Origin of the sequence: Saccharopolyspora sp. NPDC050389 (genome assembly GCF_040655595.1) — a bacterium.
In the GTDB taxonomy this organism is placed as follows: domain Bacteria; phylum Actinomycetota; class Actinomycetes; order Mycobacteriales; family Pseudonocardiaceae; genus Saccharopolyspora.
The window spans coordinates 1-113,165 of the sequence record NZ_JBFAKG010000023.1; the positions used below are offsets into that span (position 1 = coordinate 1).

Here is a 113,165-nt window from a genome sequence, read left to right on the forward strand (position 1 = left end):
AACTCACCCCGAACACGCTCCACCGCACCAAGATCCACACCGAGATCATCACCCACGCCCACCCACAAGATCAAGACTTAACGAAGTACTACTAGCCGTCGAGCACACCACTCGAGTTAGGCGGACGCTACACCTGCCTGCCCCGTGGCGAAGCCGATTCCGCATGCTCCGCAGCCAATTCCGGCCGGTGGAGACCTCATCACGAGCGATGCTCACCGGACTCGCCGGCCTGCTGCTCGTGCTCGCCCTCGACAGCGTCCTGGCCTGGGCCGTCCTCCAGGAGCACTGGGCCGACGCGATCTGGAACGCCGCGCGCACCTTGACCACGGTCGGCTCTTCCCCCGCCATCGAGCACGCCTCCGCTTGGTACAAGCTGTTCTCCGCGACATCCATGCTGGCGGTGCTCGCGTTGGCGGCGACGTTCACCGCGGGTTTCGTGGACCGGCTCATGTCGCGACGACTCACCGGCATCGTCGGTTCCCGGGCTGTTCCGCGCCGCAACCATGTCGTGGTGGTCGGGCTCGGCCAGGTCGCGCTGCGGCTGTGCTGTGAGCTGCAGGCGATGGGAATCCCCGTGGTGGCCGTCGAACGAGACCGCCACGCGCCGTGCTTGCCGCTGGCACGCGAACTCGGCATCCCCGTGGTTCTGGGACGCGGCGGCGATCGCTTCCTGCTGCAACGCCTCTCCTTGCCGAAGGCCAGAGCACTGGCGGCGGTTTCGTCCGACGGCCTGGAGAACATCGCCGTCGCGGTGACCGCCCGGGCCGTCGCGCCTCAGCTGCGAATCGTGCTGCGCGCCGGAGGAGACGACGTGACCGCGGAATCCCAGTCGTTGTTCCGCATCGGAGCGGTCTGCGACGTCACCCGCATCGCGGGCCCGTTCGTCGCGGCAAGGCTGCTCGGCCTGAAACCGCTGAGCGTCTTCACCCTGCGCGACCGCACCTGCGCATTGTTCGGCCGCGACACCGTGGTCGACCTCGCGCACTGGACGACCCGTTCCACGGAGAACACCGCCATTTCCAACAACTGAAGTCAGGAAGAGTTGATGCAGATGCCTCAACAGTCCCATGTAGACACGCCGAATACGAACCTCACCTCGGCGAACGATTCAACAGCCACCACGCCAGATTCGGCGCAGTGGTCACACCAGGACACCCACCCCGAAGCGGCGTTCTACGACCACGAAGAGAGCCACCTGATCCTCGGCTACAACTGACGATCAGCCGAAGAGCGCACCGCGGCAACGCCTTCGTGCCCAGCGGTCCCACCTTGCGGTGAGCATCCGGCCTGCCGCCCTGGATTGGGGCGAGCGCGTGCACGCGGTCGTCGAGATGAGCAGGGCATGACGAGTGCCGACACTGGGACGATACGTGCGAGCCCAGAGAACTCCTCTCCTATCAGGAGTCCTTCACCTCCGGGCAAACCGCCCACCGACCAAGCGGTCAGTGGTGGTGGTCGTGCCGGCCGAGGGTCTCGACGGGGGTCGCGCCGGGGCGGGTCCATTGCGGCACGGGTCGGCTGGTCGGACCCCAGGTGGCGACGCCGTCGGCGTCCGTGCGCCAGTACCAGCAGATCGGCGAGCCATGCCCACCGACCGGCGAGTCGGCCTGAGGGGCCTCGGGCCAGCCCTCGGGGTTGTCCTCCCATGCCTCGCGGCGGCCGTAAGGCGTCATGTCGAGCAGGCCGAGGGACCCGTTGACCGGCTCGTTGCCACGGCTCGTCGTGGAGTAGGTGAGGAACACGCGGTCGCCGTCGCGCAGGAAGCAGGTGAGGTAGCCCATGCTGCCGCCGACCGGCTCGTCCAGGTCGCGCACCGAGTACCAGGGCTGGGTGTAGCCCATGAACTCGACGTAGGAGGCCACCTCGTCCCAACGGCCCGTGGTCAGGATGGCGAACGAGACGCCGCGGGCGTTGAGGTAGACGGCGTCCTTCAGGTGCCAGGCCGTGGTGGTGCAGCCCTCGCACTGCCCCTGGTGCGGCGCGCCGTCGTGCCACATGTGCTTGTAGACGACGAGCTCGTCGCGGCCCTGGAACAGGTCCAGGAACGGGACCGGGCCGTCGGGTCCGACGACCTCGACCGTCCCGTCGAACTCCACCATCGGCAGCCGGCGGCGGGCAGCGGCGATGGCGTCGCCCTCGCGGGTGTGGGCCTTCTCGCGGGCCAGGAGCTCGTCACGGGCGGCCTGCCAAGTGGCCAGGTCGACGACGGGCGGCCGGCCGGGCAGCGCGGTGGCCGGGTCGTCTGGCGTGGTCGTCATGGTGTCCTCCGTGGTGTCTCGTGCCGCGCAGCGTCGTACGGCGGTCACCAGAACAGACTCGCGACCCGGCCAGAACTCATCGCGGCAGAGGGCGCCCTCGGCCGAGCGGACGCGGACCACGTCGGGCCGACAAGTTCACAGACGCCCTCTCAGATACCTCGGGCATGCCACATGAACTGACCTCCCCACTGAGCTCATCCACCGAAACCCCTTAATCAGCCGGGCAACCCGACCAAGTCGGTCATTGCGCGAACCGCATGCTGCGAGCACCAGCTCGAAGACCTGCAGCCATCCCTGCCCGGCGGACTCGGCAACGAGAAGCACGTTCAACACCGCCAAGGAATTCAGCTTGCCGGGCCGTGCGCAGGAAACGGCTCAGACGACCACGACGCGGCGCCCGCGCGTGTGACCGGCATGGCTGTCGATGTGCGCCGCCGCAGCCTCGGCGAGCGTGTACGACTTCTCGACCGGGATGTGGAGCTTTCCCCGCGAGATGAGGCCGGCGGCCTCGGCGAGCGCTTCCGGCACGCTCCCGGCCACGCCGGAGAATCTGACACCGAGCTCCGGCGCACCGAGATCGGCGATGGAGACCACCTTCTGCGGATCCCCGGTCAGCTCGACGAGCTCGCGGATCACGCCCGAGCCGGCCAGATCGAGGGCCGCGTCGACATGGCCGAGCTGCCGCACCCGCTCGACCCAGCCCTCGCCGTACGTCGTGGCGAGGGCACCCAGGCTGCGCAGATAGTCCTGGTTCGCGGCCCCGGCGGTGCCGATCACCGTGATGCCGCGGTCGCGGGCGATCTGCAGCACCGCCGATCCGACTCCCCCGGACGCACCGCTGACCAGCAGTGTCTGTCCGGGCTGCGCACCGACCTCGCGGATGATGCGCAGCGCGGTCTCCACCACGGAGGGGTACCCGGCGGCCTCTTCGAACGTCAGCCCCCCGGGCATTCGGGCCCAGGCCGACAGCACGGCGAACTCGGCGTAGGTGCTGGAGCCTTCGCCGAACACGTGGTCGCCGACCTCTACACCTTCGACGCCATCGCCGACCTCGTCCACCACCCCAGCGGCGTCCAGCCCGACTCCGGCGGGCAACTCGATCGGATGGGCCTTCAGGACCTGGCCTTCACGGACCCTCCAGTCGACGGGATTCACGCCCGCCGCCCGCACGGCGATGCGTACCTGGCCGGGGCCCGCGTGGGGCTCCTCGGCATCTATGAGTTGCAGAACGTCCGGACCGCCGAACTCGGCGAAGCTCACCTTCTTCATGCGGTAGACCGTAGCACTAACAGTTAGCCTTTTGGAACGGATCCACATTTGTATCTGATAGCGTTAGGGCATGACCGTGCCGTCCGGACGCCGTGAGCGCAAGAAGGCCGCGACCCGCCAGAAGATCGCTGACACCGCTATGCAGCTCTTCCTGGAACGCGGGTACGACGCGGTGGGCATCCGTGAAGTGGCCGCTGAGGCCGACGTGGCCGTCACCACGCTCTTCTCCCATTTCGCCTCCAAAGAGGCCCTGGTGTTCGAGCAGGACGAAGACTTCGAGCAACGCCTCACGCAGGCGGTCACCGGCCGGGCGCCGAGCGAGCCGCTCATCCCTGCGCTGCGCCGCGAGATCCAGGCCCTGGTGCGACATTGCACGGCGGAGGGCGCCGCCCCGATCTGGCGCATGATCGAGGAATCACCCGCCCTGCGGAAGTACGAGGAGTCGATGAGGCTGCGCCACGCGGAGTCACTGGCAACGGCCATCGCTGCCGTTCCCGACCTGTCACAGACCACAACGGCCTGCCGGACGATCGCGAGGTTCGTGATCGACGCCTATTCGCTGGCCCGTGAGGCGGCCGATCCGGACGCCGCGGTGGACGAGATCTTCCGGATGATCGAGGCGGCCTGGGAGGCCACCTGCCCTTCTCGGCGTGCGTGAGGAACTGCTCCTCCAGGTAGAACAGGGGCCGGTCGGGCTGTTACGAGTCGCTGAACGCTTGGTTTCGACTTCAATCCGCTCGAGCAGCTGGCTCACGTCGTCCCGTGCTGAACCGCTCCAGCTCGCCCTCGCCGATCATCGAATGATCTCTCCAAGGCCCCTGCGGCCCAACGACTCTCCAATGTGCACCTTCTCCGCGGCCCTGCGGACAGCCCAGGCACCGTCAGTCCTGGCCGAGCCAGAGGTCCGGGCCGAAGACCTCGTAGTGGATGTCGGCCGCCGGGACGCCGAGTTCGCGGAGTTGGGCGCGGGCCGCGCGCAGGAACGGCAACGGGCCACACAGGTAGGCCGTGATGCCCTTCGGGATGCTGATCGCGGTCAGGTCGACCAGGCCGGCGCGGTCGGTCGGCCAGGGACTTTCGGGGGCTTCGTACCAGACGTGGGCGGTGGCGTTGGGCAGCTTCGCGACGAGTTGGTCGAGGTCGGCGCGGAATGCGTGGGCGCCCTGCGCGCGGTCGGCGTGCACGGCGATGACCTGGCGCGGCGAGTCGGTGGCCACCAGGTGGTTGAGCATGCTGATCATCGGCGTGCAGCCGATGCCGGCGGAGGCGAGCAGGACCGGACCGTCGCCGTCATCGAGGGTGACATCACCGAAAGGCGCCCCGATCCGGAGGATGTCGCCTTCGGCGATGCGCTCGTGCAGATGGTTGGAGACCTCGCCGTCGGGTTGACCGACGACCTTCTTGACCGTGAACTGCAATGCGTCGGCGGGCGCGCCGGAGAGGCTGTACTGGCGGATCTGACGCGCCCCGTCCGGCAGTTCGACCTGCACGGACACGTACTGGCCGGGGCGCGACGCGGGGATCGGAGAACCGTCGACCGGGCGGACGATGAAGGTGACGACGTCGTCGTCGGACAGGCGGCCCACGACGCGGTACTCGCGCCAGACGTCGCCGTCGGGGATGCCCGCCTCGGCGTAGAGGCGGGCTTCGATCGCGATGAGCGCGTCCGCCATCGACCAGTAGACCTCGCTCCAGGCGGCGGCGACTTCGTCCGTGACGGCCTCGCCCAGCACCTCGGCGATGGCTGCGAACAGGTTGGTGTGCACGATCGAGTACTGGTCGGGCGTGATCCCGAGGGATGCGTGCTTGTGCGCGATGCGGCTCAGCATCGCCTCGGGCGGGGTGCCGGGATATTCCAGGAGAGCCGAGCCGAACGCTGCGATCGATCCGGCTAGGGCCTGTTGCTGCGCACCGCTTGCCTGGTTGCCCCGGTTGAACAGGTCGCGCAGCAAGCCGGGGTGGGCGGCGAAGAGCTTGTCGTAGAACACCGACGCGATCTCGCCGATGGCGCCGCTGACCGCCGGCAGGGTGGCGCGCACCGTTTCGATCGATCTCTCGGACAACATCGGCGAACTCCAAACTGGTATTCAAGATTCGTATTTTTGGCCGCAATGGACCATTGGGCGTGGCGCATTCCGGGGTCAGTCCGCCGGAAGTCTGGAGGACAGGCTCAGCAGGACCGGGCCGGTGGGGGCGGCCACCAGGTCCTCGATGGTGATCGGGTCGAGCGCGGCGTAGAAGGCGTCCTGGGCGTTGCGCAGCGCCGTGCGCAGTCGACATGCCGACCGCAGCGGACAGGGCGGATCGTCCTCGCAGCCCACCACATCGCCCACGCCTTCGAGATCGCGGACGAGCCGACCGAGAGACCCGGTGCGCCCCAACTGGGTCAGAGCAAGGCCGCCACCGCGGCCCCGGCGGGCCTCGACGACACCCAGGCGCTGCAACAGGGTGACGACCTTCGCGGCATGGCTGTAGGGAACAGCGACGGCGTCGGCGACCTCGCGCGTCGTCGGCGCGGTCTCTTCGTCCAGAACCGCCAGGCGCATCGCGATCCGCAGAGCGAGGTCTGTTCGCTTGGTCAGCCGCACGAGCCCAACCCTAGATAACTGGAATCTCAAAATCCAAATATCTCCCGCACGTCTGTAAGGCAGCTCATACCCAGCGCCCGCGCAGAACGGTCGGCAACCACAGGGAAACGGTCAGTGGCCGTCAAGCTCGACGTCGAAGTCGTCTTCCCCGGTCGCGATCGTCAGACAGGATCCGAACCTGCTCCCCCTTGATCCCCAGAAATGTCCACAAGAGACACTGGTATGCGAAAATCCAGAAACCGCAGGAGAAGCCGACGCAGCTTGCTTGCGTTCAGCGCGCTACACCGCGGCCCAAGTCAACACAATCCTCCCATCGGCGGAGTCCGCCCTGGCCGTCGATCAGCGCCGTGGCGCCCTCGGTCCTGCCGTGCAGGTAGGCCCGACGACCGGAGTAGCGGGCTCCTCACCTGGTGACCGCGCACGGCTGCCTCGGTGGCGACGTTGCCTCCGGCGCGGCGGGACCGCCGATGGATGTCAGCGCCAGCCGAGCGCGGGCGCGACGTGGGTGAGGATGCTGTCCAGCACGTGACTGTTGTAGTCCACCCCGAGCTGGTTGGGCACGGTCAACAGCAGCGTGTCAGCCTCCGCGATCGCCTCGTCCTCGGCCAGTTGCTGCACCAGCACGTCGGGCTCGGCGGCGTAGGTACGGCCGAAGATGGCCCGCGTGTTCGCGTCGATGTAGCCGATGTGGTCCTCGCTGCCGCCGTCGCGGCCGAAGTACGCGCGGTCCAGGTCATTGGTGAGCGCGAAGATGCTGCGCGACACCGACACGCGCGGTTCGCGCTGCCACCCCACCTCGGCCCACACCTTGCGGAACGCCCGGATCTGCTCGGCCTGCTGCACGTGGAACGGCGCCCCGCCCTCATCGTCCTTGAGGGTCGAGCTCATCAGGTTCATGCCGAGCTTGGCCGCCCAGGCCGCGGTGCCGTTGGAGGCGGCACCCCACCAGATCCGTTCCCGCAACCCCTCCGAGTACGGCTCGATGCGCAGCAACCCGGGCGGGTTGGCGAACATCGGACGCGGGTTCGGCTCGGCGAACCCCTTGCCTTCCAGCACCTTCAGCAACACCTCGGCGTGGCTGCGACCCATGTCGGCGTCGGTCTCGCCCTCGCTTGGCTGGTAGCCGAAATACCGCCACCCGTCGATCACCTGCTCCGGCGAACCACGACTGACGCCGAGCTGGAGCCTGCCGCCGGAGATCAGGTCCGCCGCCCCGGCATCCTCTGCCATGTACATCGGGTTCTCGTACCGCATGTCGATCACGCCGGTGCCGATCTCGATGCGTGAGGTCCGGGCACCGATCGCGGCCAGCAACGGAAACGGCGAACCCTGCTGCCGGGCGAAGTGGTGCACCCGGAAGTAAGCCCCGTCGGCACCGAGCTCCTCCGCCGCCACAGCCAGATCGATGGCCTGCAGCAACGAATCCGACGCCGTCCTGGTCTCCGAATGCGGAGTGTCGGACCAATGCCCGAAGGACAGGAACCCGATGCGTTTCATGACCGCTGCAACACCGCAGCCCACTGGTTGATTCCTCGACCAGGCCTGTGACCGACACGACGTGCCAACGAATGGCCCGGCAACAGCAACGTCCGCTCAGCGTCCTGAACCGGGTGCTCCGCTGCTTGCGGCCTCCACCAGCCCGCCGGTCAAGGCGGCGGCGAGGGCCTGATCGAGGTCGCCGCGCAGGTCTTCGACGTCCTCCAGGCCGATGGACAGCCGCAGGATGTCCGCACCCGGGCGAGCCCCTTCCGGAACCGGGCGGTGAGTCAGCGCCGCCGGATGCTCGATGAGCGAGTCCACTCCGCCCAGCGAGACGGCGTGGGTGAACAGCTGAACGCGGTCGGTGACCCGCATCGCGTGCTCGTGACCACCTGCGAGCTGGATGGAGATCATGGCGCCCGACCCGCTCATCTGGCGTCCGAGGAGAGCTGCGCCGTTGCCGTCCAGTCCTGGGTAGTACACGTGTCGGACTCCGGGCCGGAAGCGCAGCCAATCGGCCAGTTCCGCAGCCGTCTCCTGCTGCGTTCGGACGCGGACCGGCAGTGTGGCGAGCCCTCGGTGCAACAGGTACCCGGCCATCGGGTGCAGCAGTGCTCCGGTCACTGCGCGGACCCGGCGCAACGCCGCCGACCATCCCACATCGGCCGCGACAACACCGCCGACCACATCGCCATGACCGCCGAGGTACTTCGTGGCGCTGTGCAGCACCAGGTCCGCGCCGTGCAGGGCAGGTTGCTGGAGCACGGGGGTGGCGAAGGTGTTGTCCACCAGCACCGGGCACCCGGCCGCTGCGGTCACCACGGCACTGATGTCGGTGAGCTCCAGGGTGGGATTGGCGGGCGTCTCGACCACCACCAGGCAGGTGTGCCCCGTCACCGCGTCGGCGACCTGGTGCGGTTCGCAGTAGGTGACCTCGACGTCGAGAAGCCCCGATGCGAGGAGGTGATCGGTGCCCCCGTACAGCGGCCGCACGGCCACGACGTGGCGGCCCCCGCGTTCGGCCTTGGCCGCCAGTACCGATGCTGTCATGGCGGCCATTCCGGAGGAGAACGCCACAGCATCTTCCGTTCGCTCCAGCTGCGCCAACGCCGACTCGAACCGGGCGACTGTCGGATTCCACAACCGCGCGTACACGGCGCCGCCCTCGGCGAGCGGCCGGCCACCACCGGCCATGGACTCGTAGGAGGCGCCACCGGACTCGGAGTCGGGCAGCGGGTTGGTCGATGAGAGGTCGATCGGCGGGGCGTGCACGCCGAGTCGGGTCAGGTCTTCCCGGCCTGCGTGGACGGCCAGCGAATCGAAGCGAGCACCCTTGGTCATGCGCCGTAGCATGCAAGAAAACATCGGTGTGGAGCGCAATCGATGAAGGAACCTCGGTCAACAGCGAGATCACCGAAGATCGTGGCGGAAGGTGGCGTGGTGAAGGTGGCCAGATCGAGGAATTCGCCGGAGCAGGCCGGGCTGGACGCCACCGATCTGGAGATCCTGGCCGAGCTCGCGGCCGACGGCCGCATCACCAACGCCGCGCTGGCCGCGCGGGTCGGCATTGCGGAATCGACCTGCATCCACCGAGTGCGCGCGCTGCGGGAGGCCGGGGTCATCGCGGGGTTCCACGCACAGCTCGACCTCGCCGCGCTCGGTCTGCCGATCCAGGCGCTCATCAAGGTGCGGTTGGGCAGCCACAATCGCGACGAGGTGCTCAGATTCCACGCCAAGCTCGCGAAGATCCCCGGCATGCTGACCGCGTTCCACGTCGCCGGTGAGGACGACTACCTCCTGCACGTCGCCGTCGCGTCCCCGGAAGTGCTGCGCGACTTGGTCTTGGAACACATCAACGTCCACCGGGCCGTCCGGCAAACCGAGACCCAGCTGGTGTTCAACGTCCTCCCCGGCACCGGCCCGCTGGCCGCCGCCCGGCCTTGAGCACAGCGTTCCGGGCCGGGTGACACCGCGTGGCACCTGCGCGAAGACTGCCTGTGCCTCACTGGACCAGGAACCCAGCAAACCGAGGCAGGCACACCCTGGCCAAACGTGAGAACTATTCATATACTCCTGGTCCGGTGGTGATTCGACAGGAGGCAGCATGTTGCGGTTGCCCAGGTTGTTGCTCGTCCTCGCGCTCACATTGACCATGGTGGGCGCCGCGGCCCCGGTACAGGCCGCAACCGCCGATCCCCCGCTGCGCATCGACGGTCGCTGGTTCGTCGACGAGCAGAACCGCGTGGTGCTGCTGCACGGCGTGAACAATGTCGACAAGGACGCTCCGTACATCGAGCCCGGTGACGGCTTCACGTTGACCGCGGACGACGCACGGTTGCTGGCTCGGCACGGGTTCAACACCGTTCGGCTCGGGGTGTCCTTCGACGGACTCATGCCTTCCCGAGGCGACGTCGACGAGGCCTACCTCGACCGCCTCGCCGGGGTCATCGACGTGCTGGGGGCGTCCGGGATCCACGTGTTGCTGGACAACCACCAGGACGGACTGAGCAAGAGCTGGAGCGGCAACGGTTTTCCGGAGTGGGCCATCGAGGCGCGACCGCAGTCGTGGGAGTCGAACCCGGGATTTCCCCTCTACTACCTGATGCCGAGCATGAACGCGGGCTGGGACGAGGTCTGGCACAACTCGAACGGCGTGGTCGACCACCTCGGTGACGCGCTGGCCGCGCTGGCCGCCCGGGTCGCCGACAAGCCGAACGTACTCGGCATCGAGCTGCTGAACGAACCGTGGCCCGGAACGGCCTTCCCGACCTGCTTCCCGTTCGGCTGCCCGTTGTTCGACCGCCAGTACCAAGCCGTGCACGAGGATCTGACCGAGCGGATCCGCGAGGTCTCCCCCACCCTGCCGGTGTTCTGGGAACCCAACGTCACCTGGAACCAGACCATGCCGACCCACCTCGCCGAACCGCCGCTGACTCCACCGATCGACGACCCGAACGTCGCGTTCTCCTTCCACGACTACTGCATTATCAGCCAGTCGGCGATCTACCTGGGAATGCCCAAGGAACTGATCGGCATGTGCCCGCTACAGCACGACATCACCTGGGGCAACGCCGACAAGTTCACCGAACGCACCGGAACACCGGCGCTGCTCACAGAGTTCGGCGACAACGACCCCGCGGTGCTCGGCAACTCGCTGTCGCGCGCCGACGAGCGCTTCATCGGATGGCAGTACTGGCACTACGCGAGCATCAGCGGCCCGGAACCCGAAGAGGACCCGTTCCTCGGCGAGGCCGGACGCCAACTCGTGCGCACCTATCCGCAGGCCACCGCGGGCACACCGGTCTCGATGAACTTCGACCCGGCCAACGGCGCTTTCCGCTACACCTACCGCCCCAACAGCACGGCCCTGACCGAAATCTACGTGTCCGACCTGCACTACCCGGACGGCTACACCGTCACGGCGGCCGGTGGCGAGGTCACCTCCCCACCCGGAGCACCAATCGTGACCGTGCGGGCGACCGGCAGCGAACCGGTCACGGTGAACATCCAGTAGCGATCGCTCAGGGATTCGACCCTAACCGCTTCGTGCTCCGCCGTCCGAGTTTCAACGAAGGTCCCCGCCTGGCCCGTAAGCCACGTCGAGGCCGGGCCGGCCACCACCCCACCGTGGGCCGGAGAGTGCGCACTACTCGTCAGGCAAGTTCCACCACCGGTTGGTCACGTGTCTTTCAGGATCAGCAGCTCGCCTTTGCCGATCGGGGACAGGGAGCTGAGGTAGCCGTCCGAGGCTGCGATCAGCCGGTTGAAGTCTTCCATCTGGTGGGCGTGGGAGATCGCGTTGTCGACGACGATCAGGCAGCCGTCAGCGAGGATCCGCTGCAACGAGGTCCACCAGTCGGCGTACTGGCCACGATCGCTGTCCAAGAAGATGAAGTCGTATTCGCCGGCACTCCGCGACGCGATGAATCGGCCGGCGTCGTCCGCGATCTGCCGAATGCGGGGGCGGAGCCCGGCGCGCTGGAAGTTCTGCTCGGCCATCGCGATCTTGTGAGGCGCTTGTTCGATCGTCGTGACCGAGCCGCCCTCGCCCACCGCGTCGGCGAGCCACAGCGTCGAGTAGCCGTTCGACGTCCCGATCTCCAGCACGTTCTTGCACTTGCCGACCTTGACGAGCAACGCGAGGAACATGCCGGTGTCGTGGGTGATGTTCAGCATCTTCCGGCTTCGGTCGCCGGTCGCCGCGTCGTTGGTTTCGCCGAATTCTTCCAACTCGCGCAGTAGCTCGGTCAGCCCTTTTTCCATGTTGCTTCCGCTCCTCGCTGCACGGCGCCGCACCAGTGCCCGGTCGAGTATTCCTCAGCCGAGGAGGTGGAGATCGCAGAACTCAGCCATCCGGCGAGTCCCCGCGTGCGCGGGGCCGACGCGCTGGCAATCCGCGCCGCAGCGCGAAGATCGGTGGCGGTGGACTGCGACGGTTCCGATCCCGGTGGTGGCGACTCCTCAGTACGGGGAGCGCCTCCAGCGCCCTGTCCAGCTGGCTGACCATGGCCTGGAACTCCCTGTCGCAGAGGTCGACCTCGGCGAAGAGGTACTGCCAGCCCGGGGCTCCCTTCATGACGAGCAGGTTCTCCACGTAGGACTGGCGGTCGCAAACGCCCAAGCGCGCCACCCCAATGTTCTTGCAGCCCAGCACAAGGAGCGCGCCCGCATTCGCAGCGAGAAAGGTGACCCCCGCGGAGGCCGGCCACTCGCCGTTGCGGCCTGACCGCCCCTGTTCTCCAGGGCATCCGGCCGCATCCTTGTTTCACGCTATCCTGAAGTGTTATTGTCCTGCCGTGCAATCGACTCGAACCGACGACGCACGACTGGTCCTCCTTCGGCATCTGGCAGATCCGGTTCGCCTTGGAGTGCTCGATTGGCTCGCCGAGTGCGGCCCCTCGACCGTGAGCGAACTGGCCATGCACATGGGGACGAGCGTGCCCCAACTGTCGAACCATCTGCGGCGACTTCGCAGCGGCGGACTGGTCGAGGTCGAGCGAGTCGGCCGCCAAGCCATTTATCGGCTCGCCGACGAACAGATCACCAACTTGCTCAGCACGCTCGGCGCCATCGTCGGTTTCACGACGAACGAGACGTCCTATGCGCACCCGTTCATGTTGGCTCGCACGTGCTTCGATCATCTCGCCGGAAGACTTGGCGTCTCCCTCTTCGAGCGACTCATGGAACTGAAAGCCGTTCGGTCGACGGGTGGCGCCGACGTCGGGCTGGGACCGGAGGCCAACGATGTCTTTGCTCGGCTCGGCATCGTTCCAAGTGATGTCCGTGCGGGGCGACGGCGTTTCGCTTCCACTTGCCCGGACGCCACTGAGCGGCGACCTCATCTCGGCGGGGTGCTCGCAGCGGTGCTGGCCAAGTCCCTTGAGGACAAGGGCTGGCTATCCGTGCGACGGGACCGCCGTGAAATTGAGATAACGGCGGCCGGACGCCAGGGGCTGCGGACGGCACTGCAGATAAACGTCGACGATCCGAGCGGCCTGTGAGCACCTCCCACTCGCCCAAACCGACCGGTCCTTCAACCAGAAGGAAAAGGGGCCACCGCGTGAACAGCGCCAATTCGTCGGCTACCGAGCCCGAAACCGCAAAAGCGCAACTGGCAGCCGCATTTCGCGCCGCCGCGATGTACGGCTTCGTTGAAGGCATCGACAACCATTTCAGCCTGACCATGCCCGGCAGGCCGGATCAGGCCGCGCCAAGCGCCGATCGGTAGGTACCTGATGTTCGACGGGTTCACGCAGCGACGGATCATGTGTGCCGACGGTGTCGAGATCAACGCGGTGGTGGGCGGATCGGGGTCACCGGTACTACTCCTGCATGGATGCCCCCAAACCTCCGCGATGTGGCGCGAGGTCGCCCCCAAGCTTGCAGAGCGGTTCACCGTTGTCGCTACCGATCTGCGGGGCTACGGCTCGAGTTCACAACCCGTCGGCCACCCGGACCATTCGAACTATTCGTTCCGCGCCATGGCACGCGACCAAGTGCAGGTCATGGAAGCACTCGGCTTCCCGCGCTTCCGAGTCGCGGGCCACGACCGCGGCGGACGTGTTGTACACCGTCTCGCCCTCGATCATCCCGATCGGATCCAGCAAGCCGCAGTGCTCGACATCCTCCCCACTCTGACCCTCTACGACCACGCGGATCGCACTTTCGCGTCCGCGTACTGGGAATGGTTCTTCTTCACGCAGGAAGGAGACTTCCCGGAAAGTCTGATCACTGCCGCCCCTGAATCATTCCTTCGACACGAGCTCGGACACCTTGTCGATCGGGGCGTGATCACCGCAGATGCCTGGGAGGCCTACTCGCGAGCCATCGCGAACCCACGTGCGGTCCACGGAATGTGCGAGGACTACCGCGCGGGTGCGACGGTCGACCTCGAACATGACCGCCTCGATCTCGACCGGCGAATCGAGTGCCCGCTTCTGGTCATCTGGGGTGCGGAGAACATCGTCTGGAGTCGCTTCGACATGCTGGCCGTCTGGCAGAAACGGGCTCGCACCGTGCAGGGCGCCAGTGTTCCTTGCGGCCATTACCTGGCTGAAGAAGAACCGGAAATCACAACGGAACTCCTGAACGAGTTCTTCCAATAGGTCGGCCAGGTGCTCGCCGCACCAGATCCAACGCGGAACAGCGGGCCGGGTGCGCCACAAGAGGGTCGATGAGCGCGCTGGCGAAGAGGTCCCGGGAAGGAATCGCGATGCATCGGCGGTACCAACGGCGTGTCCTCGACGAGGTGGAACGACGGTTGCGCCCGGCTTCGAGGTTGCTCGTGGATCATGACTGGACAGCGCCCCGCTCTCGGTTCGGAGGGCGGGGCGCTGTCCGCAGTCGGGTCAGACTTGTTCGACTGGGGTGAAGGCGGTGAGGAAGGCGGCCTCGTCTCGCTGAGGCAGCGCCAAGGCCAGACGCGCTCCGATCTCACCGATCGCAGGGCAGTTCTTGAAGCCCTTGCCGGAGAAACCTGCCATCACGATGACGTTGTTCATGTTCGGGTGCGACTGCACGTACTCGACGCGGCTGTGGGTGTACGCCTCGAAGTACGTGTTCATCCGCATGGGGTAGTCCTCGAATCCGGGCAGGAACTTGCGAGTGAGTTCTCGTACCGCCGCGAGGTCCTCCTCGCTCACGTGCTGATCAGCCGTATCGGGGGACTCGATCGGCGCATGATGGGCGAAGCCCAGCCCCAGCTTCATCGCCAGTCCGTCAGCAGTGGGCAGCCCATAGGAGTAGTTGGGCTCAGTGCGGACGAACGGAAGCATGCCCTCAACGGACTCACCGGTCCTCGGAAGGAACCACGTCGAGAGCAGCCGGCGAGTCGCCAGGTAGGGGGCCATGTCCGGCAGCAGTGTCGCCGTCCAGGCACCTGCAGCCACGAGCACCCTGTCGTACTCTTCCGTGCGCCCATCAGCGGTGACGAGGACACGGTTGCCCCGCTGCTGAATGTCGGTGACCCGGGTGTGAGGCCGAAGAGTCGCTCCGTTCTCACCCGCCGCTGATGCAGCCGTGCGAATGGCGCGTTCCGGGAAGATCGTCCCGGCCCTCAGGTCCAAGATCGCCAGCTCGTCGTCGTCGATGTTGTATTGCGGGTACTCGCGCCGCACCTCCTCACGAGTCATTACACGAACCCGATCGCCGAGCAGGTCAGCGGCCTGAAGGGCGATGCGCATGGCCGGCGATGATTCCGCGCCGAAGACGAGGGCACCTCCGATGTTGCGCAGCTGCTCGCCGGTCTCGGCCTCGAGCTCTTGCCACAGCTGGTCGGCGCGTTCCACGATGGGCAAGTAGCGCAGGTCCTCCATCTCGATGTGGCGGAAGAGGCGGGATTCACCTCCTGCGGCGCCGCGGGGGTGTCCCGGATTGAAGAGCTCATACCCGGTCACCTCGCAGTCCAATTTGGATAGCTGCCACAGCGCCTGGGCTCCGATGGTGCCGGTTCCGACTACCGCGATGCGTGGTTTCATCATGGTGTTGCTTCCTCGTAGTGGGTTTGGCCAGGCACTCAACCGAGTCCCGCGTAGAGTCCACGGTGGACCGCTTTGCGGGAGAAGAAGAGGATGATGCCGGCGACCACGGCCGTCGTGCCCACCGCGACGAAGTACGTGTCGTTGGAGACGGTGGTGAAGACCTGACCGAGCAAGCCGGAAAGGGACGAGCCGAGCGCGAGCGTCAGGAAGTTCAGCGCGACCATCTGCGCGGTGAAGGCCTTCGGGCCGATCTGAGTCGCGAGAGCGAGCCCGATGGGGCCGACGAAGATCTCCGAGCTGCCAACGATGAACATGAACAGGATGATGAACGCGAACGGGATCATCTGGCCTGCTAACAGGTTGGAGATTCCGAGCATGAAGAAGAAGCCGATGCCGATCTGCACAAGACCGATGGAGAACTTGGTCCCAGCCTTGGGCTGCTTGGGGCCGAGCTTCTTCCACACGGCTGCGGCGATCGGGAGCGTGAGGACGCCCGAGAGCGAAGAGATCATCGTGATCCAGCCGACCGGGAAGGTCCAGTTGCCGATGGTCAGGTTCACCCGTTCCGCAATGAGCAGAGAGGTCGCGGTGAACTTCTGGAAGAGGAACCCGAAGTACAGGCCGGAGGCGAAGAAAAGCGGGATGAAGGAAGCCACGCGCTTCTTCTCGAATCGGGTCACGTGCTTGGCGCGCAGGATCACGGTGAAGTACGCCGCAGCGCCGACCAGCGTGAGTGTCGTAACGATGGTGGCCAGGCGCTCGGCGCGCAGCAGACCCGTCACGGCGGCCACGGCGATCACAACGACCGCACTGGCACCGATGAGGCCCACGCGAGCGAACTCGCCCTTCGGCAGCGGCTTCGTGACCTGACCGGCGCGCTCCGGCAGGTGCTTGGCGGAGATCACGTACTGGACGAGCGCGATGATCATGCCGATGGCCGCCAGGCCGAACCCGAAGTGGAAGTCCCATTGGTTCTGGGCGAACCCTGTGATCAGAGGGCCTAGCACGGCGCCGGAGTTGATCGCCATGTAGAAGTAGGAGAAGCCGGCGTCGCGGCGAGCCTCAGTCTCTTCCTCGAGGATGAAGCCGACGATCGAGGTGATGCTCGTCTTGAGCCCGCCGGTCCCGAGAATGATCAACGTCAGACCGATGCCCAGACCAGTGATTCCGGGCACGAAGGCCAAGCAGATGTGGCCGAGCGTGATGATGATCCCGCCGTAGAGAACGAGGCCCTTGGGGCTGATCAGCCGTTCGCCCAGCCAGGCCCCGAGCAGCTGCGAGAGGTACACGGCGCCGCCGTAAGCACCTGCGATACCGGCCGCAGCGGCTGGCGTCATCCCAAGGCCACCCTTGTCGAGGGCGTAGAGCAGGTAGAACGTCAGGATGCTCTGAAGACCGTAGAACGAGAAACGTTCCCAGAACTCGCTGAAGGACATTCCGCTAACGCCACGGGTCTTGGGCTGTGGCGCGCGGGTTGTCGGCGCCGCGACAAGTTTCATCGTCAGTCCTTCTAGGTAGTTGCGAGTGAGCGATAAGGCGCGGGCACAGGCCGACTGGCACTCCTGCCGATGTCAGTACGTGGGAGGGGCCATCGTCCACAGCACTCGGGCCGGGCGCTCGTGGGTGGCCTCGGCGATCTTGTGAGGTTGACCGCTGTTGTAGTGCACGGAGTCCAGCGGACCCAGGCGATGCGTCTGTTCCTCGATGGTGACTTCTACTTCGCCTTCGATGACCAGAAGGACTTCCTCGGACGCGCCGTGGGTGTAGGGCTCGGCGCCTGTGCTACCGCCAGGCTCCAGGACGCCGAGGAGCATCTCGAGGTGGTCGAACTGCGAGGGCGTGAGCTTGACCTTCGAGGCGTTCTCGCCGAAGTGGATCATGTTCGCGTCCTCGTACCGCAGGACCGGCGTCGAGGCAGTGGTCGAGCCTTGGAACAGGTCTCCGACGTTGAGTTGGATCGCGGCACAGATGCGTTGGAGGGTTCCGACACTGCCGGTCGCGATTCCGCGCTCGAGCTGGGACAAGTACCCGGCCGTGATGCCGGCCTCGTGGGCGACCTGCTCCAGGGTCTTCTGCAGAGCTCGGCGGCGTTTGCGCAACCGGTCCCCGACGGACGGCTCGGGGAGTGGCTCGGATTTCATGAGCCATGACACTACATGAACATGTGCCTGTTGCCTCAAAAAATTTAGATGCTGGTGTCAGCTGGCTTAGAAGCCAGTCTCCGTGCCCAGGATGTGCGAACCCCCGCCGCCGGGATCAAACCTTGGACGCCGGGCTCGGTACCACGGCGCAGCGGGTCGGCAGCGAGCTCGACGTGGGCGACTGCGCGCAGAAGGCCGACGCGACCGGACGTTGGAACGAGCCGACGCCGCCATGGTGGCCGTGCGACGAACAAGCAACCGGCGTTAACGCCACCCGGCGGGATTCAGCACAGTGGATCGGCGCGGTGCACCACCACAGGCGCGGGCGCGGTAGCGGCCAGGTTTGCCGCAGTGTCGTCGATGATGCTCGCCAGCGCCGCCGAAGAAGAACTCATCACCACCAACCCCGTCCGCACCCGCCGACGCGGCAAACGCCCACGCACCAAACAACAAGAACGCCTCTGGGCCACACCCACCCAAGCCGTTCAGATCGCCGACCAAACCGCCGCACTCATCGGCTCCTGGGCCGCAGCCCTCATCATCATCACCACCTGGGCACCACACCGAGAGCTATTGTCAAGATCTGTGGATCAAGATTTTTAAGCCACTTCCTCGTCGGGGCGTTCGACAAGGACACCATTGACGAACACGGCACCGGCTCGGACGAGCGCGACGAGGTGGGGTGGGTGCGTTGACCGCGCGCCAGCGGGCTTGGGCGGACTCGATCAGCTTGAACGCCATCGCCAGCCCGGCGGCACGTGAGCCCGGTCCCTTGGTGACCTTCGCGCGGTGGGCGCATCCGATGGTCATTCGGAGGCCCGGGGAGTGCGCGCAAGGTTCTCCCGGATCTTTTCGCACACGAGGTCGAGAAAAGCACCATTGGCGGGGGCCGAGTACGACATCGTCGGATCCGGGTAGATGACGACGTCCACTCGTTCTGCGGCGGAGGAGATCACAGACAGCCCGGACGACCTGCGCGCAACGTTGATCTTCACCGTGGTTGGGGCAACTCTGGCACCAGGGCTGGGAAAGGTTTGCTTCCGCACCGGTTGGCCGAGGCCAACTTTCCACAGCGAGACCGCGTCTTGGTCAACGCTGAGGATGAATCCAGCCAAGCTCTGCATGCCCAGCGTTGGACGGCACAGAAACGCGAGGCTGTTCTGACGCAGCACTACTAAGGCCCTGCGTTGGTTGCGGACCACGAGCCGCCCGTAAATCACCAGCGCGAGCAACAGCAGAAGCGCCAGTGCCACGACCAGGAGCGGGAAGACATACATCGACCGACTGTAACCTGGCCCTGGCTGGCTATTGTCAAGATCTGTGGATCAAGATTTTTAAGCCACTTCCTCGTCGGGGCGTTCGACAAGGACACCATTGACGAACACGGCACCGGCTCGGACAAGCGCGACGAGGTGGGGTGGGTGCGTTGACCGCGCGCCAGGGGGCTTGGGCGGACTCGATCAGCTTGAACGCCATCGCCAGCCCGGCGGCACGTGAGCCCGGTCCCTTGGTGACCTTCGTGCGGTGGCGCACGGTGGCGAAGGTCGACTCGATGGGGTTGGTGATGCGCAGGTGGATCCAGTGCTCGGCGGGGTAGTCGTAGAACGCCAGCAACTCGTCAAGATCGTCGGTGATTTTGGCGACCGCTTTCGTTGAGGCCGATCCGGGGAGCACGCACGAGCCGCTACACCATTCTCCTGGAACCTTCCGCCCATGCCGGGCCACGGAACAAAGCCCCGTATCAACTTCCCAGCGTCCAGGCACTTCTCTGCCGTCCACTTCGGATGGTCGTTGATCGATCCGGACGTCGTCGCTGATGAATTTCTCGTCGCGACGCCGGGTTCGTGCTCGCGGCACGCGCAAGGGCAGGCACGCGGTGAGCTCGCGGTGCAGCGCCCCGCGGCGGCAAGCCCCTCACACACGCCGCGCCATCAAGAAGGACATCCGGTCTCCTGAGCGGGAGGCAAGCGGCCAACCCCACGAAGACAACCGAGTCACCCGGTATGCAATGCGAGGCCTGGCCTTCGAGAAGGCCAGGCCTCGCTCGGTCCCGCGATGCGACCGGCGGACGACCACTACATCTGAGGCGTCTCTCGGATATCCAGGCCTCTCAGACGCAAAGCCTCCAGTCGCCGTCTTCCTTTACCAGCTTCAGTTCCGAGCTTTGCGGCGGCTGCCCGGGGAACGTCGACTCGACGGTGGCACTGCCGGAGTCCCCGTTCTCCTGGACGCTCTTCACCGAGACCTGAACCGTCTTGAGCTGCTCCAGGTCCTCTGGTTTCGCTGTCTTGAGGAACTCTTCCTTCACCTGTTGCAGCTGTTCGATCTGCGGCATGGCCTGCTTGCACACAATGGGCCGGTAGTCATCCGCCGTGACACTTCGGGGGTCCTGGGTTTCCTTCATCGAAAGTGCCACATAGTCTTCGGCGGCCGACTGCGCCGAACCACCTCCGACGAGCATGAAGCCAACGCCAGCACCGCCGGCCAGAACCACGACCGCCGCAGCAACTCCGACGATCAGACCGGTTCTCCGCTTTCCCCCAGCGGGGGTCGCATCAGATTCTCCCGGCTGCTCGCGATCTGGCGGCTCGGCCTCCCCAGCCTCGGCGAACACCGGGTGATCATCCGGGGACGCAGGGTGCCCCGGTTCCTCGTTCTCCGGCTGCTCATCCAAGCCGCTCTGGTCGGGATCTTGCCGTCGAGAGGTCATACAACCCTTTCTGATGCGATCGTGGAACCACCTCTCCCCTGTGTACTCGACCGTGCCCGCCCGTTCCAACGTTCCATCAGCATCGTCACGATTTCCACGGTCCCTGAACCAGGAGTAGCTGCGCGTCCGACCGTCGCCGGCCGCACGGCAAACGGCCAGCCTCGCCAACACATACGTCCCGATACTGCCGTCGCGAGTCTTCCGAGCCATCCCCATTCCCTGGAACCGCAAGGAATATCTCGTCAGTGACCAGGGTCGGATGCGCGAGTTTCCCCACACCCGCTCCCCCACATCCGTCCGCCTCCCGGCACCGCCAGCACGGCGAGAGCCCCATCCCGATGCCCTCCGTGTCCGGGAGGGGGATGTGCAGACCATCGGACACTCCAAGACCCAGAAATTTCAGGGCGAGGGCTGTGTGCGGTCAGGTGCGGATCGTGTTGACGGGCTCGAGTTGGGGTCGTTTGGCGGTGCGGCCATCGCCTGAGGAGCGTCCGCGCAGGCGACGCAACAGCCACGGGCCGAGGAAGGTGCCTGCCCAAGCCAGTTCGGTGCGGGCGCGGTGCCACCGCGGTGGGGTTGGGAGCGGGGGAAGCGGATCGGACCAGGTCGCGTCACTGCCCGGGATGGCGAGTGCGTGAGCGGCCGCGGCGGCGATGCGCGCGTGCCCCAGCGGTGTGGCGTGGATGCGGTCGGTGCTCCACAGCCGCGGGTCGGTCGTGACCGGGTGGGGGAAGGTGTCGACCAGCAGGGCGCCTTGGCGGCGTGCCATGGCGCGGATGCGGTCGTTAAAGTCCAGGACGCGGGGGCGCAGGTGCCGCACCAGAGGGGCGATCCGTGCGATGTCGGGGAAGGTGAAGGTGACCACGGTCGCGCCGGTGGCGGTGAACGCGGCGAGCATCGCGTCCAGTTCGGCGGCGACAGCGGCAGCATCGCAGCCGGGGCGGACCAGGTCGTTCATGCCCGCCATGACGGTGATCAGGTCGGGCTGGAGGGCGAGTGCGGGGGCGACCTGCTCGGCCCGGATCTGGGCGGCCTGCCGTCCGCGGACGGCGAGGTTGGCGTACCGGAACTCCGGTTCATCAGCGGCGATCGTCTCAGCGAGCCGATCGGCCCAGCCGCGGTAGCCGGCCGCGGCGTCGCCGTCGTTGAGGCCTTCTGTCTGGCTGTCGCCGATCGCGACGTACCTCAGATACCGCATCAACTCACCTGGCCTCGGTTCGCGCGGCGCGACGTGCGAGGACGGCCAGGGCCTTCTCGCCCCAGCGCACGTTCTCCTGCTCGAACGACAGGCCGCGCATGAGGGTGAGGTACGGGCCGACGCGTTCGGCTTGAGCGAGGTAGTCGTCCTCGCTTCGGCCGTCCAGCAGCCGATCGCGCAGCCGCTCGTAGCGCGCGATCTTCGCTCTGGCCCACTCGATGCGTTCCCCGATCGCGTTCTGCACGGCGTCGACATCGCCGACGTCCAGCGCTTGGACCTGGATCAAGAACTCTTCGCGGATCACGCCGGGGCGCGGCGGAGTGGCGGTGAACTCGTGCAGCGCGCGGAACCCGGCGTCGGTGAGGGAGAACATCCGTTTGTTGGGGCGCCGCTGCTGCTGGACGACGCGCGCCTGGAGCAGGCCTTCGGCCTCCATCCGGTCCAGTTCCCGGTAGAGCTGCTGGGGTGTGGTCATCCAGAAGTTGGCCACCGAGGCGTCGAAGACCTTGGCCAGGTCGTATCCGGACGCCTCTCCTTCCAGGAGCGCGGCCATCACCGCGTTGCGCAGCGCCATGACTCCACCCCCCGTCCAGTTCCGGTGCTCGTCTTCATGGACAGCCTCCGCTCGCCCAACTAGTCTCCAACGCACCTAATCAACAAGTTGCATAGGAGGGTACATGCATCCCTTCCGGAAGGCGGTCGAGGCGCGGGACGTGGCCGGGATCGAGGCGCTGCTCGCGAACGACGTCGTGTTCACCAGTCCGGTGGTGTTCAAGCCGTACCCGGGCAAAGCGATCACCGCGGCGATCCTGCGCGGGGTGCTCCGGGTGTTCGAGGATTTCCGCTACGTGCGCGAGATCGGTTCCGCGGACGGCCGCGACCACGCGTTCGTGTTCAAGGCCCGGGTGAACGGGCTGGAGGTGCACGGCTGCGACTTCCTGCACTTCGACGAGCACGGGAAGATCGACGAGTTCACGGTGATGGTGCGTCCGCTGTCCGGCGCCAAGGCCCTCGCCGAGGCGATGGGGGCGCAGTTCGAGCAGATCGAGCGGGAAGCATCTGGCCGGTGACGGACCCCGCCATCCGGGATCACCAGGTGCGACCTGCTTCGAGGAGGGCGTCGCGGACGCGGGTGACGTCGGGGTTGTCGGGGCGCTGGAAGAGGTGGCCGGTGTTGATCGGCGGCTCTTCCGGTTCGTGCAATGGCACGAGGGCACCGGAGGCGAGTTCCTCGGTGCGCAGGTAGCGGGGCGGCAGGTGCCCCGGTGCGGATCACGGACCGATTCTGCAATCCAAGGCGGCCGATCCCTTGATCTTGTGGCTGACGCCCCGACAATCGAAACACATGGACTCCCCGAGCAACGACCCCGACATCGGTAACCGCAGCTGGCGGCGGAAAATCCGGCTGGCTCTGAAGCCACGACAGCTCACCGCCGACGCGAAACGCGGCGTGGGCTCGACGTTGTTAGCCGTGGTGATGCTGGTGGCGGCAGCCCTGATCGATCCGGCCGCGTTGTTCCGCAACGGCCAGCCCCTGTACAAAGCCGCTGCAATCGGGGGTGCGATCGTATTCGTCGCGCTGGGTTCGGTCGCCGTGCAGAGTCTCGCGAGGGAAGCGGGCCGCCGCGCCAGGGTTCGGCTCAGCGCGAGCCATGCCGGGGCGATCCGATTGGTCATCTCCCTGGCCGGTTATGCCCTCGTCGCGGTCCTGACGCTGGGAGAGCTGGGCGTGCGCGTGGACCAACTCCTCCTCGGCGGCGCCGTCACCGGTGTGATCATCGGCATCGCGGCACAGCAGTCGCTCGGCAACGTGTTCGCCGGCCTGATGCTCGCCACCGCGCGCCCTTTCAACCTCGGCGACCACCTGATCATTCACTCGGGGACCCTCGGTGGGCCCTTGGAAGGCCGCGTAACCGAAGTGGGCCTCGTCTACCTGACGCTGGAAAGCGACGACGGCATGATCAAGCTGCCCAACACCGCCGTCCTCAACTCCGCCATCGCGCCCAACAACGGGATCCACGCGCCGCAATCCGGCCGGCCGAACGGCTTCACCGACACCGAACGAGGCGCAAGCAGACCGAAACCGTGTAAATGCGGGGAGTCGTCGTGATCGGCGAGGGCGAGAACGACGGGGCTCCGATGCTGGTCAACGGCGCGGAGACCGGCAACGGCGAGGGCCGCTCCCCTGCGCGGAACACGTGGACACCGGCGCTGAACGCGAAGAAACCGGAGCCGGCGTCGCCGGCGCAGGTCGCAATGTCGGTCCGTTGCGTGCAGAGCGCACCTCCCAGACCAACGGCGGCGGGCGAATCAGCGCGCTGCTGCTAACTCATGCGGCGCAGGACGAGGTCATAAGCTGCCCTCAGGATCCGGCGACCAGTACCGCTGCCCGATTCCTCCGCCCCGGGGAGCGGGCGAGCCCCAGGGCGGGGAGCGCTACCCGCAAACTGCATCGCTCGGTACGGCCAGTTCTGCTCGGTGTTCCACTGGCTGACGACCAGGTGCAGGTCGTCCAGCGTCGAGCCGGGCACGATGTAACCGCCGTAGAGCTGCGCGACGTGCCCGCTGCCGTGGTTCTCGCCGTGCCACGAGCAGCCCTGCAGCACAGTGCTGCGGACCGCTTCGTACAGATTCGACGTCGGCCCGTCGAGGTTCATCACGTCGATGCGGTAGTTGCCGGCATCGAAGAACGACAACAACCAACGATCGTCGACGCGGCGCAGGCACAGTTCACCGTAGGCACCGGTGAGCGCGATGGTCGGCGGATTTCCCCACGCCCAGGCGCCATCGCGGAAACCCCAGCCCTCCCACGCGCGGGGATCGGTGAGGCGGTCGGCTCGAACGCGTTGCAGGACCAGGCCCTTGTCCCGCTGGAACCCGGTGGAGAAGGCGTAGACGTAGCCGTCGTCGCCCAGTTCCCAGGTCAACATCTGGAACAGGCCGCCGTGGTGGTCGCCGGGCCACCGCGCACCGGTGTGCGCCCAGGTCTCACCGTTGTCGGTCGAGCGGTGCACCTCGGTCCAGTGGACGTTGCCGAGCCCCTCGCACACCATCACGTGCAGGTACATCTCGTCGCCGATGGTGATGACGTCGGTCGGGATCACGGTGCTCACGCGCCGTCCGCGGACCATCGAGTCGTGGTGGTACGGCAGCGCCTGCTCGGCGTACGGGTGAGCGCCGGTCGAACCGGTCCACCTGATCCCCGACGTGGCGGTCCGCGGATCACCGAACAGCACGACCGGCGACCGCCAGCCGGGCCCGCCCACTCCCGCCCGCTCGAACGTGTCGCCGAACACCGACACCAGCCGCCCGTCCGGCGCGATGGCGGTGACCCCGAGATCGGTACCCCCGATCCCGAAACCATCCGTGAGCCCCGGCCCGGTCAGATCCTTCACCTTGCGCACCAGCGCTCGCACCTCATCCCGCAGTCCGTCGGCCGATCCGTCCGCGCCACCGCCACACCGCGGCAGCCGCACCCGCCTCCGACTGTAGGCGCCGCACCGCGCGGCATCACACCCCCGGGGAACCGCTCCCGGGGCGAAGACGCATCGCGCCCTCGTCTCATTGCCCGACCAGCGCCGTGCCCAGGGCAGCAGCGAACCAGTCGGATGCCTTCGCCGCAGCGATGTTGGTGTCGCGCTGGTCGGAGTACAGGCTCATGTGGCTGACCGAGGGCAGGATCTCCAGGCGCTTGTGCGGGGAGGCAATCGCGTTGAACGCCGCGATCTCCCGATCCCACATCGTGATGTTGTCGCGCTTGTCGAGGATGCGCGGCAGGAAGGGGAAGACCGAGTAGTTCAGGAGCAGTTCGGTCGATTCCATCGTGCTCCAGTGTTCGTGCCGCTCGGCCTCGCCCGAGCCCTTCAACTCGTGGAACACCTCGTAGATGCGCAGGAAGGGCCAGGTGGACAGCTCCGAGGAGGGCGTGGTGGAGCTCATCGGCAGCGTGGCCCCCACGGCCCCGCCGGCCCGTCGGCGACGGTCGTCCACCAAAGCGCGCTCCAGTTCGGCGAAGGCCACTTCGCCGTGGGCGCGGCGCATGTTGTCGTAGCCCTCGACAACCGGCACCACGGACACGGCCGCCTTGATCCGCAGATCGCCGGCGGCCAGGATCAGCACGTGCCCACCGCTCGTGGCCACCTACGGGGCCGGCCAGGACGCCGCCATGTCGAACAGCTTCGGCCTGGACAAGAAGCCGTGGCTGCTGAACAGCCTGTTCGCCTCGCGCACGGTGCAACCCCTCCCCGACGGCACTCCCGCTCCCGACTACGCCTGGCTCGACGAGTTCAAGGCCCTGCAACACCAGTGACTCCTACACTGAGGGCGGAAAGGTGTGCTACCGCACGACTTTCCACCCACCGGCAATGTGGACGACGTAGTCGCCCCGCCGGTTGAAAACGCTCGGCTGAGACACCCCCAGCCAAGCGTTTTGCTACGCGATTCGTCACCACCAACTAGCTGCGGTGTTGCGGCGGCACCTCAGATCCATCGCCTCACAGCTCGTCCGGGGTGGACACCAGCGAGCTGACCCGCAGGTGCTTCGCCGCGAATCGCACCTCACCGTCGCCGACGACGTTGACCGGCTGCGGCTCGGACATGTCCGGCAGCGAGGACTGGAACCCGGTGAGGACATGAGCGTCCGGGTCGCCACTGTCGGCCAGGATCATGCCGATGCCCGCGTACGCGCTCTCGCCGGGCTGGAGGGTGAACTCCTCAGGCGCGTCGGGAAGCCGCACGTCCTCGACGGGCAGTTCCTCGATCGGCGAGTTGCTCATGTCCACGCCCTGGAGGTTGGGCACACCGCCGTTGATCGTGCAGGTCTTGTCCGACCGATTCCCGTACGACACGATGAAACTGCCGGGCTCACCCTCCACAGGTGTTGCGGAGGCGAGGAAATCGGCTTCCGAGCAATTCGACGTACCGATGTCCCCGCCACCCCCGCTCGAAGCCATACCTGCATGGCCCGCGGCACGCTCAGGCGCCGGCGAGGGCTGGAGCGCGGCAGCGGCCCCGCAACCGGTGATCAGCAGTGCCCCACCCAGAATACCGGTGATGGCCGTCGTCATACGGTGACGCTTGAGCATCGTGCTCCCCTTTTCCCCTGTCGTGTCAACGGTTTCTCACCGCTTTGTCAACAAGAGAGACGCACCATGCCCGCCGAGGTTGCGTCCACTGCGCGGATTCGGCCGAATTCGAGCAACGTTGCCCGAAAGGGCACCGAAGCCAGATCAACTTGACTCAGAGAAACTTCGAGCCGAGCGCCGGAACCTCAACGGTGTGCCAAAGGTGCGTACGAAGGCGCCGAATCAGTACATCCACTAGGTCAACAGTCGCTAACTAGTCAAGAGGCGTCAACGCTGCCCTTGCCGAACATCCCATCCAGCCTGGTGGGGTCCGGTACATGGGATGTCGAGCGCGGCCTGTCGAGCCGACGCTTTCGCGCGGCTGGTGATCACGGGGGCATGATGATCGACCGTGCTGCTGCGACCGGCCTACCTGGGCGTGACGAACGCGTTCGTCACGCTGCGCCGGCTAGCGATGAGCGATCGGGCAAAAGACACAGAGATCCTCGCCTTACGCCATCAGATCATGGACTCGGCAAGGCCTTCGGGGCACTCTGGTGGATCTCAGGAATCAGCGGACCGTTCGGGCCATCCGGCACTGAAGCCGTGGTGATCACCCAGACCGAAGACCAGGAACTGCACACCGACGTCAGGCTGTGCAGGTTGTGCACCTGGCCGGTGGCCTCGTCGACGCCGAACACCGGCGGAGCGTTGAACAGCGGCGCAGCCGGGCCGGCCGCGACCGGACTCAGCGACAACCCGAACGCGACGAGCGGGATCAACGTCTCGGCGAGGTAGGTCGATTCGGTCGTGCCGTTGTTCACCGCGAGCACGGAGGTCAACCGCTCGTAGGTGTGCTTGATGCGGGAACGGACGATCTCGCCGACCAGGACGGTCGTGGCGACCGGGCTGAACACGAAGGTCGTCGAGCTGATCCCGGCCGCCGCGGAGGTCATGGCCGGCCGCCTCGGGCTGAGCACCTTGGCGGGGTTGGGCACGTAGCCGCTCCAGTCCTTGACCTCCGGGGCGAGCCAGAACGCCGGATGCATGACCCGTGTCGAGATCACCCACTGCCTCTGCGGGGGTACTCCGCAGAGGCAGTGGATACGGCCGGGATGGCTACGAACGCTGAACCCACCTCGGACTGCACGGCACCACACGGCTTGACAGCGCGCACATCTGACTCAAATCGCACGCTGATTCCTGCATTCCTCAATGGAAACGCCAGCTCGGCGGAGTAGTTGGCGTCGGCGCTGAGGGGGTTCTGCACCGAAGGAGACCCGCACCACACCAAGGAACAACAGGACAACCACGTAGGTTTTAATGTGTGCGCATGCATCAAAGCAGCGCGACCAGACGGCAGTAAGCCGTTGCTAAGCAACCTGGATGGAGTAGACATGGCCACCAACACCTACGCGACGAACCGGCTCACCCCGGACAACACCGGGATCCTGCTCGTCGACCACCAGTCCGGGCTGATCCTCGGCGTGCAGGACCACGACCAGAACGAGGTCCGCCGCAACGCCCGTGCGCTGGCACGGGCCGCGAAGGTCTTCAACCTCCCCATCGTCGCGACCACGTCTGCGCCGCAGGGACCCAACGGCCCGTTCCTCCCCGACGTCGAGGCCGAGCTGCCCGCAGGGACACCCCTCATCCACCGCACCGGTGAAGTGGACGCCTTCGACGACCCGGCGTTCGAAGAAGCAGTTCGCGCGATGAACCGGCCGAACCTCGTCATCGCCGGCGTCATCACCGACGTCTGCCTGATGTTCGCATCCCTGTCCGCGATCGCCCGCGGCTACGACGTCCACTCCGTGTTCGATGCTTCGGGCACCACCAACGTCCTGGCTCGCGAAACCTCCCTGGTCCGCCTCCAGGAAGCTGGAGCCACCCTCAACAGCACTGTCGGAGTCATCTCCGAACTGCTGCGAGACTGGAAGACCCCGGGCGGTCCAGGCACTGCGGAAATCTTCGGCGAGCTGGCCATGCCGTTCTACGGAGCGGTCGTTGCCAGCCACGCTGCCGCCGCCAACCAGTCCAAGTAACTCCGCAACCTGATACCGGTGGAGGAGGTGTGCCGCTCGTGAACGAGCAGCACACCTCCTCCACTATGGACGATCGGTGGATCCGCCACTGGCAGTTCACCCACGGGACAAGATCCGCCAACTTCTCCAGCAGGTCAGCCAATCACATGCAGCGGATTTCGGTCGTGGACAACCGAAATCTACTACCAACGCTGGTCCCGCCTCATCTGGCAGCGGCGGTTCAGGTCGCTTACGGTTCAGATTGATTGGGTGGCCACGCAAGCACGATCTCCGTGGAACAGGAGACGGGCAGCGTCAGTCCATCATCAACCGGTGCGTGATCCGCAAGGGGGCCGGCCATGACTAGCGAACAGATCCGCGACCAGGAGAGCGATGAGCTGCTGACGCCGAAGAACGCCGCCGTTGTCATCATCGACTACCAACCGGTTCAGGTGAACTCGATCGCCTCTATGGACCGCCAGCTGCTCGTCAACAACATCGTCGGGGTGGCGAAGATAGCCCGTGCCTACGACCTGCCGATCATCCATTCAACGGTCAACGTCCAGACCGGGCTGAACAAACCACCGATCCCCCAGCTGCGCAAGATCCTCGACGACCTACCCGCCTACGACCGCACGTCGATCAATGCGTGGGAAGATCGCGAGTTCGTCGACGCGGTCAAATCCGCCGGCCGCAGGAAGCTGGTGATGGCGGCTCTCTGGACGGAGGCTTGCCTGACGTTTCCCACGCTCGACGCGCTGCGCGAGGGCTACGAGGTCTATCCGGTCGTGGATGCGGTTGGCGGCACCTCGCCGAGCGCCCACGAATCTGCACTGCGCCGCGTGGAGCAGGCGGGAGCGCGGCTGATCACCTGGCCGCAACTGCTGTGCGAACTGCAACGCGACTGGGCTCGCAAGGAAACCGTCGACGACTTCATGAGGCTGTTCATCGAGACCGGCGGTACCGCCGGTCTCCAGTTCGCCTACGACCGCGGCCAAGGCTGACAAACCGACCAGGCAGGCGATAGCCCGGGTGCCGGGCGAGCAGGTCGATGCGGTCACTCTCGGCGGAGCGAGGCGGAACAGGCGTGCGCCGCGCCTCTGCCGCTATCCGGAGGCATCGCATTGGAGTGGAAGATCAATCCTGCGCACTCGTCCATCGACTTCAGGGTCCGCTACCTTGTTTCCACGATCAGCGGCAAGTTCACGCGGATCGCCGGCCGGGTAACGACCACCGACCCTGTCGAGGGCGAAGCACTGAAACTGCTCGGATTCGCTGATCTTGAAGACGTTGCAGAAGCGTCCACCCAGCGTTTCGGTTGTCCGCCACGCGGTTCCGTCGGCGAGGACGCCGTGCGTCACCCCTTCGACCACGACGAAGTCACCGTGGGTGATGTGGTTGAAGTACGGGATCTCGTGCACGACCGACGTGAAGAGGGCGAAGATGTCGGCGAAGAGGGTCCGGATCTCGGCTGTTCCTCGAGCAGGGGCGTGCTTGGGGAAGTAAACGTACGCATCGGCGGCGAAGAGGTCCAGGAAGTCCTGGCCCGCATCCATTCGCTGAAGTACGCATCGGCGATGGCCGTGCGATCGCTGGTCGTCATAGGACTTTCCCCTCTGGACTTGGATCGAACATGACCGATGGGTTCACGCGAGCCGCATTGCCGCGTCGATCACGAGGTTGGCCCCGTTCACCCCTCGGCAACTCATGAGGAAAAGGGCGGCTTCGACGATGTCCTGCTGGCTCGGCAGGCGTTTCGCCGGTGTGCGTTGCCGCATTGCTTCGAACCAGTCGGCACGAACCGGGTCGGGCGACGTCGGCGAGATGCGCACGTACGCCGCGACACCCGATGTCGTGGTGGGCAGCGTTCACGCTGCGACCGAGGACGGCCACTTGGTGGTCGCTTCGGAAGACGGCGAGCAGCTGGGCCCATACAGCTACACGGCCGGCATGGCGGTGTGGGTCGTCGGGGCGCAGAAGGTCGTTCCCAGCATCGCAGCCGCGCTTCGCCGGATCGAGACCTACTCGTACCCGCTTGAGGACAACCGCTCCCGAGCCCTCCGCGGAAGACCGGTGGCGTTGTCCAAGATCTTGATCGTCAGCAAGGAGACATCCCCCGGCAGGGCTCACGTAGTCCTCGTCCGAGAGCCCATCGGATTCTGATCCGAAGCCGTCGCGAGCGCTGCTCGATCATCGTCCCGGCTTTTCGGGCACGCCCAGCTCATCGGCGGAGCAGCTGATGTCCGGCCAGGGGCTATCAGTCGACCCGTTCGCTCAACAGCCTGGCGAAGACGTCGTGCAGGTACTCGAGCTCCTCCGGCGACAGCCGATTCGCGAAGCGGCGTTCGACTGCCGAAGCATTGGTCCGCGCGGCGCTTCGCGCAAGCTTGCGCCCGGCTTCCGTCAGCTCGATGTCCACGCCCCTGGAGTCGTCCTCCGAGGGGGTCCGGACCACGAATCCCTTGGCTTCCAATCGGTCAACGAGGCGGCTCAACGCGCTCTGGCTCAGGATGACCAGGTCGTTCAGCTCGCGGAACCGGACACCGCTGGCCGGAATGTTGATCAAGGCGTCGAACTCCTTCACCGACAGCCCGTGCTCGCTGGCCAAGTCGGCCTCGATCTGCCTGAGGACGTCCTCGTGGACCTCCATCAGGGATCGCCACGCGGCAACCTTGAACCGCCTAGACACCTTCGTTTCAGCCGCTTGTCCCACGTCGAAGGACTATACCTCGATGCAGCCGCAAACATTGTCCGGCGATTCAGCACACGCCTGACGCCGCGGAATCTTCCGCGGGCTCAGTCCGTGTAACCCTTCGCTCCCCCGCCGTAGAAGGTCGCCCGGTCGGGCGCGTTGAACGGACCGCCCGCGGCCAGGCGCACCGGAAGATCGGGATTGGCCAAGAAGAGCGTTCCGAACGCCAGGACGTCCGCGACGCCGTCCTCGATGAGTCCGAGCTCCTCGACACTGGTTGGACGCTTGGCCGTGTTCGGGCTGAGGATGAAGGCACCGTCGAAGCTCTTCCGCAGTGCGTTCGTCAGGGCCCGGTCCGGGCCCTCCGCGAGGTGCAGGTAGGCGAGGCCGACCGAGTTGACCTCGTCGACGAGGGCGCCATAGGTCGCTTCGAGGTCTTCTTCGACGATGTCGTTGAACGGGTTGCCCGGTGAAATCCGCAGGCCGATGCGATCTCCGCCGATGGCATCGGCGACGGCCCGGGCCGTCTCGACCGTCAAGCGGATGCGGCCTTCCACGGAGCCGCCCCAGTCATCGGTGCGCCGGTTGCTTCCGGGCGCGAGGAACTGGTGCAGCAAGTAGCCGTTGGCCCCGTGCAGCTCGACTCCGTCGAATCCCGCATCGATCGCGTTGCAGGCCGCGATGGCGAAGTCGCCGATCGTCTCCAGGACCTCGATCTCCGAAAGAGCGACGGGGGTGACGAAGTCCTCCATGCCGTTGGGCGTGAACACCTGTCCCTTCGCCGCAACAGCGGACGGGCCGACCGGAACCAGGCCATCCGGCAACGTGTTGGGGTGCCCGACCCTGCCCGCGTGCATGAGCTGGGCGAAGATTCGCCCGCCCGCATCGTGCACCCGATCGGTCACCTTGCGCCAAGCCTCCACCTGAACTGGGCTGTGCAGGCCCGGGGTGGATGGGTACCCCTGGCCGACGGCCGAAGACTGGATTCCTTCGGTGATGATCAGCCCTGCCGAAGCTCGCTGCGCGTAGTACTCGACCATGAGCTCGGTGGGCGTGCCGTCCGAGCCGCTGGCGCGCGAGCGCGTCATGGGCGCCATCGCGATCCGGTTGCGCAGCGTCGAGCTGCCGAGCTGGATCGTCTCGAATGCAGTGGTCATCAAGAACTCCGTTGGATCGGAAAGCAGCCCCACGGCTCCAGGGGCCACGCCGCCGAAGACTAGTCACCGAGTGGACACATATCTATGCGCATGCAATGACACTTCGAGTGACAGTGGACACGACGACCGTGATCGCCAGATCCGTCGACTGGTCCGCCACTTCCTCGAAACAGGGCTCGCCGAGCGCGAACGAGATCGAGGATCAACCAGGGCGCCTGCGGGTCAACACCCCGTGGACGACCGAGGCGGCCAACTCGCCGTTTCTGGATGAAGGACTGACCGCGACTCAAATCCCAGCAAGCCACCCCGCCTGTCCATTGTGATCACCGCACACTCGGGATTCGCCGCCTATCTCGTCAGATTCGACGCCGAGGCGTAGGCACTCCCTTGCGCCCCGCCCTCTCGGAGTCACACGATCCGTGAGCCGCCAAGCACGGTGCGCCACATGACCGCGCACTCGCCCACCGGAAACCTGGTTTGATCACAAATGACAACTTGAATCACACTGACCCCGAACCGCTTCTTAAATATCCATGCGCACGCATTTACACAGCCGTACGAGAGCGGGGATTCTGACGCGATTCTCCCTGCACAGCAAGGGAAAGTTCTGTCTCCTGAAACACAGCTCATCTGGGATTAAGCGTTGAATCGCGAAGGTTGAAGCGACTACGAGATCAGCATTCGGGTCCCGTAGCCCCGGGCAGGCGGTGCGGCTCAGCTACGCACCTGACACCCGGGAGCGAGCATCAATTGATCCAACACGATGAGGTGCAATTCAGATGCAAAAGATCAGTCGCGTTCTGGCTGCAGGAGCACTGTCGCTCCCACTCGCACTCGGCATCGCCGGCGTGGCCTCCGCCGAGGCTCAGGACACCAACATCAGGGTCGAGAGCCAGGCGTCCGCCCAGGCCGACGGCCGCGGCTCGGCAGAGGCCAACAGCCAGGCATCGGCCCAGGTCCACGGGCGCGGCTCGGCAGAGGCCAACAGCCAGGCATCGGTGCGGGTCCAGGACCGCGGCGACCACTGGAACCACAAGTGGCACAACGGGTACCGGGGCATCTACCAGCTTCGGGGCCACTTCCACAAGTACTCGGGCCACCTGTGCTTCCTGCCCCACGAAGTGATCGGCGGCGTGCACATCGCTCGCTGAGCATCGGGCACTAGTAGTGGGTGGGTTCTCGCCCGACGGCGAGAACCCACCCACCATCCTCCTTCTCGGACCTGACTCCCGGGGCGGCGCAGTTCAGCTTCGCCCCGGAACCGGGCGAAGGAAATAGCTGATCCAGCACGACAAGGGGTTCTTCAGATGCACAACACCAACCGCTTCCGCACGGCTGGAGCCGTGTCGTTCCCAGTCGCACTCGGGGTCGCCGGCCTGGCGTCCATCCTGATCAGGACGCGCAAACCGGTGTCAAAAGCCAGGCATCGGCGAAAGCCTGCGGCCGGGCTCTGGCGTGCGGGAAGAGCCCGCGAGCACATGCACGCCGCCAGCAGGTCCGATCTCCGAGTTGTCCAGAGCCTCGGCCCCGGGGCAGGGCGCTGACCAGCCGGACACTTGGTTGATCAGCCTTGCCGGAGGATGCCGGGAGAGGTGCGGGCGGCCGTCGGGGGGTCGCCCGCACCGATGGATCCAGCACTGTCCCGCCAATACCCGCTGGTTGCCGTCCGACCCGTCCGACCCAACTCGAACTCGCCGCCTACCGGCTGCCCACCGACAAGGCGTGCACACGTCGGCTGCACCCGCTGGAGCAGTGCAGGTCATCCCGACGAAGTTAATTGAGAATAGATCTTTTCATCTCGTTCTTCGTCACCTCAAGCCAAGGTGTATTCCTGTCCAGGTTGAATAAATTTCCGGATCCGACAACAGGAAGTAAACATGAATTTTACTCACTATCAGTCCGGCGGGAATGCCCCTGACGCTGCATGTCGCGCACCACCGCCCCGAACGCCGCCAGCTCGGCGGCTTCCTCCGCGATCAGCATGGCCGGCCCCACACCGGAGAGGACCAGCTGCGGGATCGCCTGCCGGTGCGCGGTCTGTATCCGCGGCTTCAACACGTGTCCACTTCGAGCCATCACCTGCTGCAGCGTCAACCGGGTTTGAAACCCCAACGGCAGCCCCGAAATCCAGGACCTCGCGGCGATGTCCGCCGGCCCCACCGGCCGGCCCGGATCCGGTGTTCCCGGCGGGTACACCGCTTTCAGGGTGTGGCGACCGAGGAGCACGGCGCGCATCGCCGGGTCTTCCAACGTGGTGACGAAGCCGATCTCCGCCCGACCGGTGGTGACGGCGTCCCGGACTCCGGTCACCGTCGTCTGGTCCTCGACGCGGACGAGCACCAGCGGGTAGGTCGTGGAGAACGCGGTGAGGATCGACACCAGCGGAAAGCGGGCGAGGATTCCCGGCACTGCGAGGTCCAGTCGGCCTGCCCGCACGTCGACGATACCGGCCACCGCCTTGGCGGCGGCAGCGAACTCGCGCATGATCCGCCGTGCCGGTCCGACCAGCGCTGCACCCGCCTGGGTGAGTTCGAGACGACTGGCCTGCCGATCGAAGAGCTTGCTGCCGACCTGGCGTTCCAGGGCCCGGACCGTCTGCGACACGGATGGCTGGCTGACGCCGAGGTTCAGCGCCGCGCGCGACATCGAACCGTACTCGACAACCGCGAGGAACACTTCGAGCTGCCTTCGATCCATCTTCCGCACTCCACCGGTCGGTTGTTGAGGCCTGGATGAGACGCCACTCCGTGCCCGCTGCGGAGGGCTGCCAGAACGCTGATCGCGGCGCACCGGCGGACCCCCGCGCTGAGGCTGCCACGTCTCACAGCCATTCGGCGACCGTCACCTAGCTCCGAATCTGGATTTACATATCCGTCAATGTTCTTAGTTGTCAACCAGAACAAAACGACTGTTGCTGTCTTAGTCGAACGCTGCTTTACTTCAGGCAGGACCGGAGCCCGATCGACCCCTCGCGTCGATCCAACTCGTCGTGGGCGCGGCATCGAGATCAGCCAACCCGAGGATCGCCGTTTCCACGGTGTCGTTCAGGAGGACCCGGCATGGCCGTCCAGCACAACCCGCATGTCACCACCACCGGAGCCACCCGCGCGCGGCAGCAACGCCGCGCCTGGCTCGTGGTCGCACTGCTGTGCCTGTTCATGCTCATCAACTTCGCGGACAAGGTGGTCGTCGGCCTGGCCGGCGTGGACCTCATCCGCGATCTCGGCATCGATTCGCAGCAGTTCGGGATCGTGCAGAGCAGCTTCTTCTGGCTGTTCGCGTGCGGATCCATCGTCGGCGGCGTGCTCATGGGCCGCGTACCGGCCCGGTGGCTGCTGGCAGGTGCCGCGGCGATCTGGGTGCTCAGCCTGCTCCCCGTGATCTGGACCGCGAGCTTCGGCGTGCTGATCGCCGCCCGAGTGCTGCTCGGGTTCGCGGAGGGACCAGCTGCCGCGATGGCCACCTCGGCGGTGCACACCTGGTTCCCCGCCGACAAACGCGCCATCCCGACCTCGATCGTCACCGCCGGTGCCGGCATCGGACCGCTGATCGCCGCTCCCGTGCTGACCGCCGTGATCGTCAACTACTCATGGCATGCGGCGTTCGCAGTGCTCGCGATCGCCGGTTCCACCTGGGTCGTGGCCTGGCTGCTCCTCGGGAAGGAAGGCACGGAATCCACCGGCGAGCCCGGGCCCCGAGCCGGTGACCCGACGGACCATGTCCCGGTTCGCACCTTGCTCCGCACCGGCACGATCATCGGAATCCTGGTCCTCTTCTTCGTCTCCTACTGCAACGTGGCCCTCAAGGTCAGCTGGATGCCGATGTACCTGCGCGAAGGACTGGGTTACGACGCCACGGCGGTCGGGCAGTTGAGCACGCTGCCCTACCTCGGCACCGCGGTCTTCCTCGTTTTGGCGGGAATCGCCTCCCGGATGATGACCAAACGGGGCGTCAGCAATCGCGTCGCGCGCGGAGTTTTCCCGATCGCGTTGGTGTTCTTCAGCGGCCTGAGCACGATCGCCTTCGCCTCGATGGACCGCGGCCCCCTCCAGATGGTCCTCATCGTGATCGGAGCCTCACTCGCCAGCGGAGGCTGGGGCGTGGCCTTCACCGCCGTGTCGGACGTCGTTCCCCCACGACGGCGCGGCACCGTCATGGGGATCATCGTCGCCGTCTACAGCATCGGTGACGTGATCGCGCCGCTCGTGCTGGGCGGCTTGGTGAACACGGCTTCGACGCCAGGAGCGGGTTACGCGAGCGGCTTCACGATGCTGGGAGTCCTCCTGGTGGTCGGCGCGCTGATCGCGTTGCCGTTGATCAACCCGGACCGCGACCGCAGGGCCATCGCGGCGCACGCCCGCACCACTTCCGATCCGGTCGGCATCGAACGTTGAGAGCAAGCGAGGCTGGAATGACGACGAAACCCCTCGAAGGCATCCGAGTTGTTGATTTCGGGCACCTGATCGCCGGTCCGGGCGCCGCCGCCGCGTTGGCCGCGCTCGGGGCGGACGTGATCAAGGTGGAACCGCCGCACGGTGAATCGGGCCGCGGCATCGGGTCCTACGGCAAGGCGATCGTGGCCGCCTACAACCGCGGAAAGCGTTCGATCACGCTCGATCTGCGTTCGGCGGCAGGGGCGGACGCGGCCCGGCGGTTGATCGCCTCGGCGGACGTGGTGCTGCAGAACATGCGTCCAGGAGCGATGGACCGGCTCGGCCTGGGCGCAGCCGACGTGCGCGCGCTGAGCCCTCGGGTCGTCTACGCCTCGGTCAGCGGCTTCGGTACGACGGGGGTTTCGCGGAACCGGGTCGGCTTGCTTGGACGTCACCGCGCAGGCCGAGAGCGGCATGATGTCGATCACCGGTGCCGCCGACGGGGACCCGCAGCGCGTCGGGTTCACCGTGGTCGACATCGCCACCGCCGACCTGCTCGCGCAGGCCATCCTCGCGGCGTTGTTCGCGCGGGAACGAACCGGGCGCGGCGAGCACATCCAGATCTCGCTGATCGAAGTCGCGGTCCACCTGCAGGCCGCCTGCTGGGCCGAGTACGGCACCACCGGTGTGGAGCCGCGAAGGTGCGGCAACCCCCAACCGACGGTTGCTCCGGGGGCGGACGTCGTGCAGGTCAAGGACGGCAAGGTCGTGATCTCGGCATACCAGGACGAGCACTGGCGGTTGCTCTGCACCACGATCGGCCGCCCCGAGCTGGCCGACGATCCGCGTTTCAGCGACAACCCGCAACGGGTCGCACACCGGGACGAGCTGCGGAAAATCCTCGAAGCCGCAATCGGTGACCAGACCCGCGACGAAGTGCTCGCCCGGTTCAACCGGCAAGGCATCGTCGCGGGCAACATCCGCGACTACCGGGAGGTGCCAGGCGCGCCCGAGGTGGAAGAGCTGGGAATCTTCCTGTCCGTCGACAGCCCGGACGGGGTGCCGATCCGGCTTCCCCGACCGCCGTTCCGCGCCGACGGCTGGTCCTACGGAACCGAATCCGCTCCCCGTTGCGGCCAGCACACCGCAGAAGTTCTAGCCGAAATCGGTTACGCACCGGACGAGGTCGAGTCAATGCTCAGCGGCGCGGCGAACGGGCGGCCTCGATGACGCTCGCAACCGGAAGTCCGATTCGGGTCGAACAGCACGACGGCTGGACCGAGCTGGTCCTGCAACGCCCCGAACGGCGCAACGCCCTGGACATCAGCACCGCCGAAACCATGCTCGAACTGCTTTCGGGCGATCCGGCAGCGGCAGAACGACGAGTGCTGCTGCTGCGAGGTGATGGCCCGGTCTTCTGCGCTGGTCTCGACCTCAAAGCCATGCACTCCGCGGATCCGGACGAGTGGATCAACGGTTTCTTCCAGCATTGGCTCCCCTTGCACGCCTCGCTCGCCCGACTGGAAATCCCGGTGGTGTGCGCGATGCAGGGCGCGGCGATCAATGCCGGTGCGGCACTGGCGCTCGCGGCCGACTTCCTGATCTCCGATGAGGACGCGTACCTGCAGCTCGGCGAAGTCCGGCAGGGACTGGCAGCACCGATCGGAACAGGTTGGCTGGTGCTTCGGCATTCGGCCGCACTGGCTCGGCGGATCGCCTTGCGGGGAGACCGGGTTCCCGGTCCGGAACTCGTCCGCCTCGGCATCGCGCACGACTGCGCGCCGTCCGGACGAGCGCTGGAACGCGCCCGTGCCCTTGCTGCCGAGTTGAGCGCCCTGCCACCGCAGGGTGTGCACCGGACCATCACCGGTCTGCACGCCGCGGCAGGGGCCGAGGACCCGCTCGACTACTTCACCCGGCTCTCGGATGCCGTCGCGATGCGGCAGATGCCCGGTTTCACCGCGGCTCGAATCGACGCGCACCCGCAGGCTCTCAGCGAAAGGCCCTGACGTCGTGGACACGATCACCGTAGACCGCCCCGGGGAGCCGACCATCCGGATCACCCTGAACCGTCCGGATCACCTCAACTCGTTCACCCAGCAGATGATCAACGAGATCGTCGAAGCGCTTCGTGAGGCGTCCGGCGACCGGCGTTGCCAAGCGATCATCCTGACCGGAGCCGGCCGGGGGTTCTGCGCCGGCGTCGACCTCAAGCACAGCGGCGTCGACCGCTGGATCGAAGACCGCGACCCGATCGAAGGTCGGGTCGAATGGGCCGAGTACATCACCACGCTCTTCAACGCCGTCCGCCGGAGCTCCAGGCCGGTCATCGCCGCGGTGAACGGCCCGGCCGTCGGTGGTGGTTTCGCACTCGCGTTGATGGCTGAACTCCGCATCGGCAGCGACGATGCGAAGTTCGCCGACGGGTTCATCCGCAACGGCCTGTCCGGATGCGAACTCGGCACCTCGTACCTGCTGCCACGACTGATCGGAGCCGGCCGGGCGAACGAGTTGATGCTGACCGGCCGGACCGTCGGAGCCGCTGAAGCCGAGCGGATCGGCCTGCTCAACCGAGTCGTGCCGAATGAGCAGTTGCAGGACGAAGCCGTGCGCCTTGCGGAGAGCATGACCGCGCACTCGCCGTTCGCCTTGGCCATGACCAAGGAGATCGCGAACGCCAACCTCGAAGCGACGAGCCTCCACAACGCGATGCTGCTGGAGATGCGCACGCAGATGCTCGCCGTGCACACCGCGGATTCGCGGGAGGCGCGCAAGGCACTGCTCGAAAAGCGATCACCCGGCTACACCGGTTACCGGACCCGCTGACCGAACCCCACCGAAAGAGACCTGGTATGTCCGACATGGATCAGCGCACGATGCTGGAACTCTCCGAGCGGATCGAGGGGTTCTTCGAGGAACTGCCCCCGCTGCTCGCGGGAGTCGAGGGGATGGTCGAGCGCGGCAAGGCCTACCGGAAGGCGTTGTACGACGCCGGGCTCGCCGGGTTGGAGGTCCCGAGCGAGTACGGCGGTGGCGGGTACGGGCCGACATCCAAGGCGTTGTTCGCCAGGCTGTCACGTGGACGTGTTCCGGCGGAGGACGACATCTTCACCATCGGCGTGGGCATGGCGATGCCCACGCTGCTCGAGTTCGGGGATGAGCACCTCCGCCGCCGCTACGTCGAGCCCGCCTTGCGCGGCGAGGAGATCTGGTGCCAGATGTACTCCGAGCCCGGTGCCGGATCCGACCTCGCCGGCCTGCAGACCCGCGCACTGCGAACGCCCGGAGGCTGGGTTCTCAGCGGTCAGAAGATCTGGACCTCCCGGGCAGAAGTCGCCCAGTTCGCGATCTGCCTCGCACGGACCGATGTGGACGTGCCGAAGCACAAGGGCATCACGATGTTCGTGGTCCCGATGGACCAGCCCGGCGTGACGGTCCGGCCCATCCTGCAGATCACGGGCGCCAGCGAGTTCAACGAGGTCTTCCTCGACGACGTCCTGGTCCCAGTCGACCACGTCGTGGGCGAGGTGGACGGTGGCTGGCCGGTTGCTGTCGCACTCATGCAGAACGAGCGCAGCGCCATCGGAGCCGGCGGCGGACGGCGCCCCGTGCCCTTCGAGAGCCTGCGCGATCTCGTGCACGACCGCGATCACGCTGCCGAACCCCGCATTCGGGAAGCGCTCGCCAACTGCTACATCGGGCAACGCCTGTCCGAACTGCTCACCGAACTGGAGGCGGATTCGGTCGATGCCGGCGTGCCGCTCGGCGCCGAGACCTCGCTCGGCAAGCTGTGGCGGTCCACCAACGGCCGGGTCGCGGCAGACCTGGTCAGCGAACTCGCATTCGCGAGCGGGGCGGCTTGGAAACCCGGAGACGATCGGGAGAACTGGGCTTTCGCTGTGCTGGACGCGTGCGCCCTGTCACTGGGCGGCGGCACCGACGAGGTGCAGAAGAACACCATCGCGGAAAAGGTTCTCGGGTTGCCACGAGATCCCTACCGCACCGACAAGATGCCGTTCCGGGATCTGACGGTCGGCACCCAACGCGATTGACCCGGTCAGCGATTCACCCGCGAACACGAGGAAGCACGACGCAATGAGCCTACTCATCACCGCAGAGCAGCGAATGCTGCAGGACGCGCTCGAACAGCTGTTGTCCCGGCACGATCCGGTAACCACCGAGGAAGCGGCGGAACGGTTGTGGCGGCAATTGTCGGACGAGCTCGGCGTCACCGGGCTGTGCGTACCAGAGGAATTCGGCGGCGCAGGAGGAACGTTCACCGACCTCGCCGCCGTCATGGAGGCGATGGGGCGGACGCTGTACTCGGGACCGTACCTGTCCTCGGCGGTGTTGGCCGTGCATGCGCTGCTGCTGTCGGAGGACACCGCAGCACAGCGCGCTCACCTCCCGGACCTGGCGCGCGGACACCGGCTCGGGTCCGTGATCGCGCCTGATCTGTGCAGTGTGGATGGACGTATTTCCGTCCAAGCGGAAGGCGATCGGGCTCTCCTCACCGGGAGCGCCTCGTCGGTGCTGGACGGGGTCGCTGCCGACTTGCTGATCGTAGTCGCGGAGATGGGCGATGAGCTGAGCTTGTTCACCGTTGACGCCTCGGCGACCGGCATGACCCGCGTTCCCCTGACGTCACTCGATCTCCGGCGCGGCACGGCTGAGGTGACGTTCGACGGAACCCCGGCCCGGCAGGTCGGCCCGCCGGGTGCCGCCGCCGAGATCATGCCTCGACTGCTGCGGATCGCGTCGCTCGCGATCGCCGCCGAGCAGGCCGGCGGCGCCGACCGCTGCCTGGCCGATGCTGGTGAATACGCCAAGGTGAGATACCAGTTCGGCCGCCCGATCGGGTCGTTCCAGGCCGTGAAGCACACCTGCGCCGACATGTACCAGCAGGTGCGATCCGGACACGTGGCGGTCCGGCACGCGGCGCGCTGCCTGGACACCGGGTCACCGGAGTCGGCGATCGCGGCCGCGATGGCGAAGGCCTACTGCACCGAGGCGTACATCGCCTGTGCGGCGGCGAACCTCCAGATCCACGGAGGCATGGGCTTCACCTGGGAGGAAAACTGCCACCTGCACTACCGGCGCGCCCGTGCATCGGCTATGTGGGCTGGCACCCCCAGCCGCCACCGGCAGTGGTTGGCGGATCAGCTGCTCACCGGCTAGCAGCTGACGGCCGGGGGTGGAGATCGACAGCAGCACCGACGAGAAGAGGAGAACCGCTGTGGAACTCAAACTCATCCGAGGTGGCGTCCGCGAACTGAACAGGACAAGCTCCGGCGAGCCGTACCCGCGGTTCGAGGTGCGTCCCTCCACACCGGTGATCGGCGCAGAGCTCCGAGGAGTTGATCTCGCCGCCGAGCTCGATGACGAACTGCGCGCCGAACTGCGGCGAGCCTTGCTGGAGTTCAAGGTGATCTTCTTCCGCGACCAGGAGATCACCTCGACGCGCCAACTCGAGATCGCCCGCATCTGGGGCGAGCCGGAGGCGAACCCGTTCTTCCCCACCGGCGACGAGGTCCGCATCTCCCGGCTGGCCAAGGACGGCCAGATGTTCGGCATGGAGAACGTCTGGCATTCAGACCATTCGTTCCTGGCCAAGCCAGCCCGCGGCGCCGTCTTGCGCGCAGCAGAAGTGCCCGACAACGCGGGGGACACGATGTGGGCCGACATGGCGGCCGCGTACGACAACCTCCCGGAAGACGTGCAGGCCCTCATCGACGGACTGGAAGCAGAGCACGACTGGATCTCCACCTGGGGCCGGATCCTCCCGGACGACAAGCGGGATGCGCTCCGCGAGGAGCTTCCGACGGTCGTGCACCCGGTGGTCAAGGTCCATCCCGGAACAGGTCGCCGCACCCTCTACGTGAACGAGCCGTTCACCGACCGCATCCTGGGACTCCCCGAGGCCGAGGGGCAAGCCCTCCTGGAGTACCTGCGCCTCCAGGCGCGAGTACCCGAGTACCAGGTGAGGTTCCGGTGGGCACCTGGTTCGGTGGCGATCTGGGACAACTGGGCCGTCCAGCACTACGCGATCAACGACTACTACCCGAGCCGCCGGGTCATGGAGAGAGTGGCGATTTTGCGGGTGACGGCTGGGACTGATCACCACTCCGATCATCGAGCGGTCCGGAACATACGGCGTCGGTCGCCTCGAAGCCCAGCCGCAGGGCGTCTTAGGGGCCGTTTCAGAATGCGGCGTCAGCCGCATGCGGTGTGGGACTCAGCTCGCACCGCCGCGGGTTCTCAGCGTTCGTCTGGCGAGGACAGCCGTGACGCCGTGTATTGGTCATACATAAGTCACGGCTCCCGCAGTCCAGGCGGACGCTGAGGTTCCGCCACCCGCACCGCAACGCAAGCCATTCTGCAACCACTCCTTACGCCGATTTCCCGTCGGACGCTACGCACATCCCGCCTCCGACAAGTCACACCGGAAGCACGTCGTTGCTTCGGCAGACCACGAAGTCCGCCACCCCTCTGGCGGACAGCCGTCCCGAAAGGTAGCGCGATGACCCCAGAAACCGATTCGGCCGGGTTCTTCCGCCATGCCGACGCACACCGCCACCGCACAGCCTTGATCCTCTCCGATGACACCGAGTTCAGCTATGGCGCACTGCTCGATCGGGTGCATCGGATCTCTCGCGTCCTGCGGCAGGAGGGCCTGCGGCGTGGCGACGGCGTGGCCGCCGTGCTGCCCAACGTTCCCGACTACTTCGCACTCCAGTTGGCCACCGACCAGCTCGGCCTCTACTTCACCCCGGTCAACCGGCACCTGACCGCAGCGGAGGTCGGCTACATCCTGAGCGACTCCGGCGCCGCCGTCGTGGTCACGGCCCCGCGGTTCGCCGGGGTAACGGCAGAAGCGGCCGATCTCGCCGGAATGGCAGGGGAAACTCGTCTGTGCTTCGGCCCCGCCACGGGGTTCATCGACCTCGACGCGCGGGCTTTGGCCAGTCCGCCCACCGCACCCGAGGAACGCAGCGCGGGTGCTGTCCAGTTCTACAGCTCGGGGACCACCGGCAAACCCAAGGGGATCAAGCGGCCTCTGCCGGATGGAGCCCCGGAGAACGTCTACGCGCAGATGGTGCGCAACCGGAGCGAGCAGTTCGGACTGCGCGTCGGGGACGAAGTTTCCCTGGCCGTCGCCCCGCTGTACCACTCGGCCCCGAACATGACCGCGATCTCCTCGCTCCACATGGGACACGTGGTCGTGCTGGCCGAGCGGTTCGACGCCGAGAAGACGCTGCAGCTCATCGAGAAGCACGGGGTCACCACCGGGTTCGTGGTGCCGACCATGTTCCACCGCATGCTCGCGCTCCCGGAGGAGGTCCGGCGCTCGTACGACCTTTCGTCCCTGCGCGTCCTCACCCATTCCGGAGCGTCCTGCCCGATCGAGGTCAAACAGGCCGTGCTGGACTGGCTCGGCCCGGTCCTCTACGAGTACTACGGCGCCACCGAGACCGGTGCGGCCGTTCTCTGCACACCTCAAGAATGGCGCGAACACCCCGGGACGGTCGGACGTGTGGTTCCGGGGTACGAGGTGAAGATCCTCGACGAACACGGCGAAGAACAACCTCCCGGGGTCGCTGGCGAGATCTACATCAAGGGCGGTCCCTCGTTCGCCTACCGCGGCAAGGAGGCCGAGACCGCGCACCAATGGCGAGGAGAGCACTTCGCACCCGGCGACGTGGGATATTTCGACGACGCCGGTTGGCTGTACATGTGCGACCGGCGCACCGACCTGATCATCTCCGGCGGCGTCAACATCTACCCAGCCGAGATCGAAGCCGTCCTGCTCAGCCACCCCGCGGTCGCCGATGCCGGGGTGATCGGCATCCCGGATCCCGAATGGGGGCATCGCGTGGTGGCGGTCGTCGAGCCCAAGGACGACGCGGAACGACCGCGGCTCGCAGCGGCGTTGGCCGATCACTGCAGGACGCACCTGGCCGGTTTCAAGAACCCCGGCCGCATCGAGTTCGGCCCGCTGCCGCGCACTCCCACCGGCAAGCTCAGCCGATCCCGCCTGCGCGAGGCGTACCTGGCCAATGCCGCCGGGTCCATCGCGACCCCGCCGGACTCGTGACCGACATCGCGAAACCGGTGTTCGAATCCGAAGACGCCAAAGAAGGTGCCCGTGCCTTCGCCGAGAAGCGGGCACCGATCTGGACTGGAAGGTGAACTGACGTGACCGAAGCACGAGGACCGCTCGCGGGTATCCGGGTCCTGGAACTCGGTGGGATCGGACCGGGCCCGTTCTGCGGCATGATGCTCGGCGACATGGGCGCCGACGTCATCCGCATCGACCGCCCCGGCAGCCCGGCCCACCCCGTGCTGCAGCGCAACCGCCGTTCGCTGGCGATCAACCTCAAAGACCCGCAGGGTGCTGCGGCGGTGCGGAAACTGGCCGCGACCTGCGACACCGTGCTGGAAGGCTTCCGCCCAGGCGTGGCCGAACGCCTCGGACTCGGCCCCGACGACCTGCTGGCGGTCAACCCGGCGCTGGTCTACGGGCGCATGACCGGCTGGGGCCAGGACGGGCCGCTGGCCCAGATGCCCGGCCACGACATCAACTACATCGCCATCGCCGGAGCCCTGCACGCCATCGGCGGGCCCGAGGACCCGGTGCCGCCGCTGAACCTCATCGGAGACTTCGGCGGCGGCGGAATGCTGCTGGCCTACGGGCTGGCCTGCGCGATGCTGCGGGCGAAGATCAGCGGAACCGGTCAGGTCGTCGACGCCGCCATGGTGGACGGCACCGCCTCGCTGCTAGCCATGACCTACGGGTTCCTCGGCGCCGGCGCCTGGCAAGACCGCCGAGCCGTGAACCGGCTCGACGGCGGCGCACCGTACTACCGCGTCTACCGCTGCGCCGATGGCAAGCACATGGCCGTCGGCTGCGTCGAACCCCAGTTCTTCGCCGCGTTCCTGCAGATCCTCGGACTCAGCGACGACCCGGACTTCGCCGCCCAGAACGACGAAGCGGCCTGGCCGACCATGCATCGCCGGTTGGAGGAGATCTTCACCGCCAAGCCCCGTGACGAGTGGGCGGAACTGTTCGCCGGGACCGACGCCTGCACCACACCGGTGCTGTCCCTGCACGAAGCCCCCGAACATCCGCACAACGCCGTCCGCAGCACCTACCGAACCGCCGACGGCATCGTGCAGCCCATGCCCGCACCTCGCTTCGGCACCACACCATCCGCCGTGCCTCGCCCGGCACCGCAACCCGGCCAGAACACCCGCAAGGTGCTCGCCGATGCGGGACTTCCCGACCACGAGATCGAAAACCTGATCAACACCGGCGTGGCGACCGAGGTTTGAGGCCCGCGACCATGACGGCGGGGTGCGCGAGTGCGGCGAACCGTGCTCGCGCACCCGTCCCGGTCGCCAGATCACCTGGCCGGTTCCCGCAGCCGAATGCGAATCGCCGGGGTCACCGGGCGCGTCGAGCCCCTCGGCTGAACCGCGCGCACAGCGCTGGTGCCGGAGTTCAGATCTCCGCGCGCAAGATCGCGCTGGCGACGGCCATGAGGTTTGCGTAGAACCCCGGACGGCGGACGAGGCTCGGGGTCGAGTTCAGGTGGTTGATCACGTTGATCGCCGCTCTGACCAGTGCACGTGCGGTGACGGAGGAGAGTTCCGGCCGGCTGGCCATCAGCAGCGAAACCCATTCCTGCACGTACTCGAGCTGGTTGCGCCGGCTCTCCGGCAACGTGCCCACCTCGGTGACCAGGACCGAGACCAGGTACGGCTGCGACCTGCAGAGGGCGATGTAGGACTCCACAACGCGGTCGAGCGCTGCGGCCTCGGTCGCGCTCGAACTCAACGCGGCGTGCAGGTCCAGCCAGAGCGCGTGGCTCGCTCGCGCCAGCACCGCCACGAGGATGTCGGCCTTGTTGGCGAAGTGGGTGTAGAGGCTGGGGCCGCTGACGTCCGCCGCGGCCCCGATGTCGGCCAGGCTGGTGTTCTGGAACCCGCGCTCACCGAACAACCGCACGGCTGCCGCTAGCAGCTTCTCCCGTTTGGACGCCGGTTTGAACCCGCGCGCGGGCGACTTCTCCGCGGCCGAACCCGGTCGGAGTTCCACACCGGCGGCGGCACGGCACCCGGCCAGCAGGCAATTGCCGTAATCCTTGGTCGACAGGCCTCTGATGTGACCGCTGGTGCTGGCCAGCACCGACTGCATCGCACAGGCCAGCAGCACCGCGTCGTCCTCGGTGAGTTCCGGCCTGTCCTTCCGGAGAGCATCGCGGTAGATCCGGTTCACCCGGCGCGACCGAACGGCCAGCTGCTTGCGGTCCGACTCGGAGAGGTGCCGAGCTTCCCTGGACCACAGCACACCGATGGTCGGCATTTCAGCCGCGGTCCTCGCCCGCTCCTGCAGGATTCCGTCCAGCGAACCAGAGTCGCCGCTCGCCGCGTCGAGGCGGTCGAAGAAGTTCAGCAGGGTCGCGTTGAGCAGCTCGTCCTTGCCCTTGAAGTGCCGGTACAGAGCGCCGGCGGTGATACCCACCTCGCTCGCGATCCGGTTCATGGTCACGTTGTGGAACCCGTGCTCGGCGAAGAGCAGACCGGCGGTCCACAAGATCTGCTGCTTCCGGTCCCGCGGGCGCTGGCGAGCACCACCGTGCGAGCCATCCCGCTCCACAGCCACCGCGTCCTGCCCCACAGGTCAATCCTCCACGTGCGCACGGCTAAGGTGACGACGGCCGTCGTCACCTTAGCCACTCTACACTCTAAGTAAATGTAAATTAACCAGCCACACAGTTCCGGGTGGGCAACCTTCGAAAGGGTGCATCACCGGCTGATCTGCGCAAGCGACGACGAGACATGAACTCGCTTGTCATTTTGTAAATCTCAATTAAAAGATTGATCACATCGGCGACGTTTCGGTGCCCGACGGTTCAGTTTACGGAACGCCCCGAATTGTTCCAGTACGGCTCGCGCAGGTCGCGTTTGAGGATCTTCCCGGCCGGCGACAGCGGCATGGCGTCCACGAACTCGAACGAGCGCGGCGCCTTGTACCCGGCGATCAAGGTCTTGGCGTGTTCCCTGAGCTCGGCCGCTGCGGCGGTGTGCCCGGGTTTGAGGACGATCACGGCGTGGACCCGCTCGCCCCACTGCTCGTCCGGCACGCCGATCACCGCGCAGGAGGCCACCGCGGGATGCTTGGCGAGCGCGTTCTCGACCTCGGCGGAGTACACGTTCTCGCCGCCGGAGACGATCATGTCCTTGATCCGGTCGACGATGAACACGTAGCCGTCGTCGTCCATGTAGCCCGCATCGCCCGTGTGCATCCAACCGCCCCGCAGCGCTTCGGCGGTTTCCCGGGGTTTGTTCCAGTAGCCGAGCATCACGTTGTCGCCCCGGGCCACCACCTGCCCGATCGTGCCGCGCGGCACCTCGACGTCTTCGGGATCGACGATCCGCACTTCGGTAGCGGCGATGGCGCGACCGGCCGACCGCAGCAGTCGTTCGTCCGCGTGATCGTCGTTGGTCAGCACGGTGATGCCGGGCGACATCTCGGTCATGCCGTATCCCTGGCTGAACCGCGCCCCGGGGAAGGCCTTCATGGCCCGTGCGAGCAGTGGTTCGGAGATCACCGAAGCGCCATATCCCACGTGCTCCACAGTGGATAGGTCGTGGGCCCCGATCTCCGGGTGGTCGAGAAGCGCCTGGATCATCGCGGGTACCAGCAACAGGTTCGTGACCTGATGCCGCTCGATGGCACCCCGGACCTCTGCCGGGTCGAAGGCGGGCAGGAAGACGTGCGATCCGCCCATCACGCACTGGCTGTTCCAGGCGGCCAACGCGGCCAAGTGGAACAGCGGAGCGACGTGCAGGGCTCGACCCCCGCGCCGGGCGCTCTGATTGGTGGCCAGCAGGCCGAACGAGGAGGTCATGATGCTGCGGTGGCTGAGCATCACTCCCTTGGGGAAGCCGGTGGTACCACCGGTGTAGAAGAGCCCGGCGAGGTCATCACCGCCGCGGCGGACGTCCGCCACCGGTTCGTGGTCCTCGATCAGCGACTCGAAGTCGGCCATGCCGGCGGGCAGCCCGCCATCACCGCAGTGCACGACGGTCGAGATGCCGTCCCAGAGAGATCTGAGCTCGGGAACGCGGGCGGCGAACGCATCGTCCACGAACAGCACCCGGGTGCCGGATTCCTCCAGGGAGTACACCATCTCGCGGGAGCTCCACCGGGTGTTGACCGGGTTCACCACGCCGCCCATCCACCACACCGCGTACAAGAACTCGTGGAACCGGTCCGAGTTCGCGGCCAGCAGTCCAACCCGGTCGCCTTCCCGCAGTCCCAGCGCGCGCAGCGCCCCGGCCAGGCGGGCGATGCGATCCGCGACCTCGCGGTGGGTGCGCACCCGGTCGCCGCAGATCGTGGCGATCTCATCCGGGGTCTGTTGCACGACTCGGTGCAGGCTCTGCGTGAGGTGCACGACGGCTCTCCTATGGCGGTGGGAACGTCGGTGAACGCGCGGATCACCGCGGGGCATTCGGTTCGGTGCGTCGGGAGCCGAGTCGTCCTCGGCGTTCACGTGTTGCCGCGCTCGGCAGCGGCGGACAGGCGGGCACCGACGTGCGGCACCCGCCTGTCCGGGTGCGCTACCGGTCAGAAACCACCGGAGCAGAGGATGACCTGACCGGAGACGTAGTCGGTTTCCGGGATGCACAGCGAATAGACGGCGCCGGCGGCCTCTTCCGGCGTGCCGGCGCGTCCGAGCGGGATGCCCTTCTCCAGGCGCGCGAGCAGCTCCGGGTTGACACCGACCGGAAGTTCGCGGCCCTGGATATCGATCGTCGCGGTCCCACCGGCGGGAGCCTCGGTCAGTCGCGTCCGGATCAGGCCGTAGGCCACGGCGTTCACGTTGACGTTGTAGCGGCCCCACTCCTTGGCCAACGCCTTGGTCAGCCCGATGATGCCCGCCTTGGCCGACGAGTAGTTCGACTGGCCGACGTTGCCGTTGACCCCGGCGCCGGAGGAGATGTTGACGACCTTGCGGTGCACCCGCTCGCCGCGAGCGGTTTCTTCCTTGGCCATCCGGGAAATGTGGGGCTGAGCGGCACGCAGGATCTGGAACGGCGCCTTCAGATGCACGTCCAGGATCGCGTCCCACTGCTCGTCGGACATCTTCTGGATGACGTTGTCCCAGGTGTACCCGGCGTTGTTGACGATGATGTCGAGGCCGCCGAGTTCCAGGCCGGCGTTGACGAACCGGTCGGCGAAGCCGTCCTCGGTCACGCTGCCCACCACCGGCACGGCCTTCCCGCCCGCCTTCTCGATCAGGGCGACGGTCTCCGCGGCCGGCTCCCGGTCGAGATCGTTGACGACGACGTTGGCCCCTTCGGACGCGAACTTCAGGGCGATCTGCCGGCCGATGCCCCGGCCGGACCCGGTGACCAGGGCGACCTTGCCTACGAGCTTGCTCATGCTGCGATTTCTCCTTCGATCACTGCGGTGCCGCGGAGCGTGACGGTGCCGTCCGCCAGCGCCATGGTCAGATCCAGATGCGTGTCGCCATCCACCACCTTCGCCACCTGCGCGGTGGCGACGGGCTTGGCGTGAATCGGCGTGATCGCGGTGAACCGGACTCCGAACGAACGGATGCGCTCCTGCGGGAAGTTCGCGGTCAGCAGCCGGCCGAGGTAGGCCATGTTCAGCATGCCGTGCGCGAAAACATCGTCCATACCACCGGATTTCGCCACGTCGATGTCGATGTGCATCGGGTTGTGGTCGCCCGAAGCACCCGCGTACAGCGCGAGCGTGGTTCGGGTGATCTTCGGCAGTTCGAGCTTCACTTGGCCGCCTCCGGGTTGCGCACGACGAGCGAGTTCGTCAACTCCGCCACCAATTCCCCGTTGCGGGTGACCTCGGTGGTGCGGACGACGAACTCCAGCGCGCCGCCCTTCTTGCTGTACACGTCCGTGATCTCGCCCGCGAAGGTCAGCCGGTCGCCCGCGTGGATCGGGGCGTGGTAGCTGAACTCCTGCTCGCCGTGCAGCACCCGGCGGATGTCGATGCCGAGCAGATCGATCAGCGAGAAGCCGTCGGTGCGCTCGCCGTCCAAGCAGAACAGGAACGTCGGAGGCACGAGCAGGTCCGGGTGCCCGGCCGCCTTGGCCGCGTCGACGTCCGCGTAGACCGGGTCGGTCTCGCCGATCGCCTTTGCGAAGAAGCGCAGGCGACCGCGCTCGATGTCGGCGGCGTGGCTCGGGATCTTGGTCCCGATCACATCTTTGCTGACCATCAGTTCCGTCCAGCCTTCTCGTAGAGGGTCACGACGCAAGCGCCACCGAGGCCCAGGTTGTGCTGCAAGGCCAAGGAGACGTCACCGTCGACCTGACGCGCCTGCGCCTGACCGCGCAGCTGCCACACGAGTTCGGTGCACTGGGCCAGCCCGGTGGCGCCGAGCGGATGTCCCTTCGACATCAGCCCGCCGGAGGGGTTGACCACGACCCGGCCCCCGTAGGTGTTGTCCCCGTCGAGGACGAACTTCTCCGCCGTGCCCTCCGGGGTCAGGCCGAGCGCCTCGTACGTGGTGACCTCGTTGCTGGTGAAGCAGTCGTGCAGCTCCACGACCCGGATGTCCGACGGGTCGACACCGGATTCCTCGTACACGTTGCGGGCAGCGGTCCGGGCCATGTCGTACCCGACGATCGTCATCATGTCGCCGGAGTCGAAGGTGTCCGGGACGTCCGTGGTCATCGACTGGGCCTTGATGCGCACATCGGTCTTCAGCCCGTGCCGGCGCGCGAAGTCCTCGCTGACGAGGATCGCTGCGGCGGCCCCGCAGGTGGGCGGACAGCACATCAGCCTGGTCAGCGGACCGTGCTGCAGCGGGGAGGCCAGCACCTCTTCCTCGCTGATCGGGGTGCGGAACACCGCGTACGGGTTGTTCGCCGCGTGCTTGCGGGATTTGACCGCGACCTTGGCGAACAGTTCGCTGCCCACCCCGTACTTGTCCATGTACGCCTGCCCGGATCCACCGAACAGCTGAGCGGCCATCGGCCCATCACCCCAGCCCTGGATGCCGATGGTCGCGTCGATGCCCCGCTTCATCGCCGGCGGGCGGTCCGGGAGCTTGCCGCCGCCCAGCGCGCCGCGCTGCATCTGCTCGAATCCCAGCGCCAGAACGCAATCGGCCGTTCCGGAGGCGATCGCCTGCCGCGCCAGCCACAGCGCCGTCGAACCACTGGCGCAGTTGTTGTTCACGTTGATGACCGGGATCGAGGTCTGGCCCAGACCGTAGATCGCGGCCTGACCGCTGGTCGAATCACCGAACACGTACCCGGCGTACGCCTGCTGCACCAGGTCGTAGCCGACACCCGCATCGTCCAGCGCCGCGCGCGCCGCGCGCTCCCCCATCACGTCGTAGGTCTCGCTCGCACCCGGCTTCGCAAACGGGATCATTCCGACCCCGGCGACATAGACGCTGTCGCTCACTGGCTCCTCCTCAGACTGAATGCCGAACCGCTCCGGCACCGCGGCTCCACCGCTGCCACCTGATCGGAGCTCACCCCGGGCCGCCGGATCCGGACGTAGTTAACGGACATTCATACGACGACCTGACCGCACACCCAGAGGGACTGTTGCGGCGATCGCGACGCCAACTGTCCTGTCATTTACTTCTACTCAGGAATCATGGGTAAGTCAACCTTTTGATCCGACATCAGACTGACTCTACGTTTACTTCAGGGCCTCGCCAAGGTGTGCCTCCTGGTCTAACCTGAACCGACGTTCACCAAAGTTCCACAGCAGGAGGAGAGCAGCGCACATGCAACGCAACGTGTTCACCAAGGACCACGAAGCGTTCCGGGAGACCATCCGGGACTTCATCACCAGCGAGGTGGCACCCGTCTTCCACGAGTGGGAACAGGCCGGTCACCCTCCCCGCGGCTTCTACCGCCGCCTCGGCGATCTCGGCGTCCTCGGCATGGAGGTTCCCGAGGAGTACGGCGGAGCCGGCCAGACCAGCATCAAGTTCCACGCCGTGATCGCCGAGGAGTGCGCCCGCGCCGCCGTGACCTTCGGGTCCTCCGGCGTCCACACCGGCCTGATCCTCGGCTACCTGCTGCGCTACGCGACCGAGGAGCAGAAGAAGCGCTGGTTCCCCGACTTCGTGAGCGGCGAGACCATGTACGCGATCGCGATGACCGAGCCGGGCACCGGTTCCGACCTGGCCGGGATGACGACCCGCGCCGAGCTCTCCGCGGACGGCACCCACTACGTCCTCAACGGCGCCAAGACCTTCATCACCGGCGGCGTCCAGGCCGACCACGTCCTGGTCTGCGCACGCACCTCACCGCCGACCGTGCAGAACCGCCGAGCGGGAATCTCCATCCTGGTCGTGGACGCGAAGAGCGAGGGCTACGCGGTCGGGCGCAAGCTCGACAAGATCGGCATGCTCAGCTCCGACACCGCCGAGCTCTCGTTCACCAACGTCGAGGTGCCCGTGGAGAACCTCCTCGGCGAGGAGGGCAATGCCTTCTACTACCTGTCCGACAACCTGGTGCAGGAACGCCTGATCATCGCCATCGGCGCCTGCGCCACCGCCACCGCGGCGCTGAACTTCACCATCGACTACGTCACGGAGCGCAAGGTCTTCAGCAAGCCGGTGGCCTCCTTCCAGAACACCAAGTTCGTCCTCGCCGAGTGCGCCACCGAGATCGAGGCGGCCCAGGCGATGGTCGACCGGGCCATGAACCTCCACGACGAGGGCGAACTTACCGCCGCCGACGCCGCCAAGCTGAAGCTCTTCGGCACCGAGATGGCCGGCCGCGTCATCGACAAGTGCCTCCAATTGCACGGCGGCTACGGCTACATGCGTGAGTACCCGATCGCCCGCCTCTACGCGGACACCCGCGTCTCGCGGATCTACGGCGGAACCAACGAGGTCCAGAAGACCGTGATCGCCAAATCCCTCGGCCTGTAGTCCGCCCTCCGAGCGGGGGCCGGCTCTCCTCGGCGCGCGAGACGGCTTGCAACGCGCCGCGAGATGGCCCCCGCCGGGACAGGTTCGAGGCTGCCGGTCAGCTCTTCCGCTTGCGGATCAGCACCTCCTGGACGACCGATGCGACCAGCCCGCCGTTCTGGGTGAAGAACTGACCGCGCGTCAGACCGCGGGAAGACGCGTAGCTCGGACTGTCCATTGTGAACAACAACCAGGTATCGGCTCGGAAGGGACGGTGGAACCACACGGCATGGTCCAACGACGCCATCCTGGGCGCGACAGGCGCGTCGCGGAAGGGCAGGTACGCGGTGGACGCCAATCGCACGTCCGAGGTGTAGGTCAGCGCGCAGGCGTGCACCAGCGGGTCGTCGGGAAGTTCACCGACCACGCGCACCCACATCTTCTGCTGCGGCCCCTGCCCGGTGTCGAAGTCCTGGCGCGAGTCGGCAATCCGCCGGGTCTCCAACGCCCCCTGGAACATCTGCCGCTCTGCCTCGTCCTCGGCGCTCCTTCCAGCGGCCGGACTGCCCGGCTGCGGCACCTCGGGCATGTCGACCTGGTGCTCCTCGCTGTCCTCCGACCGCTGGAACGAAGCGGACAGACTGAAGATCGTCTCGCCGTCCTGCACGGCGACGACCCGGCGGGTGGTGAAGGAAGCGCCTTCACGAGTGCGATCCACTTGGTAGACGATCGGCCGATCAGTCCTTCCAGGACGGATGAAATACCCGTGCAGGGAATGCACTGCGCGCTCGGCCGGCACCGTCGACCCCGCTGCGATCAGCGACTGCGCCGCCACGTGTCCGCCGAACGCCGTCAACGGGGCGCCCGGGTGACAAGTGCCCCGGTACAGGTTCTCCTCAACCCGTTCCAGCTCGATCAGCTTGGTGAACGGCGCCGCACCATCAAGATCAGAAGTCATACATCTACCTTATCCGTCGTTCACTTAGTATCCTAAGACCACGCTCCTCTCGCTGTGTTGATCACATTTCACCGATCGGTGATCGATCTACAGCTGATCCTCTACTTACGTTTCACATCGCGGACCCGCTGCGACCGCCACCAGAAGCCTTTCCCGAATGAGAGCAGGCCGCCCCTGGTCGAGCTCGACATCTCCATCGACGCAAGGACGAAGAACATGATCACATCCGAGGTCCGCGCACTGGACTTCAACGAATACTTGAATCTCATCGCGCGCTTCACCGACGAGGAGCTAATCCCGCGGGAGCAGGAGATGGTCACGCGCGGCGAGGTACCACCCGACCTGGTCGGACGCATGGCCGAGCTCGGCCTGTTCGGTATCACGCTGCCCCGCGACCACGGCGGGCTCGGCTGGAACGTCGAACAGCAGGTCCGGCTGACCCTGGAATTCACCCGCGCATCCTGCGTCTACCGATCGCGGTTCTCCACGACCATCGGGCTGGCCAGCCAGATCATCCTCGACCACGGCACCACCGAACAACGCGATCGCTACCTGGCGGCGATGGCCGCCGGCGAGTGCGTCACCGCGTTCGCGCTCACCGAGCCCGACGCCGGTTCCGACGCCGCCGCCGTCGGTACCCGCGCGATCCGCGACGGCGAACACTACGTGCTCGACGGGGAGAAGCGGTACATCACCAATGCCGCATGGGCCGACCTCCTCATGGTCTTCGCGCGAACCGACCCCGACTCCCCCGGCGGAGCCGGGCTGTCGGCGTTCCTCGTCGATCCGTCCGCGCCCGGCGTGGACATCCGAGTGCCGCCCCGGATGAACGGCCACGAGACCGGACCGGTCGCCGAGATCACCCTCGCCGAGGTGCGGGTGCCGGTCGCGAACCTCATCGGAGGGAAACCCGGCAACGGCCTGCGCCTCGCGCTGCGAGGGATCAACCACGCCCGAACCCACGTCGCCGCCACCGCGGTCGGCCAAGCCACACGGCTGCTGAACGACGCCGCGGTCCACGCCTCCCGCCGCCACCAGTTCGGCCGCCCCTTGGCCGACATCGGCACCGTCGAAGCCATGCTCGGCACCAGCTACGCCGAGCTTCAGGCCGGCCGCGCCCTGGTCCTCGACACCGCCCGCGCCTTTGACACCGGCCCCATCCCGCGCCACCAGATCGCCGCGGCGAAGTACTTCTGCACGGAGATGGCCGGCCGCATCGCCGACCGCGCCGTCCAGATCCTCGGCGGCGAGGGCATCGTCGGCGACCACGCGATTCCCCGGATGTGGCGCGACGTGCGCGCGCTCCGCATCTACGAAGGGGCGTCACAAGTGCACGAGCACAACCTCGGCAGGTACGTCGCAGAAAGCGTCTCGTAGCGATCCCCGTTCTTCAGCGCCCAGAAGCGGCACAGGCCCGCCTCGGTAAACATCTGCCCTGGGTTGCCGCAATTCGGCGGGGGCCGAGCGAAGGCTGAATCCGCGTGCATCCGGTACGAGCCAACCGCCTGGCCCGAACGAGGTGGCTGCTGGCCGTGGGCGCGGCCTTCGTTTCGTACCGGCATGGCCGGGAGTCCGCTCTGCGGTTCGGCACGGACGAGGCCACCGCGACGATCTGGCCGTTGCTCGTGGATGGGTTGCTGACAATGGCCACGGTCGAGCTATGGAAGTACGACCACAGCCGACGCGACGGCGGACAGTGGAAAGCGTGGCTGCCGTTCACCCTCGGAATTGGACTGTCATTGTGCGCCAACGTGGCCTCCGCTCCTGAGCTGAGTGCCTTCGCGATCGCAGTGGCGGCCTGGCCCTGCCCCGCAGGTCCGGGGCCTGGACGGCCAGGACCTCGATGACCTCGTCGATATACCGGTATCCGGTCGCGCGGGAGATGTTGTTGTCGCGGGCGAGTCCGGGGATGGCGGTGCGGTCACGGAACCACCGCAACCCCAGCACTGCCTGCTGGAACGTCGACAACGCTCGCCGCCCGAGCGGGGTAGCGCGGCGGCGGCGTTCCTGGACCAGAAGCCGGCTGAGGTAGTGGGCGAGTTCGTCAGCGACATCAAGCGTGGCACGATAGGTGATCACGTGGGGTCCCGGCCTTACAGAAGCCGATCTTGTGGTGAGACCTCTTCTACCAGGACCCCACCTCCACACCTCTTCAGGCCCTCAGCCACCCGAACCCACTGAGATCACCTCAATGAGCATCGTCAATTGCGACTGAATGAGAGCCGTTGGGGAGGGATCATGGGCCAACAACCCCCATGATCCCTCCCCGAACCAGAACACGTCCCATCAGGTGTTCGCAAGGCGATCCCTGGCCGGCCGCCAGGAACTCCATCCCTCATTAGTCCGGTCGAGGTTGCTCAAGCACGTCTGCGACCGTGGTGGACGGACCAGGGCACCTCCGAACCGCGGCGAGGATCTGTCAAATCGACGGTGGATCGCGTTGATGTGGTCACTTCCTGCCTGCCTCTTCCGGTCCCGGTGGGAACCGGGGACATGATGGCCAGGTAGACGCACTCGAGTCCGCGGCCTGTTCGTTCCGGAAGTGGCCGCAGGCCTTCACGGGTCTGCGCGTCTTCGCGGTCGGAGGCGAGACTGGCAAAGAAGCGCCGCGGCGGCGTCCGCCCCGGGCGGCACGACGCCGGACACCCGAGCTCGTCAAGCCTGCGCGGACGACCCGATCGCGGCTCTCGGTCATCCATGCGACTCCCGACCACGGCTTGTCCAACGCGTTGATCGAATCAACCAACACCAAGATCCGGCTGCTGGCCGGCCTGCCCTTCGGGTTCGGCACACCCCGAAGCCCTGATCTTCCTCGCCCTGCGGCGACTACCGCCTCGAACTACCCGACAGCACCCGAGCATAGATCAACAAGGGCTTTCTTGTTGCGCTGTCAGAATTTTCGACGACCGGTGGGCATTCATCACTCGTCTGCTGCATGATCAACCATTCGTCGGAGTCGAGAGACACGGATCGTGAAATAGCTTTGGGCTGAACGCGGGTTCTCGGCCACCGAGGAGTGAAGGTGTCCCGTTCCGGTCGCCAGCGGTTCCGCGGCTGTGGGATACAGGAGTCGTCCCCTTCGCCAACGTTCGAGAGGTCAGGGTGCGCGAGTTTCCCCATCCGCCCCATGGCAAGCCGGTCGTCCGCCGTCGCCGCTTTCGGTGGCAATTAATCCTCTGTGGACGCTCGCATTTGACCGCACGACGCACCTGACCGATTTCCACCTCAGCCGGGGATCTTCCCAGAACAGACGGGTTCTCCGCCGCTCGCGTCGCGCGAACGGCGTGATCCCGCGCGTGCGACACGAGGAGTCTGATGCTCACCGACACTGCCACGACGTCCGGCGACACCGCGCTGAAGCAGAAGGTGTCGTCGCTCATGAGCACCCTGAAGTCCGACCTGTGCGACCTGGTCAGGATCAGGTCCACGAAGGACGGCGCCACCACGGAAGCGGCCAAAAAGGTCGTGGAGCTGCTGAAGGGGGCCGGGGTCGGCAACGCCACGACCGTGGACATCGGATCCGGCAGGGCACCATTGGTGCACGGCAGCGTCACCGGCCGGACGGGCAAGCCGACGGTCCTGCTCTACGCGCACTACGACGTGCAACCGGCCGGGCCGTGGGACGAGACGGAAGCCTTCACACCCACGGAGGTGAACGGCCGCCTGCGGGGGCGTGGCGCTGCCGACGACAAGTCCGGGATCATGATGCACGTCGGCGCGCTGCGGGCATTCGACAACAACCCGCCGGTGAACCTGGAGATCCTCATCGAGGGCGAGGAGGAGAGCGGTACCGGCTCGCTGGAGGAGTACCTCGCGAAGCCGGAGAACAAGGACAGGTTCAAGGCCGACGCCTACGTCGTCGCCGACACCGGCGGTGTCGCGGTCGGCCGTCCGGCGCTGACCGCCACGCTGCGCGGGATCGCCCAGGCCGACGTCACGGTGCGGACACTCGACGCGCCCGTGCACTCGGGGATGTACGGCGGTCCGGCCCCGGACGCGTTCATGGCGTTGAGCCGCATCCTGGCGACGCTGCACGACGACAAGGGAGACGTGGCGGTCGAGGGCCTGCTCAGCAAGCCGTGGACCGGTTCGGACCATCCGGACGCGACGACCTACCGGCAGAACGCGGGCGTGCACTGCGGCGTACCGCTGATCGGCACCGGGTCCGTGGCGCAACGGCTCTACTTCAAGCCGTCGATCAACGTGACCGGGCTCGACGGGGCTCCGCCGCCCGTGCACCAGTCGGTCAACGCGCTGCGGTCCGAGGCCACCGCCCGCGTGAGCATCCGGCTGGCGCCGGGGCAGAAGCCCACCGACGCGTTCGCGGCGCTGCGCAGGCACATCGACCAGCACCGCCCGTGGTTCCTGCCGGTCGAGGTGACCTACGCCGGTGGCGGCGAGGGCTTCGAGGCCCGGACCGGCTCGACCGCCTTCGCCAAGGCCCAGGCCGCGTTGAAGGAGGCGTACGGGCAGGACCCCACCACGCTCGGCCAAGGCGGCTCGATCCCGCTCGTCAACCTGCTCCAGGCCCGCAAGCCTGACGCACCGGTGCTGCTATGGGGCTGCGAGGAGCCCGCTGCCCGCATCCACGCGCCCCACGAGAGCGTCCACCTCGGCGAACTGGAGCGGATGACGCTCGCCCAGGCCCTGTTCCTCAAAGCCCTGTCCCAGCAGTGATCACGAGGAGGATGAGATGACCGAGCAGAATCCACCCAAGCTCGACGACAAGTCGTTCGAGCTGACCGGCAAGGGGCTCAACGACAAGGAGCGCATTGCCCGGCTCGGGGAGCTGAAGAAATACCTGGACTACTACCAGGAGCGCTTCCTCGGCTACCAGGTGAACCAGGACCTGCACGCGATCCGGGACGACCTGTCGCACTTCCTCGGCGTGCACACGAACAACATCGGCGATCCCTACGTCGACTCCAACCTCGCCACGCACACCAAGCCGCTGGAGAAGGCGGTGCTCAAGCGGTACGCGGAGCTGTGGGGCCTCAGCCCGTACGACCCGTCCAGCAGCAAGAAGGCGTGGAAGAGCGCGTGGGGCTATGTGCTGTCCATGGGCAGTTCCGAGGGCAACGTCTACGGGCTGCTCAACGCCCGGGACTACCTGTCCGGCAAGATCCTGCTCGCCAACCCCGGCGAGGACCCGGGTCTGCTCATGTCGCAGGCCGCGGTCAGCGCGCCCTACCTGGACACGCCGACCAAGCGGGCCAACGCATTGCAGCCGGTGGCGTTCTTCTCGCAGGACAGCCACTACTCGGTCGCCAAGGCCGCGCACACGCTCGCGATCCCCACCTTCGGTGAGGTCGGAAACAAGTACTACAGCGAGTTCCACGAGTACAAGGCCTGCGGCTACCAGGACTGCTGGCCCGCCGAGATCCCGTCCAACGAGGACGGCAGCATCAACATCGAGCGGCTCGTGACCACTGTGGACTTCTTCGCCCGGCGGGGGCACCCGGTACTGGTGGTCTGCAACCTGGGCACCACGTTCAAAGGCGCCTACGACGACGTGGGAAGCATCGCCCAGCGGCTCCAGAAGAAGGTGTTCGACCACTACTCGATGGGCGAGCGGGAGTTCACCGTCAACACCAAAAGCGGCACGCCGATCAAGGACAAACGGCGTGCGTTCTGGATCCACGTGGACGGCGCACTGGGCGCCTCCTACCTGCCGTACCTGAAGAAGGCCCACGACTCCGGTCTGCTGGGCGACGAGAAGGTCGACATCCCGGACTTCGACTTCCGCGTCGAGCAGGTCAGCTCCATCGTCACCAGCGGCCACAAGTACCCCGGATCGCCGTGGGCGTGCGGGATCTACATGACGCGCCGCGAGTTCGAGATCCAGCCGCCGCCGATGGCCGCCTACGTGGCCTCGCCGGACACCACGTTCGCCGGATCGCGCAACGGTTTCTCGCCCATCGTGCTGTGGAACCAGCTCGCCAAGCACCCCGAGGAGGAGCAGGTCCACCGCATCGCAGAGAGCGTCAAGCTCGCCCGCCGGACCCACGACAAGCTCAAGGAACTCGGGAAGCGGCTCGGTAAGGACCTGCGCCCCGGCTACACGCCGGAAACGCTCAGCGTGCAGTTCCTGCAACCGAACAAGCACATCGTCCGCAAGTACTCGCTGGCGAGCGTCCCGATCGACGAGACGACCACGCTGTGCCACCTGTTCGTCATGCCGCACGTCACCGCGGACGGCGCGCTGAAGAACCTCCTGGAGGATCTGGAGACCGACGGCACGGCGTTCGAGCAGGACGGCGCCGGGGGCCAGGCCGCACCGCCCGTGGAGTACCAGGCGTCGGAGACCACCGAGTGGCAGGCCCTGCTGGGCACCAACCGCGGGTTCATGTGACCCGCTGACCCGGCCGGGGCGGGCTACGGCTTCCGCCCCGGCCGCAAGCCCGCGGCCGCAGGCCATGTCGACGCTTTGGAACTACGCGGCCGACAGCTGGCGGAATGCTTCCGCGCGGAAGCTGGTGACATCAGTCTCCACCAGGACCGGGGCGGTTCGTGCTCTCCTGTCCGATGTGCGGACCGGGCGCGTCATGCTGCGCCCAGCAGGTGGTCGGCGTCGGTGTACTGGGCGAGCTTGCCGGGGTCCAGGTCGATGCCGAGGCCGGGTTCGTCAGGGATGGCGAGCATGCCGTCGTCGTCGAGTTGCCAGGGCCGAGTGGTGATGTCGTCGATGTACGGCGATCCGGTGACGTACTCGACGAGGTCCGTGTCGGGCAGCGCGGACGCGAGCTGGAGATCGGTAGCGAGGCCGACGGCGGTGTTCCAGCCGTGAGGGATGAGCTTGACGCCGTGGTCGTGGGCCGCCCAGCCGATGCGCCGCAGCTCGCTGGTGCCGCCGACCTTGGTGACGTCGGGCTGGACGATGTCGAGCGCGCCGGCCTCGATCCACGGGTGGAACGACTGCCGGCGGGTCAGCACCTCTCCGCCGGAGATCGCGACGGGCGCGAGGCGGCGCAGGTGGGTGTAGTCGTCGAGCGCGTCGGGAGGCAGGGGTTCCTCGAACCAGGCGACGTCGTAGTCGCGCAGCATGTGTGCGGTGCGCAGTGCCCACTTGTAGCCCTGGGTCCAAGCGCTGTCGCTGCCGCCGGCGTCGACCATGAGCATTGCGTCGGGTCCGATGGCCTCGCGGGCGGCCGCGACGATGCGCTCGTCGAGGCGCTCATCGGTGCGGCCGAACGGTCCCCAGCCGATCTTGAACGCCGTCCAGCCGGCGTTCCGCAGTTGGAGCAGGTGGTCGCGCAGCGGCTCGGGCTGGTCCATGAGCAGGGAGGCGTACGGGCGGACGCGCTCGCGATAGCGGCCGCCGAGGAGGCGGCCGACCGGCTGGCCGGTGGCCTTGCCGAGGATGTCCCACAGCGCGGTGTCGATGCCACTGATGGCGTGTGTGATCGATCCGCCACGCCCCATCCAGAACGTGGTGCGGTGCAGCCGCTCGCTGGTGCGCTCGGGCTCCAGCGCGTTGGAACCGATGATCAGGGGACGCAGCACCTCAAGCGCGCCTCGCACCAAGTTCTCGCTGGTGAAGACGCTGCCGATGCCGACGAATCCGTCCTCGGCGTGGACGGTGACCAGGGTGTGCACCACGTCGTCCTGCGTCAGCTCCTCTTGCCAGCCTCCTTCAGGTGTCGCGCCGCGCAGTCCGGTGGCCCTGACGTCGATGATCTTCACTGTCTCCCTTTTCGCGGTGTAGTGGTGTTCTGATGCGTGGTCAGCTTCGCGGCAGGTACTGCCCTGCACGGGTGCCAAGGTGCCGTCCGTCGTGGACGACGAGCCGGCCGTTGACGATGACGTGGGGCACCCCAGCCGCGTAGCGCCCGGCGAACGCGAACGTGTCCTGGGCTGCGAGGGCCTTGAGATCGAGCACGGCGAGATCGGCATGTGCTCCCACCTGGACGCGCCCACGCCCGTGCAGTGCGAAGCGGTCGGCGACCATCGAGGTCATCTTCCGCACTGCCTCCTCGAGAGTGAGGGTGCCGGCCTGCAGGACGTGGTGGGCGATGTAATGGGTGTGGCCGGTGAAGAAGAGCGGGTGGTGCGTGCGTTCGGCGAGAGGTCCGTCGGTGCGGCTGGTGAACCCGTCGACGCCGAGGCAGAACAGCGGATGGGCGATCGCCTCGGCGACGTGCTCGGCGGTGAACAATCGACCCATCAGCTGCACGGCGTGCAGGTCCGCCCCGGCTGCCTGGAGGACATCGAAGAACGCGTCCCAACAGTCCTGTCCCCGGCGCTCGGCGATCTGCGGGAAGGACAGGCCCTCCAGTTCCGGTGTCGCCGGACTGGTCGCGAGAACGACGCGGTCCCACTGTCCCTTGTGCACGAACCGCCAGTACCGGTCGCAGTCGCCGCGCAGCCGGCCCCGAACCTCGGCGTCATCCAGTAGCCGTGCGGTCTGGACAGGACCGTCGGCGAGAATCCATCCCGGCAGCAGGCCGGTGGCGAGGCCGATGCCGTGCGGGTAGGGGGTCATGTCGGCAAGCACGTCCATCCCTGCCTTCCGCTCGGCGGCGAGTCGGCCGACGGCCTCGTGCCAGGCATCCGGCGACGCGCCGGTGTCGTGGCGAACGTTGAGATGCGACAGCTGCGCACGAAGGTCGTTGCGCCGTGCGATGGCGAGGAACTCATCCACGGCGTCGAGGAGGTGGGCGTCGCGGTTGCGGATGTGGCTGGCGTATATGCCGTCGTACCGGGAGAGCGCGGCGGCGACGCCGGTGAGCTCATCGGTGGTCGCATCACGCCCGGAGCCGTACTCCAGGCCGCTCGACATCCCGAGCGCCCCAGCGTCCATCGCCTCCTCGAGGTGTCGGACCATCCGCGTGATGCCGTCAGCGTCGGCGCCGGTGCCGCGTACCTCGGCTGCATCGCGCAGAGCCGTGTGCCCGACGAACCACGCCAGGTTCTGAGACGTTCCCCCTCCGCAGCGATGCACGACGTCGAGCAGATCTGCGAAGCAGCGCCACGTGACCTCTCCGTCGTACCCGTACGCGCTCAGCGCGTTGCGGGCTGCGTCGACGCCGGCCGGAGGGACGGGTGCGTACGTGACGCCGCAGTTGCCGACGACCTCGGTCGTCACGCCCTGACGGATGGTGCTCTGGGCGTCGCGGTTGCCGAGGACCGACCAGTCGCTGTGGCTGTGCGGGTCGATGAAGCCGGGGGCAACGGTCAGCCCCGTGACATCGATGCGTTGCCCCGCCTCGGCGCGCAGGCCGCTCTCGACGGCGACTACTCGCCCGTCCTTGACAGCGACGTCGGCCACCCGTGCGGGGGCGCCCGTGCCGTCGACGACCTTCCCGCCGAGCAGGACGAGGTCAACGGCGGGAGCGATGACCGCGGGCATCAGCGGAGCTCCTGGTCGTGACGGTCGCGTACGCGGCTGAGGAAGGCGAGCGAGATCAGCGCCCCGAAGGTGAGGTAGAACGCTGGGGCGACGTCGACACCGGTCGATGTCGCGAGGAACGTGTTCACGAAGGGCGCGGTGCCACCGAAGACCGCCACGCCGATGTTGTACGAGCTGGAGAACGCGGTCGAACGGACCCGAGTGGGGAACAACTCGATGAACATCGCTGCCATCGGGCCCGAGACCGTGGCGAACAAGACGACGAAGACGACCTGGCCGAGGAGGGCACCGGCGATGGTGCCGCTGGCGACGAGCGCGAAGACCGGGTAGGTGCCGAGCGCGAAGAGCGCCATGGCGCCCATCATCAGCTTCTTGCGTCCGACACGGTCGGACAGGGCACCCGCGGCGATGATCAGCGGCACTTCGATCAGCAGAGCTACGACGTTGGTCGTCAGGGCATCCGCCAGGGGAAGGGCGTCGATTCCGGTCAGGAACGCCGGGAAACTGGTCGCCGTGTACCCGTAGAGGGTCACGCCGAAGACGATGCCGAGCACGAGCAGCCAGTTGCGGCGCGTTGGTGCTCGCCACTCGTCGTCGGCGGCAGGGACATCGTTCGTGCTCTGCTGATGCGAGCGCACGTCTTCGCCGAGCTCTCGGTAGGCCGGGGACTCGTCGAGCTTGAGGCGGACGAACAGCCCGATCGCCGCGACGACGCCGCCGACGAGGAACGGGACGCGCCACCCCCACGCGTCGACTGTCTGCTCAGGTATGACTCGGACGATGACGGTGGCAATGCCCGTCCCGAGCAGGAACCCGGTAACCGTCGATGCCTGCACGATGCCTGAGAACAACCCACGCCGGCCAGTGCGTGCGTGCTCGAGGAGATACGTCGCCCCGCCGGTCCACTCGGCGCCCACCGCCAGACCCTGGATCATCCGCAACGCCACGAGCAGCGCCGGGGCGAGCAAACCGATCGAGGCGTATGTCGGGAGCAGACCGATGAGCAGGCTCGAGACGCCGACGATCACCATCGTCAGAGCGAGCATGCTCCGACGGCCGGCGCGGTCGCCGAGACGACCCAGGAAGATCGCGCCGATGGGACGGCACACGAACCCCACCGCATACGAGGCGAGGGCCACCAGCAGCGAGACCTTCGGATCGTCCGTCGGGAAGAAAAGGCGTCCGATGACAGCGGCCATCGCGCCGTAGATCGCAAAGTCGTACCACTCGAGCACCGTTCCCAGCACCGCCGCGGTCGTGACCTTGCCCGGCACTCGATGTCCGGTGTCCGTGCGCCTCTGCCGTGCTGATGTCCCTAGCTTCATTGCCCAGCCTCTCCACGGGACTCCCTGACGAGACGCTGACAGTAGGTCGCAAATGGCAGATGGTCAACCATCAGCCATCTGCTAGGCTGAGGCGCCCAACCGAGGAGTCCTGCACGATGTCGGCACTGCCCGCTTCGCCGCCCGAGTCAAGGCGCGACTGGATCCTGCGCAACCTGCGCGAACGCATCGCCTCGGGTGAACTCCCCGCCGGCGAAAGGCTCGTCGAGCGCGACATCTCCGCGAACTACGGCATCAGCCGCGGACCGGTCCGCGAAGCGATCATGGTCCTCGAACGAGAGGGCCTCGTCATCTCGCACCCCTATCGCGGTGCCGTCGTCGCAGAGATCCCCCAGAAGGAGATCTCCGAGATTCTCGTGCCGATCCGTCTCGTCATCGAGAAAGTCGCGTTCCGCGATGCGGCGAAGGCGGAGAACGAGGAGCTCCGCGCTGCGCTCGAGGTGATCGTTCAGCAAATGGAATCAGCGGCCCACCCGCTCGACGCGCGACGTATCGCGGACCTCGATGTCGCGTTCCACGAGACCGTGATCGCGGCCACAGGACACACGCAGTCGCTGCAGATCTGGCGCACGATCCAGCCTCGGGTGCGGGCATACTTCCTCCGCGACGCCCCGCAACATGACAGCCCGCACGCCGTGGTCGAACAGCATCGCGCACTCCTCGACGCCCTCAGCTCCGGCGACCCGCAACGCGCCGAGGCCGAGATCACCGAGCACATCGGCACCTACCTCGACTCTTAATCCGGTTGTCAAGCGGCACTGGCGAGGGGCGCGCCTCGTCGGAACCTTCGGCGGCTACTGACAACACGACTGCGGAAGCCGCCACAGGCTTCCACACGTCAGCACCGCACACCTCGGGTCACAACAACGCCCGCTCAGCAATCGGCCTGTTAGGACTCAGGTTCGGCTCGACCACCCGCGGTTCAGCGCCAACCGCCCCATGCACGAAGAAGTGTTCGCACCAAGGAAAAGCATCCTCGCCTCTTGAGTGCTCCTCGGCCAGCCGGTCCCGGCCGGGCAGGTCGGCGAGATATGGGCCCGCGGCCCGCAGGTCGCCGACGGCTACCACAACGCCCCGGACCAGACCGCCGCCAGTTCATCGACGGCTGGCTGCGCACCAGCGACCTCGGCAGGTTCGACGACCACGGCAACCTCTACATCGTCGGCCGCAGCAAGGACATGATCATCTACAAGGGCTACAACGTGTACCCGGTGCATTTGGAGGAGATCCTCGGCAGCCATCCCGACGTCGTCCAGTGCGCCGTCGTCGGGGCGCCGCAGCCCGATGTGGGCGAGATCCCGACCGCGTTCGTCGTGCCCCGCACCACCGACCCCGCCCCCGACCTCGCCGAGCGGCTCGCAGCCTTCGTCGCCGAGCGCGTCGCGCCCTACCAGCGCATCAGGGAAGTCCGCGTCGTCGACGAACTACCTCTCACCGCGGCGGGCAAAGTCCTCAAACGAGAGCTGCGCCGACAGCTGACCCGACAGGGCCCGGAAGGAGCCCGCATCGAGGAAACCACCCACCGGTAGAACGAAAGGTGAACGAGCCATGCTCTGCGCCTGCCTGTGCAGCCAGGCCGGGCATCACGGGATCTGCCGCGACGCCGCAGACCCGAGGTGCCACGTCATCGACCCGAGAATCAAGCTCTTCGCGTCAGGGGCTGCCTGCGAACCCTGCTACCAGGCTGTCCCGCCCGGCGCGCGAAACGCGAGCACGCCAAAGAGCCGAAACGAACGGCCTTGCGCGGCGCCACCGCTGATCGGCAATCGACCGCTCAGAACAGCTCGGTCGGACTGATGCCGACCTGCGCCCCTGAATCCAATCCGTCCACAAGAGACGCCGACCAAAGAAACCCGGTGAGGGCCGGGAGCCGGCGCGGTGGAGCCATCGTCAAGGTCTTGCGCGGTGTCGTCTCGTGGCGAGTCGCGGTAGGCGCTCCGAGGAGTTGTACGCGATGCTCGACGGCCGCGCCTGCGGGCAGATAGCTGTTCTTCGCGAGTGCGGTCCAGCTCAGGCGTTGCTGGTTGTTGTTGACGGGGTCGGCGTCGCTCTTCCAGACGCCGTTGCGGTACATCTCCTGCAACGCCGCCATCGCGTCGATGTCTCCGCGCACCGCGACGAACGGTGTGCTGGCGAGAGCGATCACTTCGGATTCGACCGACGACGTCTCGGCCGGTTGGTCAGCGCTCATGACACCACCTCGACGAATCGCGATCCCGGGCGTCGCCCGGCGCCCGGGAACACCGTGAGCGGGTTCTGCGTCCAGCCTCGAACTTGCGGAGCCTCGCCGGCAGAGGCGATCGCCCCTCCAGAGGCGCGGAATCCGGACGTGGAGACCGGCAGAACTTCACCATGCCAGTGATCCGGTTCATTCCAGCGATGCGGCGTGGTCGGGCACGTATGTGAACATGCGACGTGGCGGTCGACGATAGCCGCTGGTCTCCGCATGGACAGGCAGTTCCATCCGGGGGCGCGGGACTTCGTGGTACGGCACGCTCGACAGCAGGTGCGCGATCATGTTGATCCGCGCTCGCCGCTTGTCCTCGCTTTCCACCAGGTACCAAGGACATTCCCGCGTGTCCGTCGCGGCGAGCATCTCATCGCGAGCGCGCGAGTATTCCTCCCAGCGGACCACCGACTCCAGGTCCACATGGGAGAGCTTCCACTGGCGCATCGGATCCTCGACGCGCTTGCGCAGCCGCCGCTCCTGCTCGGTGCGACTGATCGAGAACCAGTACTTGCGCACCAGCAGCCCGTCATCGACGAGCAGCCGCTCGAAGATCGGGCACTGCTCCAGGAAGCTCCGGCGCTCGTCGTCGGTGCAGAACCCCATCACGTACTCCACCCCAGCGCGGTTGTACCAGCTGCGGTCGAACAACACGATTTCACCGGCTGCGGGGAGCTGCGCGACGTACCGCTGGAAATACCACTGGCCTCGTTCCCGCTCGGTCGGGGCGGGCAACGCAACGATCCGTGCCACCCGGGGGTTGAGGAACTCCGTGACGCGCTTGATCGTGCTGCCCTTCCCCGCAGCATCTCGCCCTTCGAACAAGATCACGAGACGCGCCTGCTCAGCCCGGATCCATTCCTGCAGCTTCACCAACTCCGCCTGCAACCTGACGAGCTCGCGTTCGTACACGGCCCGTGACAACCGCTGCGGCCTCGCGTGCTCCGTGGCGGACCATGCCGAGTCGCCATCGGTGGTCATGCCACTCACCTCCAGACGATCCCGCCATCAGCCGGCCACGCGTAAGCCCGAGAGCATCCGTTCCCAGCCTGCACCACCAGCACCGGGCAGGGAGCGGAGCGCAGCAGGGCACGACTGGTCGAGCCCAGCATCATTCTGGTAAGCCCCCCGCGGCCACGGCTACCAACGACGATGAGCTGAGCCTCGGCACCGTGCAGGGTCAGAAACCGCACCGGCCCGGGTACTGCTCTTGCCAACCTGTGAGGCGCTCTGCGCGGATCAAACTCTCCTTTGCCTCAAGCGAAGCCTAATCCCGGTCGGCGTCGAGGGCGAACCACTCATCGATGGCGACATCGCTCCACACATGAACGGCGACCAGCGGCGCATGGCGCACGGATGCCTCCGCGAATACCGCCGCCACCGGCGCGCGACCGCCTCGGCTCACCCGGCCGCCTCTGGAGCGGTCGACCGGGTGAGCGGAGGCATGCAAACCGAACGCACCCACCCACAGCCACGCCCCCCCGGATTGGCTCGCAGACGGCGGTGGGTCCGGCCCGGAGACGAGGCCCACCAACCGAATGCTCGTCACTGCTGCGGCGCCACCCGGACCAGCACCGTGCCGTGCGCCGGAACGTCGGCCGAGATCGCACCGTTCGACGTGGAGTCCGCGTGCTTCCACAAGTCGCGGACCGTGTAAGAGTCGGCGACCGGCAAACCGACATCGGTGGCCTTGGTGGAAATCTTCACTTGCTTGTCGGTTTCGTTGAACAGGGCGACCACCCGGGAACCGTCCTGCATCTCCTTGCTCACGACCCAGCGGCCGTCGTGCTGGGAGATCACCTTGCCCTGCTTGCCCAGCGGGTCCTGGTCGACGGCGATGACCTCGCGGTTGCCCAGGATCTCCATCGTCGCCTCGTCCGCGTGGCGCAGGTCGGAACCGATCAGCAGCGGCGCAGCCATGATCGACCACATCGAGAAGTGCGTGCGGTACTCGGTGTCGGTCATCGCGCCATTGCCGACTTCCAACATGTCAGGGTCGTTCCAGCGGCCGGGACCCGCGTACTCGTCGAGCTCCAGGTTCGCCTTCATGATCGACAGCATGCTGTCCCAGCTGTCGCTGATGTCACCGGTCGTGCGCCACAGCTGGCCGAGATCTCCCGCCCACTCCCAGGGCTTGTTCTCGCCCCACTCGCAGATGCTGTAGACGATGGGACGCCCGGTCTCCTTGAGCGCGTTGGCCATGTCGGTGTAGCGCTTCTGGGCGTCCACGCCCCAGTTGTAGCAGTTGTCGTACTTGAGGTAGTCCACGCCCCAGTCTGCGAACTGCTGGGCATCGGACTTCTCGTGGCCGAGCCCACCGGGGAAGCCGTTCACGTTGCAGGTCTTCGTACCGGCACTGGTGTAGATGCCGAACTTCAGCCCCTTGGAATGGACGTAGTCGGCAACGGCCTTGATGCCATTCGGGAAACGCTTGGGGTCGGGCACCAGCTTGCCGTTCACGTCCCGCACGGGAAGCGCCCAGCAGTCGTCGAGGTTGACGTACTCGTAGCCGGCGTCCTTCAGTCCCTTCTCAACGAAGATGTCGGCGATCCCCTTGACCATCTCCTCGTTGAACTCCGGCCCGCAGTGGGTCGTGTTCCAGTTGTTGAATCCCATGGGAGGCGTCAAAGCGAGACCGTCACCGCTCTCAGCGGAGGCGGCCTGCGCAGGACCGGCCAGCGACAGTCCCGCACTGCACAGCACGGCGACGGTCAGGCCACCGAGCAGCCTGTTACCAGCAGAAGTCCTACGTCGTCTCGGAGATTCTTCGAATGGGCGCTTCGCAAGCTTCACTGCCACTCCTCGTCGAGGACATGTCAACATCGACCTATATTCACGCACATCAACAATCAACAGACAACATAAATGGACTAGTAAAATTGGGCGACGTTCACCGGAATTCCCACAGCGAAAGCAGGGTGAACATCAGAGACCGAGACGAAAACCCCCGTGACCGACAGAAGATACCACCATCGTCCGCACACGCGGCGGAGTCGGCGACGTCAACGCGAGCACACAGAGAGCGTGTTTATTTATGTTCGATTGGTGCCGGCGCGGGCGTCCAACAGCACGGAATCCTCGGCCGTCGGGACCACGTCGTGACCGTGATCACCGTCGGGTGCGCGGAATGGTCGGCGGGGGTCCGGTCGTAGACCGGATTACCAGTTCGGGGTCGAAGAGGAGTTCGCCGGTGGGTACGTCGCGACCGCTGACCAGTGACAAGACACTCCTGCCGACCTCGAGCGCCAGCCGGTCCCCCGGCTGACGGACGGTCGTCAGCGGAGGATCGACGAATTCGGTGATCATGGAGCCGTCGTACCCGACGACAGAGACATCATCGGGCACCGCGTATCCCTGCCGGCGAATCCCGCGGATCGCACCGAGGGCCATGTAGTCACTAGCCGCGACGATGCTTGTGGCACCGAGTTGCAGTAGCTCCTGCGCGGCGGCCTGACCGCCCTCGACCGAGTAGGACTGCCGTATCACCAAGCGCTCGGCATCCTCGCTCCCCCGCTGCTCCATGGCAGCGAGGAACCCCTGCACCCGACGGTCCGCCGGACGGTTGCCAAGCGGGCCGGAGGCCATGCCGATGGCACGGTGACCGAGCCGGTGCAGATGGTCGACAGCCAGCTCGGCGGCCAAGATGTCATCGGTGGAGTAGACGGGGACTGGCACCTTGTCCGCGAATTCGCCGTTGACACCGAGGTAAGGGATGCGGCGGGCACGCAGCATTTCGTAGGTCTCGGTGTCGGCGCCTTCCACCGTGTTGGAGGAAGAGAGGAACACCACTGCCGCGATGCCCTTGTCGACGATGGAGGAGATGAACTCCCGTTCTTGGACACCACCGGGAAAGGCAGGGCAGAGCACCGTCTTGAGGCCGTGTGGTGCGAGGGTCGCCTCGATGCGCTCGGCGACGTCGGCGAAGAAGGGGTTGGAGACGTGTTCGGTGATCACCGCGACGAGCTGCCCCTCCACGGCACGCTCGTAACCGAGTTCTGTCATGGCCGCTTCGACCGCGTCCCTGGTTTTCTTCGCCACTCCCTGACGGCGGTTGATGACCCGGCTGACAGTCGCCTCACTCACACCCGCACGCGCAGCGATCTCAGTGATGCCGACCTTCATTCTCTCCCTTTCCCGTGGCGGGTCACGTGGTCTTCGTCAGCAGCGCCAGTCCCATCCTCGGGACCGGAATGCTGTGCAGGCCTGGTACGAGTGACATCCGGGTCCGCTCGATGATACGTCCGTCCGGGCCATGGACATCGACCTCCACCTGGGCTCCCGAGTCCTCCACATCGACGACCAGCCGGTTCTTGGTCGTCGCGTTGACCAGGACTGTCTCCCGTTGGGTAGCAGGCAGCACGGGAACGGCGCGGTCGTCGTGCGCGGACAGCACGTGCACGCCGTCGGACTCGGCCCTGACCAGCGTATAGAGCTCGTCGGGGCGCCCGGGATCGACTGTCCCGTCGAGCAGTTGGGGCCGCAGGCGACGCCACTGGGCCAACCAGAAGCGGACCGCCTCGGCCTGCTCCGAGGTGAGCGCGTCAAGGCGGACGGAGACCTGCGGTACCGAGTGCAGGGCACCGATGAGTTGCCTCGCGGCTGCCTCGACCGGGGCGGACGTGTCCCACAGCAGCGGGTCGGAGTGAACGGCGCCTCCCACGGCGAGCAGGGAGGTGTCGATCGTGCGGACGCGGTTGGCGGTGGAGTCGGCTGGGCAGTCGAAGGACCTGAGCATGTTGCCGAAGGCTGCCATGCCGGGGCCGACGTACGGTTGGCGCAGCTCCAGGAGCAGGTCGGAGCGTTCCGCGAGCAGCGCGCCGCGCAATTCGGTGAGCAGAAGCTTCAGCGCCTGCCCGACGTCACCGCGCTCATCGCCGGCGTAGACCATGACTTCGTTGAGAAAGTCGACTTTGAGGCCGTCGAGGCCGTAGTCGCGTACCAGGCGCAGGCATGTGCCGACGACGTGGGTGCGCACTTCAGGGTGTCGGGGATCGAGGACGTAGGCGCCGGGGACCCTGGCGGCGACGGGAGCGAAAGGTGCCCATTCCTCGTAACAATCCGCCTGGGGGCCGAGGAGCAGCGGAGCGACCCAGATCATGTAGCGCAGTCCGCCGCGTACGCGTGCGACGTGGGCGGCGAAGTCCGGGAACTTGTCGGTGTCGGAGATCCAGTCGCCGACACCGGCGTAGCCGCGGCCGCTGCCGAAACGCTGCCAACCATCGTCCAGGATCAGCGTGCCGAAGCCCATGTCCGCGGCGAGTTCGGCCTGCCGCTCGACTTCCGCTGCGTCGATCTGCTGGTTGAAGGCGTACCAGGTGCAGTACAAGGGCAGCCGAGCCGCCTCCGGAACCGGCATGGGCGCAGGCATCTCGGCCTCGTACCATCCACGCAGCGCACTCAGTGCGGAAGCCACCGACGGGCTGCGGGGCACGAAGAGGAAGCGATGCGGCGTGTCGGATGCCGGGAGTTCGAGGTGCACCACGTGGGTGTCGTTCTCCTCGGACACCCCGAAGCGCAGCGAGACCTCCGGAACCGGGTCGGCGGCGGCGAAGGTGAGCAGAGTGGCACCGGTGTAGTCGTAGAGGCAGCCGACGGCCAGCCCGTCGATGAGACTGACCCTGGACCGTCCTTCCCAGTCGGCGACGAGCGTTCGGCTCCAGCCCGCCTTGGGGTGCCAGTAGCCGACAGCGTCATCGAGCGGGACCGACAGCCGGATCTCGACGGCGGCGCCAGGGGATTCGACCTGCAGCATTCTCAGGCCCCCGGGAAGTTCGGACAGCGTCCAAACAGGACCCGCACCGGCCGCGAGAACCGCTATCTCCACCGTGTCGAGCAGCGGTTCGAAAGGAGCCGGGGCCAGTTCAGCGGTGGTGACAGCCTCAGCGGACAGGATGCTCACATTCACTCCTTGACGGCTCCGGCGAGCAGGCCGGAGACGAAGTGGCGTTGGAGGGCCAGGAAAACGAGTGCCATCGGAATGGCAGCGATGGCGGTTCCGGTGAGGATGGCGCCGTAGTCGGTGTCGTCCAGTCCTTGCAGGGAGGCGAGTGCGACGGGGATCGTGTAGGAGGCGCTGTCGCGGAGGACGATCAGCGGCCAGATGAAGTCGTTCCACTGGAAGAGGAAGAGGAAGATGGCCAGGGCGGCCAGGGCGGGCTTCATCGGCGGAAGCACGACACGCAGGAAGATGCGGAACTCCCCGCAGCCGTCCATGCGTCCGGCGTCAAGCAGCTCGTCGGGAAGGGCGGCCATGGACTGGCGCATCAAGAAAATCCCGAAGGGCAGTGCCAGGTTCGGCATGATCACGGCCTGGTAGGTGTTGAGCCACTGCCACTCCGCCATCATCTTGAACAGTGGGACCAAGGTGACTTGGTTGGGGACGACCAGACCCAGCATCAGCAAACCGAACAGCCAGTCACGCCCGTTGAAGTGGTACTTGGCGAAGGCGTAGCCGGCGAGCGTGCATACCAGGCCCGCGCAGAGGGTGTAGATGCCCGCGATGAGCAGGGAGTTGAGCACGACCTGACCGAAGTGCGCCGTCTCCTGGAGACTGGAGAGGTTCTGCGCCAGATGTCCGCCGGGTAGCAGTGGTGGAGGGGAGCTGAAGATGTCGGCACTGCTGTGGGTGCTGCCGATGACGACCCAGTAAAAGGGAAGAACTACTGCTGCGAGAGCGATGGCCAGCCCGGACGTGAGCAAGATGCTCTTGCCCGCGAAGCGGCGAGGCGCGCGGGTGCCTGAAGCCGGGATGACACCACTCGAGGGTTGCTTCATGACTTCCCTCCCAGGACCCGGAACTGAATCAGGCCGAGGACTCCGATCAGCACGGCGAGCACATAGGCGATGGCCGAGGCGTAGCCGAAGTCGAAGTAGGTGAAAGCGTTCTGGTACAGGTACACGCCGATGGTGAGCGTGGCGTTGTCCGGGCCGCCGCGGGTGAGTACGTACGGCTCGTCGAAGACCTGCAGGGTGCCGATGGTGGAAAGCACCGTGGTGAGCAGGATCGTCGGCCGCAGCCCCGGGAGCGTCACATGCCGGAAGGACTGCCAGGCGCTCGTACCGTCGACGGCAACGGCGTCGTAGAGCTCGCTGGGGATGGTCTGCAGTCTCGCGAGCAGGATGACGGCGTTGTAGCCGGTGTAGTGCCAGGTCAGTACGAGGCCCAGGGCGATCTGCGCCCACAGCGGGTCGGTGAGCCATGGCACCTCACCGATGCCGATGAGCGAGAGCAGCCAGTTGACCAGCCCGTACTGCTGGTTGAGGAGTGTGGAGAAAATGATTCCGTAGGCGACGAGGCCGGTGGTCATCGGCAGGAAGAACCCGAGGCGGAAGACCGAACGCGCCCGCAGGACAGTGGAGTTGAGCGCGACCGCCAGACCGGTGGCGAGCGCGAGCATCAGCGGCACCTGGATCACCAGGATGATGACGGTGTTCTGCAGGGCGGTCCAGAATAGAGGGTCGGCGAACAGCCGGGCGTAGTTGTCGAAGCCGACGTAGGTGTCGACCCCCTCGACCGACTTGAAGAGGCTGAGGACGAACGACCAGCCGATGGGGTAGAGCTTGAACGTGGCGAACAGTATCGCGGCGGGCAGGATGAACGCGTACGGCGCGAGACGGCGCGCGCTCGGACGCGACCGCGGGCTTCGCCCCGCTCTCCGCGGCGCGGGCGCGGTGTGTGTTTGCGTGGCAGACATGGTCATTGGGCCACCTTGCGTGCGGTCTGCGCGGCCAGTTGGTCAGCGGCTCGGCGCAGTTCGGTGGCCGGGTCGGCCCCTCGGAGCAGAACCCTGGTCTGTGCGTCGGTGACCGCTTTGAGCGCGCGGGCGTAGTCAGAGGTGTAGTTGAAGGCTTGGGAGTCGGCGCTGAGCGCTTTGTAGAAGATCTCGCCTTTCTTCTGACCGCTGAAGAATTTCGACGGTTGATGGAAGAAGGGGTCCTCGTACGCCGCCAGCAGGGCCGGGGCAATGCCCTTGTTCTTGTAGATCTCAACCTGGGACTGAGGCCGGGTGAGAACGAACTCGACGAAGTTCCAGGCAGCGGCCTGTTGGTGGCTGGTGCCGGAGATGGCGAGGTGGGTGGAGTTCACGGTGGCGACGTTGGTGCCGCCGGGCCGGACGGCGGGCGGCAGGCGCACCCCCCATAGTCCGGCCTCGTCGGGAACGGCTTCCTCGATTTCGTCACCGAACCAGGTCGGCCATGGCAGTACCGCCGCGGTACCGCTCTTGATCGAGCTGATCAGGGCGTTCATGCCGCCAGAAATGTCGTTCACCAGGCCGGCGTCGTTCATCCGCTTGATGAGCGTCATGGCTCTCACAGCTTCGGGAGAACTGACCATGATCTCGCCGTCGAGATTGAAGTACGTGGAGCCCTGCAACTGGAGCAGCAGCTGGAAGAAGTTGGCCGAGTCCTGTTGCGAGGCGGGCTTGTCGATGCCGAGCAGGTGCTTGCCGGTCTTCTCCTTGATCTTCAGACCGGCCTCGATGGCGTCATCCCAGGTTTCGAGGGCATCCACGTCCACACCGGCGTCCTCGAAAACGTCGGCACGGTAGTAGAAGCCGCCGGAATTGGCTTCCCAGGGCAGCGCGTCGATCCGCGATCCCTTCGGGGAGACCGTCCGCCAGAGACCTTCAGAGAAGGCTGTCTGGTACTTGCCCGCGCTGAGTGCACTCAGGTCGGCGAGCTGCCCGGGGAACCGGTCCGTGTATGCGGGCAGGTAGTCGACACCGATGTGCAGCACGTCCGCGAGCCCTGCGCCACCAGCCGCCATCGAAGTGGTGATCTTGTCCCAGATGGCCGGATTTCCGATGTCCTGGACCGTGACCTTGATGCCCGGGTACAGCTCGTTGAACTTCGGTACCAGAGCCCGCATCTCAGCGGCCGGCCCCGCCCAGCTCCATACCGTGATATCGCCCTTCGCCGGGTCACCGACCGAGCCGACACGCGCTTCAGAGGAACAGGCAGCGAGGCCGCTCAGACCTGCGCTCACGGCGAGAGCCCCGCCAAGTCCCAGCACTCTGCGACGACTCATGTTCATGCTCAACCACCTCTGCCTGTGGCTCGGATGCCGACCTCCCTCGGGAGCAGGTCCGGCGCGGGGAGGCTAACAATGAGCCGAAATCACTTGCAATATTTCAATGAAAACTTTCTGCTCGATCCCACCAATCAGACCTGCATGGACCTTGAAAGTCTGTGGGTCGGACGGTTAACTTTCGGCCACCCCGTCCTCCACCTTCTGGAGTGAGCCAGCCATGAGACGCCCCCCTCCCGCACGCCTTGCGACCATCGCCGCGCTTGTCACCCTGGCCCCGCTGACGCCGGTGATCCTGGGGGATTCAGCCGCGGCGGCATCGACACCACTCAGCATCGAGAACCCCGGATTCGAGGAGGGAACCGCAGGCTGGGACGTCACTTCCGGTGCCGGAGTGGCCACCAATCAGCCCCACGGTGGCGCAAAGTTGGCCTACCTCGACGGGGGAGACGGAAAGAAGGTTTCGCAGAAGATCACGGCACCAAGTGATGGTGTTTACGACTTTTCAGCCTGGATCGCCACGGGGGGTGCTGGCGGGAAGTTCGTTGCCCGCGTCAATGGCACCACGGCTGGATCGGTGGACCTGCCCAGCCGGCCCACCTATGCCCGATACACCCTCAGCCGGATCGCGTTGAAGAGCGGCGACGAGCTGGAGCTCGCCTTCGAATCGGGCAGCGGCTGGGTCAACGCCGACGACCTCATGGTCTCGCCCGCCGCGCCCGTCGACCCTGTGGTCTCGTCGTCTGACCCGAAGCTCGTCGAGATGTTCAACTGGTCGAAGCGCAAAGCCAACAGCTGGGTGCAGCAGCCGGGCACGAACGGACCGCTCAACGTCGACGAGCACAACACCACGGGCACCGGTATGGGCGTCTACGGCTTCTCCTACTGGGCCGGCTACGCCCATCGCAGCGGCTACTACTCACGCGACATGGCCCACCAGATCAGCGGCGCCTCGGTCCTCGGCTTGAGCGACGCGAACAAGGCCATGCTCAGCGCGTTCGCCGCGTCCGCGACCGAGGAGCACAACTACTACCCGGTGTGGTCCTTCAACTTCGACAACAAGACACGCCTGTCCATCGACTACGCCAGCCCCAGCTCCTTCGTCCGCGAGGTACCAGCCACCTTCGAACTGGTCGAGAAAGCGAACGAGGCATACCGCTGGAGCGGAGACAGCGCCTACGTCGACGACAGCACGCTCTGGGACTTCTACCGCCACGCGACGAAGGAGTTCGTCGAGCGCCACGACGGCAACAAGCCCAACGGCGTCGCGGAGGGCACGGGCAAGGGCATCTTCGCCGGAGCCGCCAGCTACAACGAGGCGAGCGACGAACCGCTCGCCGAGGCAGGCGACGCCATCGGGGCCCAATACCAGGCTTACCGGGCGATGTCCGAGCTGGCCGGGAGCAAAGGCGACAACGCTCTGGCCGAGGAGTACCGGAAGAAGGCCGACGAGCTAAAGGAATACTTCAACTCCACCTGGAGCGGTTCCGGTTCGGGGGAATCCATGATCCGCGCCTACACCACCGACGGTGAGCCTCTCACCGGCTGGGGCAAGGAGAACAGCTGGTTCATGCCCATGAAGCAGATCATGGATCCGGGTCCGCGCACCGACGCCTACCTGGACTACATCGACGAGCAGGCCAGCGGCAGCGGGAAGCCCGCGAACATCGAGGCAATCTCCTACCTTCCCGACACCTTCTTCGCCTACCAGCGCAACGACACTGCCTGGAAGTGGATGCAGTACGTCTACGACAAGCGCAACGACCAGCATCCCGTTGCCAAGCAGGGCCCCAACGGCGACTATCCCGAGGTCTCTTACACCTTGCTCAGCCAGACCGTCGAGGGCCTCATGGGTGTCGAGCCCAACGCCCCGGCCAAGTCCCTCAGCACCCAGTCCCGCATGCCCTCCGACATGGACTGGCTGCAGATCAAGGAAATCAAGATCGGTGGCAACACTTTCACGCTGCGCCACGACGGGGTGATCAAATCGGCCCTGACGAACGATACGGGCTCCGACAGCTACATCTGGCAGGCCCGTTTCCCGGGCAAGCACTCCACGATCAAGGTTGACGGCAAGGACCGGCCGGCGAAGACCGAGGAGATCAACGGAAAAACCTACAGCTTCACCGAGGTCTCCGTCGCTCCGAACCAGACCGTCACTGCAGAAGTCGCATAGGAACATCGTCCCCTGTCGGCCATCGACGAGCTCGGTCGTGACCACCACCCCCGTCTACGCGGAGCGCGGGCATCGTTCGTCGCAGTGGACCCGGCCGCGGCATCGTTCCGGGTGACCCTTAACCAGGACGGCACGGTGCCTCAAGCCGCCGATAACGATGTCACCTACGGAATCCACGTTGTCTCTCCCCTCTGCTCGGTGCCGACCGGCTCAAAGGTCTCGGATCGGTGCCGCGGGTGGATCGCCGAAGCTCCCGGCTAAAGCTGGGATGACGAGGCGACTGAGAAAGGCGAGGAAGCCGCCGGAGGTGGATTCCTCTGTCGCACCGATGCCGAAGAACGCCCTGGCCATGCCCGCCAGCTGCACCCGCACCAGCGCGAAACGCGAGCGTCCATGAGACAGCTACCGAACTGAGCTGTCCCTCCTGTCAGCTGCCTGGGCAGCCTCCATACGTACGGCGGCAGGAAGCCGACAGAGAATGCACCAGGCGGGTGCGCTGCAGGGATCCTGTTCGTGTTCTACGCGGTGATCCGATGTGGGTTCATACCGAAGGAGTTCGGCCGCTGATCTGCCGATCAGCGGCCAGATTGGACGAGCTCTCCGGCGTTCGGGCGGAATGCGTCAATGCACCGCCGTCTTCAGGCTGGGCCGCTCAGTGCTCGGGAGATCGCGCGAGCGCTTGTACGCACTAGCGGGACCAGGGCGTGTGGTGACGTGCCGTCGTTGCGGACGACCAGGGACACCGCGGCGACCACCTGCTCGTGTCCGCCGTAGATGGGAGCGCCGACCGACAATGTGTCGAGTGAAATCTGCCCGTCGCTGATGGAGAATCCGTTGGTCCGAACGTCGGCGAGCATCCGGCGCAACTCTTCGGGGTCGGTGACCGTGTGGCTGGTGTAGCGCTCGATCGACCCGTTGATGACCTCGTCCTGCACGTCTGCGGGGGCGTGCGCGAGCAGGACCAAGCCGACACCGGTCGCGGTGAGTGCGAACCGTCCGCCCACCCGGGTCAGCACGGGCACCGCGCCGGAGCCGGCGATCCGCTCGATGAAGATGACCTCGGTGCCCTCCCTGATGGCCAGCTGCACGTTCTCCCGGGCTATTTGTGAAAGATCTTCAAGAAAGGGCAGTGCGCGTTCCCGCAGGCCCTGACCGCGCGGGGCGAGCGAGCCGAGCTCCCACAACCGCAGCCCGATGCGGTACAGCCCGTCCTCGCCGCGTTCGACGGCACCCCACCCGCATAGCTCGTGCATGAGCCGGTGCGCGGTGGCCACCGGCACCTCCGCCCGCCGAGCGATCTCGCTGAGGGACAGCTCCGGACGCTGCGCGCTGAACGCATCAAGCAGCCGGAGGGCACGGCCCACGACGGGGCCGGTGGAGCCGGCGGGGCGACCTCGACGCGCCATGTCACTCGTCCTCCATCAGATGACACGAACACCTTCGGCCGTGACCCGGTTCAGCTGCAAGGACAAAGCCAGCGAGGTAGCCCGGTGAAAATCCGCTAGCGCAGGTTCCGGTGGACGGTACCAGGGTGCGAGCGCCGCCGGGCACCCCGTGACCAGGCAGTGAGTACCCGATCACCAGGTTTGATCGCTCCTGGGGCCAGCCGCGTAGGAGTCGACCACGCTCGGGCCGGCCGGAGGGCAAGCATGCCTTCTGCTGTTGCCGCAGGGACGCGGTCCAGCTCACATTTGGTCTTCCATTTTATGGAAAGAGCGTTGGTTCGGACGCTGCTCCTGAAGATGCTTCCCGGTACCGGATCGCAAGTCCATGAGCGACTGCCAGGTCTCCGCGCCCGACCGGTGCGGCGGGAGTCGACGAACACGACGCAGTCAACAACGGAGTGCTGCCATGAGACTTTCGCCTGTCCACGGCTTCCGGAGTTCGATCCGATGACCGGCTCCCTGCGGAAAAGCCTCGACGAAGGCCCGATGAACCGCTTCCAGTGGGCGGCCGTTTCGGTCTGCGTGCTGCTCAACATGCTCGACGGGTTTGATGTGCTCGTCATGTCCTTCACGGGCAAGGCCGTCATGGCCGAGTGGGATCTCAGCGGCGCCCAGTTGGGTTTGCTGCTGTCGGCAGGACTGGTTGGCATGGCCGCCGGATCGATGTTGCTCGCGCCCTGGGCCGACCGCGTTGGCCGACGCCCGATGATCCTGCTGTGCCTGGCGATCGCAAGCGCCGGCTTGCTGCTGTCCTCGGTGAGCCAGTCGGCGACCCAGCTCGGTGCGCTGCGGATCGCAACTGGCGTCGGGATCGGGGGAATTCTGGCCAGCAGCAACGTCATCGCCAGCGAATACGCGTCCCGGCGCTGGCGCGGACTAGTGGTCAGCCTGAACTCGACGGGCTATGCGCTCGGCGCGACTTTGGGAGGTCTCGTTTCGGTCGTGCTGCTGGCCGAATTCGGCTGGCGAGCGGTGTTCCTGTTCGGAGGAGTGGCCACGGCTGTCGGGATCCCGGTGGTGTTCGCCTTGTTGCCGGAGTCGCTGGACTTCCTGCTCGCCCGCCGTCCCGCACGTGCACTTGACAAGGTCAACCAGTTGACCCGCAAGCTCGGCCTGCCGACGCTCGACCACCTGCCGGCGGCGCCCGTTGTTCAGGCCGGTGTCGGTGCCGGGTTCCGGAAGCTGCTGTCGTCCGATCTGCGACGCGCCAGCTTTCTGTTGTGGACGGCGTTCTTTCTGGTCATGGCCGGGTTCTACTTCGTCACCAGCTGGACGCCGACGTTGCTGACCAAGGCTGGGCTGTCCACCGCGCAGGGCGTCACGGGAGGCACCCTGCTCAACCTCGGCGGAATCTTCGGTGCCACGTTGCTCGGGTTGCTGGCCGCACGCTTTGCGCTGCGTTCGGTGTTGATCGCCTACGCGCTGTCGACAGCGGTCATGCTGGGTGTGTTCATCGCGGCCACGTCGTCGCTTGCCGCCGCGTTGGTCCTCGGTGCCGCTATCGGTGTGGCGGTCAACGGCTGCGTCGCCGGTCTTTACGCCCTCACGCCCATCATCTACGACTCCGGCGTCCGTGCTACCGGGGTGGGCGCCGCGATCGGGATCGGTCGTATCGGTGCGATCGCCGCGCCTGCGGTTGCCGGAGCGTTGCTCGACGTCGGTTGGACGCCGCAGAGCCTGTACCTGACCGTCGGTGTGGTTTTCGCCGCCACCGCCGTTCTCCTCCTGCTGCTCCGCCCGGCCGTTGCGGCCGAACCCAAGCCCGCGCCCGCGACCAGTGCGCAGAGCACGAACTGAGATTCCCTTCCAAGAGGAGCTGATCATGTCAAGCATTCCGCGGAATCAGTGGTACGTAGCCGCTTACAGCTCTGAGATCGGTCAGGATTTGTTCTCCCGCACCATTTGCGGCGAACCGATCCTGTTCTGGCGCGCCAGGAGTGGACAGGTGACCGCTGTTCCTGATCGGTGCGTGCACCGTCGATTCCCCTTGTCGCAGGCGCCGTCCCGGCTCGTGGACGACCAGGTGGTCTGCGGCTATCACGGATTCACCTACGGAACTGACGGCAAGTGCGTCTTCGTGCCCGGGCAGAACCGGATTCCGCGGACCGCTCGGCTGCTGCCGTACCCGCTCGTCGAGCAGGACTCGTTCGTGTGGGTGTTCATCGGGGACCCGGCGAAGGCCGATGTGTCGAGCATTCCGCGGGCACCGTATTTGGACTCGCCGGCATACACCACCGTGGCCGGGATGGAACCGCTGCAGGCTCGGTTCTCCCTCTTGGTGGACAACCTGCTCGACCTCTCCCACGAGACCTACCTACACGGCGGATACATCGGTACGCCGGAGGTCGCCGCGACCCCGATCACCACTGAGGTCGACGACGACGCCGGCATCGTCTACGTATCCCGACACATGGACGACGCCGAATGCCCGCCCTTCTACGCCAAGCCCACTGGTTTGCAGGGCCGCATCTCGCGCTGGCAGGACATCGAGTACACCCCACCGTGCCTGTACAAGCTGCACAGCCGGATCGCGCCGGTGGGATCCGTTCCGAATCCCGACGGGAGCGACCCCGATGCTTTCCACGTCGAGGTGGTCTACGCGATCACGCCGGAGACCGAGTACTCCACGCACGATTTCTGGTCGGTGGCCCGGGACTTCGCACTCGGCGATGAGGACGTGTCGAAGTTCCTCGCCGAGAACAACCGCACCGTCGTGCTGCAGGACGTGGCGGCCCTCAACGTGCTAGAGAGGGTCGTCTCGGCGGAACCCGAGGGCTACCAGGAATTGTCGATCAACATCGACACTGGTGGGCTTGCGGCGCGTCGTTTGCTCCAGCGCCAGCTCGCCCAGCAGCCCACGTCTGCCGCGAGCTCATGAGCCAGATCCCCGCCAACAACGCCATGCTCTCCGGCGACCGCGTGTACCGCATCCATTGGGTGCTGGGTACTGATCGGTTGCGTGCCGTCTGCCACTGCTCCGCCGAGCGCGAGTTCGAGGACCCGGTGCAGCTCTGGGAATGGCTGCTGGCACACCCCGCCGGGCACCACCCGGCCGAACCCGGACCAGAACTTCCCGGAGGTGAACCGGTCCTGGTTCCAGCCGGAGATCAGGAAGAGAACATCCGATGAAGACCACCCCGCGTGACGAGTACGAACTCGATCTCGTGCTCGAACGCAAGGAAACCATCGCCGACGGCGTCGTCCGGCTTACCCTGTGCCATCCCGACGGGAAGTCGTTGCCCTCCTGGGAACCGGGCGCGCATGTGGACCTCGTGCTCACCGAGAACCTGATCCGCCAGTACTCGCTGTGCGGGGACCCGCGGGATCTGTCCACCTTGCAGGTCACCGTCCTCCGGGAGAAAGCCGGACGGGGAGGCTCGCAGCACGTCCACGACGAGCTGTCCGAGGGACAACTGGTCCACGTCCGCGGGCCCCGCAACAACTTCCCTCTCGTGGACGCCAAGCGCTACTTGTTCATCGCAGGCGGCATCGGCATCACACCGATCCTGCCCATGATCGCCGAGGTCGCGGCGGCGAGGCGGGACTGGCGCCTTGTCTACGGTGGACGGACGCGGAATTCGATAGCATTCCGAAACGACCTCGAAACCCGGTATCCCAGCCACGTCAAGATCCAGCCGCAAGACGAACACGGACTGCTCGACCTGCCTGGCCTGCTGGCCGAGCCAGGGCAGGACGCCACCGACACCGCGATCTACTGCTGTGGGCCAGAGGCCTTGTTGGCGGCCGTCGAGCAGCATTGCACCAGCTGGCCCGCCGGTGCCTTGCACGTCGAGCGATTCGCCCCGAAAGCCGGCGCGACCGGCGGTCCGCGGGAAGCCTTCGAAGTCGAGCTCGCCCAGACCGGCGCGGTCGTGAACGTTTCTGCCGACCGATCCATTCTCGAGGTCGTCGAGGAGTCCGGTGTCACCGTGCTCTCGTCCTGCCAGGAGGGCACCTGCGGCACCTGCGAGACCCCCGTGCTCGGCGGGATACCGGACCACCGCGATTCCGTGCTCACCGACGAGGAGAAGACCGAAGCGGACACCATGATGATCTGCGTGTCCCGGTCGTGCTCTCCGCGTCTGGTCCTCGACCTCTAACCGACGGAGACACCGATGTCCACCACCGTCCCGAACAGCGCCGTCGCCGTCCTCCACGTCGATCCCTTCTCAGAGCGCAATCTCGGCGATCCGTACCCGATGCACGAGCGCCTGCGTGACGCCGGCCCCGTGGTTTATCTCGACCGCTACCGGGTGTGGGCGATGGCCCGCCATCACGAGGTCTATTCCTCACTGACCGACCACGAGACCTTCTGCTCCAGCCGCGGTGTCGGGCTCAGCGATTTCCACGCGGAGAAGCCCTGGCGGGTGCCCAGCCTGCTGCTCGAAGCTGACCCGCCCGATCACACCGTCGCACGCCAGGCCATGGGCAAGGTGATTTCTGCGGGCACTGTGCGCGGTTTCCGCGACACGTTCCGAGCCGAAGCCGAGACGCTCGCCGACGAATTGGTCGCTCGGGGGCACTTCGACGCTGTCACGGATCTCGCTGAGCGCTACCCGCTCAAGGTCTTCCCGGACGCGGTCGGGCTGCCGACCGAGGGCCGGGAGCACTTGTTGCCCTACGGCGGGCTGGCGTTCAACGCCTTCGGCCCGCGCAACGATCTCCTCGAACAGGCTCTGGTCAAGGCTGCACCCGTTCAGGAATGGATCTGGGCCAGCTGCCAGCGTGATGCGCTTGCTCCAGGTGGCCTTGGAGCGCGTCTGTGGGATGCTGCCGACCGCGGCGAGATTTCCGCCGAGCAGGCACCCATGCTCGTGCGATCCCTGTTGTCCGCCGGTGTCGACACCACCGTCTACGGCATCGGTAACACCGTGCAGGCACTTGCAGCCAACCCCGATCAATGGGCTCGGTTGCGCGAGAAGCCGGCGCTGGCGCGCTTCGCCTTCGACGAGGCACTGCGTTACGAGTCCCCGGTTCAAACCTTCTTCCGCACCACGACCCGCAAGGTCGAAGTGTCGGGCGTCCGCATACCCGAAGGGGAAAAGGTCCTGTTGTTCCTGGGCGCGGCGAACCGCGACCCGCGCAAGTGGGGGCCAAGCGCCGACCGGATGGACATCACCCGCAAAGCGGCCGGACATGTCGCCTTCGGCATGGGCATCCACCAATGCGTCGGCCAGCCCATCGCCCGGCTAGAAGTCGAACTCGTGCTCACCGCGCTCGCCCAGCGCATCGAACGGCTCGAACCGGCCGGCGCCACGATTCCCAAGCTGAACAACACGCTCAAGGGCTGGAGCAGTGTGCCCGTCCGGGTCCACGCAGCCTGATCAACATCGCCCTGCCTGTCGCACAGTTCGGTGTGCCCACGCCGGAGACGGAACTGAAGTTGCCGCTGTTGGACGTGTTCGGCCGCGGTGGCGCCTTGAAGTCCTCGTGGTACGGGGACTGCCTGCCGAGCCGCGACTTCCCGATACTGACGGATCTGTACCGGCAGGGCAGGCTTCCGCTGGAGAGGTTCGTGACCGAGGAGATCGCGCTCGACCAGGTCGAGGACGCGTTCGCCAAGATGGAGCGCGGTGAGGTCCTGCGCTCGGTGGTGGTGTTCTGATGACCGCACGCATCGCTCACACGACCACTTCGGGCACGTTTTCCCTAGATGGCCAGACCTTCGACGTCGACAACAACGTGTGGGTGATCGGTGACAACACCGAATGCGTGGTCATCGACGCACCGCACGATGTCCCGGCGATTCAGAAGGTGGTCGACGGGCGTCGTGTGGTGGCGATCCTGGCCACGCATGGACACGACGATCACGTGCGTGCCGCGCCCGCGCTCTCTGAGGCGGTAGGTGCCCCGGTCTTGCTGCACCCGGACGACCACGTGCTGTGGCGCATCACCCACCCCGGCGGCCAGCCCGACGGTGAACTGCGAGATGGCCAGGAAATCCACGTCACAGGCATCACCCTCCACGTGCTGCACACCCCGGGGCATGCCCCTGGTGCGGTCTGCTTCGACGTGCCCGAGCTGGACGCGGTCTTCACCGGCGACACCCTGTTCGCCGGCGGCCCCGGAGCCACCGGACGGTCCTATTCAGACTTCGACGTAATCCTGCGATCGATCAGCGAGAAGCTGTTCGCACTTCCGGACACACGGGTTGTCCACCCCGGACACGGAGCCACCACGACCATCGGAACCGAAAAACCCCATCTAGAGAAGCAGATCGCCGAGACCTGCGGTCGATTGCTGCGCCCGGCCACCCTGGAACTCGGTGGGAAGTCCGCTGCGATCGTGCTTGACGACGCGGACCTGGACCTGGCCGAGATCGGTCAGAGCGCGACATCGCCGAGCGCATCGGCGCCACCACGGCCAGGTAGCGCTCGCCTGGGTTATGGCCCGGGGCGAGTACGTCATCCCCATCTCCGGCGCCAAGAGCCCGAAGTACCTGCTTGAAAACACCGGCGCCGCAGATGTCGAGCTGTGCGCGGCTGATATGACAGAACTCGACGCCCTCCCGGCGGCGCAACCGCTCGGAGTTCGCCACCGGCCGCGGAGATCGTCGCGTTGCTGACCCGCAAGTGGAACACCGAGCTGGACTACCGCCTGATCAAGGAGCGGTGGGCCTACGACGCCAACCGCATCGCCGTGCGGTTCGCCTACGAGCACCGTGATGACGCCGGCAACTGGTTCCGCTCCTACGGCAACGAGAACTGGGAGTTCGACGAGCACGGGCTGATGCACACCCGCCACGCCTCGATCAACACGGAATCGGCATCATCCTGGCCGCCAAGATCCTCGGTCACATCGGCGACGCCACCCGCTTCCCCACCGCCGGCCACTTCGCCAGCTACACCGGCACCGCCCCCCCTGGACACCTCCAGCGGCAACACCACCCGGCACCGCCTCAACACCGGCGGTAACCGGCAACTCAACGCCGTGCTGCACACCATCGCACTCTGCCAATCACGCGGACCCGGCCCAGGACACGCCTACTACCAACCCAACATCACCGAAGGCACAACACCTGCTGAAGCACGCCGAGCACTAAAACGACGCCAACTCGATCCAGTGGTGCACGGTGTTCTTGTGGGTACGTGCAGCCGCCGCACGTACCCACAGCACCGTTCGGCGAGGAAGACACGCAGGGTCTTGATGATGCTTGATGCTGATCGGGTAGCCGTCGACGTTGACCGTGGTGGTTCGGCGAGGGAGCGCGACCCGGTCCAGGAGATAGCGGCGGAGACCGAGGCTCCCGGTCTCTGCGAACAGGATCTGCGCGAGCGTCTCCGCCCCTCCTTTCGTGCGCAGCATGTGAACGACGTGGGCCGGCCGACCTTTCTTCATCGGTGGCGGTCCCGGTATCCGGGCGGCGTCGGATCGACGATCGCCAAGACGCTGCGGGGCGGTCACGGCGACCTACCGAGCCGCGGATATCACGCGGCCGTCGACGCGCAGATCGACGTCCTGCGTGGCTAACCCTGGTCCTTGTTGTGCGAATCGTCTACGGCTCAGCTCCGGTGTCGGAGTCTGTCTGTTCGCGTGCTTCGCGAACGACTTCGGCGAACAGGTCCGTGACAGCCGCGACGGCTGCTGGTTGTGTGGGCTGCGTGCGGCGGACGAGGACGATGTGCCGCTCGATGCGTTCCTCCAGCTCGATCTTGCGCAACCCATCAGGGCGCAGCAGGTCTTCCATGAGGTCGGTCATGGGCGCGACCCCGAGACCCTGAGCGGCGAGTTCCAGGGAGGTTCGGGTGTCAGTGACTTCATGTGCCACCTGTGGTTCGAAGCCGGAGAGTCGACAGGCCGCGTAGAGCGCCCGGGCGTATTGAGTCGCCGCGGGCGGCAGGATCCAGGGCCAGTCTCGTGCGGTGCCGAGGGGCGTCGCACCCGGCGTGTAAAGGTTCGCGGTGACGGCCAAACCAAAGCGTTCCGTGTGGAGCCGGACGAGCTCGGTCCGGGGATCTCTGGGCATGGGTGCATGTGAGTAGTCGATGCCGAGGGCGATGTCCACTTCGCCGTCGCGGACGGCAGCTGCTGTTTCGTCGACGCCGAACTCCCTGCTGGTGATGGTCACCTTCGGGTAGCGCTTCGATGCCTCGGCGATGGTGGGCACGAGCAGCGCGGACGCCGTCGTCGCGAACGTGCCGATGCGGATCGGCCCGGCGACGTCCTGCTCGTCGGCTTCCAGCGCGCCTCTTAAGTCGGCCTCTGCCTGCAGCACGTGCTCGGCGTGCTCGGCCAGGATCATCCCGCTGCGGGTGAGCTGCACTCTCCGTCCCGACTTGGTCGTCAGAGTCCTGCCCGTCGTCTTCTCGAGGTTGGCGAGCTGTTGCGAGACGGCACCCGTGGTGTAGCCGAGCGCGTCGGCGGCGGCAGCCATCGTGCCGCGCCGCGCGAGTTCGCGCAGCGCTCGGAGCTGCCCCATCGTCACGTCCATATAGACATGCTAAACGAATAGCCTGAAAAAACATCGATAGTGCTGACGCTTCTTCCTGCGTACCTTCTAGGAATCCACCGGCCAGGTGGCCTGGATCACGCAGAGCGCACTGCCGCCGGAACGACTCGTCACGTCGCGGATCCCGCAGTGCAACCGAGGTTGAAGGGTGACTCATGCGAGCCGAAGTTGGTAGTCGGGCCGAGCTTCCCCAGCACGCGGAAGTCGTCGTGATCGGGGGTGGCATCGTCGGCGCCAGCATCGCTTACCACCTCGCCGAAGCCGGTGTCACCGATGTCGTGGTGGTCGAGCGCGGCCAGGTGGCCTCGGGATCCTCTGGAAAGCCCATCGGTGGGTTGCGGGCGCAGTTCTCCGACCCGCTCAACATCGCGCTCGGAGCCCGCAGCCTGCAGACCTACGCCCGGTTCCAGTCGTCCATGGGTATCGACATCTCGATGGAGCGGGTGGGGTATCTTTTCCTGCTGCGAGAGCAGGCTGATCTGGCTCGGTTCGAGCGCAGCGTGGCGATTCAAAACGACATGGGCGTGTCCAGCCGGATGATCTCGGCCGCCGAAGCCCAGCGCCTGTGTCCTTACGTGCGCGGCGAGAGCCTTCTCGGGGCCGCGTTCTCCCCGGACGACGGCCATGCTCGTCCGCCCGCAGCCGCACAAGGCTTCCTACACGCCGCCCAGGTTCGCGGGGTGCGTGTGTTCGAACAAACCCTCGTTGTCGACATCAAAACCGACGGTGCGCGCAACATCCGTGAAGTCCAGACCAACAGGGGCGCGGTGCGGACCTCGACGGTCATCGTGGCAGCGGGTGCCTGGTCCAAATCTCTGGGAGCGATGGTCGGTGTCGACCTGGCAGTCGAGCCGCTGCGCCGGCAACTCGTGCTGACCAGGCCGCTGACCCCGACGCCGCCCCGGATTCCGTTCACCATCGATTTCGCTACGTCTTTGTACTTCCACAATTCCGACGACGGGTTCCTGTTGGGCATGTCCGACCCGACGCAGGAGTATGGATTCCACACCCATTACTCCGATGAATGGCTCCCTGCGTTCAACGACGCGGCCCGTGCCTGTGCCCCCGGGTTGGTCGATCTGCCGATCGAACGCGGGTGGGCGGGACTGTACGAGATGACCCCGGACTGCAACGCGCTGATCGGGCAGAGCGACTCGGTGGGCCGATTGCTGTATGCGGCGGGCTTTTCCGGCCATGGCTTCCTGCAAGCCCCCGCCGCCGGGGAGGTGATCCGCGATCTGTACCTCGGTGTGCCTCCTTTCGTGGACGTGACGCCCCTGTCGGCGGATCGGTTCGACGGAAGCCCAGTTCAGCGCGAGCTCAACGTGGTCTGACCGCGCACCCCGAACGGCTCGCTCCCACCCGCCGCATCGGCGCGAACGACAGGGATTAGCAAGGAGAGGAACATGGCTGTTAAGCAATGGGAATTGCGCGCGGCGTTCGCCCAACGGCTGTCGACGATGTACGGCACCGAAGTGCCGGCTTACACGACGCTCGTCGACGTCTCGCACGAGGTAAACCGGGACCTGCTCGCCAAGGACCCCGAACAAGCGCAGCGCCTCGGCAGCATCTCCCGGGTCACCGCCGAACGGCACGGCGCGATTCGTGTGGGCACCCCGGAGGAACTGCGTCAGGTGGGGCAGATCTTCGCCGCGCTGGGGATGCACCCGGTCGGCTTCTATGACCTCCGGGAAGCGGCCGTGAGCGCGGTGCCCGTGGTCTCCACGGCCTTCCGGCCCATCGACGAGGAGGAGCTCGCGCTCAACCCGTTCCGCGTGTTCACGTCACTTCTGACACCCGCGGATCGGCGCTTCTTCAACGCCGACCTCCAGCACCGGCTGGAGAACTTCCTGTCGCGGCGCAGCCTGTTCCCTGCGGAACTGATCAGCCTGGCCGAACGCGCCGAGCGCGATGGAGAACTGGACCAGGCCGACGCCCAACGGTTCCTTGAACTGGCCGTGCGCAGCTTCGAGTTGTCCCACGAACCAGTGGACCGAGCGTGGTACGCGGAGTTGGAGCGGATCTCCAGCGTTGCTGCCGACATCGGTGGCGTGACCACCACTCACATCAACCACCTCACTCCCCGAGTGCTCGACATCGACGAGTTGTACGAGCGGATGGAGCGACGCGGCATCACGATGATCGACGACATCCAGGGACCTCCCCGCTGGGACGGGCCGGACGTGTTGTTGCGCCAGACCTCTTTCCGAGCCCTGGCCGAACCGCGCCGCTTCCGGGAGGCGGACGGATCCGTGACCGAGGACTCGCTGCGGGTCCGGTTCGGTGAGGTGGAAGCGCGTGGAATCGCACTGACCCCGCAGGGACGCGCCACCTACGACGAACTCGTCGCCGAGGTCGACCGCCGTCGCACTGAAACGGGACACGGTCGTGCCGAGGTCGCCGCCAAGGTGTGGGGGCAGCGCTTCCCCCGCTCCGAACCCGAGCTGGCGCGCAAGGACCTCGCGTACTTCACGTTCACCGTCAACACCGCCCACGACCATGCGACGCCACCACCGACGACCTTGCCGGAGCTGATCGACCAGGGGTGGGTCCGGGCCGAGCCGATCGTCTACGAAGACTTCCTCCCCCGTTCGGCGGCCGGCATCTTCCAGTCGAACCTGGCCGGCGACGGCTCGAAGGACCTCACGCAGCAGGCCGCAGACCTCGACGGCGAGTGGATGGCCGGCGTGCTGGAACGCACCCTCCACGACCCCTACGACCTCTACGCGCACCAGCGCGAACGATCGCTGGAATCCGTGCGCCAGGAACTCGGCACGCCGGTCACCGGCTCGTGTTGACAAGAGAAACGACCGAAAAAGGACGAACTTTCCATGTCTGCTAACACTCTGACCACCACGGCCGACCTCGCCGAGCGCGCCCGGGCGGCGCTACGAGCCTGCGGAGCCAGCGGGTACGAGGGCACCGGGACCCATGCGTTCTCCGCTCGCTCGCCGATCACCGGTGAGGATCTGTTCACCGTCGCCGGCTCGTCCGAATCCCAGGTGCGTGAGGCGATCAGCACGGCCAAGGCCGCCTTCCCCGCCTGGCGCGACACGCCCGCGCCGGTGCGCGGGGCGCTGATCAAACGGTTCGGGGAGCTGCTCACCAAGCACAAGCATGACCTGGCGGACCTGGTGACCATCGAGGTCGGCAAGATCGGCTCGGAGGCCCTCGGCGAGGTCCAGGAGATGATCGATATCTGCGATCTCGCCGTGGGAATGTCACGCCAGCTCGAGGGGAGAACGCTGGCCTCCGAGCGCCCCGGGCACAAACTGCTGGAAACCTGGCACCCGCTCGGCGTCGTGGGCGTGATCACCGCCTTCAACTTTCCGTGCGCCCCATGGGCGTGGAACACCGCCGTGGCCCTGGTTTGCGGCGACGCGGTCGTGTGGAAGCCCTCGCAGCTCACCTCCTTGACGGCGCTGGCGTGCTCCGCCCTGCTCGACCGCGCCATCGCGGATGCCGGTGCCCCTGCCGGGATCCATCGGCTGGTGTTGGCTTCGTCCGCTGAGTCGGCTCCGCTGGTCGACAGCCCCGACGTCCCTCTCGTGAGCGCGACCGGCTCCGAACGGCTGGGACGTGAGATCGCGCCCCGCATCGCGGCACGATTCGGCCGCACGATCCTCGAACTTGGCGGGAACAACGCAGCTATCGTCGCGCCATCGGCGGACCTGGACCTGGCCACCCGCGGTATCACGTTCTCCGCCGCGGGCACCGCCGGGCAGCGGTGCACGACGATGCGCCGGTTGATCGTGCACGAAGACATCGCTGACGAGCTCGTCGCCCGACTGACCAAGGTTTACACGGGCCTCAACATCGGTGATCCGTTCTCCGCCGAGACCCTGGTGGGGCCGCTGATCAACGAAGGCGCCTACGCCGCCATGCGCGACGCGCTGGAGCGGGCCGTCGCAGACGGCGGCGAGGTGGTCGTCGGCGGCGAGCGGCGACTGGCCGACTCCGCCGCGCACGGCTACTACGTGGAGCCGGCCATTGTGCGCATGCCCGCGCAGACCGAGGTCATCCGGCAGGAAACGTTCGCGCCGATCCTGTACGTGCTGACCTACCGCACGTTCGACGAAGCCATCGCCCTGCACAACGACGTGCCGCAAGGCCTGTCGTCGAGCATCTTCACCACCGACCAGCGCGAGGCCGAGCGGTTCACCTCCTCGGCCGGTTCCGACTGCGGGATCGCCAACGTCAACATCGGCACTTCCGGTGCCGAGATCGGCGGCGCGTTCGGCGGTGAGAAGACCACCGGCGGCGGCCGTGAATCGGGGTCGGACGCTTGGCGCGGCTACATGCGGCGCGCCACCAACACCATCAACTACTCGACCGAACTCCCGCTGGCCCAGGGGGTGAACTTCGGATGACGCTCGACGATTTCTCGCACGCGGACGAGTGGGGCCCGGAAAAGATCGTGACCGTCGCCGACACCCGCACCGGCATGCGCGGCGTGCTCGTCATCGACAACACGGCTCGGGGCATGGGCAAGGGCGGGACCCGCATGAGCCCAACCCTGACCATCACCGAAGTCGCCCGCCTGGCACGAGTGATGACGTGGAAATGGGCAGGCGTCGACCTGTTCTTCGGCGGCGCCAAAGCGGGAATCCGCTTCGATCCTGCCTCGGCGGACAAAGAAGCGGCGTTGCGCAGTTTCGTGCGGTCGCTGTCCAGCGAGGTACCCGAAGAGTACGTGTTCGGCCTCGACATGGGACTCACCGAGCACGACGCGGCCATCATCCAACACGAACTGGGAGACCGCCGCACCGCGGTCGGCAGCCCCCGCGAACTCGGTGGTGTGCCCTACGACCAGTGGGGCGTCACTGGCTACGGAGTCGCCGAAGCCACCGACGAAGCCGCCCGATGGCACGGACTGAACATCAGTGGTGCTCGTGTCGTGGTGCAGGGCTTCGGAGCCGTTGGTGCCGCGACGGCCGAACGCCTGCACTCCCTCGGCGCACAGGTCGTCTCAGTGTCCACTTCGGAGGGCGCGATCTATACTCCTGATGGGCTTGACGTGCCCGAGCTGCTGCGCGCGAAGTCCGAGTGGGGCGATGGCCTGGTCCACCACGTCGCCGGGGTGAAACACCTCAGCACAGGGGAAGAACTCACCCTGCCCGCGGAAGTTCTGATCCCGGCTGCGAGACAGGACGTCGTCGATGCCGCCACAGCCCGCCAACTATCGGCATCCGTCGTGGCGGAGGGCGCCAACCTGCCGCTGACCGCCGAGGCGCAAACCGTGCTCGCCGAACGCGGCGTCACCGTCGTCCCGGACTTCATCGCCAACGCCGGCGGCGTGGTGGCCGCCGCATACGCGATGGACGCCCGGCACTCGGCCTTTCCCTCGGAACCGAACCAGATCCGCACCGCGGTATCGGAACGGTTGCGGGCCAATACGGTCAACGTGCTCGACGAGAGCGCTCGCACTGAACTCACCACCCACGAAGCGGCCCGACGACTCGCCGAACAGCGCGTGCGTACGGCCATGGAGCTCAGCGGGCGCATCCAGCCCACCAGAGTCTCCGTACGTCACTGAGCAGCACTCGGCGACGGTTGACGACACACCCGCGGTTGTTTGTCATTTCACCGCCAACGCGTGCCTCGCGAGGTGAGGCGCCCTGCGGGGCACGCGTAGCGGACAACGGTGTCCGCCACAGTGGAAGCAGGTCCAACAATGTCGAGACCATCATCATCACACCACCTCCGTGACCGGCACGTCACGATGATCGCCATGGGCGGAATCATCGGCGCAGGGCTGTTCATGGGTTCCGGCGCAGTGCTCGCCCAAGTCGGACCGGGGTCCTTTCTCACCTACGCGGTCACCGGCGTGCTCATCCTGTTCGTGATGCGCATGCTGGGAGAAATGGCCGCGGCACGCCCTTCGGTCGGTTCCTTCACCGAATACGCGCGCAGCGCCTTGGGTGGCTGGGCGGGTTTCACCATGGCGTGGCTGTACTGGTACTTCTGGGTCGTCATCGTCGGTTTCGAAGCCGTGGCCGGTGCGGAACTGCTCCAGCGGTGGGTGGACTTGCCCAAGTGGGTTCTCGCACTCGCGCTCATCCTGCTGATGACCGCGACCAACCTGCGATCAACCCGCTCCTACGGCGAGTTCGAGTACTGGTTCGCCGGGATCAAGGTCCTCGCGATCATCCTCTTCATCGGGCTCGGCCTGGCCTACGTCGCAGGCCTGTTCCCGGGCAAGGGCGCGGACATCTCGCACCTCTACGCCGACGGCGGTCTGCTCCCACACGGCGGAGGCGTGGTCTTCACCGCCGTCGCCGCAGTGGTGCTGTCCATGGTCGGCGCGGAGATCGTGACCGTCGCAGCCGCGGAGTCGAAGACGCCCCAGCGGTCCATCACCAAGGCGACCAACACCGTCCTCATGCGCATCTCGGTGTTCTACGTCGGATCCATGCTCCTCGTCGCCGCGATCGTGCCATGGACCACCGCGAAAGCTGGTCAATCGCCCTATGTGTCCGCATTGGACATCATGGGGATCCCCTACGGGGGCGACATCATGAACATCGTCGTCCTGTTCGCCGTGTTGTCGTGCCTGAACTCCGGCCTGTTCACCGCCTCCCGCATGCTCTTCGTCCTGGCCCGACGCAACGAGGCGCCCCAACGCATGCTCAAACGCAACGACCGCGGCGTCCCGATGTGGGCCATTCTCGCCTCGACTCTCGGCGGGTACGTGTGCGTCGGGGCAGCGTACCTGTCCCCGGACGGCATCTTCTCCTTCCTGCTGAACTCCTCCGGCGCGGTCGTTCTCATCATTTACCTGCTGATCTGCCTGTCTCAGTTGAAACTCCGTCCGGTACTCGCACGCGAGCACCCAGGCGGACTGCCGGTCAAAATGTGGGCACACCCCATTCTGCCGATCGTGACCGCAGCCGGCATCGTGGCCATCCTCGCAGGGATGGCCCTCGACGAGGACACCCGAAGCCAGGTTGCGCTGAGCGTGGTCGCTTTCGCGATCTGCGCCGGAATTTACCCCGTTGTCCGGATGGTGAAGCGCCGTGCCGGAGAGCGCATGAACACGACGGACCAGAGTGTCGACGACGCAGTACCGGCAATCAGGGGCGAGTAAATGTTGACCAGCGGTAGCCAAAGCCACACCATCCAACAATGCGAGCACGACCTACGACGGGAACTCGGCCCGGCAGCCACTGACATCATCGATTTCAGCCCAGGACGCCGCGCCCAGTACTCCGGCGACGCATCCAACTACCGGGTGGTCCCGGCCGGGGTCGTCACGCCCCGCACGGTCGACGAAGTCGTTCGCACGGTTCGAGTGTGCTACCGCCACGGAGTACCGCTGGTGGCCCGGGGCGGCGGCACCAGCGTCGCCGGCAATGCCATCACCGAGGGCGTCGTTCTCGATCTGTCCAAACACCTGAACCGGATCCTCGAGATCAACCACGAGGATGGCTGGGCCCGGGTGGAACCGGGCGTCGTGCTGGACGACCTGCGAGCGGCAGCCGCCCCACACGGCCTGACCTTCGGCCCCGACCCTTCGACTCACAGCCGTTGCACGCTCGGCGGCATGATCGGCAACGATGCGTGCGGCTCGCACTCAGTTGCCTGGGGCCGCACCAGCGACAACGTCATCGAGTTGGATGTTGTGCTGGCCGACGGCACGCAGATGACCGTTGGCCAGCACACCTCAGCCGAGATCGACGACACCATCGCTTCCGGTGGCGAGCGCGGCCGGGTCTTCGCACAGCTTCGCACTCTGGTGGACCGGCATCGCGCCGAGATCCGCCTGGAGCTCGCCCGGTTCCCCAGGCAAGTCTCCGGTTACCCGCTGCACCACCTTCTCCCGGAGAACCGCTTCGACCTTGCCAAAGCACTGGTGGGTACCGAAGGAACCTGCGCGATCGTTGTGTCGGCCACTGTTCGGCTCGTCCGAACCCCGCCTCAGCGCTGCCTCGCCGTGATGGGATTCCCCAGCGCCGTTGCCGCGGCTGAGGCCGTGCCCGACATCCTGAGAGCGCGCCCGCTCGCGGTCGAGGGCATGGACAGTGCGCTGGTCGACTCCGCGCAGCAGAAGAGCACGCAACATCTGGACGCCATCGAACAACTGCCGCCGGGGAAGAGCTGGCTCTACATCGAAATCGGAGGTGAGACCTCTGCTGCTGCCGAAACCGCTGCCCGAGCCCTGGTAGCACAGCTCAGCGATTATTCCACGAGCTCGGCCGTCGTGGCCAAGCCATCAGCACAACGGCAGTTGTGGCGCATCAGGGAGGACGGCGCCGGACTCGCCACCCGTCTGCCGGATGGCAGCGAGGCATGGCCCGGGTGGGAAGACGCAGCGGTCCCTCCCGAAAACCTGGCTGCCTATCTGCGGGAGTTCGAAGACCTGATGCACCGCCACCGTCGACGCGGTGTCATCTACGGGCATTTCGGCGACGGGTGCCTGCACGTGCGCATCGACTTCCCACTCGCCGCCGAGGATGGATCACAGCAGTTCCGGCAGTTCATGCAGCAAGCCTGCGAACTCGTCATCCGTCACGGGGGCTCGTTCTCGGGAGAACACGGGGACGGCCGGGCCCGCGCCGAGTTCCTTCCCCTGATGTACAGCCCCGCGATCATGAAAGCGTTCAGCGAGTTCAAAGCCATCTTCGACCCCGAGGATCGATTGAACCCCGGCGTCGTGGTGCGCCCTCGCCCCATCGACGCCGACCTTCGCGTACAGCCACGCCGAAGTCTGGACGTCACGCCGATGTTCTCCTATGAACACGACGATGGTGACATGGCCGCCGCCTTGCGCCGATGTGTGGGTGTCGGCAAATGCCGGACGCAACACTCTGCGGGTGTCATGTGCCCGAGCTACCAGGTCACCCGCGACGAAAAGGACTCCACCCGAGGCCGCGCCCGCGTGCTCAACGAGATGCTCAACGGCGGCGTCATCGAAGATGGCTGGAAGTCGACCGAGGTACGCGACGCACTCGATCTGTGCCTGTCCTGCAAGGGATGCAGCCACGACTGTCCCACCCAAGTGGACATGGCCACCTACAAATCCGAGTTCCTCCACCACCACTACCGTCGAAGGCTCCGCCCCGCGTCGCACTACTCGATGGGGTGGTTGCCGCTGTGGGCACGGCTGGCACGCACGGCACCACGGCTGGTCAATGCTGTGACCAGCTCGCCGGCCGCGGGTGTGCTCAAGCTGTTCGGTGGCATCGCCCCCGAACGCTCCATCCCCCCGTTCGCCCTGGAGTCCTTCTCGACCTGGTTCCGCACGCGCCCGGCGACACCGGGCGCAGGCAGCAGGGGCACTGTCCTGCTGTGGGTCGACTCGTTCGGCAACGCCCTCAATCCCGGCCCGTTGCGCGCGGCCACAGAGGTCCTGGAAGAGATCGGCTTCCAGGTAATCGTGCCCCCAGGAACCCAATGCTGTGGACTCACCTGGATCACCACAGGACAACTAGACGTGGCACGCCGAATTCAACGCCGCACCCTGAAGGCGATCACGCCCCAACTCGACGAAGTATCCGCTGTTGTGGGCATCGAACCCAGCTGTACGGCCACACTGCGCACAGACCTACCCGACCTGCTTGCCGGCCACCCCATCGCGAAGCGGCTCGCCCACCTGACGAAGACCTTCGCCGAAACGATCCGCGAACTCGCACCCGACTGGCAACCCCCAAGACTCCCCATCAAGACGCTGCGCCAGACGCACTGCCACCAGCACGCGGTCATGGGAGACCAAGCCGATTCCTGGTTGCTGACCCGCATGGGCGTGGACGACACCAAACTCAACTCCGGCTGCTGCGGCCTTGCCGGGAACTTCGGCTTCGAAAAGGACCACTACGACGTCTCCGTCGCCGCAGGAGAACGCGTACTTCTGCCCGCCGTTCGCACAGCTGAGGACACCGTACGCGTGCTCGCCGACGGCTTCAGCTGCCACACCCAGATCAAACAAGGAGCGCAGCGGCACACACATCATCTGGCCGAACTGGTCCGCGAAGCCCGCCAAACACCCACCACGCCACCTGAACGCTGACAACTCCCCAGTCGTCAACAGGTTCGGGACCGTCCGCGCAACGGCTGCAATCGCTGATCGTTGTTGGGGATGATACGGCGCCCAGAGTAAGTACTCGTCGCTCCAAGTCGTGTTCTTGGGGCGTCTTGGTTCAGTCAACCGGCGGAAATACCGCCTTCCCGGAGCCGCCGCCGCGCGTGGCGTGCGTCGGATTCTGCGCTTCTCAAAAGCCCGGTGGGGTCTCCGACCAGACGCAGACTGCTGGGACATCGCCCGGGTTGCTGTACCGGTGCGGCACAGCCGAATCGAAACTTACGCAGTCGCCGGGCTGCAGCCGGTAGTGCACGCCGGCGACCCAGTAATCCAGCTCCCCGCTCAAGAGGAGACCGACTTCTTCTCCACTGTGGGTATGCGGGTTGTCGCCGGAGGACGCTCCCGGGGCCACCTCCAGCATCATCATTTCGAGCTTGCCGCCGTGTTTGGGGTTGAGGAGGGTGTACGTAACCCCCTCCACTCCCGCCCGGGTGAGTTCAACGCGTTGATCGGGGCGTGTGAGTACACGGCGCTCGCGGTCGACCGCATGGAACAGCTGGCTGAGCGTCGTGCCGAGGGCATCGACGATCGTGCGCAACGTGTTGATCGTCGGGCTGTTCACGTCCCGCTCGACATTGCTGAGGTAGCTGCGGGACAAACCTGTCTTCGCCGCCAGCTTCTCCATCGTGAAGCCCCGCTCCAAGCGCTCGCGCCGGAGGTGCTGACCGATCCCGTCGTTGTCTGAAGGCTTAGGTGAAGCGGGCGCGTGATCCACGGCCGACACAGACTCCTCGTCTAGTAAATACAACGCTCCATCCATCATAGTGCTTGCAAGCTTCGTCTTAAATACTTTACGATGCGTCGCACATACACGTCACTCTTCGGTTGTGGGCCGCCTTGGTGCCAGCCCCAGGAGGACCAATGGATTGCGACACGCCACCAGGCGGACGTCGAACTCGGCAGATGCCGGAGCTCCGGCTCAACTTGCGCGCGCTGGAACACAACGTCCAGCTCATGGCGGCCTGGTGCCGCGATCGGGGCGTTGAGCTGTCCCCGCACGTCAAGACCACCATGACGCACCCCATCGTCAAGCGGCAGATGGCCGCTGGGGCGTGGGGCCTCACGGTGGCCACCGTGAGGCAGGCCGGCACAGCCCTGGGCTGGGGAGTACGACGTGTGATCATCGCAAACCAGGTGATCCACCGCCCCGACCTCTCCCTCGTGCGGCGACGGCTCGACGAGACACCGGGGCTTGAGCTCTACTGCTTCGTCGACTCCATGAACGGGGTCGACCTCGCCCGGTCGGCCATGGAAGGCGCGCCCAACCCCCTGCGCGTCCTCATCGACATCGGCGCGGACGGAGGCCGGACGGGGGTACGAGAGCCCGCCGCGGCCTATGAACTGGCCAAGGCCGCCCAGGCGTCCCCCGGGCTTCTCCTTGCCGGTGTCGCGGGCTACGAGGGTGCCCGGCCCAATCTCCGGGACTCCGCCACACTCGCGGACGTCGACGAGCACTGTCGGAAGGCGATCGCGGTCTTCCGCAGCCTCACGCCACTGTTCGAGACCGCGCAGCCCGTCTTCAGCATGGGCGGCTCGGCCTTCCCCGACCGGGTCGTCCACGTCCTTACAGACCTGACGGAACGTCCAGGTGCTCTGCCGATGGTGCCCGTTCTGCGGTCGGGCTGCTACGTCACCCACGACCACGGCACGTACGAGCACGTCTCACCCCTGCCAGGGCTGAGTGCGGCACTGACGGTCCGAGCGGTCGTGCTCTCCACGCCGGAACCAGGACGTGCCATCGTCGGCGCTGGGAAACGTGAACTGCCCTACGACGCGGGCCTGCCAGTGCTCGTCAGCGCGCACGACGCACAGGGGGCGCCACGACCGGCCGCCAAGGCAACCGCTGCCCACATCTACGACCACCACCTAGTCCTCACAGAGGCACGCGGTCTGCAAGTAGGCGACGAGGTGGACCTCGGGATCTCCCACCCCTGCTCAGCCTTCGACCGGTGGCCCGACATCGCCGTGGTCGACGACCAAGGCCACACGCATGACGTGTGGCACCCGCAATTCCGCTGACCACGGTGACCAACCCGCTCCGGCAGACTCGCAACGAAGGACCCAGCAGGGATCACCGCCTGCTGCCACCGGGAACAAGCAAGACCTTCGAGAAAGGCGCAGACATGAGCATCATTGAGAAGAAGATCGAGGCGATGGGGCTGGCCTTGCCCGCGGTCACCGCACCACTCGCCGCGTACGCCCCGGCTGTCCTGTCCGGCCCATACGTCCACACCTCGGGGCAGCTCCCCCTGATCGACGGCAAGCTACCGCTCACCGGCAAGGTCGGTACCGAAATCTCCCCTGAGCAGGCCAAGGACCTTGCCCGCACCTGCGCGTTGAACGCCCTGGCGGCCGTGAAATCGGTCGCAGGCGACCTGGACCGCATCAAGCGCATCGTCAAGGTCGTCGGATTCGTCGCCTCCGCACCGGACTTCACCGGCCAGCCCGGCGTCATCAACGGTGCCAGCGAACTGCTCGGCAAAGTCCTCGGCGACAAGGGCATTCACGCCCGCAGCGCCGTCGGCGTCGCAGTCCTGCCGCTGGACGCCCCGGTCGAGGTCGAGCTCCAAGTCGAACTCGCAGACTGAGACCGCCGGCTCGCGGCAGGGCTGTTCCTGCACGAACGCCGACCCGGTCCGCCCTGGGCAGGCATCCGGACCAACAGAGCATCAGCACACGACTGGAAGATCATTAACTAACCCAACTACACGATTAGGACGAGTCAGGCGACGCCAGGGTGACGAGCACGCCCGCAAGAAGGGTGGCCACCGCCGACGCGGTGAACAGCCCGGCATAGCCGCCGAGGTGGGCCAGGACCGGCGTAGCGAGCGCCGGGGCGACGACCTGGGGCAGCGCGTTCGCGATGTTCACCACGCCGAGGTCCACGTCGGCCACGCGGCCAGCAGCAGCGCGGCCAACGCCATCAGCGCGCACGAGGTCAGGATGTAGGGCTCGCGCCGCCCGGTGCGGTCCGACAGCGCTCCCGCGACGACCCCGCCGACGACGAGCGCGGCACCGTAGAGGCCCATCAGGACCAGCAGACCCGTCTCCGGATCTGGGTGGTGCACGGCGTCGCCGAGGAAGAACAGCAGGTAGAGCGTGCCGAATGCGTTGCCCAGGTTGATCACGAAGTGGCTGCCCCAGCCCCACTTGCTGCTCGGCACATCAGGATCAAAGTCTCCGGACACCCCGGGGCGACTCACATCCGATCCCGAAAACCAACGCGGAACGGTTCCCCGAGGTAGCAACGCTGCTCGAGCAAGGCCCGCACAACAAGCAGTACACGTTCAGCCTCGATCATCTGCCCGATCGGCGCCCAAGTCGCGGCGACCGTCGCGTCCGAACGCAGCCCGGTCTGGTCCAGCCACAGCACGATCGCCTTCTCCTGCTTCGCCCGCGCGGCGATCGCCGGATACCGCTCGGTAAGCCACTTCTCCACGGCCTCGGGGTTCTTCTCATACGCTTACCCGGACCGGTTTCTGCGGCGGCGACGGCCACCGACAGCGGCAGCCCGGCCCGGCCCGGCCCGGCCCGGCCCGGCCCGTGACAGGCTAATCCCGAACCAGCGTTTCACCAGCTCCCGACCTGGCCACGAGTCCACACCAGCCCCGGCAATGCCAACTGGTCCGGATACTTCCCCAGCGCCGCTCGCTTCACCCGGTCCTGCTGCCGGGCATCCAGCGCTTTCTGCTCCCCCGGACGACGACCACGTTTCTGCGCGCCCAGTCCCCGATTCCCGTTGCGGTGGAACGCATTCAACCAATGCGACACCGACCACAAACCCACGCCGAAGATCTCCATGACCTCGGCCTGGCTCTGCCCAGCCTCGACCGCAGCGACCACCAGCCGCCGCAGATCCTCCAGCGGCGACTGGGAACCCAGCTGATCCCGCTTGTCGAAGCCCTGCCCACGATCCGGGGCAAACGCGGCCGGCCATGGCAGCGGCCGCGCTGGCTCTGCGGCGATCGTGGATACGACTACGACTACCACCGGAAAGCATTGCGTGATCGAGGGATCGTCCCGCGCAACGCTCGCAAGAACACCGATCACGGCTCCGGCCTCGGCACGATCAGATGGGTCGTCGAGCGCACGTTTGCCTGGCTGCACCAGAACACCGTTCCCGTTACAGACCCCAGCTCAGCTGTATGTGGTTCGGGTGCGCTATCCCGATGGTGGTGGTCTGACGACTGAGGGTCGTGCCCGGCGTGAGGCGGTTCGGTTGCAGGCGGCGGAGTTGTTCGCCCAGGACGTGCCGGTGCCGGAGATCGCCAAGCGACTACGCTTGTCGCACAACGCCGTGTACGTGCGGCGGAGGCGGTCGCGCTCAGACAGCGAAGCGGGGCTGGCATCCAAGGGACTCTCAGGCACCGGATGTCGGCTCTCACCACAGCAGCTGGACCAGTTGGCAGCCGCGCTGCAGGAAGGCCCGGCCCAGCATAGCTACGTGGAGGATCAGCGGTGGGCGCTGGCGAGGGTGGCGGATCTGATCGCCCGGCTCTTCCCTGTCCGGTACACCCTGCGTGGGGTCTCGTTGTTGTTGCACCACACGGAGTTCAGCCCGCAGATACCCGCCCATCGGCAGGCCACGGTGAACTCGGCCAGATCGGCCAACGTGAGCTGATCCCGACACCGTCCAGTTTGGATGAGCAATCGGATGGGCACCTGGAAGCCAGTGGCGAACCGAACTCGCTCGGTGAACCCCAAGGCAGCGGCCGCAGTCATGAACCGATCGAGATCGACAAGCGGGTCTTCAACGGCTGCCCCGCCCATTGTCGCGGGTCCGGCCAGCACTGGAAGAACATTCGAGCCGCCCTTGCGTAGGCGGCGTTTCCGCGTCCAGTCAGCTGCAGGTAGTCCAGGTAGGCGGCGTGCAGATCATCGCTGGGAGCGGAGGCGATCGCGAGCGGCATCGAATTCTGCTTTCACGTGCGCCGGAGCCAAATGGATGTGACGGGCGGTGGTGTCGACATGAGCGTGGCCGAGCACGGCCTGCATCACCGCGAGATCAACGCCCGCTTCGGCAAGGGCGGTCCCGAAGGCGTGTCGCAGCGCGTCGGGATGTCCTCCGACGATGCCGATGAGCCCACGGCGATAGCGGAAGATAGTGCGCAGCCCGGCCGCGGTCAACGGCTGGCCCCGATTCGGTCCCTTGGCCACGAGAAACAGGTGAGGGCTGCCGGATTCAGGCCGTCCGACCAGCGGGAGCCGCGCGAAGTCCTCGTGCCAGGGAATCCAAAGCCCTGACCGGAGTGCCGGGACCTCCCGTGCGGTCCGGCGATATCGCCCGACAGTCTTGAAAAATCCTATTTGGACTTCCTGCTGGCACGGTCTGCCGCGCGTACGTTTCCCCTCGATCGGGCCTTGGCGGCCGGGGCTTGCGCGGCTATGGCCGAGATCATCAGGTCGACCGCGTTGTCGAACGAGCTGCCCGCCATCCTGGGCAGTTCGTGTCGTACCGCGGCGATCGCGGGATGGGTTTCCGCGGGCAGGGCTTGGTAGGCGTTCGTCCAGGCTTGCGCGTCCGCTTCGTACTTGTCCTTCGGCAGGGTCAGCGCGGTCACGTCCAGAGCCGCGTGGCCGAGGACCGTGTCGATGAAGGCGTGGTAGTGCTGCACCGCGGTGCGGGCATCGAATCCCGCCTGCAGGAGCAGGGAGACACCGGTTTCGACCGCGCGGAACTCGTTCTCGCGGCGGGTGACGCGGGATGCGACGAGAACGGCCACCCGGGGCTGGGCCTGGTAGTTGTCGCGAATCCGATGCGCCATCTCACGCAGTCCGGCCATCCAGTCATCGCCGGGCTGGAAGCCTTCAATGGCTCGGCCGACGAGCCGGTCCGCGATGGCGAGCAGAAGGTCGTCGGTGTTGTGGAAGTAGCGGTAGATCGCGCTGGGGTCGCAACCGAGCGCGGCACCCAGGCGGCGGACGCTGAGGGCGTCGGGGCCGTGCTCGTGGCTGAGCCGCAGAGCGCAGTCGATGATCGTGTCGGTGGAGAGCAGCACGCCGCTGCGCGTGCGGCGCCGTCGTTGCCGTTCATGTGCAACTCGCTGCCTGCTCGCCATCAGGACCTCCGGTGCCCGGCTCATGCGGTGCTCCAGTATCGGCGTCCCGCAAAATTACGTCAACGGCGTTGACTCGGTGGATCCATCAGCACTCCCGGCTGTCATCACGTTCCGCGGCGGCGCCTCCGGCCGCGCGTGACCTCGCCTGCCGGCAGGAATCACGCACCAGCTCACCACCGGCGTCCAAGCTTATGACAACACCATTGACGTTATTTCTGCCCGGCTGTGTCATGGAGATCCACCGAGCGCAGAAGGAGTGCTACCCCATGGATCCCGTGCGATCCCTCCAGGACGCCAAGCCCGCCCCCTTCTGGCTGGACGACCCCGGAAGGCCGCAGGCCACCTCTGCGCTGGTCTCCGGCACCTGCTGCGACCTGCTGGTGGTGGGTGGCGGGTACAGCGGCCTGTGGACCGCGTTGCTCGCCAAGGAGCGCGACCCCTCGCTGGACGTCGTCCTGATCGAGGGCCGGGAGTCCGGCTGGGCCGCCTCCGGGCGCAACGGCGGCTTCTGCGCGGCCAGCCTCACCCACGGCCTGGGCAACGGTTTGCGACGCTGGCCCGGCGAGCTCGCCCGGCTGGAACGACTCGGGCGGGAGAATCTGCAGTCCATCGAGGACACCGTCCGGCGCTACGACATCGACTGCGACTGGGAACGCACCGGCGAGCTCGTCGTCGCGACCGAGCCTCACCAGGTCGACGAACTGCACGAGCTCCCCGAAATCGCCGCGCGTTATGGCAGCGAACTGATCGTCCTGGACGCCGAGGCGGTGCGCGCCGAGATCAACTCGCCGACCTTCCTGGGCGCGGTCTGGGACCGGGACGGCGTCGCGATGGCCAACCCGGCCCGCCTCGCCTGGGGACTCAAACAGGCGTGCCTGGACACCGGCGTGCGCCTCTTCGAGCACACCTCTGCCACCGACATCGCCGAGGACGGTGCCCAAGTCGTCGTCCGCACTCCCTACGGCAGCGTGCGGGCGCGCCGGGTCGCGCTTGCCACCAACGCTTTCCCCTCCCCGCTGCGCCGCCACCGCCCCTACACCATCCCGGTGTACGACTACGCCCTGATGACCGAGCCCCTGGCCGACGACCGGCTCGCCTCGCTCGGCTGGCGCAACCGGCAGGGCTTTTCCGACAGCGGCAACCAGTTCCACTACGTGCGGCTCTCGGCGGACAACCGGATCCTGTGGGGCGGCTACGAAGCCGTCTACCACTACCGCGGCCGGGTACGCGCCGAGCACGACCAGCGCCCCGAGGTGTTCCGCATCCTGGCCGAGCACTTCTTCCAGACCTTCCCGCAGCTGGAAGGACTTCGCTTCACCCACGCATGGGGTGGCGCGATCGACACCTGCGCCCGCTTCTCGGTCTTCTTCGACACCGCCTACCACGGCAAGGTCGCCTACGCGGCCGGCTACACCGGGCTCGGTGTCGGCGCCAGCCGCTTCGGCGCGCAGGTGATGCTGGACCTCCTCGCCGGCGAGCAGACCGAGCGCACCGCGTTGGAGATGGTCCGCCGCAAGCCGATGCCCTGGCCGCCGGAACCGATCCGCTCGGCCGGGGTCTCGCTGACCAAGTGGTCCATGGCGCGCGCCGACCGCAACGCCGGTCGCCGCAACCTCTGGCTCCAGACCCTCGACCGGCTCGGCCTCGGCTTCGACAGCTGAGGACCCGCGAACCGAGGCCGCACAGCGTCACCCGCTGTGCGGCCTCGGCGTAGTCGGCGAGCTGCGCACGAAGTCCACAGTGGTCATCGCGAGGTCGTGGAGCGAGCCGCAGGCCTTTCCGACGGACGGCTCGCTGAATCGGTCTTCGAAACCAGCAGACGAGGAACGCGGCCCGACTACGGATAGCCGAGCCGCGTGGCGAACCCGCCGTCAGCTCAGGATGTCGTGGACCACCGCGCCTCCCGCCACGGTCAGCAGCACCCGGGCGTCTGCCAGGGGTGCCTTGTCCTCGGTGACGAAGCCCGGGGCGCAGATGTCCGTGTCGAGCAGGGCGAGGTCGGCGCGGCGGCCGACCTCGACCGCGCCGCCGTGGGCATCGTGGTTGACGAAGGCGGACCCGGCCGTGAAGGCGTCGAGGGCATCGTCGAGGGTGAGCCGCTGGCTGGGCAGGAACGGGGCGTTGCCGCGGTTCTCCGGGTCGATCCGGGTGACCGCGACCTCCATCTGCTCCAGGGGGTTCGCCGTCGTCACCGCCCAGTCGCTGCCCATCGCCAGCCGTGCCCCCGATGCCAGCAGGTCCGCGAACGGGTACTGCATCGCCGCGCGCTCTGGCCCCAGCACCGGGACGGTCAGCTCGTCCATCTGCGGTTCGCTCTGGGCCCAGTACGTCTGGCAGTTGGCGACGACGTCCAGCTCCGCGAAACGCCTGACGTCCTGCGGCTGCACCACTTGGATGTGGGCGATGTGGTGCCTGCAGTCGGACGGGCCGTTGGCCGTGCGAGCCGCTTCGACGGCATCCAGCGCGATGCGCACTGCGTGGTCCCCGATGGCATGCATGTGGACCTGGAAGCCCGCCGCGTCCAGTTCGGTGATGGCTGCGGCGAGCAACTCGGGGTCGATGAAGCTGATCCCGCGGTTGTCGGTGTGACCGCCGCAGCCGTCGCAGTAGGGCTCCAGCAGGGCGCCGGTGCGGTTCTCCAGCACCCCGTCGGTCATGATCTTGACGGTGCGCGGGTGGAAGCCCGAACCCGGTCCGCCGCGCGGGGAAACGCCGGCCTTCGACCCGAGCTCACGGCGTGTCAACAACTCCGGGATCTGCTCCAGGCCGCGGTGCCGGTCCCACCACAGCGCCCCGACCACACGGGCGGTCAACCGCCCGTCAGCGGCCAGCACCTGGTACGCCTCCTGGGTCTCGGGACTGACCCAGGCGTCCTGCCAGCCGGTGATCCCCAGCGAGTGCAGGTACGCCTGGGCGTCCAGGATGGCCGCCTCCCACTCGGCCCGGGTGGGCGCAGGTATGAGTTCGTCGTTCACGCGGTAGGCGGCTCCCTCGTGCAGGGTGCCGGTGGGCTCGCCGGTAGCGGGATCCCGCTCGATCCGGCCGTCGGCGGGGTCGGCGGTGTCCCGGTCGATCCCGGCGACCTGCAGGGCGCGGGAGTTCACCCACGCCCCGTGGACGTCCCGGTTGAACAGGAAGACCGGCCGGTCCGGCACGATCGCGTCCAGGTCCTCCTTCCGCGGTGTGCCGCCGGGGAAGTGCTCCATCGACCAGCCGCCACCGACGATCCACGGTTCCGCGGGATGCGCCCAGGCGTACTCGGCGATCGCGTCGAGGTAGGCGTGGCACCCGGCCAGGTCGTGCAACCACAGCCGCCGACGGTCGCGTCCGGCGAACGGGGCGTGGACATGGCTGTCCTGGAAGCCCGGGACGACCAACCCGCCCCTGGCTGAGACGACCCGGGTGCGGCGGCCGGCCAGGTCGAGCACGTCGGATTCCTCGCCGATCGCGGCGATGAGCCCGTCTCGGACCGCCACGGCGCTGGCCCAACGGCCGGAGCCGAGTCGGACCCGGGCTCCAGTCAGGACGAGGTCTGCGTGGCGGTCGGTCGCCGTTGTCATCGTGGGAATTTCCTTCCGCGTTGGAGTTGTCAGTGCTGCGGTGAATCGACGCGTTCCGCGCCGGGGATGAAGTACGGCGACTTGCGCACGTACTTCTTCCACATGCCCATCGGGATTCCCAGCACGAGAATCGCAATGGGCAGCAGGGTCAGGAACCGCCCGTTGGCGGCGTCGAAGGCGAAGCTGTCGGTGCTGGTCCAGTTCAAGTACGCGAGGTAGCCGCCGAGCACGGCGAGCACGAGGCCCGACAACAGCGGAACGATGACCGCGGTGACGAGCATGCGCAGGTTGCCGAGGGCCCGGCGGAAGAAGAGCACGGCAGACGCGATTCCGGTGAGCGCGTAGTAGAACGAGACGAGGATGCCCACCGCGGTCACCGATCCGACGATGATCGTGTTGACCGTCCCGAGTCCCAGCGAGACGAAGGCGAGTACGCCCGAGATCAGCGTGATGACGGCGGTCCCGTGAGCCGGCGTCGCCCGCCTGGGGTGCAGCTTCGCCCAGACAGGTCCCAGCACACCATCCCGTCCCATCGCCAGCGCCCCGCGCGCCACCCCGATGAGGACGGACTGGATGCAGGACACGATGCACAGGAACAGCACCCCGGTCGCCACGGCCGCGCCCACCGGCCCCGCGAGCTTGCCGCCGAGGTAGGGCAGCGCGGAGGCCCCGTGCTCCACGAGCTCTTCCGGCGTGGTCGCCTTCTGGAACGAGACGGAGGCGAACAGGAACAGCGCGAGCGCGATCAGCAGCGTGGTGAAGCCGGCTCTGGACGAGGTGCGCCGGCCCGCGGTCTCCTCGGTGACCGCGAAGGCGGCCTCCCAACCCCAGTACATGTAGACCGACAGCACCAAGCCCGTCGCCAGCACCGATGGTGAAGGGAAGACGGCCGGGGAGAACCAGGACCAGCTGAACTCCGCCTCCGCCCCGTCCAGCAGCGCCCAACCGCAGAAGAAGGCCACGGTGCCGACCTCGATGACGACGAGCACCTTCTGGTACTTCGCGCAGATGTCGACGCCGCACACCGCAAGCCACGCCAGACCGGCCAGCAACGCCACACCCGCGACGGTCGCCACGAGCTGGTACGGGCCGGGGTGCAGGGCCGCGACGCCGTCGACTCCGAAGGCGACCAGGGTCTGCAGGCCGTAGTCCCCGGCGAGCGGAGCCGCGTAGGCGAGGAAGATGATGTTGGAGGCCAGCAGCACCCAGCCGATGAGGTATCCCCACCAGGGACCGAGCACCTTGCCGACCCACACGTACGCGGTACCGCAGTTGCGGTCGTACTCGTTGAGTTTGGCGAAGGCGAACGCGATACCGGCGATCGGCAGGAACGCGAGCAGGAAGGCGGCCGGCAGCCCGGCGACGCCGATGGCCGCGCCGATGGTGCCGAGGCCGACGCCGATCGACACGACCGGGCTGACGTTCGACAGGGTGATGGCGACGCCATCGGCGACGCCGAGGATCTTGGGCAGGGCGATCGATTTCGGGGCGGCCGATTCCGGAGCGGTTGGGCCGTCAGGATGTCTGGGCGAGAACAAGGACATCACGCGACTCCTGGCAGGTGTGGGGATGGCAACGGGCGTGTTGCGTGGTGTCCGACATGACACCTGGCTCCGACATCCGCGTCAACGGTGTTGACATAAGACGCGGATCTTCCGCGATCGCCGAAAGCACCTGATGACCGCGAGAAGCGGCGCCCCGCAGACCGATCCCAAAGCTGTTGGCTGCGGCCAGAACCGCATCCGCGGGACTGCCACGGAATCGATGAGACCTTCCGATGCGTCGGGGCTTCCCGACCGTCACGGCGGATTCAACTGGTCGTCGTAACACCTCGATCATGGAGGTGTCGAATGGGACGACTACGGGGTTGGGCAGCGACCGCGACGGGCAGGCCGCCGATGCGTTCGCCTGGTCGTCCCCTGGTGGCACGGCGTGACGCGGGCGATCTCACGCACAGCGGTCGATCCGCTCCTGCCGACGCCAAGTGCAGATCGACTGGTCGCCAGTACCCAGGTCGCGCGCGATATCGGCAACCTTGCGACCAGCCTCGATGAGGTCCAGAACCTTCCGACGAAACTCCGGCGGATACCCCGCTCCGTCCCATGCCACCCTCTCCTTCAAGATCGAGTGGCACAAGAACCTGACAATCCGACTCCGAAGAACCCGGAGCACACCACCTCACGGCACGCGCGGCGTGACAATCCCACTATCCGAGCGGCAGGGTTCTGAGCATTCCGTGTGCACCTGGATCACACGTCGGTGACCGCCTTTGTTCCCCCACCCCGAAAACGCTGATCCTTCTCGCATCCGCCCCCAACAGCCGCCGACCCCGGACACTCGCACCGGCGACACCTTCGGTGGTCTCGTGGTGCTGAGCCTGACGATGGGCACCGGTGGCGGTGCGGGTGCGAAGTTCTGGATGAGTGTCCTGATGGGACTGAAGAATCGTGGTGTCAAGGACGCGTTCTTCCTCGTCTGCGACGGACTGAAAGGCCTGCCCGAGGTCGTGGCCAACGTGTGGCCGCAAATCATCGTGCAAACCTGCATCATCCACTTGATCCGCAACTCCTTCCGCCTGGTGTCGCGGAAGTACTGGGACGCGCTGAAGAAGGATCTGAAACCGGGGCGAGCGCGACTTCGGCTTCGCCGTAGCGCGAGCTTATGCAGGACACACCGACCCGCGGGCACGAGCCTTCGGCCACGACGACCTACATCCGTGCCGATCTCGACGAGGTTGCGACTGCACTGTCCGCGCTGACCGGGCGAACCGCATCCGTTGGCGGAACAGACTGACGCCGAGGGCGGATAGCCGGCGTAAACGCTGCCGCTGGTGCGCCTGCACTCGTGCGGCAGGTCCGCGCCTCCCGGATTACCGCCGACAAGCTCCTGGTACTTCGCTTCGCACTGGGTCTCGGCGGGGAACCAGTATCCCGTGTAATACCAACCAGCAGCCGAGGCGGAAGTTTGCGGTGGACACCAGCACACCGAACCCGAGAAGAGCACCGACTACGAACTTCTTCATGGGATTACTTCTTTCGACCTGGAAGGCTGGACGGCTGGTGGGGTTGTGGTGGCGTTCGCGGCATAGGCGCGAATTGGTCGCGGTGGTCGGCGCTTCCGCACCGGAGGCGCCGACCACCGGACATGCCCCTATGCGGTGCGACGTGGGGGATCCAGCGGGCGCGGCTCTGCCTGCTCCCGCGCGCGATCGGGGTGAGACGCCTTCCGATTCACCCCGGGCGGACCCGTCGCTGGCTCACTCGGCGGCGGAGTTCATCTGCCCGTGCCCGGGTTGCCTCCCGGGGGCGGCGTGCCCGGGTTGCCGCCGGAGGGCGGCGTGCCCGGGCGGTTGGGGAGGTGCGGTGCGTTGGGCGGGGTCGGGCGGTCCACCTTGGCGTGGGCGGTGCCTGGTTGAGATGCGGTGCGTTGGGGAGGGTCGGGCGGTTGGGGAGGTGCGGTGCGTTGGGCGGGGTCGGGCGGTCCGCCTCAGCTTGGGCAGCCGCCTGCCGATCGGGGCCGACAGCGGCGGATGCCGGTTGGGCCAGGATCAAGGCGGTGAGTACCGCCGGGATGAAGGTTGCGGCGGGATGAAGGTTGCGGCGGGATGAAGGTTGCGGCGGCCGCAACCGAAGCAGTGCTCTTGCGCATGGAAGGACCAACTCCGTTTCAGGACGTTGTCTCTTGGTGTGGTGACACTGCGTGCAGCGTCTCGGCGATGCTGCTTGAACCGGCGGTTGCGGAGAGAGCAACGCTCAGTCGATTCGGGAAACCCCCGCGAATCGAATACGCCACCTGCCACCATTCTGGTGTGATTTCCCCGAACACGGGAAATATCGCGCGCTCAAGGACGACCGGAGTGAACACCCCTCATCGAAATACCGAGCCACGGTCACCCCGCGATACCTGGCCAAAAGATCGAGGCGCAGCCGCAGCGACAACAGGCGACTCACGCACAACATCATTCCGTTCCACGCCTTGCGTTGCTCGTCGGTCAGGATCCGGTCGCGGTGGCAACACCCTCATGATGGCGCCGAATCGGTCTGTTCGAGCGCACAGAGAACGGTTGCGCGCGCGACGAACCCGAACCGGGGTTCCGGTCGACTCGCCTGCGAAGGATTCGAACGTATGCTGACCCTGACAAGGGATCGGGCGAGGCGATTCGGATGGTACGCGGCGACTCGCGCCCGGCCGGGAACCTTCCGGCGGAGCTCACGAGCCTGGTCGGGCGGCGTGCGGAGGCTGCCGAGGTCAGGCGGTTGTGGTCGGGCTCGCGGCTGGTCACGTTGACCGGGCCGGGTGGGGTCGGCAAGACTCGGCTCGCCCTCCAGGTGGGTCGTACGGCGCGGGGTGCTTTCCCGGACGGAGTGTGGCTGGTCGCCCTCGACGAGATGACCCAGCCGGACCTTCTCGCGTCGACCGTAGCGTCGGCGTTGGGGGAGCCTGGCTTGGCGGGGACCTGTAACGCGACCGTGGCTGGTTATATCGGCGCCCAGCACATGCTTTTGATCCTCGACAACTGCGAGCATGTGATCGATAGCTGCGCGAAACTGATCATCGAACTGCTGGTCCGCTGCCCGAACCTCCGTGTGCTGGCGACCAGTAGGGAAGCGTTGCGGGTCGAGGGT

General features: G+C 66.6%; 105 protein-coding genes and 17 pseudogenes (1 of these 122 running past the window's edge). 62 read left to right on the forward strand and 60 right to left on the reverse strand.

Going from position 1 to position 113,165, the window contains the following annotated elements; genetic code table 11:
- Positions 1-208: 208 nt before the first annotated feature.
- Together AB0I53_RS16935 and AB0I53_RS16940 are read left to right on the forward strand one after the other, a co-directional pair.
- Positions 209-1,030 (forward strand): NAD-binding protein, encoded by an 822-nt coding sequence (locus AB0I53_RS16935; protein ID WP_358603104.1) that lies wholly within the window; start codon positions 209-211, stop codon positions 1,028-1,030.
- Between the two features lie 15 nt (positions 1,031-1,045).
- On the forward strand, positions 1,046-1,216 hold the full coding sequence (locus tag AB0I53_RS16940; protein ID WP_358603107.1) for a hypothetical protein: 171 nt from the start codon (positions 1,046-1,048) through the stop codon (positions 1,214-1,216).
- Positions 1,217-1,442: 226 nt separating this feature from the next.
- Here AB0I53_RS16940 and AB0I53_RS16945 read toward each other — a convergent pair whose 3' ends face one another.
- Together AB0I53_RS16945 and AB0I53_RS16950 are read right to left on the reverse strand one after the other, a co-directional pair.
- Entirely contained in the window at positions 1,443-2,258 is an 816-nt protein-coding gene (locus AB0I53_RS16945) for a DUF899 domain-containing protein (RefSeq protein WP_358603109.1), read from the reverse strand.
- A gap of 375 nt (positions 2,259-2,633) precedes the next feature.
- Positions 2,634-3,527: an NADP-dependent oxidoreductase gene (locus AB0I53_RS16950; protein WP_358603112.1), complete on the reverse strand. Its 894-nt coding sequence runs from the start codon at positions 3,525-3,527 to the stop codon at positions 2,634-2,636.
- Positions 3,528-3,597: 70 nt separating this feature from the next.
- Between AB0I53_RS16950 and AB0I53_RS16955 the strand changes: the two genes are divergently transcribed.
- On the forward strand, positions 3,598-4,185 hold the full coding sequence (locus tag AB0I53_RS16955) for a helix-turn-helix domain-containing protein (RefSeq protein WP_358603115.1): 588 nt from the start codon (positions 3,598-3,600) through the stop codon (positions 4,183-4,185).
- A gap of 223 nt (positions 4,186-4,408) precedes the next feature.
- On the opposite strand, the gene AB0I53_RS16960 is transcribed toward AB0I53_RS16955, so the two are convergent.
- The 4 genes from AB0I53_RS16960 to AB0I53_RS16975 form a co-directional block, all read right to left on the reverse strand.
- Positions 4,409-5,593, reverse strand: a complete 1,185-nt coding sequence (locus AB0I53_RS16960) for a globin domain-containing protein (protein WP_358603118.1) — start codon at positions 5,591-5,593, stop codon at positions 4,409-4,411.
- Positions 5,594-5,668: 75 nt separating this feature from the next.
- On the reverse strand, positions 5,669-6,115 hold the full coding sequence (locus AB0I53_RS16965; RefSeq protein ID WP_358603121.1) for an Rrf2 family transcriptional regulator: 447 nt from the start codon (positions 6,113-6,115) through the stop codon (positions 5,669-5,671).
- Positions 6,116-6,589: 474 nt separating this feature from the next.
- A complete protein-coding gene (locus AB0I53_RS16970; protein ID WP_358603124.1) occupies positions 6,590-7,612 on the reverse strand; it encodes an LLM class flavin-dependent oxidoreductase in 1,023 nt (340 codons plus the stop codon).
- Between the two features lie 96 nt (positions 7,613-7,708).
- On the reverse strand, positions 7,709-8,935 hold the full coding sequence (locus AB0I53_RS16975; protein ID WP_358603127.1) for a PLP-dependent aspartate aminotransferase family protein: 1,227 nt from the start codon (positions 8,933-8,935) through the stop codon (positions 7,709-7,711).
- A 99-nt stretch (positions 8,936-9,034) separates the two neighbouring features.
- Between AB0I53_RS16975 and AB0I53_RS16980 the strand changes: the two genes are divergently transcribed.
- Both AB0I53_RS16980 and AB0I53_RS16985 read left to right on the forward strand, forming a co-directional pair.
- The gene (locus AB0I53_RS16980; protein WP_358603130.1) at positions 9,035-9,538 is read left to right on the forward strand and encodes an Lrp/AsnC family transcriptional regulator; all 504 of its coding nucleotides are present in this window, start codon (positions 9,035-9,037) and stop codon (positions 9,536-9,538) included.
- Positions 9,539-9,698: 160 nt separating this feature from the next.
- Positions 9,699-11,108 carry a cellulase family glycosylhydrolase gene (locus AB0I53_RS16985; protein ID WP_358603133.1) on the forward strand — a complete coding sequence of 470 codons (1,410 nt, stop codon included), beginning with the start codon at positions 9,699-9,701 and terminating at the stop codon, positions 11,106-11,108.
- Between the two features lie 164 nt (positions 11,109-11,272).
- Here AB0I53_RS16985 and AB0I53_RS16990 read toward each other — a convergent pair whose 3' ends face one another.
- Together AB0I53_RS16990 and AB0I53_RS16995 are read right to left on the reverse strand one after the other, a co-directional pair.
- The gene (locus AB0I53_RS16990) at positions 11,273-11,857 is read right to left on the reverse strand and encodes an O-methyltransferase (RefSeq protein ID WP_358603137.1); all 585 of its coding nucleotides are present in this window, start codon (positions 11,855-11,857) and stop codon (positions 11,273-11,275) included.
- An 82-nt stretch (positions 11,858-11,939) separates the two neighbouring features.
- Positions 11,940-12,215, reverse strand: coding sequence for a hypothetical protein (locus AB0I53_RS16995; RefSeq protein WP_358603140.1), 276 nt, complete (start codon positions 12,213-12,215; stop codon positions 11,940-11,942).
- Positions 12,216-12,390: 175 nt separating this feature from the next.
- Between AB0I53_RS16995 and AB0I53_RS17000 the strand changes: the two genes are divergently transcribed.
- Genes AB0I53_RS17000 through AB0I53_RS17010 form a run of 3 tightly spaced genes read left to right on the forward strand, consistent with a single transcriptional unit; the run spans position 12,391 to position 14,199 of the window.
- The gene (locus tag AB0I53_RS17000) at positions 12,391-13,095 is read left to right on the forward strand and encodes a metalloregulator ArsR/SmtB family transcription factor (RefSeq protein WP_358603143.1); all 705 of its coding nucleotides are present in this window, start codon (positions 12,391-12,393) and stop codon (positions 13,093-13,095) included.
- A gap of 59 nt (positions 13,096-13,154) precedes the next feature.
- Positions 13,155-13,322: a hypothetical protein gene (locus tag AB0I53_RS17005; protein ID WP_358603146.1), complete on the forward strand. Its 168-nt coding sequence runs from the start codon at positions 13,155-13,157 to the stop codon at positions 13,320-13,322.
- A 7-nt stretch (positions 13,323-13,329) separates the two neighbouring features.
- Positions 13,330-14,199, forward strand: a complete 870-nt coding sequence (locus AB0I53_RS17010; protein WP_358603149.1) for an alpha/beta hydrolase — start codon at positions 13,330-13,332, stop codon at positions 14,197-14,199.
- 243 nt (positions 14,200-14,442) lie between these two features.
- Here AB0I53_RS17010 and AB0I53_RS17015 read toward each other — a convergent pair whose 3' ends face one another.
- The 3 genes from AB0I53_RS17015 to AB0I53_RS17025 form a co-directional block, all read right to left on the reverse strand.
- Positions 14,443-15,573: an FAD-dependent oxidoreductase gene (locus tag AB0I53_RS17015; protein WP_358603152.1), complete on the reverse strand. Its 1,131-nt coding sequence runs from the start codon at positions 15,571-15,573 to the stop codon at positions 14,443-14,445.
- Positions 15,574-15,608: 35 nt separating this feature from the next.
- Positions 15,609-17,072, reverse strand: coding sequence for an oligopeptide:H+ symporter (locus AB0I53_RS17020; RefSeq protein ID WP_358603155.1), 1,464 nt, complete (start codon positions 17,070-17,072; stop codon positions 15,609-15,611).
- Positions 17,073-17,144: 72 nt separating this feature from the next.
- Positions 17,145-17,714, reverse strand: coding sequence for a cupin domain-containing protein (locus AB0I53_RS17025; RefSeq protein WP_358603158.1), 570 nt, complete (start codon positions 17,712-17,714; stop codon positions 17,145-17,147).
- A gap of 351 nt (positions 17,715-18,065) precedes the next feature.
- Here AB0I53_RS17025 and AB0I53_RS17030 point away from each other — a divergent pair, with 351 nt between their 5' ends.
- A complete protein-coding gene (locus AB0I53_RS17030) occupies positions 18,066-18,317 on the forward strand; it encodes a hypothetical protein (RefSeq protein ID WP_358603161.1) in 252 nt (83 codons plus the stop codon).
- Here the strand turns inward: AB0I53_RS17030 and AB0I53_RS17035 are convergent.
- The 7 genes and pseudogenes from AB0I53_RS17035 to AB0I53_RS17065 all read right to left on the reverse strand — a co-directional run.
- Positions 18,314-18,497: pseudogene (locus AB0I53_RS17035) on the reverse strand (IS256 family transposase); the annotation flags it as partial. The gene AB0I53_RS17030 and the pseudogene AB0I53_RS17035 overlap by 4 nt on opposite strands.
- Positions 18,498-18,520: 23 nt before the next feature.
- Positions 18,521-18,991, reverse strand: coding sequence for a hypothetical protein (locus AB0I53_RS17040; RefSeq protein WP_358603164.1), 471 nt, complete (start codon positions 18,989-18,991; stop codon positions 18,521-18,523).
- A 57-nt stretch (positions 18,992-19,048) separates the two neighbouring features.
- Positions 19,049-19,364: pseudogene (locus AB0I53_RS17045) on the reverse strand (transposase); the annotation flags it as partial.
- A gap of 90 nt (positions 19,365-19,454) precedes the next feature.
- Positions 19,455-19,616 (reverse strand): annotated as a pseudogene (locus tag AB0I53_RS17050) (IS30 family transposase); the annotation flags it as partial.
- Between the two features lie 208 nt (positions 19,617-19,824).
- Positions 19,825-20,388: a hypothetical protein gene (locus AB0I53_RS17055; RefSeq protein ID WP_358603167.1), complete on the reverse strand. Its 564-nt coding sequence runs from the start codon at positions 20,386-20,388 to the stop codon at positions 19,825-19,827.
- 457 nt (positions 20,389-20,845) lie between these two features.
- Positions 20,846-21,622 (reverse strand): SGNH/GDSL hydrolase family protein, encoded by a 777-nt coding sequence (locus tag AB0I53_RS17060; RefSeq protein WP_358603170.1) that lies wholly within the window; start codon positions 21,620-21,622, stop codon positions 20,846-20,848.
- A gap of 4 nt (positions 21,623-21,626) precedes the next feature.
- Positions 21,627-22,196, reverse strand: a complete 570-nt coding sequence (locus tag AB0I53_RS17065) for a PadR family transcriptional regulator (protein ID WP_358603173.1) — start codon at positions 22,194-22,196, stop codon at positions 21,627-21,629.
- Between the two features lie 103 nt (positions 22,197-22,299).
- Between AB0I53_RS17065 and AB0I53_RS17070 the strand changes: the two genes are divergently transcribed.
- The 3 genes and pseudogenes from AB0I53_RS17070 to AB0I53_RS17080 all read left to right on the forward strand — a co-directional run.
- Positions 22,300-22,692 (forward strand): nuclear transport factor 2 family protein, encoded by a 393-nt coding sequence (locus AB0I53_RS17070; RefSeq protein ID WP_358603176.1) that lies wholly within the window; start codon positions 22,300-22,302, stop codon positions 22,690-22,692.
- A 407-nt stretch (positions 22,693-23,099) separates the two neighbouring features.
- Positions 23,100-23,609: pseudogene (locus AB0I53_RS17075) on the forward strand (mechanosensitive ion channel family protein); the annotation flags it as partial.
- A 95-nt stretch (positions 23,610-23,704) separates the two neighbouring features.
- Positions 23,705-23,800: pseudogene (locus AB0I53_RS17080) on the forward strand (fructose-bisphosphatase class II); the annotation flags it as partial.
- Between the two features lie 146 nt (positions 23,801-23,946).
- Here the strand turns inward: AB0I53_RS17080 and AB0I53_RS17085 are convergent.
- Both AB0I53_RS17085 and AB0I53_RS17090 read right to left on the reverse strand, forming a co-directional pair.
- Entirely contained in the window at positions 23,947-25,026 is a 1,080-nt protein-coding gene (locus tag AB0I53_RS17085) for a DUF4185 domain-containing protein (RefSeq protein WP_358603178.1), read from the reverse strand.
- Between the two features lie 157 nt (positions 25,027-25,183).
- Positions 25,184-25,741 carry a hypothetical protein gene (locus tag AB0I53_RS17090; RefSeq protein WP_358603181.1) on the reverse strand — a complete coding sequence of 186 codons (558 nt, stop codon included), beginning with the start codon at positions 25,739-25,741 and terminating at the stop codon, positions 25,184-25,186.
- A 46-nt stretch (positions 25,742-25,787) separates the two neighbouring features.
- On the opposite strand from AB0I53_RS17090, the gene AB0I53_RS17095 reads away from it, so the two are divergent.
- Positions 25,788-25,931 (forward strand): hypothetical protein, encoded by a 144-nt coding sequence (locus AB0I53_RS17095; RefSeq protein WP_358603184.1) that lies wholly within the window; start codon positions 25,788-25,790, stop codon positions 25,929-25,931.
- A gap of 184 nt (positions 25,932-26,115) precedes the next feature.
- On the opposite strand, the gene AB0I53_RS17100 is transcribed toward AB0I53_RS17095, so the two are convergent.
- Together AB0I53_RS17100 and AB0I53_RS17105 are read right to left on the reverse strand one after the other, a co-directional pair.
- The gene (locus AB0I53_RS17100; RefSeq protein ID WP_358603187.1) at positions 26,116-26,706 is read right to left on the reverse strand and encodes a DUF4232 domain-containing protein; all 591 of its coding nucleotides are present in this window, start codon (positions 26,704-26,706) and stop codon (positions 26,116-26,118) included.
- Positions 26,707-27,209: 503 nt separating this feature from the next.
- Positions 27,210-27,752, reverse strand: coding sequence for a hypothetical protein (locus tag AB0I53_RS17105; RefSeq protein ID WP_358603190.1), 543 nt, complete (start codon positions 27,750-27,752; stop codon positions 27,210-27,212).
- A gap of 330 nt (positions 27,753-28,082) precedes the next feature.
- On the opposite strand from AB0I53_RS17105, the gene AB0I53_RS17110 reads away from it, so the two are divergent.
- Entirely contained in the window at positions 28,083-28,730 is a 648-nt protein-coding gene (locus AB0I53_RS17110; protein ID WP_358603193.1) for an isochorismatase family protein, read from the forward strand.
- Positions 28,731-29,068: 338 nt separating this feature from the next.
- Positions 29,069-29,713: a hydrolase gene (locus tag AB0I53_RS17115; RefSeq protein WP_358603196.1), complete on the forward strand. Its 645-nt coding sequence runs from the start codon at positions 29,069-29,071 to the stop codon at positions 29,711-29,713.
- A 102-nt stretch (positions 29,714-29,815) separates the two neighbouring features.
- Here the strand turns inward: AB0I53_RS17115 and AB0I53_RS17120 are convergent, their stop codons facing one another.
- Together AB0I53_RS17120 and AB0I53_RS17125 are read right to left on the reverse strand one after the other, a co-directional pair.
- On the reverse strand, positions 29,816-30,265 hold the full coding sequence (locus tag AB0I53_RS17120; protein WP_358603199.1) for a nuclear transport factor 2 family protein: 450 nt from the start codon (positions 30,263-30,265) through the stop codon (positions 29,816-29,818).
- A gap of 90 nt (positions 30,266-30,355) precedes the next feature.
- Positions 30,356-30,541, reverse strand: coding sequence for a hypothetical protein (locus AB0I53_RS17125; RefSeq protein WP_358603202.1), 186 nt, complete (start codon positions 30,539-30,541; stop codon positions 30,356-30,358).
- On the opposite strand from AB0I53_RS17125, the gene AB0I53_RS17130 reads away from it, so the two are divergent.
- Complete coding sequence (locus tag AB0I53_RS17130) at positions 30,534-30,872, forward strand: LUD domain-containing protein (protein WP_358603205.1); 339 nt, start codon at positions 30,534-30,536, stop codon at positions 30,870-30,872. The two genes, AB0I53_RS17125 and AB0I53_RS17130, sit on opposite strands and share 8 nt — an antisense overlap.
- 94 nt (positions 30,873-30,966) lie before the next feature.
- On the opposite strand, the gene AB0I53_RS17135 is transcribed toward AB0I53_RS17130, so the two are convergent.
- Both AB0I53_RS17135 and AB0I53_RS17140 read right to left on the reverse strand, forming a co-directional pair.
- Complete coding sequence (locus AB0I53_RS17135; protein ID WP_358603207.1) at positions 30,967-31,359, reverse strand: MarR family transcriptional regulator; 393 nt, start codon at positions 31,357-31,359, stop codon at positions 30,967-30,969.
- Between the two features lie 146 nt (positions 31,360-31,505).
- On the reverse strand, positions 31,506-32,558 hold the full coding sequence (locus tag AB0I53_RS17140) for an alkene reductase (protein WP_358603210.1): 1,053 nt from the start codon (positions 32,556-32,558) through the stop codon (positions 31,506-31,508).
- A 113-nt stretch (positions 32,559-32,671) separates the two neighbouring features.
- Between AB0I53_RS17140 and AB0I53_RS17145 the strand changes: the two genes are divergently transcribed.
- Together AB0I53_RS17145 and AB0I53_RS17150 are read left to right on the forward strand one after the other, a co-directional pair.
- Positions 32,672-32,881 (forward strand): hypothetical protein, encoded by a 210-nt coding sequence (locus AB0I53_RS17145; protein WP_358603213.1) that lies wholly within the window; start codon positions 32,672-32,674, stop codon positions 32,879-32,881.
- 456 nt (positions 32,882-33,337) lie between these two features.
- On the forward strand, positions 33,338-33,709 hold the full coding sequence (locus AB0I53_RS17150) for a hypothetical protein (protein WP_358603216.1): 372 nt from the start codon (positions 33,338-33,340) through the stop codon (positions 33,707-33,709).
- Between the two features lie 733 nt (positions 33,710-34,442).
- Here AB0I53_RS17150 and AB0I53_RS17155 read toward each other — a convergent pair.
- Positions 34,443-35,255 carry a LysR family transcriptional regulator gene (locus AB0I53_RS17155; RefSeq protein WP_358603219.1) on the reverse strand — a complete coding sequence of 271 codons (813 nt, stop codon included), beginning with the start codon at positions 35,253-35,255 and terminating at the stop codon, positions 34,443-34,445.
- Between the two features lie 362 nt (positions 35,256-35,617).
- On the opposite strand from AB0I53_RS17155, the gene AB0I53_RS17160 reads away from it, so the two are divergent.
- The 11 genes and pseudogenes from AB0I53_RS17160 (at position 35,618) to AB0I53_RS17210 (ending at position 46,264) form a co-directional block, all read left to right on the forward strand.
- Complete coding sequence (locus AB0I53_RS17160; RefSeq protein WP_358603222.1) at positions 35,618-36,952, forward strand: MFS transporter; 1,335 nt, start codon at positions 35,618-35,620, stop codon at positions 36,950-36,952.
- A 17-nt stretch (positions 36,953-36,969) separates the two neighbouring features.
- Positions 36,970-37,350, forward strand: a pseudogene (locus tag AB0I53_RS17165) (CoA transferase); the annotation flags it as partial.
- Between the two features lie 25 nt (positions 37,351-37,375).
- Positions 37,376-38,161, forward strand: a complete 786-nt coding sequence (locus AB0I53_RS17170) for a CaiB/BaiF CoA-transferase family protein (RefSeq protein WP_358603225.1) — start codon at positions 37,376-37,378, stop codon at positions 38,159-38,161.
- Complete coding sequence (locus AB0I53_RS17175) at positions 38,158-38,940, forward strand: enoyl-CoA hydratase/isomerase family protein (protein ID WP_358603228.1); 783 nt, start codon at positions 38,158-38,160, stop codon at positions 38,938-38,940. The genes AB0I53_RS17170 and AB0I53_RS17175 overlap by 4 nt, the downstream gene beginning before the upstream one ends.
- A 4-nt stretch (positions 38,941-38,944) precedes the next feature.
- Entirely contained in the window at positions 38,945-39,757 is an 813-nt protein-coding gene (locus AB0I53_RS17180) for an enoyl-CoA hydratase-related protein (RefSeq protein ID WP_358603231.1), read from the forward strand.
- Positions 39,758-39,783: 26 nt separating this feature from the next.
- Positions 39,784-40,983 carry an acyl-CoA dehydrogenase family protein gene (locus tag AB0I53_RS17185; protein ID WP_358603234.1) on the forward strand — a complete coding sequence of 400 codons (1,200 nt, stop codon included), beginning with the start codon at positions 39,784-39,786 and terminating at the stop codon, positions 40,981-40,983.
- Between the two features lie 43 nt (positions 40,984-41,026).
- Positions 41,027-42,109: an acyl-CoA dehydrogenase family protein gene (locus AB0I53_RS17190; protein ID WP_358603236.1), complete on the forward strand. Its 1,083-nt coding sequence runs from the start codon at positions 41,027-41,029 to the stop codon at positions 42,107-42,109.
- 58 nt (positions 42,110-42,167) lie between these two features.
- On the forward strand, positions 42,168-43,274 hold the full coding sequence (locus AB0I53_RS17195; protein WP_358603239.1) for a TauD/TfdA family dioxygenase: 1,107 nt from the start codon (positions 42,168-42,170) through the stop codon (positions 43,272-43,274).
- A 177-nt stretch (positions 43,275-43,451) separates the two neighbouring features.
- On the forward strand, positions 43,452-45,026 hold the full coding sequence (locus tag AB0I53_RS17200) for an AMP-binding protein (protein WP_358603242.1): 1,575 nt from the start codon (positions 43,452-43,454) through the stop codon (positions 45,024-45,026).
- A gap of 2 nt (positions 45,027-45,028) precedes the next feature.
- Positions 45,029-45,121, forward strand: a pseudogene (locus AB0I53_RS17205) (enoyl-CoA hydratase); the annotation flags it as partial.
- 6 nt (positions 45,122-45,127) lie between these two features.
- Complete coding sequence (locus AB0I53_RS17210; protein WP_358603245.1) at positions 45,128-46,264, forward strand: CaiB/BaiF CoA-transferase family protein; 1,137 nt, start codon at positions 45,128-45,130, stop codon at positions 46,262-46,264.
- Between the two features lie 169 nt (positions 46,265-46,433).
- Here the strand turns inward: AB0I53_RS17210 and AB0I53_RS17215 are convergent, their stop codons facing one another.
- From AB0I53_RS17215 to AB0I53_RS17240, 6 genes are all read right to left on the reverse strand, one after another.
- Positions 46,434-47,612, reverse strand: coding sequence for a helix-turn-helix domain-containing protein (locus AB0I53_RS17215; RefSeq protein ID WP_358603248.1), 1,179 nt, complete (start codon positions 47,610-47,612; stop codon positions 46,434-46,436).
- A 235-nt stretch (positions 47,613-47,847) separates the two neighbouring features.
- Positions 47,848-49,395: a long-chain fatty acid--CoA ligase gene (locus AB0I53_RS17220; protein ID WP_358603251.1), complete on the reverse strand. Its 1,548-nt coding sequence runs from the start codon at positions 49,393-49,395 to the stop codon at positions 47,848-47,850.
- 173 nt (positions 49,396-49,568) lie between these two features.
- On the reverse strand, positions 49,569-50,387 hold the full coding sequence (locus AB0I53_RS17225; RefSeq protein WP_358603254.1) for an SDR family oxidoreductase: 819 nt from the start codon (positions 50,385-50,387) through the stop codon (positions 49,569-49,571).
- The gene (locus tag AB0I53_RS17230; RefSeq protein WP_358603257.1) at positions 50,384-50,755 is read right to left on the reverse strand and encodes a MaoC/PaaZ C-terminal domain-containing protein; all 372 of its coding nucleotides are present in this window, start codon (positions 50,753-50,755) and stop codon (positions 50,384-50,386) included. Before AB0I53_RS17230 ends, AB0I53_RS17225 begins: the two co-directional genes overlap by 4 nt.
- Positions 50,752-51,204 (reverse strand): MaoC family dehydratase N-terminal domain-containing protein, encoded by a 453-nt coding sequence (locus tag AB0I53_RS17235; protein WP_358603260.1) that lies wholly within the window; start codon positions 51,202-51,204, stop codon positions 50,752-50,754. Before AB0I53_RS17235 ends, AB0I53_RS17230 begins: the two co-directional genes overlap by 4 nt.
- A complete protein-coding gene (locus AB0I53_RS17240) occupies positions 51,204-52,400 on the reverse strand; it encodes a lipid-transfer protein (protein WP_358603263.1) in 1,197 nt (398 codons plus the stop codon). The genes AB0I53_RS17235 and AB0I53_RS17240 overlap by 1 nt, the downstream gene beginning before the upstream one ends.
- A gap of 331 nt (positions 52,401-52,731) precedes the next feature.
- Between AB0I53_RS17240 and AB0I53_RS17245 the strand changes: the two genes are divergently transcribed.
- Entirely contained in the window at positions 52,732-53,889 is a 1,158-nt protein-coding gene (locus AB0I53_RS17245; protein WP_358603266.1) for an acyl-CoA dehydrogenase family protein, read from the forward strand.
- Positions 53,890-53,986: 97 nt separating this feature from the next.
- Here AB0I53_RS17245 and AB0I53_RS17250 read toward each other — a convergent pair whose 3' ends face one another.
- Positions 53,987-54,826 (reverse strand): acyl-CoA thioesterase II, encoded by an 840-nt coding sequence (locus AB0I53_RS17250; RefSeq protein WP_358603269.1) that lies wholly within the window; start codon positions 54,824-54,826, stop codon positions 53,987-53,989.
- Positions 54,827-55,042: 216 nt separating this feature from the next.
- Here AB0I53_RS17250 and AB0I53_RS17255 point away from each other — a divergent pair, with 216 nt between their 5' ends.
- Both AB0I53_RS17255 and AB0I53_RS17260 read left to right on the forward strand, forming a co-directional pair.
- Entirely contained in the window at positions 55,043-56,203 is a 1,161-nt protein-coding gene (locus tag AB0I53_RS17255; RefSeq protein WP_358603272.1) for an acyl-CoA dehydrogenase family protein, read from the forward strand.
- Positions 56,204-56,301: 98 nt separating this feature from the next.
- Positions 56,302-56,631: pseudogene (locus AB0I53_RS17260) on the forward strand (DUF2637 domain-containing protein); the annotation flags it as partial.
- 7 nt (positions 56,632-56,638) lie between these two features.
- Here AB0I53_RS17260 and AB0I53_RS17265 read toward each other — a convergent pair.
- Positions 56,639-56,905, reverse strand: a pseudogene (locus tag AB0I53_RS17265) (IS5/IS1182 family transposase); the annotation flags it as partial.
- 485 nt (positions 56,906-57,390) lie between these two features.
- On the opposite strand from AB0I53_RS17265, the pseudogene AB0I53_RS17270 reads away from it, so the two are divergent.
- The 3 genes and pseudogenes from AB0I53_RS17270 to AB0I53_RS17280 all read left to right on the forward strand — a co-directional run.
- Positions 57,391-57,612: pseudogene (locus tag AB0I53_RS17270) on the forward strand (transposase); the annotation flags it as partial.
- Between the two features lie 529 nt (positions 57,613-58,141).
- A complete protein-coding gene (locus AB0I53_RS17275) occupies positions 58,142-59,503 on the forward strand; it encodes a M20/M25/M40 family metallo-hydrolase (protein ID WP_358603275.1) in 1,362 nt (453 codons plus the stop codon).
- 16 nt (positions 59,504-59,519) lie between these two features.
- Positions 59,520-61,178, forward strand: coding sequence for a pyridoxal-dependent decarboxylase (locus AB0I53_RS17280; RefSeq protein ID WP_358603277.1), 1,659 nt, complete (start codon positions 59,520-59,522; stop codon positions 61,176-61,178).
- Between the two features lie 191 nt (positions 61,179-61,369).
- Here AB0I53_RS17280 and AB0I53_RS17285 read toward each other — a convergent pair whose 3' ends face one another.
- The 3 genes from AB0I53_RS17285 to AB0I53_RS17295 are packed head-to-tail and all read right to left on the reverse strand — an operon-like array spanning position 61,370 to position 65,449.
- Positions 61,370-62,509: a mandelate racemase/muconate lactonizing enzyme family protein gene (locus AB0I53_RS17285; protein WP_358603280.1), complete on the reverse strand. Its 1,140-nt coding sequence runs from the start codon at positions 62,507-62,509 to the stop codon at positions 61,370-61,372.
- 40 nt (positions 62,510-62,549) lie between these two features.
- Positions 62,550-64,175 (reverse strand): amidohydrolase family protein, encoded by a 1,626-nt coding sequence (locus AB0I53_RS17290; RefSeq protein WP_358603283.1) that lies wholly within the window; start codon positions 64,173-64,175, stop codon positions 62,550-62,552.
- Entirely contained in the window at positions 64,175-65,449 is a 1,275-nt protein-coding gene (locus AB0I53_RS17295) for an MFS transporter (protein ID WP_358603286.1), read from the reverse strand. The genes AB0I53_RS17290 and AB0I53_RS17295 overlap by 1 nt, the downstream gene beginning before the upstream one ends.
- 50 nt (positions 65,450-65,499) lie before the next feature.
- Between AB0I53_RS17295 and AB0I53_RS17300 the strand changes: the two genes are divergently transcribed.
- Together AB0I53_RS17300 and AB0I53_RS17305 are read left to right on the forward strand one after the other, a co-directional pair.
- Complete coding sequence (locus AB0I53_RS17300; RefSeq protein ID WP_358603289.1) at positions 65,500-66,258, forward strand: GntR family transcriptional regulator; 759 nt, start codon at positions 65,500-65,502, stop codon at positions 66,256-66,258.
- Between the two features lie 291 nt (positions 66,259-66,549).
- Entirely contained in the window at positions 66,550-67,047 is a 498-nt protein-coding gene (locus AB0I53_RS17305; protein WP_358603292.1) for a class I adenylate-forming enzyme family protein, read from the forward strand.
- A gap of 245 nt (positions 67,048-67,292) precedes the next feature.
- Here AB0I53_RS17305 and AB0I53_RS17310 read toward each other — a convergent pair whose 3' ends face one another.
- The 10 genes from AB0I53_RS17310 to AB0I53_RS17355 form a co-directional block, all read right to left on the reverse strand.
- Positions 67,293-67,709, reverse strand: a complete 417-nt coding sequence (locus tag AB0I53_RS17310; RefSeq protein WP_358603294.1) for a hypothetical protein — start codon at positions 67,707-67,709, stop codon at positions 67,293-67,295.
- A gap of 177 nt (positions 67,710-67,886) precedes the next feature.
- Complete coding sequence (gene ppk2 / locus AB0I53_RS17315; protein ID WP_358603297.1) at positions 67,887-68,726, reverse strand: polyphosphate kinase 2; 840 nt, start codon at positions 68,724-68,726, stop codon at positions 67,887-67,889.
- A 5-nt stretch (positions 68,727-68,731) separates the two neighbouring features.
- Positions 68,732-68,860: a universal stress protein gene (locus tag AB0I53_RS17320; protein ID WP_358603300.1), complete on the reverse strand. Its 129-nt coding sequence runs from the start codon at positions 68,858-68,860 to the stop codon at positions 68,732-68,734.
- A gap of 152 nt (positions 68,861-69,012) precedes the next feature.
- Positions 69,013-69,150: a hypothetical protein gene (locus AB0I53_RS17325; RefSeq protein WP_358603303.1), complete on the reverse strand. Its 138-nt coding sequence runs from the start codon at positions 69,148-69,150 to the stop codon at positions 69,013-69,015.
- A gap of 140 nt (positions 69,151-69,290) precedes the next feature.
- Complete coding sequence (locus tag AB0I53_RS17330) at positions 69,291-70,361, reverse strand: glycoside hydrolase family 27 protein (RefSeq protein WP_358603306.1); 1,071 nt, start codon at positions 70,359-70,361, stop codon at positions 69,291-69,293.
- Between the two features lie 492 nt (positions 70,362-70,853).
- Positions 70,854-71,867: a LacI family DNA-binding transcriptional regulator gene (locus AB0I53_RS17335; RefSeq protein ID WP_358603309.1), complete on the reverse strand. Its 1,014-nt coding sequence runs from the start codon at positions 71,865-71,867 to the stop codon at positions 70,854-70,856.
- Positions 71,868-71,889: 22 nt separating this feature from the next.
- Entirely contained in the window at positions 71,890-73,644 is a 1,755-nt protein-coding gene (locus AB0I53_RS17340) for a glycoside hydrolase family 36 protein (RefSeq protein WP_358603312.1), read from the reverse strand.
- A 2-nt stretch (positions 73,645-73,646) separates the two neighbouring features.
- On the reverse strand, positions 73,647-74,519 hold the full coding sequence (locus tag AB0I53_RS17345) for a carbohydrate ABC transporter permease (RefSeq protein ID WP_358603314.1): 873 nt from the start codon (positions 74,517-74,519) through the stop codon (positions 73,647-73,649).
- Positions 74,516-75,439 carry a sugar ABC transporter permease gene (locus AB0I53_RS17350; RefSeq protein WP_358603316.1) on the reverse strand — a complete coding sequence of 308 codons (924 nt, stop codon included), beginning with the start codon at positions 75,437-75,439 and terminating at the stop codon, positions 74,516-74,518. The genes AB0I53_RS17345 and AB0I53_RS17350 overlap by 4 nt, the downstream gene beginning before the upstream one ends.
- A gap of 2 nt (positions 75,440-75,441) precedes the next feature.
- Complete coding sequence (locus AB0I53_RS17355; protein WP_358603318.1) at positions 75,442-76,779, reverse strand: sugar ABC transporter substrate-binding protein; 1,338 nt, start codon at positions 76,777-76,779, stop codon at positions 75,442-75,444.
- A gap of 283 nt (positions 76,780-77,062) precedes the next feature.
- Between AB0I53_RS17355 and AB0I53_RS17360 the strand changes: the two genes are divergently transcribed.
- The gene (locus AB0I53_RS17360; RefSeq protein WP_358603320.1) at positions 77,063-78,949 is read left to right on the forward strand and encodes a hypothetical protein; all 1,887 of its coding nucleotides are present in this window, start codon (positions 77,063-77,065) and stop codon (positions 78,947-78,949) included.
- A gap of 638 nt (positions 78,950-79,587) precedes the next feature.
- On the opposite strand, the gene AB0I53_RS17365 is transcribed toward AB0I53_RS17360, so the two are convergent.
- Positions 79,588-80,355 carry an IclR family transcriptional regulator gene (locus AB0I53_RS17365; RefSeq protein ID WP_358603323.1) on the reverse strand — a complete coding sequence of 256 codons (768 nt, stop codon included), beginning with the start codon at positions 80,353-80,355 and terminating at the stop codon, positions 79,588-79,590.
- Positions 80,356-80,598: 243 nt separating this feature from the next.
- Between AB0I53_RS17365 and AB0I53_RS17370 the strand changes: the two genes are divergently transcribed.
- The 11 genes and pseudogenes from AB0I53_RS17370 to AB0I53_RS17420 all read left to right on the forward strand — a co-directional run.
- A complete protein-coding gene (locus AB0I53_RS17370; RefSeq protein ID WP_358603326.1) occupies positions 80,599-82,191 on the forward strand; it encodes an MFS transporter in 1,593 nt (530 codons plus the stop codon).
- A 25-nt stretch (positions 82,192-82,216) separates the two neighbouring features.
- Positions 82,217-83,272, forward strand: a complete 1,056-nt coding sequence (locus AB0I53_RS17375; RefSeq protein ID WP_358603329.1) for an aromatic ring-hydroxylating dioxygenase subunit alpha — start codon at positions 82,217-82,219, stop codon at positions 83,270-83,272.
- Positions 83,269-83,523, forward strand: a complete 255-nt coding sequence (locus AB0I53_RS17380) for a hypothetical protein (RefSeq protein WP_358497355.1) — start codon at positions 83,269-83,271, stop codon at positions 83,521-83,523. The genes AB0I53_RS17375 and AB0I53_RS17380 overlap by 4 nt, the downstream gene beginning before the upstream one ends.
- A complete protein-coding gene (locus AB0I53_RS17385; protein WP_358603332.1) occupies positions 83,520-84,494 on the forward strand; it encodes a PDR/VanB family oxidoreductase in 975 nt (324 codons plus the stop codon). Before AB0I53_RS17380 ends, AB0I53_RS17385 begins: the two co-directional genes overlap by 4 nt.
- Positions 84,495-84,509: 15 nt before the next feature.
- Positions 84,510-85,718, forward strand: a complete 1,209-nt coding sequence (locus AB0I53_RS17390; protein WP_358603335.1) for a cytochrome P450 — start codon at positions 84,510-84,512, stop codon at positions 85,716-85,718.
- A gap of 29 nt (positions 85,719-85,747) precedes the next feature.
- Positions 85,748-85,999 (forward strand): annotated as a pseudogene (locus AB0I53_RS17395) (S-(hydroxymethyl)mycothiol dehydrogenase); the annotation flags it as partial.
- Positions 85,999-86,841: an aldehyde dehydrogenase family protein gene (locus tag AB0I53_RS17400; RefSeq protein ID WP_358603338.1), complete on the forward strand. Its 843-nt coding sequence runs from the start codon at positions 85,999-86,001 to the stop codon at positions 86,839-86,841. The pseudogene AB0I53_RS17395 and the gene AB0I53_RS17400, both read left to right, overlap by 1 nt.
- Positions 86,756-86,959 (forward strand): annotated as a pseudogene (locus AB0I53_RS17405) (aldo/keto reductase); the annotation flags it as partial. The gene AB0I53_RS17400 and the pseudogene AB0I53_RS17405, both read left to right, overlap by 86 nt.
- Positions 86,953-87,096, forward strand: a pseudogene (locus AB0I53_RS17410) (DUF1348 family protein); the annotation flags it as partial. The pseudogenes AB0I53_RS17405 and AB0I53_RS17410, both read left to right, overlap by 7 nt.
- Before the next feature lie 95 nt (positions 87,097-87,191).
- Complete coding sequence (locus tag AB0I53_RS17415; protein ID WP_358603395.1) at positions 87,192-87,308, forward strand: hypothetical protein; 117 nt, start codon at positions 87,192-87,194, stop codon at positions 87,306-87,308.
- Positions 87,265-87,375 (forward strand): annotated as a pseudogene (locus AB0I53_RS17420) (transposase); the annotation flags it as partial. The gene AB0I53_RS17415 and the pseudogene AB0I53_RS17420, both read left to right, overlap by 44 nt.
- Before the next feature lie 57 nt (positions 87,376-87,432).
- Here the strand turns inward: AB0I53_RS17420 and larC are convergent.
- Together larC and AB0I53_RS17430 are read right to left on the reverse strand one after the other, a co-directional pair.
- The gene (gene larC, locus AB0I53_RS17425; RefSeq protein WP_358603398.1) at positions 87,433-87,732 is read right to left on the reverse strand and encodes a nickel insertion protein; all 300 of its coding nucleotides are present in this window, start codon (positions 87,730-87,732) and stop codon (positions 87,433-87,435) included.
- Positions 87,733-87,889: 157 nt separating this feature from the next.
- On the reverse strand, positions 87,890-88,825 hold the full coding sequence (locus tag AB0I53_RS17430; RefSeq protein ID WP_358603341.1) for a LysR family transcriptional regulator: 936 nt from the start codon (positions 88,823-88,825) through the stop codon (positions 87,890-87,892).
- A 173-nt stretch (positions 88,826-88,998) separates the two neighbouring features.
- Between AB0I53_RS17430 and AB0I53_RS17435 the strand changes: the two genes are divergently transcribed.
- The 6 genes from AB0I53_RS17435 to AB0I53_RS17460 all read left to right on the forward strand — a co-directional run bounded on the left by AB0I53_RS17435 (position 88,999) and on the right by AB0I53_RS17460 (position 98,849).
- On the forward strand, positions 88,999-90,177 hold the full coding sequence (locus tag AB0I53_RS17435; protein ID WP_358603343.1) for an FAD-binding oxidoreductase: 1,179 nt from the start codon (positions 88,999-89,001) through the stop codon (positions 90,175-90,177).
- A 72-nt stretch (positions 90,178-90,249) separates the two neighbouring features.
- Positions 90,250-91,641 (forward strand): VOC family protein, encoded by a 1,392-nt coding sequence (locus AB0I53_RS17440; protein WP_358603345.1) that lies wholly within the window; start codon positions 90,250-90,252, stop codon positions 91,639-91,641.
- Between the two features lie 33 nt (positions 91,642-91,674).
- Positions 91,675-93,213 carry an aldehyde dehydrogenase family protein gene (locus AB0I53_RS17445; RefSeq protein WP_358603348.1) on the forward strand — a complete coding sequence of 513 codons (1,539 nt, stop codon included), beginning with the start codon at positions 91,675-91,677 and terminating at the stop codon, positions 93,211-93,213.
- Positions 93,210-94,379, forward strand: coding sequence for a Glu/Leu/Phe/Val dehydrogenase dimerization domain-containing protein (locus AB0I53_RS17450; RefSeq protein WP_358603351.1), 1,170 nt, complete (start codon positions 93,210-93,212; stop codon positions 94,377-94,379). The genes AB0I53_RS17445 and AB0I53_RS17450 overlap by 4 nt, the downstream gene beginning before the upstream one ends.
- A gap of 138 nt (positions 94,380-94,517) precedes the next feature.
- On the forward strand, positions 94,518-95,930 hold the full coding sequence (locus AB0I53_RS17455; protein ID WP_358603354.1) for an amino acid permease: 1,413 nt from the start codon (positions 94,518-94,520) through the stop codon (positions 95,928-95,930).
- The gene (locus AB0I53_RS17460; RefSeq protein ID WP_358603357.1) at positions 95,931-98,849 is read left to right on the forward strand and encodes an FAD-binding and (Fe-S)-binding domain-containing protein; all 2,919 of its coding nucleotides are present in this window, start codon (positions 95,931-95,933) and stop codon (positions 98,847-98,849) included.
- 202 nt (positions 98,850-99,051) lie between these two features.
- Here the strand turns inward: AB0I53_RS17460 and AB0I53_RS17465 are convergent, their stop codons facing one another.
- On the reverse strand, positions 99,052-99,645 hold the full coding sequence (locus AB0I53_RS17465) for a cupin domain-containing protein (protein ID WP_358603359.1): 594 nt from the start codon (positions 99,643-99,645) through the stop codon (positions 99,052-99,054).
- 179 nt (positions 99,646-99,824) lie between these two features.
- On the opposite strand from AB0I53_RS17465, the gene AB0I53_RS17470 reads away from it, so the two are divergent.
- Positions 99,825-100,940: an alanine racemase gene (locus AB0I53_RS17470; RefSeq protein ID WP_358603362.1), complete on the forward strand. Its 1,116-nt coding sequence runs from the start codon at positions 99,825-99,827 to the stop codon at positions 100,938-100,940.
- A 104-nt stretch (positions 100,941-101,044) separates the two neighbouring features.
- Positions 101,045-101,509: a RidA family protein gene (locus tag AB0I53_RS17475; RefSeq protein ID WP_358603365.1), complete on the forward strand. Its 465-nt coding sequence runs from the start codon at positions 101,045-101,047 to the stop codon at positions 101,507-101,509.
- A 124-nt stretch (positions 101,510-101,633) separates the two neighbouring features.
- Here the strand turns inward: AB0I53_RS17475 and AB0I53_RS17480 are convergent.
- A pseudogene (locus AB0I53_RS17480) lies at positions 101,634-102,064 on the reverse strand (MFS transporter); the annotation flags it as partial.
- Between the two features lie 56 nt (positions 102,065-102,120).
- Positions 102,121-102,360 (reverse strand): hypothetical protein, encoded by a 240-nt coding sequence (locus AB0I53_RS17485; RefSeq protein WP_358603368.1) that lies wholly within the window; start codon positions 102,358-102,360, stop codon positions 102,121-102,123.
- Positions 102,361-102,797: 437 nt separating this feature from the next.
- Between AB0I53_RS17485 and AB0I53_RS17490 the strand changes: the two are divergent.
- Both AB0I53_RS17490 and AB0I53_RS17495 read left to right on the forward strand, forming a co-directional pair.
- Positions 102,798-103,028: pseudogene (locus tag AB0I53_RS17490) on the forward strand (transposase); the annotation flags it as partial.
- A gap of 49 nt (positions 103,029-103,077) precedes the next feature.
- Positions 103,078-103,542, forward strand: coding sequence for a winged helix-turn-helix domain-containing protein (locus tag AB0I53_RS17495; protein WP_358603371.1), 465 nt, complete (start codon positions 103,078-103,080; stop codon positions 103,540-103,542).
- A gap of 97 nt (positions 103,543-103,639) precedes the next feature.
- Here AB0I53_RS17495 and AB0I53_RS17500 read toward each other — a convergent pair whose 3' ends face one another.
- From AB0I53_RS17500 to AB0I53_RS17510, 3 genes are all read right to left on the reverse strand, one after another.
- Positions 103,640-103,831 (reverse strand): hypothetical protein, encoded by a 192-nt coding sequence (locus AB0I53_RS17500; RefSeq protein ID WP_358603400.1) that lies wholly within the window; start codon positions 103,829-103,831, stop codon positions 103,640-103,642.
- Positions 103,797-104,078, reverse strand: coding sequence for a tyrosine-type recombinase/integrase (locus AB0I53_RS17505; RefSeq protein ID WP_358603373.1), 282 nt, complete (start codon positions 104,076-104,078; stop codon positions 103,797-103,799). Before AB0I53_RS17505 ends, AB0I53_RS17500 begins: the two co-directional genes overlap by 35 nt.
- A 146-nt stretch (positions 104,079-104,224) precedes the next feature.
- Positions 104,225-105,004: a TetR/AcrR family transcriptional regulator gene (locus AB0I53_RS17510; RefSeq protein WP_358603376.1), complete on the reverse strand. Its 780-nt coding sequence runs from the start codon at positions 105,002-105,004 to the stop codon at positions 104,225-104,227.
- 242 nt (positions 105,005-105,246) lie between these two features.
- On the opposite strand from AB0I53_RS17510, the gene AB0I53_RS17515 reads away from it, so the two are divergent.
- Positions 105,247-106,641 (forward strand): FAD-dependent oxidoreductase, encoded by a 1,395-nt coding sequence (locus AB0I53_RS17515; RefSeq protein ID WP_358603379.1) that lies wholly within the window; start codon positions 105,247-105,249, stop codon positions 106,639-106,641.
- 210 nt (positions 106,642-106,851) lie between these two features.
- On the opposite strand, the gene AB0I53_RS17520 is transcribed toward AB0I53_RS17515, so the two are convergent.
- The 3 genes from AB0I53_RS17520 to AB0I53_RS17530 all read right to left on the reverse strand — a co-directional run bounded on the left by AB0I53_RS17520 (position 106,852) and on the right by AB0I53_RS17530 (position 110,649).
- Positions 106,852-108,540 (reverse strand): amidohydrolase, encoded by a 1,689-nt coding sequence (locus AB0I53_RS17520; RefSeq protein WP_358603381.1) that lies wholly within the window; start codon positions 108,538-108,540, stop codon positions 106,852-106,854.
- A 29-nt stretch (positions 108,541-108,569) separates the two neighbouring features.
- Complete coding sequence (locus tag AB0I53_RS17525; protein WP_358603384.1) at positions 108,570-110,084, reverse strand: APC family permease; 1,515 nt, start codon at positions 110,082-110,084, stop codon at positions 108,570-108,572.
- 403 nt (positions 110,085-110,487) lie between these two features.
- On the reverse strand, positions 110,488-110,649 hold the full coding sequence (locus AB0I53_RS17530) for a transposase (RefSeq protein ID WP_358603387.1): 162 nt from the start codon (positions 110,647-110,649) through the stop codon (positions 110,488-110,490).
- A 259-nt stretch (positions 110,650-110,908) separates the two neighbouring features.
- Here AB0I53_RS17530 and AB0I53_RS17535 point away from each other — a divergent pair.
- Positions 110,909-111,163: pseudogene (locus AB0I53_RS17535) on the forward strand (transposase); the annotation flags it as partial.
- A 1,540-nt stretch (positions 111,164-112,703) separates the two neighbouring features.
- A protein-coding gene (locus AB0I53_RS17540; RefSeq protein ID WP_358603390.1) for a LuxR C-terminal-related transcriptional regulator crosses the window boundary here: on the forward strand, positions 112,704-113,165 show its start. The gene runs 1,854 nt beyond the window's last position; 462 of the gene's 2,316 nt are visible here — the first part of the coding sequence; its start codon is at positions 112,704-112,706; its stop codon lies beyond the right edge, outside the window.

Bases quoted from the DNA above. Each gene is read 5' to 3' on its own strand.
- AB0I53_RS16935 (WP_358603104.1), top strand. From the start codon at position 209: ATGCTCACCGGACTCGCCGGCCTGCTGCTCGTGCTCGCCCTCGACAGC.
- AB0I53_RS16940 (WP_358603107.1), top strand. From the start codon at position 1,046: ATGCAGATGCCTCAACAGTCCCATGTAGACACGCCGAATACGAACCTC.
- AB0I53_RS16945 (WP_358603109.1), bottom strand. From the start codon at position 2,258: ATGACGACCACGCCAGACGACCCGGCCACCGCGCTGCCCGGCCGGCCG.
- AB0I53_RS16950 (WP_358603112.1), bottom strand. From the start codon at position 3,527: ATGAAGAAGGTGAGCTTCGCCGAGTTCGGCGGTCCGGACGTTCTGCAA.
- AB0I53_RS16955 (WP_358603115.1), top strand. From the start codon at position 3,598: ATGACCGTGCCGTCCGGACGCCGTGAGCGCAAGAAGGCCGCGACCCGC.
- AB0I53_RS16960 (WP_358603118.1), bottom strand. From the start codon at position 5,593: ATGTTGTCCGAGAGATCGATCGAAACGGTGCGCGCCACCCTGCCGGCG.
- AB0I53_RS16970 (WP_358603124.1), bottom strand. From the start codon at position 7,612: ATGAAACGCATCGGGTTCCTGTCCTTCGGGCATTGGTCCGACACTCCG.
- AB0I53_RS16975 (WP_358603127.1), bottom strand. From the start codon at position 8,935: ATGACCAAGGGTGCTCGCTTCGATTCGCTGGCCGTCCACGCAGGCCGG.
- AB0I53_RS16985 (WP_358603133.1), top strand. From the start codon at position 9,699: ATGTTGCGGTTGCCCAGGTTGTTGCTCGTCCTCGCGCTCACATTGACC.
- AB0I53_RS16990 (WP_358603137.1), bottom strand. From the start codon at position 11,857: ATGGAAAAAGGGCTGACCGAGCTACTGCGCGAGTTGGAAGAATTCGGC.
- AB0I53_RS17010 (WP_358603149.1), top strand. From the start codon at position 13,330: ATGTTCGACGGGTTCACGCAGCGACGGATCATGTGTGCCGACGGTGTC.
- AB0I53_RS17015 (WP_358603152.1), bottom strand. From the start codon at position 15,573: ATGATGAAACCACGCATCGCGGTAGTCGGAACCGGCACCATCGGAGCC.
- AB0I53_RS17020 (WP_358603155.1), bottom strand. From the start codon at position 17,072: ATGAAACTTGTCGCGGCGCCGACAACCCGCGCGCCACAGCCCAAGACC.
- AB0I53_RS17025 (WP_358603158.1), bottom strand. From the start codon at position 17,714: ATGAAATCCGAGCCACTCCCCGAGCCGTCCGTCGGGGACCGGTTGCGC.
- AB0I53_RS17040 (WP_358603164.1), bottom strand. From the start codon at position 18,991: ATGTATGTCTTCCCGCTCCTGGTCGTGGCACTGGCGCTTCTGCTGTTG.
- AB0I53_RS17060 (WP_358603170.1), bottom strand. From the start codon at position 21,622: ATGCGGTATCTGAGGTACGTCGCGATCGGCGACAGCCAGACAGAAGGC.
- AB0I53_RS17065 (WP_358603173.1), bottom strand. From the start codon at position 22,196: ATGGCGCTGCGCAACGCGGTGATGGCCGCGCTCCTGGAAGGAGAGGCG.
- AB0I53_RS17070 (WP_358603176.1), top strand. From the start codon at position 22,300: ATGCATCCCTTCCGGAAGGCGGTCGAGGCGCGGGACGTGGCCGGGATC.
- AB0I53_RS17095 (WP_358603184.1), top strand. From the start codon at position 25,788: ATGTCGAACAGCTTCGGCCTGGACAAGAAGCCGTGGCTGCTGAACAGC.
- AB0I53_RS17100 (WP_358603187.1), bottom strand. From the start codon at position 26,706: ATGCTCAAGCGTCACCGTATGACGACGGCCATCACCGGTATTCTGGGT.
- AB0I53_RS17110 (WP_358603193.1), top strand. From the start codon at position 28,083: ATGGCCACCAACACCTACGCGACGAACCGGCTCACCCCGGACAACACC.
- AB0I53_RS17115 (WP_358603196.1), top strand. From the start codon at position 29,069: ATGACTAGCGAACAGATCCGCGACCAGGAGAGCGATGAGCTGCTGACG.
- AB0I53_RS17120 (WP_358603199.1), bottom strand. From the start codon at position 30,265: ATGGATGCGGGCCAGGACTTCCTGGACCTCTTCGCCGCCGATGCGTAC.
- AB0I53_RS17130 (WP_358603205.1), top strand. From the start codon at position 30,534: ATGCGCACGTACGCCGCGACACCCGATGTCGTGGTGGGCAGCGTTCAC.
- AB0I53_RS17135 (WP_358603207.1), bottom strand. From the start codon at position 31,359: ATGGAGGTCCACGAGGACGTCCTCAGGCAGATCGAGGCCGACTTGGCC.
- AB0I53_RS17140 (WP_358603210.1), bottom strand. From the start codon at position 32,558: ATGACCACTGCATTCGAGACGATCCAGCTCGGCAGCTCGACGCTGCGC.
- AB0I53_RS17150 (WP_358603216.1), top strand. From the start codon at position 33,338: ATGCAAAAGATCAGTCGCGTTCTGGCTGCAGGAGCACTGTCGCTCCCA.
- AB0I53_RS17155 (WP_358603219.1), bottom strand. From the start codon at position 35,255: ATGGATCGAAGGCAGCTCGAAGTGTTCCTCGCGGTTGTCGAGTACGGT.
- AB0I53_RS17160 (WP_358603222.1), top strand. From the start codon at position 35,618: ATGGCCGTCCAGCACAACCCGCATGTCACCACCACCGGAGCCACCCGC.
- AB0I53_RS17175 (WP_358603228.1), top strand. From the start codon at position 38,158: ATGACGCTCGCAACCGGAAGTCCGATTCGGGTCGAACAGCACGACGGC.
- AB0I53_RS17185 (WP_358603234.1), top strand. From the start codon at position 39,784: ATGTCCGACATGGATCAGCGCACGATGCTGGAACTCTCCGAGCGGATC.
- AB0I53_RS17190 (WP_358603236.1), top strand. From the start codon at position 41,027: ATGAGCCTACTCATCACCGCAGAGCAGCGAATGCTGCAGGACGCGCTC.
- AB0I53_RS17200 (WP_358603242.1), top strand. From the start codon at position 43,452: ATGACCCCAGAAACCGATTCGGCCGGGTTCTTCCGCCATGCCGACGCA.
- AB0I53_RS17225 (WP_358603254.1), bottom strand. From the start codon at position 50,387: ATGAGCAAGCTCGTAGGCAAGGTCGCCCTGGTCACCGGGTCCGGCCGG.
- AB0I53_RS17235 (WP_358603260.1), bottom strand. From the start codon at position 51,204: ATGGTCAGCAAAGATGTGATCGGGACCAAGATCCCGAGCCACGCCGCC.
- AB0I53_RS17245 (WP_358603266.1), top strand. From the start codon at position 52,732: ATGCAACGCAACGTGTTCACCAAGGACCACGAAGCGTTCCGGGAGACC.
- AB0I53_RS17250 (WP_358603269.1), bottom strand. From the start codon at position 54,826: ATGACTTCTGATCTTGATGGTGCGGCGCCGTTCACCAAGCTGATCGAG.
- AB0I53_RS17255 (WP_358603272.1), top strand. From the start codon at position 55,043: ATGATCACATCCGAGGTCCGCGCACTGGACTTCAACGAATACTTGAAT.
- AB0I53_RS17275 (WP_358603275.1), top strand. From the start codon at position 58,142: ATGCTCACCGACACTGCCACGACGTCCGGCGACACCGCGCTGAAGCAG.
- AB0I53_RS17280 (WP_358603277.1), top strand. From the start codon at position 59,520: ATGACCGAGCAGAATCCACCCAAGCTCGACGACAAGTCGTTCGAGCTG.
- AB0I53_RS17290 (WP_358603283.1), bottom strand. From the start codon at position 64,175: ATGCCCGCGGTCATCGCTCCCGCCGTTGACCTCGTCCTGCTCGGCGGG.
- AB0I53_RS17305 (WP_358603292.1), top strand. From the start codon at position 66,550: ATGGGCCCGCGGCCCGCAGGTCGCCGACGGCTACCACAACGCCCCGGA.
- AB0I53_RS17310 (WP_358603294.1), bottom strand. From the start codon at position 67,709: ATGAGCGCTGACCAACCGGCCGAGACGTCGTCGGTCGAATCCGAAGTG.
- ppk2 (WP_358603297.1), bottom strand. From the start codon at position 68,726: ATGACCACCGATGGCGACTCGGCATGGTCCGCCACGGAGCACGCGAGG.
- AB0I53_RS17320 (WP_358603300.1), bottom strand. From the start codon at position 68,860: ATGATGCTGGGCTCGACCAGTCGTGCCCTGCTGCGCTCCGCTCCCTGC.
- AB0I53_RS17330 (WP_358603306.1), bottom strand. From the start codon at position 70,361: ATGGGATTCAACAACTGGAACACGACCCACTGCGGGCCGGAGTTCAAC.
- AB0I53_RS17335 (WP_358603309.1), bottom strand. From the start codon at position 71,867: ATGAAGGTCGGCATCACTGAGATCGCTGCGCGTGCGGGTGTGAGTGAG.
- AB0I53_RS17345 (WP_358603314.1), bottom strand. From the start codon at position 74,519: ATGAAGCAACCCTCGAGTGGTGTCATCCCGGCTTCAGGCACCCGCGCG.
- AB0I53_RS17350 (WP_358603316.1), bottom strand. From the start codon at position 75,439: ATGTCTGCCACGCAAACACACACCGCGCCCGCGCCGCGGAGAGCGGGG.
- AB0I53_RS17355 (WP_358603318.1), bottom strand. From the start codon at position 76,779: ATGAACATGAGTCGTCGCAGAGTGCTGGGACTTGGCGGGGCTCTCGCC.
- AB0I53_RS17365 (WP_358603323.1), bottom strand. From the start codon at position 80,355: ATGGCGCGTCGAGGTCGCCCCGCCGGCTCCACCGGCCCCGTCGTGGGC.
- AB0I53_RS17370 (WP_358603326.1), top strand. From the start codon at position 80,599: ATGCCTTCTGCTGTTGCCGCAGGGACGCGGTCCAGCTCACATTTGGTC.
- AB0I53_RS17375 (WP_358603329.1), top strand. From the start codon at position 82,217: ATGTCAAGCATTCCGCGGAATCAGTGGTACGTAGCCGCTTACAGCTCT.
- AB0I53_RS17380 (WP_358497355.1), top strand. From the start codon at position 83,269: ATGAGCCAGATCCCCGCCAACAACGCCATGCTCTCCGGCGACCGCGTG.
- AB0I53_RS17385 (WP_358603332.1), top strand. From the start codon at position 83,520: ATGAAGACCACCCCGCGTGACGAGTACGAACTCGATCTCGTGCTCGAA.
- AB0I53_RS17390 (WP_358603335.1), top strand. From the start codon at position 84,510: ATGTCCACCACCGTCCCGAACAGCGCCGTCGCCGTCCTCCACGTCGAT.
- AB0I53_RS17400 (WP_358603338.1), top strand. From the start codon at position 85,999: ATGACCGCACGCATCGCTCACACGACCACTTCGGGCACGTTTTCCCTA.
- larC (WP_358603398.1), bottom strand. From the start codon at position 87,732: ATGAAGAAAGGTCGGCCGGCCCACGTCGTTCACATGCTGCGCACGAAA.
- AB0I53_RS17430 (WP_358603341.1), bottom strand. From the start codon at position 88,825: ATGGACGTGACGATGGGGCAGCTCCGAGCGCTGCGCGAACTCGCGCGG.
- AB0I53_RS17435 (WP_358603343.1), top strand. From the start codon at position 88,999: ATGCGAGCCGAAGTTGGTAGTCGGGCCGAGCTTCCCCAGCACGCGGAA.
- AB0I53_RS17440 (WP_358603345.1), top strand. From the start codon at position 90,250: ATGGCTGTTAAGCAATGGGAATTGCGCGCGGCGTTCGCCCAACGGCTG.
- AB0I53_RS17445 (WP_358603348.1), top strand. From the start codon at position 91,675: ATGTCTGCTAACACTCTGACCACCACGGCCGACCTCGCCGAGCGCGCC.
- AB0I53_RS17450 (WP_358603351.1), top strand. From the start codon at position 93,210: ATGACGCTCGACGATTTCTCGCACGCGGACGAGTGGGGCCCGGAAAAG.
- AB0I53_RS17455 (WP_358603354.1), top strand. From the start codon at position 94,518: ATGTCGAGACCATCATCATCACACCACCTCCGTGACCGGCACGTCACG.
- AB0I53_RS17460 (WP_358603357.1), top strand. From the start codon at position 95,931: ATGTTGACCAGCGGTAGCCAAAGCCACACCATCCAACAATGCGAGCAC.
- AB0I53_RS17470 (WP_358603362.1), top strand. From the start codon at position 99,825: ATGCCGGAGCTCCGGCTCAACTTGCGCGCGCTGGAACACAACGTCCAG.
- AB0I53_RS17475 (WP_358603365.1), top strand. From the start codon at position 101,045: ATGAGCATCATTGAGAAGAAGATCGAGGCGATGGGGCTGGCCTTGCCC.
- AB0I53_RS17500 (WP_358603400.1), bottom strand. From the start codon at position 103,831: ATGCCGCTCGCGATCGCCTCCGCTCCCAGCGATGATCTGCACGCCGCC.
- AB0I53_RS17510 (WP_358603376.1), bottom strand. From the start codon at position 105,004: ATGAGCCGGGCACCGGAGGTCCTGATGGCGAGCAGGCAGCGAGTTGCA.
- AB0I53_RS17515 (WP_358603379.1), top strand. From the start codon at position 105,247: ATGGATCCCGTGCGATCCCTCCAGGACGCCAAGCCCGCCCCCTTCTGG.
- AB0I53_RS17520 (WP_358603381.1), bottom strand. From the start codon at position 108,540: ATGACAACGGCGACCGACCGCCACGCAGACCTCGTCCTGACTGGAGCC.
- AB0I53_RS17525 (WP_358603384.1), bottom strand. From the start codon at position 110,084: ATGTCCTTGTTCTCGCCCAGACATCCTGACGGCCCAACCGCTCCGGAA.